Origin of the sequence: Streptomyces filamentosus (genome assembly GCF_014654895.1) — a bacterium.
GTDB classification, from domain to species: Bacteria; Actinomycetota; Actinomycetes; order Streptomycetales; family Streptomycetaceae; genus Streptomyces; species Streptomyces filamentosus.
In genome coordinates this window covers 568,555-683,897 of record NZ_BNBE01000002.1, presented here as the reverse complement: position 1 = coordinate 683,897, position 115,343 = coordinate 568,555, and the positions used below count along the sequence as shown (strand labels likewise).

General features: G+C 73.9%; 88 protein-coding genes (2 of these 88 only partly in view). 56 read left to right on the top strand and 32 right to left on the bottom strand.

Features of this window, described 5'->3' with window-relative positions:
* The 8 genes from IE326_RS22015 to IE326_RS21980 form a co-directional block, all read left to right on the top strand.
* A protein-coding gene (locus IE326_RS22015; protein WP_150226477.1) for a 2-keto-4-pentenoate hydratase crosses the window boundary here: on the top strand, nucleotides 1-418 show its 3' portion. It extends 344 nt beyond the left edge of the window; the window shows 418 of its 762 coding nt (coding positions 345-762); the start codon falls outside the window, past its left edge; it ends in the stop codon at nucleotides 416-418.
* On the top strand, nucleotides 415-834 hold the full coding sequence (locus IE326_RS22010; protein ID WP_190042726.1) for a RidA family protein: 420 nt from the start codon (nucleotides 415-417) through the stop codon (nucleotides 832-834). The genes IE326_RS22015 and IE326_RS22010 overlap by 4 nt, the downstream gene beginning before the upstream one ends.
* Nucleotides 831-1,403, top strand: coding sequence for a 3-hydroxyanthranilate 3,4-dioxygenase (locus IE326_RS22005; RefSeq protein WP_190042725.1), 573 nt, complete (start codon nucleotides 831-833; stop codon nucleotides 1,401-1,403). The genes IE326_RS22010 and IE326_RS22005 overlap by 4 nt, the downstream gene beginning before the upstream one ends.
* Complete coding sequence (locus IE326_RS22000) at nucleotides 1,400-2,422, top strand: amidohydrolase family protein (RefSeq protein ID WP_190042724.1); 1,023 nt, start codon at nucleotides 1,400-1,402, stop codon at nucleotides 2,420-2,422. Before IE326_RS22005 ends, IE326_RS22000 begins: the two co-directional genes overlap by 4 nt.
* 68 nt (nucleotides 2,423-2,490) lie before the next feature.
* Complete coding sequence (gene kynU / locus IE326_RS21995; protein WP_150226473.1) at nucleotides 2,491-3,735, top strand: kynureninase; 1,245 nt, start codon at nucleotides 2,491-2,493, stop codon at nucleotides 3,733-3,735.
* Between the two features lie 64 nt (nucleotides 3,736-3,799).
* Nucleotides 3,800-5,569: an LVIVD repeat-containing protein gene (locus IE326_RS41550; protein ID WP_150226472.1), complete on the top strand. Its 1,770-nt coding sequence runs from the start codon at nucleotides 3,800-3,802 to the stop codon at nucleotides 5,567-5,569.
* A gap of 96 nt (nucleotides 5,570-5,665) precedes the next feature.
* On the top strand, nucleotides 5,666-7,096 hold the full coding sequence (locus IE326_RS21985; RefSeq protein WP_150226471.1) for an amino acid permease: 1,431 nt from the start codon (nucleotides 5,666-5,668) through the stop codon (nucleotides 7,094-7,096).
* 72 nt (nucleotides 7,097-7,168) lie between these two features.
* Nucleotides 7,169-7,621, top strand: coding sequence for a 2-thiouracil desulfurase family protein (locus tag IE326_RS21980; RefSeq protein WP_150226470.1), 453 nt, complete (start codon nucleotides 7,169-7,171; stop codon nucleotides 7,619-7,621).
* 30 nt (nucleotides 7,622-7,651) lie between these two features.
* On the opposite strand, the gene IE326_RS21975 is transcribed toward IE326_RS21980, so the two are convergent.
* Nucleotides 7,652-8,401: a class I SAM-dependent methyltransferase gene (locus tag IE326_RS21975; RefSeq protein WP_190042723.1), complete on the bottom strand. Its 750-nt coding sequence runs from the start codon at nucleotides 8,399-8,401 to the stop codon at nucleotides 7,652-7,654.
* 152 nt (nucleotides 8,402-8,553) lie between these two features.
* Here IE326_RS21975 and IE326_RS21970 point away from each other — a divergent pair, with 152 nt between their 5' ends.
* The 3 genes from IE326_RS21970 to IE326_RS21960 all read left to right on the top strand — a co-directional run bounded on the left by IE326_RS21970 (nucleotide 8,554) and on the right by IE326_RS21960 (nucleotide 11,113).
* Entirely contained in the window at nucleotides 8,554-9,135 is a 582-nt protein-coding gene (locus tag IE326_RS21970; protein WP_150226468.1) for a DinB family protein, read from the top strand.
* A 120-nt stretch (nucleotides 9,136-9,255) separates the two neighbouring features.
* Nucleotides 9,256-9,774, top strand: a complete 519-nt coding sequence (locus tag IE326_RS21965; RefSeq protein ID WP_190042722.1) for a hypothetical protein — start codon at nucleotides 9,256-9,258, stop codon at nucleotides 9,772-9,774.
* A 142-nt stretch (nucleotides 9,775-9,916) separates the two neighbouring features.
* Nucleotides 9,917-11,113 (top strand): serine hydrolase domain-containing protein, encoded by a 1,197-nt coding sequence (locus IE326_RS21960; protein ID WP_190042721.1) that lies wholly within the window; start codon nucleotides 9,917-9,919, stop codon nucleotides 11,111-11,113.
* 12 nt (nucleotides 11,114-11,125) lie between these two features.
* On the opposite strand, the gene IE326_RS21955 is transcribed toward IE326_RS21960, so the two are convergent.
* The 4 genes from IE326_RS21955 to IE326_RS21940 form a co-directional block, all read right to left on the bottom strand.
* Nucleotides 11,126-11,698 (bottom strand): antibiotic biosynthesis monooxygenase, encoded by a 573-nt coding sequence (locus IE326_RS21955; protein WP_190042720.1) that lies wholly within the window; start codon nucleotides 11,696-11,698, stop codon nucleotides 11,126-11,128.
* Nucleotides 11,699-11,763: 65 nt separating this feature from the next.
* Complete coding sequence (locus IE326_RS21950) at nucleotides 11,764-12,105, bottom strand: GNAT family N-acetyltransferase (RefSeq protein WP_150226464.1); 342 nt, start codon at nucleotides 12,103-12,105, stop codon at nucleotides 11,764-11,766.
* A 223-nt stretch (nucleotides 12,106-12,328) separates the two neighbouring features.
* Nucleotides 12,329-14,668 (bottom strand): glycosyl hydrolase family 18 protein, encoded by a 2,340-nt coding sequence (locus tag IE326_RS21945; protein WP_190042719.1) that lies wholly within the window; start codon nucleotides 14,666-14,668, stop codon nucleotides 12,329-12,331.
* 235 nt (nucleotides 14,669-14,903) lie between these two features.
* On the bottom strand, nucleotides 14,904-15,656 hold the full coding sequence (locus IE326_RS21940) for a hypothetical protein (RefSeq protein ID WP_190042718.1): 753 nt from the start codon (nucleotides 15,654-15,656) through the stop codon (nucleotides 14,904-14,906).
* A gap of 82 nt (nucleotides 15,657-15,738) precedes the next feature.
* Between IE326_RS21940 and IE326_RS21935 the strand changes: the two genes are divergently transcribed.
* A complete protein-coding gene (locus IE326_RS21935; RefSeq protein WP_150226461.1) occupies nucleotides 15,739-16,143 on the top strand; it encodes an SgcJ/EcaC family oxidoreductase in 405 nt (134 codons plus the stop codon).
* 19 nt (nucleotides 16,144-16,162) lie between these two features.
* Here IE326_RS21935 and IE326_RS21930 read toward each other — a convergent pair whose 3' ends face one another.
* A complete protein-coding gene (locus tag IE326_RS21930; RefSeq protein WP_150226460.1) occupies nucleotides 16,163-17,023 on the bottom strand; it encodes an alpha/beta fold hydrolase in 861 nt (286 codons plus the stop codon).
* Between the two features lie 138 nt (nucleotides 17,024-17,161).
* On the opposite strand from IE326_RS21930, the gene IE326_RS21925 reads away from it, so the two are divergent.
* Entirely contained in the window at nucleotides 17,162-17,695 is a 534-nt protein-coding gene (locus IE326_RS21925) for a MarR family winged helix-turn-helix transcriptional regulator (RefSeq protein WP_229915675.1), read from the top strand.
* Between the two features lie 109 nt (nucleotides 17,696-17,804).
* On the top strand, nucleotides 17,805-19,328 hold the full coding sequence (locus IE326_RS21920; protein ID WP_150226459.1) for an SDR family oxidoreductase: 1,524 nt from the start codon (nucleotides 17,805-17,807) through the stop codon (nucleotides 19,326-19,328).
* A gap of 114 nt (nucleotides 19,329-19,442) precedes the next feature.
* On the opposite strand, the gene IE326_RS21915 is transcribed toward IE326_RS21920, so the two are convergent.
* On the bottom strand, nucleotides 19,443-20,702 hold the full coding sequence (locus IE326_RS21915) for an NAD(P)/FAD-dependent oxidoreductase (protein WP_190042717.1): 1,260 nt from the start codon (nucleotides 20,700-20,702) through the stop codon (nucleotides 19,443-19,445).
* 308 nt (nucleotides 20,703-21,010) lie between these two features.
* Between IE326_RS21915 and IE326_RS21910 the strand changes: the two genes are divergently transcribed.
* From IE326_RS21910 to IE326_RS21890, 5 genes are all read left to right on the top strand, one after another.
* A complete protein-coding gene (locus IE326_RS21910) occupies nucleotides 21,011-21,631 on the top strand; it encodes a sigma-70 family RNA polymerase sigma factor (protein WP_150226457.1) in 621 nt (206 codons plus the stop codon).
* A gap of 103 nt (nucleotides 21,632-21,734) precedes the next feature.
* A complete protein-coding gene (locus tag IE326_RS21905) occupies nucleotides 21,735-22,994 on the top strand; it encodes an NAD(P)/FAD-dependent oxidoreductase (RefSeq protein ID WP_150226456.1) in 1,260 nt (419 codons plus the stop codon).
* A complete protein-coding gene (locus IE326_RS21900; protein WP_150226455.1) occupies nucleotides 22,991-23,809 on the top strand; it encodes a DUF1365 domain-containing protein in 819 nt (272 codons plus the stop codon). Before IE326_RS21905 ends, IE326_RS21900 begins: the two co-directional genes overlap by 4 nt.
* A complete protein-coding gene (locus tag IE326_RS21895) occupies nucleotides 23,806-25,143 on the top strand; it encodes an SAM-dependent methyltransferase (protein WP_190042716.1) in 1,338 nt (445 codons plus the stop codon). The genes IE326_RS21900 and IE326_RS21895 overlap by 4 nt, the downstream gene beginning before the upstream one ends.
* A gap of 46 nt (nucleotides 25,144-25,189) precedes the next feature.
* Nucleotides 25,190-25,996 carry a DUF1295 domain-containing protein gene (locus tag IE326_RS21890; RefSeq protein ID WP_229915561.1) on the top strand — a complete coding sequence of 269 codons (807 nt, stop codon included), beginning with the start codon at nucleotides 25,190-25,192 and terminating at the stop codon, nucleotides 25,994-25,996.
* Nucleotides 25,997-26,045: 49 nt separating this feature from the next.
* Here IE326_RS21890 and IE326_RS21885 read toward each other — a convergent pair whose 3' ends face one another.
* Together IE326_RS21885 and IE326_RS21880 are read right to left on the bottom strand one after the other, a co-directional pair.
* Nucleotides 26,046-27,140, bottom strand: a complete 1,095-nt coding sequence (locus tag IE326_RS21885; protein ID WP_190042715.1) for a MerR family transcriptional regulator — start codon at nucleotides 27,138-27,140, stop codon at nucleotides 26,046-26,048.
* A gap of 106 nt (nucleotides 27,141-27,246) precedes the next feature.
* Nucleotides 27,247-27,684: an SRPBCC family protein gene (locus IE326_RS21880; protein ID WP_150226452.1), complete on the bottom strand. Its 438-nt coding sequence runs from the start codon at nucleotides 27,682-27,684 to the stop codon at nucleotides 27,247-27,249.
* Nucleotides 27,685-27,921: 237 nt separating this feature from the next.
* Between IE326_RS21880 and IE326_RS21875 the strand changes: the two genes are divergently transcribed.
* The 4 genes from IE326_RS21875 (at nucleotide 27,922) to msrA (ending at nucleotide 30,704) form a co-directional block, all read left to right on the top strand.
* Nucleotides 27,922-28,293: a hypothetical protein gene (locus IE326_RS21875; protein WP_190042714.1), complete on the top strand. Its 372-nt coding sequence runs from the start codon at nucleotides 27,922-27,924 to the stop codon at nucleotides 28,291-28,293.
* Between the two features lie 190 nt (nucleotides 28,294-28,483).
* Nucleotides 28,484-28,927: an ATP-binding protein gene (locus IE326_RS21870; protein WP_190042713.1), complete on the top strand. Its 444-nt coding sequence runs from the start codon at nucleotides 28,484-28,486 to the stop codon at nucleotides 28,925-28,927.
* A gap of 157 nt (nucleotides 28,928-29,084) precedes the next feature.
* Nucleotides 29,085-30,062 carry an alpha/beta hydrolase gene (locus IE326_RS21865; RefSeq protein ID WP_150226449.1) on the top strand — a complete coding sequence of 326 codons (978 nt, stop codon included), beginning with the start codon at nucleotides 29,085-29,087 and terminating at the stop codon, nucleotides 30,060-30,062.
* A gap of 114 nt (nucleotides 30,063-30,176) precedes the next feature.
* Nucleotides 30,177-30,704, top strand: a complete 528-nt coding sequence (gene msrA, locus IE326_RS21860; RefSeq protein ID WP_150226448.1) for a peptide-methionine (S)-S-oxide reductase MsrA — start codon at nucleotides 30,177-30,179, stop codon at nucleotides 30,702-30,704.
* 55 nt (nucleotides 30,705-30,759) lie between these two features.
* On the opposite strand, the gene IE326_RS21855 is transcribed toward msrA, so the two are convergent.
* From IE326_RS21855 to IE326_RS21825, 7 genes are all read right to left on the bottom strand, one after another.
* Nucleotides 30,760-32,271 (bottom strand): DUF4246 domain-containing protein, encoded by a 1,512-nt coding sequence (locus IE326_RS21855; protein WP_190042712.1) that lies wholly within the window; start codon nucleotides 32,269-32,271, stop codon nucleotides 30,760-30,762.
* A gap of 93 nt (nucleotides 32,272-32,364) precedes the next feature.
* Nucleotides 32,365-35,424 (bottom strand): AMP-binding protein, encoded by a 3,060-nt coding sequence (locus IE326_RS21850; protein ID WP_229915560.1) that lies wholly within the window; start codon nucleotides 35,422-35,424, stop codon nucleotides 32,365-32,367.
* Nucleotides 35,425-35,591: 167 nt separating this feature from the next.
* Complete coding sequence (locus tag IE326_RS21845) at nucleotides 35,592-38,822, bottom strand: non-ribosomal peptide synthetase (protein ID WP_190042711.1); 3,231 nt, start codon at nucleotides 38,820-38,822, stop codon at nucleotides 35,592-35,594.
* A complete protein-coding gene (locus IE326_RS21840; RefSeq protein ID WP_190042710.1) occupies nucleotides 38,819-44,554 on the bottom strand; it encodes a non-ribosomal peptide synthetase/MFS transporter in 5,736 nt (1,911 codons plus the stop codon). The genes IE326_RS21845 and IE326_RS21840 overlap by 4 nt, the downstream gene beginning before the upstream one ends.
* A 138-nt stretch (nucleotides 44,555-44,692) precedes the next feature.
* The gene (locus IE326_RS21835; protein ID WP_190042709.1) at nucleotides 44,693-47,884 is read right to left on the bottom strand and encodes a non-ribosomal peptide synthetase; all 3,192 of its coding nucleotides are present in this window, start codon (nucleotides 47,882-47,884) and stop codon (nucleotides 44,693-44,695) included.
* 894 nt (nucleotides 47,885-48,778) lie between these two features.
* Nucleotides 48,779-49,894 (bottom strand): lytic polysaccharide monooxygenase, encoded by a 1,116-nt coding sequence (locus IE326_RS21830; protein ID WP_190042708.1) that lies wholly within the window; start codon nucleotides 49,892-49,894, stop codon nucleotides 48,779-48,781.
* Nucleotides 49,895-49,997: 103 nt separating this feature from the next.
* Nucleotides 49,998-51,128 carry a glycoside hydrolase family 12 protein gene (locus IE326_RS21825; protein WP_229915559.1) on the bottom strand — a complete coding sequence of 377 codons (1,131 nt, stop codon included), beginning with the start codon at nucleotides 51,126-51,128 and terminating at the stop codon, nucleotides 49,998-50,000.
* Nucleotides 51,129-51,345: 217 nt separating this feature from the next.
* Between IE326_RS21825 and IE326_RS21820 the strand changes: the two genes are divergently transcribed.
* From IE326_RS21820 to fabG, 3 genes are all read left to right on the top strand, one after another.
* Complete coding sequence (locus IE326_RS21820; RefSeq protein ID WP_190043456.1) at nucleotides 51,346-52,593, top strand: glycosyltransferase; 1,248 nt, start codon at nucleotides 51,346-51,348, stop codon at nucleotides 52,591-52,593.
* A gap of 135 nt (nucleotides 52,594-52,728) precedes the next feature.
* Entirely contained in the window at nucleotides 52,729-53,289 is a 561-nt protein-coding gene (locus tag IE326_RS21815) for a hypothetical protein (protein WP_190042706.1), read from the top strand.
* A 298-nt stretch (nucleotides 53,290-53,587) separates the two neighbouring features.
* Nucleotides 53,588-54,409 carry a 3-oxoacyl-ACP reductase FabG gene (fabG, locus tag IE326_RS21810; protein ID WP_150226438.1) on the top strand — a complete coding sequence of 274 codons (822 nt, stop codon included), beginning with the start codon at nucleotides 53,588-53,590 and terminating at the stop codon, nucleotides 54,407-54,409.
* Here fabG and IE326_RS21805 read toward each other — a convergent pair.
* Nucleotides 54,399-54,830 (bottom strand): winged helix-turn-helix transcriptional regulator, encoded by a 432-nt coding sequence (locus IE326_RS21805; protein ID WP_229915558.1) that lies wholly within the window; start codon nucleotides 54,828-54,830, stop codon nucleotides 54,399-54,401. The two genes, fabG and IE326_RS21805, sit on opposite strands and share 11 nt — an antisense overlap.
* Before the next feature lie 29 nt (nucleotides 54,831-54,859).
* On the opposite strand from IE326_RS21805, the gene IE326_RS21800 reads away from it, so the two are divergent.
* A complete protein-coding gene (locus tag IE326_RS21800; RefSeq protein ID WP_190042704.1) occupies nucleotides 54,860-55,597 on the top strand; it encodes an NADPH-dependent F420 reductase in 738 nt (245 codons plus the stop codon).
* A gap of 50 nt (nucleotides 55,598-55,647) precedes the next feature.
* On the top strand, nucleotides 55,648-56,067 hold the full coding sequence (locus tag IE326_RS21795; protein WP_150226435.1) for an ASCH domain-containing protein: 420 nt from the start codon (nucleotides 55,648-55,650) through the stop codon (nucleotides 56,065-56,067).
* 202 nt (nucleotides 56,068-56,269) lie between these two features.
* Here the strand turns inward: IE326_RS21795 and IE326_RS40875 are convergent, their stop codons facing one another.
* A complete protein-coding gene (locus tag IE326_RS40875; protein ID WP_229915556.1) occupies nucleotides 56,270-59,065 on the bottom strand; it encodes a S8 family peptidase in 2,796 nt (931 codons plus the stop codon).
* Between the two features lie 211 nt (nucleotides 59,066-59,276).
* Nucleotides 59,277-60,929, bottom strand: coding sequence for a phospholipase A2 (locus IE326_RS21785; RefSeq protein ID WP_190042703.1), 1,653 nt, complete (start codon nucleotides 60,927-60,929; stop codon nucleotides 59,277-59,279).
* 618 nt (nucleotides 60,930-61,547) lie between these two features.
* On the opposite strand from IE326_RS21785, the gene IE326_RS21780 reads away from it, so the two are divergent.
* The gene (locus IE326_RS21780; protein WP_190042702.1) at nucleotides 61,548-62,156 is read left to right on the top strand and encodes a DUF2165 domain-containing protein; all 609 of its coding nucleotides are present in this window, start codon (nucleotides 61,548-61,550) and stop codon (nucleotides 62,154-62,156) included.
* On the opposite strand, the gene IE326_RS21775 is transcribed toward IE326_RS21780, so the two are convergent.
* Nucleotides 62,134-64,302, bottom strand: a complete 2,169-nt coding sequence (locus IE326_RS21775) for a glycoside hydrolase family 9 protein (RefSeq protein ID WP_190042701.1) — start codon at nucleotides 64,300-64,302, stop codon at nucleotides 62,134-62,136. The two genes, IE326_RS21780 and IE326_RS21775, sit on opposite strands and share 23 nt — an antisense overlap.
* Before the next feature lie 836 nt (nucleotides 64,303-65,138).
* On the opposite strand from IE326_RS21775, the gene IE326_RS21770 reads away from it, so the two are divergent.
* The 15 genes from IE326_RS21770 to IE326_RS21700 all read left to right on the top strand — a co-directional run bounded on the left by IE326_RS21770 (nucleotide 65,139) and on the right by IE326_RS21700 (nucleotide 85,902).
* Complete coding sequence (locus tag IE326_RS21770; RefSeq protein ID WP_150226431.1) at nucleotides 65,139-66,140, top strand: ABC transporter substrate-binding protein; 1,002 nt, start codon at nucleotides 65,139-65,141, stop codon at nucleotides 66,138-66,140.
* A gap of 66 nt (nucleotides 66,141-66,206) precedes the next feature.
* Nucleotides 66,207-67,769, top strand: coding sequence for a sugar ABC transporter ATP-binding protein (locus tag IE326_RS21765; protein ID WP_150226430.1), 1,563 nt, complete (start codon nucleotides 66,207-66,209; stop codon nucleotides 67,767-67,769).
* On the top strand, nucleotides 67,766-68,881 hold the full coding sequence (locus tag IE326_RS21760) for an ABC transporter permease (protein WP_150226429.1): 1,116 nt from the start codon (nucleotides 67,766-67,768) through the stop codon (nucleotides 68,879-68,881). Before IE326_RS21765 ends, IE326_RS21760 begins: the two co-directional genes overlap by 4 nt.
* Nucleotides 68,878-69,876, top strand: coding sequence for a galactofuranose ABC transporter, permease protein YjfF (gene yjfF, locus IE326_RS21755; protein WP_150226428.1), 999 nt, complete (start codon nucleotides 68,878-68,880; stop codon nucleotides 69,874-69,876). Before IE326_RS21760 ends, yjfF begins: the two co-directional genes overlap by 4 nt.
* Before the next feature lie 83 nt (nucleotides 69,877-69,959).
* Nucleotides 69,960-71,045 carry an aldose epimerase family protein gene (locus IE326_RS21750; RefSeq protein ID WP_190042700.1) on the top strand — a complete coding sequence of 362 codons (1,086 nt, stop codon included), beginning with the start codon at nucleotides 69,960-69,962 and terminating at the stop codon, nucleotides 71,043-71,045.
* A 241-nt stretch (nucleotides 71,046-71,286) separates the two neighbouring features.
* Entirely contained in the window at nucleotides 71,287-72,333 is a 1,047-nt protein-coding gene (locus IE326_RS21745; RefSeq protein WP_190042699.1) for a LacI family DNA-binding transcriptional regulator, read from the top strand.
* Nucleotides 72,334-72,690: 357 nt separating this feature from the next.
* A complete protein-coding gene (gene araB / locus IE326_RS21740) occupies nucleotides 72,691-74,397 on the top strand; it encodes a ribulokinase (protein ID WP_190042698.1) in 1,707 nt (568 codons plus the stop codon).
* Between the two features lie 71 nt (nucleotides 74,398-74,468).
* Nucleotides 74,469-75,977: an L-arabinose isomerase gene (gene araA / locus IE326_RS21735; RefSeq protein WP_190042697.1), complete on the top strand. Its 1,509-nt coding sequence runs from the start codon at nucleotides 74,469-74,471 to the stop codon at nucleotides 75,975-75,977.
* Between the two features lie 35 nt (nucleotides 75,978-76,012).
* Complete coding sequence (gene araD, locus IE326_RS21730) at nucleotides 76,013-76,726, top strand: L-ribulose-5-phosphate 4-epimerase AraD (protein WP_229915555.1); 714 nt, start codon at nucleotides 76,013-76,015, stop codon at nucleotides 76,724-76,726.
* Between the two features lie 138 nt (nucleotides 76,727-76,864).
* Nucleotides 76,865-79,417 (top strand): alpha-L-arabinofuranosidase family protein, encoded by a 2,553-nt coding sequence (locus tag IE326_RS21725; protein ID WP_190042695.1) that lies wholly within the window; start codon nucleotides 76,865-76,867, stop codon nucleotides 79,415-79,417.
* A 297-nt stretch (nucleotides 79,418-79,714) separates the two neighbouring features.
* The gene (gene arfA / locus IE326_RS21720; RefSeq protein WP_190042694.1) at nucleotides 79,715-81,244 is read left to right on the top strand and encodes an arabinosylfuranosidase ArfA; all 1,530 of its coding nucleotides are present in this window, start codon (nucleotides 79,715-79,717) and stop codon (nucleotides 81,242-81,244) included.
* A gap of 94 nt (nucleotides 81,245-81,338) precedes the next feature.
* Complete coding sequence (locus tag IE326_RS21715) at nucleotides 81,339-82,676, top strand: extracellular solute-binding protein (protein WP_150226421.1); 1,338 nt, start codon at nucleotides 81,339-81,341, stop codon at nucleotides 82,674-82,676.
* Nucleotides 82,673-83,635, top strand: a complete 963-nt coding sequence (locus IE326_RS21710) for a carbohydrate ABC transporter permease (protein ID WP_190042693.1) — start codon at nucleotides 82,673-82,675, stop codon at nucleotides 83,633-83,635. The genes IE326_RS21715 and IE326_RS21710 overlap by 4 nt, the downstream gene beginning before the upstream one ends.
* The gene (locus tag IE326_RS21705) at nucleotides 83,632-84,516 is read left to right on the top strand and encodes a carbohydrate ABC transporter permease (RefSeq protein WP_229915554.1); all 885 of its coding nucleotides are present in this window, start codon (nucleotides 83,632-83,634) and stop codon (nucleotides 84,514-84,516) included. Before IE326_RS21710 ends, IE326_RS21705 begins: the two co-directional genes overlap by 4 nt.
* Before the next feature lie 126 nt (nucleotides 84,517-84,642).
* The gene (locus tag IE326_RS21700) at nucleotides 84,643-85,902 is read left to right on the top strand and encodes an FAD-binding protein (RefSeq protein ID WP_190042692.1); all 1,260 of its coding nucleotides are present in this window, start codon (nucleotides 84,643-84,645) and stop codon (nucleotides 85,900-85,902) included.
* A gap of 236 nt (nucleotides 85,903-86,138) precedes the next feature.
* On the opposite strand, the gene IE326_RS21695 is transcribed toward IE326_RS21700, so the two are convergent.
* Nucleotides 86,139-87,599 (bottom strand): endo-1,4-beta-xylanase, encoded by a 1,461-nt coding sequence (locus IE326_RS21695; protein WP_190042691.1) that lies wholly within the window; start codon nucleotides 87,597-87,599, stop codon nucleotides 86,139-86,141.
* Between the two features lie 445 nt (nucleotides 87,600-88,044).
* A complete protein-coding gene (locus IE326_RS21690) occupies nucleotides 88,045-89,058 on the bottom strand; it encodes a LacI family DNA-binding transcriptional regulator (protein WP_150226416.1) in 1,014 nt (337 codons plus the stop codon).
* A gap of 269 nt (nucleotides 89,059-89,327) precedes the next feature.
* Here IE326_RS21690 and IE326_RS21685 point away from each other — a divergent pair, with 269 nt between their 5' ends.
* The 8 genes from IE326_RS21685 (at nucleotide 89,328) to IE326_RS21655 (ending at nucleotide 97,027) form a co-directional block, all read left to right on the top strand.
* Nucleotides 89,328-89,591 carry a hypothetical protein gene (locus tag IE326_RS21685; RefSeq protein ID WP_229915553.1) on the top strand — a complete coding sequence of 88 codons (264 nt, stop codon included), beginning with the start codon at nucleotides 89,328-89,330 and terminating at the stop codon, nucleotides 89,589-89,591.
* A complete protein-coding gene (locus IE326_RS21680; protein WP_150226415.1) occupies nucleotides 89,570-90,328 on the top strand; it encodes a carbohydrate ABC transporter permease in 759 nt (252 codons plus the stop codon). The genes IE326_RS21685 and IE326_RS21680 overlap by 22 nt, the downstream gene beginning before the upstream one ends.
* A gap of 143 nt (nucleotides 90,329-90,471) precedes the next feature.
* Nucleotides 90,472-91,812 (top strand): glycoside hydrolase family 30 protein, encoded by a 1,341-nt coding sequence (locus IE326_RS21675; RefSeq protein ID WP_229915552.1) that lies wholly within the window; start codon nucleotides 90,472-90,474, stop codon nucleotides 91,810-91,812.
* Between the two features lie 26 nt (nucleotides 91,813-91,838).
* Nucleotides 91,839-92,915, top strand: a complete 1,077-nt coding sequence (locus IE326_RS21670; protein WP_190042689.1) for an endo-1,4-beta-xylanase — start codon at nucleotides 91,839-91,841, stop codon at nucleotides 92,913-92,915.
* Complete coding sequence (locus IE326_RS21665) at nucleotides 92,912-93,958, top strand: Gfo/Idh/MocA family protein (RefSeq protein ID WP_190042688.1); 1,047 nt, start codon at nucleotides 92,912-92,914, stop codon at nucleotides 93,956-93,958. The genes IE326_RS21670 and IE326_RS21665 overlap by 4 nt, the downstream gene beginning before the upstream one ends.
* Nucleotides 93,955-94,815 (top strand): DUF6807 domain-containing protein, encoded by an 861-nt coding sequence (locus tag IE326_RS40870; RefSeq protein WP_150226411.1) that lies wholly within the window; start codon nucleotides 93,955-93,957, stop codon nucleotides 94,813-94,815. Before IE326_RS21665 ends, IE326_RS40870 begins: the two co-directional genes overlap by 4 nt.
* Nucleotides 94,812-95,555: a cupin domain-containing protein gene (locus tag IE326_RS40865; RefSeq protein WP_229915673.1), complete on the top strand. Its 744-nt coding sequence runs from the start codon at nucleotides 94,812-94,814 to the stop codon at nucleotides 95,553-95,555. The genes IE326_RS40870 and IE326_RS40865 overlap by 4 nt, the downstream gene beginning before the upstream one ends.
* A complete protein-coding gene (locus tag IE326_RS21655) occupies nucleotides 95,555-97,027 on the top strand; it encodes a non-reducing end alpha-L-arabinofuranosidase family hydrolase (RefSeq protein ID WP_150226410.1) in 1,473 nt (490 codons plus the stop codon). The genes IE326_RS40865 and IE326_RS21655 overlap by 1 nt, the downstream gene beginning before the upstream one ends.
* 143 nt (nucleotides 97,028-97,170) lie before the next feature.
* Here IE326_RS21655 and IE326_RS41715 read toward each other — a convergent pair whose 3' ends face one another.
* Nucleotides 97,171-100,611, bottom strand: a complete 3,441-nt coding sequence (locus IE326_RS41715) for a phosphocholine-specific phospholipase C (protein WP_190042686.1) — start codon at nucleotides 100,609-100,611, stop codon at nucleotides 97,171-97,173.
* A gap of 439 nt (nucleotides 100,612-101,050) precedes the next feature.
* Here IE326_RS41715 and IE326_RS21645 point away from each other — a divergent pair, with 439 nt between their 5' ends.
* Together IE326_RS21645 and IE326_RS21640 are read left to right on the top strand one after the other, a co-directional pair.
* Nucleotides 101,051-101,482: an STAS domain-containing protein gene (locus tag IE326_RS21645; protein WP_170313756.1), complete on the top strand. Its 432-nt coding sequence runs from the start codon at nucleotides 101,051-101,053 to the stop codon at nucleotides 101,480-101,482.
* 161 nt (nucleotides 101,483-101,643) lie between these two features.
* Complete coding sequence (locus IE326_RS21640; protein ID WP_150226407.1) at nucleotides 101,644-101,847, top strand: EF-hand domain-containing protein; 204 nt, start codon at nucleotides 101,644-101,646, stop codon at nucleotides 101,845-101,847.
* A gap of 133 nt (nucleotides 101,848-101,980) precedes the next feature.
* Here the strand turns inward: IE326_RS21640 and IE326_RS21635 are convergent, their stop codons facing one another.
* A complete protein-coding gene (locus IE326_RS21635) occupies nucleotides 101,981-102,349 on the bottom strand; it encodes an ester cyclase (protein WP_150226406.1) in 369 nt (122 codons plus the stop codon).
* Between the two features lie 95 nt (nucleotides 102,350-102,444).
* Here IE326_RS21635 and IE326_RS21630 point away from each other — a divergent pair, with 95 nt between their 5' ends.
* Nucleotides 102,445-103,047: a TetR/AcrR family transcriptional regulator gene (locus IE326_RS21630; protein WP_190042685.1), complete on the top strand. Its 603-nt coding sequence runs from the start codon at nucleotides 102,445-102,447 to the stop codon at nucleotides 103,045-103,047.
* Nucleotides 103,048-103,094: 47 nt separating this feature from the next.
* Here IE326_RS21630 and IE326_RS21625 read toward each other — a convergent pair whose 3' ends face one another.
* The 3 genes from IE326_RS21625 to IE326_RS21615 form a co-directional block, all read right to left on the bottom strand.
* The gene (locus IE326_RS21625; RefSeq protein WP_190042684.1) at nucleotides 103,095-104,114 is read right to left on the bottom strand and encodes a hemolysin family protein; all 1,020 of its coding nucleotides are present in this window, start codon (nucleotides 104,112-104,114) and stop codon (nucleotides 103,095-103,097) included.
* Nucleotides 104,111-105,427, bottom strand: a complete 1,317-nt coding sequence (locus tag IE326_RS21620; protein ID WP_190042683.1) for a hemolysin family protein — start codon at nucleotides 105,425-105,427, stop codon at nucleotides 104,111-104,113. Before IE326_RS21620 ends, IE326_RS21625 begins: the two co-directional genes overlap by 4 nt.
* Nucleotides 105,428-106,089: 662 nt before the next feature.
* Entirely contained in the window at nucleotides 106,090-108,246 is a 2,157-nt protein-coding gene (locus IE326_RS21615; protein WP_190042682.1) for a M4 family metallopeptidase, read from the bottom strand.
* A 179-nt stretch (nucleotides 108,247-108,425) separates the two neighbouring features.
* Between IE326_RS21615 and IE326_RS21610 the strand changes: the two genes are divergently transcribed.
* Complete coding sequence (locus IE326_RS21610) at nucleotides 108,426-111,152, top strand: helix-turn-helix transcriptional regulator (RefSeq protein WP_190042681.1); 2,727 nt, start codon at nucleotides 108,426-108,428, stop codon at nucleotides 111,150-111,152.
* 265 nt (nucleotides 111,153-111,417) lie between these two features.
* Here the strand turns inward: IE326_RS21610 and IE326_RS21605 are convergent, their stop codons facing one another.
* From IE326_RS21605 to IE326_RS21585, 5 genes are all read right to left on the bottom strand, one after another.
* Nucleotides 111,418-112,338 (bottom strand): peptidoglycan-binding domain-containing protein, encoded by a 921-nt coding sequence (locus IE326_RS21605; RefSeq protein ID WP_190042680.1) that lies wholly within the window; start codon nucleotides 112,336-112,338, stop codon nucleotides 111,418-111,420.
* A 31-nt stretch (nucleotides 112,339-112,369) separates the two neighbouring features.
* Entirely contained in the window at nucleotides 112,370-113,323 is a 954-nt protein-coding gene (locus IE326_RS21600; RefSeq protein WP_190042679.1) for a penicillin-insensitive murein endopeptidase, read from the bottom strand.
* A 172-nt stretch (nucleotides 113,324-113,495) separates the two neighbouring features.
* Complete coding sequence (locus IE326_RS21595) at nucleotides 113,496-114,383, bottom strand: hypothetical protein (RefSeq protein ID WP_190042678.1); 888 nt, start codon at nucleotides 114,381-114,383, stop codon at nucleotides 113,496-113,498.
* 88 nt (nucleotides 114,384-114,471) lie between these two features.
* Nucleotides 114,472-114,894 carry a hypothetical protein gene (locus IE326_RS21590; protein ID WP_150226397.1) on the bottom strand — a complete coding sequence of 141 codons (423 nt, stop codon included), beginning with the start codon at nucleotides 114,892-114,894 and terminating at the stop codon, nucleotides 114,472-114,474.
* A gap of 318 nt (nucleotides 114,895-115,212) precedes the next feature.
* Nucleotides 115,213-115,343: the 3' portion of a peptidoglycan recognition protein family protein gene (locus IE326_RS21585; protein ID WP_150226396.1), read on the bottom strand. 958 nt of this gene lie beyond the right edge of the window; 131 of the gene's 1,089 nt are visible here — the last part of the coding sequence; its start codon lies beyond the right edge, outside the window; the stop codon is at nucleotides 115,213-115,215.

Here is a 115,343-nt window from a genome sequence, read left to right as displayed (position 1 = left end):
CGACCCCGCCGCCGCGGTCGCCGCCGTCGCCCCCGCCCTGGAGGTCATCGACTCCCGCTACGACGGCTTCCGCTTCTCGCTCCCCGAGGTGATCGCCGACAACACCTCCGCCGCCGGCTACGCCCTGGGCCCCTGGACCGCGCCCGCCGCCCTCGGCGGCCTCCGCGCCCTCGCCAACCTGGGCGTGCTCCTGGAACTCGACGGCCGCACCGCCGAGACCGGCTCCACCGCCGCGATCCTCGGCGACCCGCTGCGCGCCCTCGCCGCCGCGGCCCGGCTCGCCGGACCGCTCCCCGCCGGGACGGTGCTCCTCGCCGGCGCGGCGACCGCCGCCGTACCCCTGCCGCCCGGCACGCACGTGCGGGCCGTGGTCGCGCGCCTCGGCGCCGTCCGCCTCACCACCGGGGAGGCGGCGTGATCGTCCCCGGCGCGGCCCCGCCGCGCGGCCGCTTCCCGCACCTGAGGCGCGCGGGCGACCTCGTCTTCGTCTCCGGCACCAGCTCGCGCCGCCCCGACGGCACCTTCGCCGGGGCGGCCGCCGACCCCATGGGCGTGACCGACCTCGACGTCCGGGCCCAGACCCGGGCCGTCCTCGACAACATCGCGGGCATCCTGGCCGCCGCCGGCGGCGGCCTCGACGACCTCGTGTCGGTGACCGCGTACCTGGTCTCCATGAACGACTTCGGCGGCTACAACGAGGTCTACGCCGAGTACTTCGACGAGACCGGCCCGACCCGCACCACCGTCGCCGTCCACCAGCTCCCCCACCCCCACCTGCTGATCGAGATCAGCGCGGTGGCCCACCTCCCGCAGGACAAGGACACGCACCGATGAACCTGAGACCGTTCAACCTCCAGGCGTGGATCGAGGAGCACCGCCACCTGCTCAGGCCGCCGGTCGGCAACGTGCAGATCTGGCAGGACGCCGACCTGATGGTGACGGTCGTCGGCGGCCCCAACCGCCGCACCGACTTCCACGACGACCCCATCGAGGAGTTCTTCTACCAGCTCAAGGGCGACATGGTGCTCCGCGTCATGGAGGAGGAGGGCCGCCCGCCGCGCGACCTCCACATCCGCGAGGGCGACGTCTTCCTCGCCCCCGCCCACCTGCGGCACTCCCCGCAGCGGCCGGAGGAGGACAGCATCGGCCTCGTCGTCGAGTTCGCCCGCCCCCAGGGCCACCGCGACGCCTTCGAGTGGTACTGCGTGGAGTGCCACCACCTGGTCCACCGCAGCGAGGTCCAGCTCACCTCCATCGTCGACGACCTGCCGCCGGTCTTCGGCGCCTTCTACGCCGACGAGACCGCCCGCACCTGCGGACACTGCGGCGCCCTCCACCCGGGCCGGGACTGGCCCGGGGAACTGCGCCCGCGCACCCGCCGCGACGAGGCGGCCGGCGCATGACCGTCGTCGACGTCCACGCGCACGTCTTCCCCGAGATCGGCCGCGCCGAGGCCCGCCGGATCACCGGCTCCGACGACGCCCCCTGGCTGCGCACCACCGACGGCCCCGACGCCGGGATGATGATGGCAGGGACCGCCGAGTACCGACCGGTCCGCCGCACCCTGTGGGACCCGGCCGCCCGCGTCGCCGACCTGGACCGGCTCGGCGTCGACGTCCAGGTGCTGTCCAGCACCCCGCTGCTCTTCGGCTACGGACTGGAGACGGCCAGGGCCGCCGACTGGTGCCGGACCGTCAACGACCACATCCTGCGGTACGCCGCGCACGCCCCCGGCCGGCTCGCCCCCCTCTGCCAGGTGCCGCTCCAGGACACCGAGGCCGCCTGCGAGGCGGTCAGCGAGGCCGTGCGGCAGGGCTTCCACGGCGTCCACATCGGCAACCACCTCGGCGACCGGGACCTCGACGACGGCGCGCTCCTCGAATTCCTCGCCCACTGCGCCGAGGAGGATGCGGCCGTCCTCGTCCACCCCTGGGACCTGCCGTCCGGACCGCGCCACGCCCGCTACATGCTGGCCTGGCTGGCCGGCATGGCGGGCGAGACCCACCTGACGATCCTGTCGCTGATCCTCTCCGGCGCCTTCGAACGGCTCCCCGCCTCGCTGCGCCTGCTGTTCGCGCACGGCGGCGGCAGCTTCCCGTACCTGCTGGGCCGCGCCGACAACGCCTGGCACCGCCGGGACATCGTCCGCGCCGACAGCCCGCACCCGCCCTCCTCCTACACCGACCGCTTCTCCGTCGACTCCGCCGTCTTCGACCCGAAGGCGCTGCGGCTCCTGGTGGACGTGATGGGCGCGGAGCGGGTGCTGCTCGGCTCGGACCACCCCTTCCCGCTCGGCGAGGAGTCCATCGGCCGGCTGGTGCGCGAGAGCGACCTCACCCCCGAGGAACGGGACGCCGTCCTCGGCGGCAACGCCGTCCGCTTCTTCGGCCTGACCCGGTCGCCCCAGAAGGCCGCCCGGTGAAGCCCCCCGCCCTTCCCGACCTCCGCCTTCCCGACCCCCACCTTCCCGACCACCACCGAGGACCCCGCATGCCCGACGGCCTCGCCGCCCGCGCCGCCGCCCTGGACGCCGCCGATCCGCTCGCCGCCGTCCGGGGCCGCTTCCTCCTCCCCGAAGGGGTCGTCTACCTCGACGGCAACTCCCTCGGAGCCCTGCCCGCCGCCGTCCCCGCCGCCGTCGAGGACGCCGTCCACCGCCAGTGGGGCACCGACCTGATCCGCTCCTGGAACGCCAACGGCTGGTGGGAGGCACCGGTCCGCACCGGCGACGCCATCGGCCGGCTGATCGGGGCGGCCCCCGGCCAGGTCGTCGCCGGCGACTCCACCAGCGTCCAGCTCTTCAACACCCTGCTCGCCGCCGCCCGCGCGCGCCCCGGCCGCCGGCTGCTCCTCACCGACCCGGACCACTTCCCCACCGACCAGTACATCGCCGACTCCGTCGGCCGGCTCCTCGGCCTCGACGTCCGCCGGGTGCCCGCCCGGGACGCCGCCGAGGTCCTCGCCGCCGAGGCCGGGAACGTCGCCGTCGCCGCGTACGCCCCCGTCGACTACCGCACCGGCGAGCTCCACGACATGGCCGCGCTCACCGCCGCCGCGCACCGGGCCGGCGCCCTGGCGCACTGGGACCTGTGCCACGCGGCGGGCGCCCTCCCCGTCGAACTCGACGCAGTGGAAGCCGACTTCGCGGTCGGCTGCGGCTACAAGTACCTCTCCGGAGGGCCGGGCGCCCCGGCGTTCGCGTACGTGGCCCACCGCCACCAGGCGGCGTTCGACCACCCGCTCACCGGCTGGCACGGACACGCCGAGCCCTTCGCGATGGCCGGGACCTACACCCCGGCGAAGGACGTCACCCGGGCCCGGATCGGCACCCCCGCGCTGCTCTCCCTGATCGCCCTGGAGGCCGCGCTCACCGCCTTCGACGGCGTCGACCCGAAGACCGTCAGGGAGAAGGGACTCTCCCTCACCGGTTTCTTCCAGGAGTGCGCCGACACCCTCCTCGACGGCCTCGGCTTCACCTCCGTCACCCCGCGCGACCCCGCCCGCCGCGGCAGCCAGGTCGCCCTGCGCCACCCGGAGGCGTACCCGCTGGTCGCCGCGCTCACCGCCCGGGGCGTGATCGGCGACATGCGCGCCCCCGACCTGCTGCGCTTCGGCTTCAACGCCCTGTACGTCACGCACGCCGACGTCCTGCGCGCCGTGACGGAACTGCGTGACATCGCGTCCCGGGGCGCCCACCTGGCCGCCGAGTTCCGGCGGCGCCCGACCGTCACCTGAGCCCCGCCCCCACCGCCCCACCGCCCCGCGCAGTCCCCCGAGCCGCCCCCGAAAGGACCGTCCGATGCGTCGTCCCACCCGCAGGAACGCGGTGCTCGCCACCCTCGTCGCGGCCGCCGCCACGGCCACCCTGCTCGCCCCCGGAACCTCCGGCGCCGCCGGCCCCGCCACCGCGGCCCCCGACCCGGACGTCGTCGACGTCTGCGCCGACCGCCGCCCCGGACCGGCCGACCCCGGCGCGTACGGCACGCAGCTCGACGGCACGTTCCGCCACCCCTCCCTCACCCCGGTCGACGAGGAGTCCGAGCACCCCTTCCCCGGCCGCGAAGCGGAGTACGACACCCGCTCGTACATCAAGAACATGAAGGTCGAAGCGGCCTACGAGGGGGCCGACTTCACCCCCGACTACTTCCACACCTGGCAGAACGTCGTCGACTTCGACGGCCGCCGCTACCTCTTCCAGTACGACCGCTCCGAGGGCCGCGTCTACGACATCACCGACGTGAAGAAGGTGAAGGTCGTCGAGAAGCTGAGCCGCGAGGACGTCGGCGGCGACGAGACCCGCGCCAACGGCGACTGGGCGGCGCACGACTACTGGGGCGCCTCCACCGTCCAGTGGAGCGCGAAGCTCGGCGCGTACGTCATGGTCCAGAGCTTCGAGAGCAAGCGGCAGATCTCCGAACTCTCCGACCACCCGCCGCTCGACAAGTACAACAACCCCGAAGGCGTCCGGAAGCTGAGGGAGAAGCCCGGTCTGAAGGGCTTCAAGGTCTACCGCCTCGACGGCCCGCGCAAGAAGGACTGGAAGCTGCTCGCGACGGTCTCCACCGACGCCACCCAGGCCGACCCGCTGCGCAGCGACCCGGCGACGGCGCAGCAGGGCTCCGGCTCGATCGACGTGCCCCACTGGACCGGCGGGAAGTACATGTTCCTCGCCACCGCCCCCGACGACACCTACTCCGGCACCGAGTACCCCACCAACCTGCACTCGGCCGGCTACCAGTCCTGGGACATGTCCGACCCCGCGCACCCGAGGCTCCTCGACACCTGGCACCTGCCGGGCCAGCGCACCGGCGAGGACGCGGCGTACCGGAAGAACCCGCGCTGCGGCAACCGCACCAGCTGGATGGGCGCCCGGATGCCGCTCTTCCTCCCCAAGCCCGTGGAGCAGGGCGGGCGCTACGCCTTCGCCGCGATGGGCGGCTACGGCCTGACCGTCCTCGACGTCTCCGACCCCGCGGACCTGCGGACCGTCGCCCACCTGGACCTGCCGGAGTCGGTCGCGGGCACCGAGGGCGACAACATCGACGTCTCCCAGTACGAGAAGACCGGGATGATCTACTACTCCGGCTACCCCCTCACCGAGGACTGCTACGAGCCGTACAAGGACGTCTACCAGATCGACGTCCGCGACCCCGCCCGGCCGCGCGTGGTCGGCACCCTGCCCCGCCCGGTCCCGCCGCGGACGGCCGGCTTCACCGACTACTGCCAGCGCCGCGGCAGCTTCGGCCCCAAGCGGACCGGCTACTACACCAACCCCGGCAAGCACGACGCCGGACTCCTCGGCTACGGCTTCTACAACGCGGGCGTGCAGTTCTTCGACGTCTCCGACCCCGCCGACCCGGAGATCGCCGCGTACTTCGTCCCGAAGGCGTACGGCCGGGACACGGCGGAGTACGCGTACGGCAACCAGACCCACGGGGTCTACGTGGAATGGGACCGGAACATCGCCTGGGCCCTGACCAACCACGGCATCTACGCCCTGTCGTCGAAGGTCCTCGGCAAGCCCGACCTCGACGCGCCCGCGAAGCCGTTCCGCACCAGCGAGTTCTGACGCCTCCGGCGGTCCTTCCCGCCGCCTTCCCGGCGGTCCCTCCCGCCGTCCTCCCCCTCCCCTCCCCGCCCCGTTCCCGCAGAAGGGTCCCCCGCCATGACCGCGACCGGCGAATCCGCGCCCCCCGCCCCGCCCGCCCCCGACGGCGCCAGACCGGCGTCCGAGGGCGGGGGACTGGTCCGCTCCCTCACCCACCGGCAGACCACCATGATCGGGCTGGGCTCCGCGCTCGGCACCGGCCTCTTCCTCGGCTCCGGCTCCGCGATATCCGTCGCCGGGCCCGCCGTCATCGTCTCGTACGTGATCGGGGCGGTGCTGGTGGCCGTCATCGCCGTCCTGCTCGGCGAGATGTCCGCCGCCCACCCCGTCCAGGGCTCGTTCGGCACCGTCGCCCACCGCTACCTCGGCCCCTGGGCCGGCTTCCTCAGCCGCTGGCTGTACTGGTTCAGCGCCGTCGTCGTCATCGGCACCGAGGTCGTCGCCTCCGCGCTCTACATCCGCTGGTGGTGGCCGGGCGTGCCGATGGCCGCGGCCATCCTCGCCGTCGCGGCGATCGTCCTCGCGGTCAACGTCATCAGCGTGAAGTCCTTCGGCACCACCGAGTTCTGGCTCTCCACCGTCAAGGTGGTGGCGCTGTGCGCCTTCATCCTCTGCGCGGCGCTGCTGGTCCTCTACGGCCTGCCGGACACCGAGGCGACCGGCTTCGCCCACCTCACCGACGACGGCGGCTTCCTCCCGCACGGCGCGGGCTCCATCTGGCTGGCCATGTCCGTGGTGATGTTCGCGTACGCCGGCTTCGAGGTCGTCGCCATCGCCGCCGCCGAGGCCGCCGACCCGCAGCGCACCATCCGCACCGCCATGCGCCAGCTCGCCTGGCGCCTCGCCTTCTTCTACCTGCTGTCCCTCACCCTCGTCCTGGCCCTGACCCCGTGGCGCGGCACGGCGGGCGGCGACGGCAGCGTCGAGCAGAGCCCCTTCGTCCGCGTCTTCACCGAGATCGGCGTGCCCGCCGCCGCGACCGTCACCAACGCGGTCGTCCTCATCGCCGCCATGTCCGCCGCCAACGCCCACCTGTACGGCGCCTCCCGGCTGCTCCATTCGCTCGGCGGTGACGGCCTCGCCCCGAAGCCGATGGCCCGGCTCAGCGGGCGCGGCGTCCCGGCGGTCGCCCTCGCCGCCTCCACCCTCGGCATCGCGGCGGCGGCCCTGCTCGCCTTCTACGACGTCAGCGGGCTCTTCGGCATCCTGATGTCGATCGCGCTCTTCGCCGTCCTGCTGGTGTGGCTGCTGATCCTCGCCTCGTACGTCGCCTTCCGCCGCCACCGCACCGCGCACCCCGAGGAGTTCACCGGCTTCAGCGTCCCGGGCGGCGACAAGCTCGCGGTCCTCGCGGCGGCCGGGGTCCTCGCCGTCGCCGCGACGGCGGTGAAGGTGCCCGACATGCGGCAGGCGGCCGTCATCGGCCTCGCCTTCACCCTCGCCCTCCTGCTCTGCTACGCGCTGACCGCCCGGCGCCGCCGCTCGTAGCGGTCCGCCGGACGAGGGGCCGTGGCGCGGGGGCGCCACGGCCCCTCCGCGCGCCCCGGATAGCCTGGCGGGATGGAGGAAGCAGTCTTCGTGAGCGCGTGTCTGCGCGGGGTGCCGTGCCGGTTCGACGGACGGCACAAGGCGTCCCCGGAGGTCGAGGAGGCGCTCGCGGGCCGTACGGTGGTCCCCTTCTGCCCGGAGGTGGCGGGCGGCCTGGAGACCCCGAGGCGCCCCGCCGAGCTCGTCGGCGGCGACGGGCACGACGTCCTCGACGGCACGGCCCGCGTGGTCGAGGACACGGGCCGCGACGTGACGGCGGAGTTCGTCGAAGGAGCCCGCCGGGCCCTCGCGGCGGCCCGGCACGGCGGCTGCACGGAGGCCCTGCTGATGCCGCGCAGCCCCTCGTGCGGACGCGGCACGGTGTACGACGGGTCGTTCACCGGCCGGCCGGCGGCGGGCGACGGAGTGACCGCCGCGCTCTTCGAACGCCACGGCATCCCCGTCCGGCCCGCGCCCGGGGCGTGATCCCCCCGCCCCGGCGGGGGAGCGACGGGATCAGCCGCCGGTGACCGCCCCGTCCGGCACCTCGACGACGAAGAAGAGGAAACAGGGCTTCGTCGCCAGGTCGTCGAAACCCTCGGGGAACAGCTCGCGCGCGGCCGGGTCGGGCCGCGGCTCGTGGATGCGGGAGAGCCGGAAGCCGGCGGCGGCGAAGGCCCCGGTCATGGCGTCCAGGGACTTGCGCCAGAACCGCATCGGCGCGGTGTGCCCGCCGAACGTCCAGTCGAACACGTAGTCGGTGGTCGAGAAGTAGTCGGGGCGGGGGTCCTGGAAGGCGTACGCCACGAAGGGGTGGTCCACCGAGGCGATCAGCCGACCGCCGGGCCCGAGCACCCGCCGCAGCTCCGCCAGCGTCGGCCCCCAGTCCTCCAGGTGGTGCAGCACCAGTGACGCGATCACGTCGTCGAAGGCGCCGTCCCCGAAGGGGAGCGGGTCGCGCAGGTCGGCCAGGTGCAGGGCCGCCCCGCCGCCGAGCCGCCGCCTGGCCAGCGCCAGCATCGCGGCGCTGGCGTCGAGCCCGGTGACGACCGCGCCCCGGTCGCGCAGCGCGGCGGAGAGCGGCCCCGCGCCGCAGCCGACGTCCAGGATCCGGCGGCCCGTCACCTCCCCGGCCAGGGCCAGCATCGCGGGCCGCTCGTAGAAGGCGTTCACGAGGCCGTGCTCGGTCTCCGCCGCGTACGCCTCGGCGAAGCCGTCGTAGTCGTTGCGGGTGTCGTGTCCGTGTCGTTCGTCCCCCCGGTCCATCGACGCAGCCTAGCCGCCGATGCGGAAGGGGGGAGGGGGCGAGGGGGCGGCCGGCCACGAGGATGCCGAGGCGCACAGGACTTGCGCAAGTTACTGAAAATTCTTTCACCAGGGGATTGACCCGTCTTCTCCCCGGGAGAGAGGGTCTGATCATGCCCGCACACGTACCGCCGGTCGCCGACGAACGCGACGGCCTCCTCGCCTACCTCGCCCAGCAGCGCCAGACCCTGCGCGCCACCGCCCACGGCCTGACGGACGCCCAGGCCAGGATGACGCCCACCGCCGGTGAGCTGAGCATCGGCGGCCTGATCAAGCACGCCGCGCGGTGCGAGGCCGGCTGGATCGACCTCGTCCTCCAGCGGCAGCGCGGCCCGCAGCGGGCGGCGGACGAGAGCGACGCCGCCGAGTTCGCGCTCACGGAGGAGGAGACGCTGGCGGGAGTGCTCGACCAGTACGCGGCGGCGGCCCGGGAGACGGACGAGGTGATCGCCGGGATCGCCGACCTCGGCCGGGCCGTGCCCGTCCCGCGCGGGCTGCCGTGGTTCCCCGCCGACGTGGAGAACTGGTCCGTCCGCTGGGTGCTGCTGCACCTGATCGAGGAGACGGCCCGGCACGGCGGTCACGCCGACATCATCCGCGAGACCATCGACGGCGCCACCCTCTTCCCCCTGCTGGCCGCCGCCGAGCGGTGGCCCGCCCCGTGGTTCGAGCCCTGGAAGGCCCCGGCCGGCTGACCGGCCGGCCGCCGGGCGCGGAGCCGTCCGGCCGTGGAGGCCGTTCGGTCCGCGCCGTTCGCGAGAAGGTCCTCTCGGCTCCTCTTCCCTTGCGCGGCAAGGGTGTTGGAGGATCTCCGCATGAATCCGGATCTGACCGAACCGGCCGCCGGCGCGGCGGAGGCGTACCTCACGAAGCTCCAGGCGCGGCTGGCGGCCGACGGCTGCACGACGACCTCGCCGCACTGGAAGGACCGCCGGGTGGTGGTCGGCTGCCGCGCCGACCGCAAGGCCCGCTGGTTCGGGACGAAGACCGAACTGTTCGTCCTCGCCGCCGCCGTCCCCGAGGTCGACACGGCCCTCCTGGGGGAGTTCACCGGCTGGGCCATGGAGTACGCCAAGGGCCTGCGCAGCGGCCTGCCCGGTGCCCGCAACGCCGCCACGGTGCTCCCGGCCCTGGTCAGCGCCCGCGTCCACCCCGAGGCGGCGCGGTGGGCCGCCCGGGACGCCCTGCTCCTCGGCACGACGCTCATCGGCCGCCCCCTCACGGTCGAGACCGGGCCCGGCGTCACGCGGACCACGATGTACCGGGGCGGGGTCGCCTGGGGCGGCATGTTCACGGGACACGTCCTGGAGAAGGCCGCCCTGTACTTCCCCTGACCCCGGCCGGCGGACACCGGAACCCCTCCCAGGGGGGTTCCGCACGGCCGGGTGGCGCAGGACCGCGCGCCCGGACCGGAGCCGTACGCCGAAGCTGGACGGGCCGGCGCACCAGGCCGCCGGCCTGTCCAGGAGGTCCCGCATGCCCCGAACCGCCCCGCGCCCGCGCCGGGCCGCCGTCACCGCCCTGCTCCTCGCCGCCGCGCTGACCGCTCCCGCCCTCCCGTACGCCACCGCCGACGGACACCCCGCGCCGCGCTCCGGCACCTCGGAGCGGGAGCTGCGGCGCGCCCTCGCTGACCTGGTCGCCGCTCCCGGCGGGCCGCCCGGCGCGATCGCCGTCCTCACCCGGGACGGCGCGGCGCGCGTCTACCGCGCGGGCACCGCCGAGACCGGCACCGGCCGCGCGCCCCGGGCCGACGACCGCATGCGGATCGCGAGCGTCGCCAAGGCGTTCAGCGGCGCCGTGGCCCTGAGCCTGGTGGACCGGGGCGCGCTGGGCCTCGACGACACCCTGGGCCGGAGGCTGCCGCACCTCCCGAAGGCCTGGCACGCCGTGACCCTGCGCCAGTTGCTCGGGCACACCAGCGGCCTGCCGGACTACAGCCGCAGCGCGCGCTTCCAGGCGATCGTCCGCGCCGACCCGCGGCACCGTTTCGTCTCCCGGCGCCTGCTGGAGTTCGTCGCCCGCGAGGGCCTCGCCTTCCCGCCCGGCAGCCGCTACGCCTACTCGAACTCCGACAACATCGCCGTCGCCCTCATGGCCGAGCAGGCCACCGGACGCCGCTACGAGGACCTCCTGCGGGAGCTGGTGTACCGTCCGCTCGACCTCCGCCGGACCGAACTCCCCTCCGGCTTCCGGCTGCCGGCGCCCTACCTCCACGGCTACGCCACGGCCCCGGGGGAGGAGCCCGAGGACGTCAGCGAGGCGATCAGCGCCTCCGGCGCGTGGGCCTCGGGCGGGATCGTCTCCACCCCGGCCGATCTGAGCGCCTTCGTCGGCGGCTACACCGGCCCCGGGCTGCTGTCCCCCCGCGCCCGGCACGCCCAGCGCCGCTTCGTCCCCGGCGAGTCCCAGCCGGCCGGCCCCGGCGAGAACGCGGCCGGCCTGGGGCTCTTCCGCTACGCCACCCGCTGCGGCACGGTCCTCGGTCACACCGGCAACACTCCGGGGTACACCCAGTTCGCCGCCGCCACCCCCGACGGCCGCCGCACCGTTACCGTCTCCGTCACCAGCCAGGTCCCCCTGGACCCCGCGCTCCTCGCCCGTCTGCGCGCGGCCGAGGAGCGCTTCGTCTGCGCCCTCCTGGAGGACGCGGACGAGGGCTACGGATCCTGACCGCGGCCGTCGTCAGGGGGCGAGCCAGCGGCGCAGGAGCCTGCTGACGGCGGGCATCGTGACGTAGGTCATCAGCACGTTGAAGACGCAGGCCGTGACCGCGCTGCCGAGAAGGAGGGGGAGGGCGGTGAGGTGGGGGAGGAGGAAGAGGTTGCCGAGGACGGAGATCGGATAGATCGCCAGGGTGGCGCTGATCGCCATCTTCCAGCGGGGCGGCGCGGGGCGGGGGGAGCCCGGCGGGGCGAACCAGGTCTCCATGCCGGTCAGCTTCCGGCGCGCGATCTCGGTGTGGTGGTGGCCCCGGCAGTCGGCGAACCAGGCGGCCCGCTCGGGGGACTCCTGCCAGGTCCGGCACGCCTCCGCGTCCCGGAAGCGGTGGACGAGGAACCAGGGCGCGTCGCCGCCGGAGGAGCGGAAGAAGCCGTGTCCGAGGTGGCCGGGGAAGCCGGCCGCCGTGTCGAGGATGCCCTTCGCCCACCGTTCGAAGGCGGCCTCGTGATCGGGTTCCACCCGGCGGGCTATCAGGAGGGTCACCTCGCCGGTGTCGGCAGGGACGGTGGTGTGTTCGAGGCCGGTCACGGTCACGGAGGACGCCTCAGTGGTCTCGCCGCGCCCGGCCCCACTCTACGCGTCCCCGCGGACGCCCGGGGTCACCGTCCGAGCTGGGCGTCGAGCCAGCTGAGGACCTCGGGGGTGACGGGGTCGGTGATGTCGGCGTACTCCTCGTGCTTCTTGAGGAACTTGGCGACGTACGGGCAGACGGGGACGATCCGCATGCCGGCGGCGCGGACGTCGTCCAGGGCCTGGGTGACGAGGATCGAGGCGAGCCCCTGGCCCGCGTAGGCGTCGTCGACCTCGGTGTGGAAGAAGACCCGCCGGTCCTCGCGGTCGCGGTACGCGGTCAGGCCGGCGCGCTGCTCGTCGACGAGGATCTCGTAGCGGTGGCGGGCGTCGACGCGGCGGACGACGGGGGTGCTGGTCTGCTCGCTCACGAGGGGCCTCCTGGTGCGGGAGGGTCGCCCCTCGCCGTTTGGTTGACTGTTCAACCATTATGGAGGGTGATCGCTCCGGCGGCAAGCCGTGGCGGCCCCGGCGGGCCGAGGGCCGGTGGCGCGACGGGCCGGTGGTGCGACGGGCGGGCGGTACGGGGGCGCACGGTGCGGGCGGGCGGTCCGCCGCCCGCCCGCACCGCGCCGGGGTCCTCTCCCTCCCCTTCTACTTCAGTCCGTTGTCGAGTGCGGTCATCAGCAGGCCGTTCGGAGTGTCGCCGGACATCTCCCAGACGAAGCCGCCCAGCAGGCCCTTCGACTTGATCCAGGCGGTCTTCCTGCCGATCGACCAGGTGTCGTCGAAGGACCACCACTGGCCGCCGGGTCCGGTGTAGCCGTATGTCGACACGGACTGCTCGTCGTGGCGGACGACCATGTTCGGGAAGCTGGTGATCAGGTTCTGGTAGCCCCGGACGCCGGCCTCGGTGTCGAACTGGCCGGGTGCGGCGCCGGTCGCACCCTGCCACTCGCCGGCGACGCCGCCGTCGGCGACGCCCTGCCAGCCGCGCCCGTAGAAGGGGAAGCCCACGGTGATCTTGCGCGGGTTCACCCCGGCGTCGAGGTAGGTCTGGACGGCGTTCTCGATGCTGAAGTGGAAGGGGTACGGGTCCTGGGCGTCCGTGAAGAGGTTGGAGGAGTGGCCGACGCGGTTCGGCTCCCAGGAGTTGTCGCTGCCCGCGCCGTGGAAGTCGTACCCCTGCACGTTGGCGTAGTCGAGGGAGTCGAAGATGCGGCCGAGGTCCCAGCCGGCCGCGATCTTCGCCGGATCGGCCGGGGTGAAGGCGGTGAGGAGCCGGTGCTCGCCGCCGAGCGCGTCGAGCTGCTTGCGGAACTCCGCGAGCAGGGCGGTGAGGTTGTTCTTGTCCTGCGGGCCGTAGTGGTTGCCCGGGTGGCCCTCGGAGCCCGGCCACTCCCAGTCGATGTCGATGCCGTCGAAGACGCCGGCCCCGGTGCCCGGTCCGCCCGCGCCGTTGTACGCGGGGAGGTCGCCCTTGATCCACACGTCGACGCAGGACTTCACGAACTTCTCCCGGGACTGCGGCGTGGCGGCGGCGTCCGAGAAGAACTTCGAGTACGTCCAGCCGCCGAGCGACACGACGACCTTCAGCTTGGGGTACTTGGCCTTCAGCTTCTTCAGCTGGTTGAAGTTGCCGCGCAGTTTGCCCCAGCCGTCGTCCGCGACGCCGTCCACCGACTGGGCGGCGGACATGGGGCGGGCGTAGTCGGCGTCGGCGTCACCGGCGCCGGTGCCCTCGTCGGGGTCCTGCGGGTTGCCGGTGACGCCCTTGGTGACGCCCGCCTGGCAGGTGAGGTTCACGGGGTCGATGTTCTCGAACGAGTAGTTGACGACGTCGAGCCTGGCCGCCGCGCCGGAGGTGTCGAGGTTCTTCACGAAGTACTGGCGTCCGTAGATGCCCCACTGCGCGTAGTACCCGACCTTGAGCTGCTTGCCCGCGCCCGCCACGTCGTCGGTGGTCACGGTCAGGGCGCCGGAGGCGGGCGACGGGTTGTCGGCGGTGTCCCGGGCCTTGACGGTGAAGGAGTACGCGGTGGCCGGGGAGAGCCCCCGCACGGTGGTGGCCAGGGTGTTCGCGCCGACGGACGCGACCGGTGTGGAGCCGCGGTAGACGTCGTAGGCGGCGACGGCGACGTTGTCGGTGGACCTGTCCCAGGCCAGGTCGACGGTGGAGGCGGTCCTGCCGGTGGAGCGGAGGTTGCCCGGTGCCGTCGGCGGCGTCGGGTCGGTCGCCGGGTCCACCGTCCTGAGGGACAGCGGGGCGCTCGCGGGGCCGGTGTTGCCGCGGACGTCCTTGGCCCGGACGGTGAAGGTGTGCTCCGTGGCCGGCGCGAGACCCGTGACGGTCGCGGAGGTGCCGGTGGCCACGGCGACGCTGGTCGTCCCGTCGAAGACCTCGTAGCCGGCCACCGGGTGGTCGCCCCTGGCGGCGGCGGCCCAGCCCAGGGTGACCGTGCGCGCGGTGACCGCGACGGCCGTCGGCGCCCCGGGGGCGCTCGGCGGGACGTCCGGGCTGCCGTCGCACTTGTCGCCGTTGACCGTGCAGCCGGCCGGGGTGCCGGGGGTGCCGCTCGCCGTGAACCAGTAGCTGTACGGCTCGGTGCTGCCGCCCGCCGGGACCGTGGCGTTGTAGTAGGCGTTCTTGACGGTGACGTGGCGGCCGGAGACGGTCACCTCGCCGTTGTAGTTGCCGGAGACGGTCACTCCGGCCGGCAGGTCGAACTCCAGGGTCCAGCCGTTGACCGGGGCCGTGCCGGTGTTGCGGACGACGTACGTCCCCTTCCACCAGGAGCCGTTGTCCTGGGTGGTGAAGGACGCGGTCAGGGTGCCGGCCGCCCGGGCGGGCGCGGCGAGGGCGGTGAGCCCCGCGAGCGGCAGCAGGAGGGCGGCGCCGAGGACGGCGGCCCGCTGTCGCAGCCGCCGGGCGGTCGTCGTCCCCGTGCCGGGGAGCGTTCTTCTTCCGGGAGGTGTTCTGCGCCTGTGGAACATGGTTCTCCCTGTGGTCGTGGGGTGGTACAGGGTGAGGTGAACCGTGCGCGTGCGCCTGCGGGTGCCCGGACGAAGGCGGGCCGGAGCGTGCGGCGGCGCCGGTGTGCGGACCGGGTGCCGCCTTCGGGCGGGGCGCCCCACAACGTAGAAGGTCTGGACCAATGCGTCAACAGGTCTGTACCACAAGGGGGTTGTGGGGATGCGCCGGGGAGCGGCGCCCGCCGCCACCGGCCGCTCAGGGCGTGGGGGAGGCCCCGGTCAGCGCCGTCCACGCGCGCAGGGTCTCCTGGTGGGAGCCGGTCGCCGTGCCCGAGGCGACGGCCGCGGCCTCCGGGCCGGAGGGGGAGCACGGGCGCTCCGCGCGGGCCAGCAGCACCAGCGGCCACCCGGGCCCCTCGCCCGCCGGCTCCCCGTCGAAGGGGGTCCAGTCCCACGGTCCGCCGAACCGCCACGCCCGCCCGGCGGCGTCGGCGACCTCGTCGCCCGGCACCAGGCACGCGTACGGCCGCATCAGCAGCTCGAAGGCGAAGGGGATCCCGTCGCCGGGGTGGAGGAAGTACCCGGTCCCGTTGAGGTGGCTGTCGTCGGGGAACTCGCGGTAGGACAGGCCGCGGGGCAGCACGGCCACCGTCAGGACGGGACGCGGCAGCCACGCCGTCTCCAGCGGCGGATCGTGGTGCTCGACGGCCGTCACGTGCACCACGGTGGGCGGCACGCCCACCCGGCACGGGTCCCCGGCCCCCAGTCCCTCGGGCGGGGGATCGGTGCGGAACAGCTCCGGCTCCGTCCCCGGCCCCTCGTCCCCGTCGCCCACCCCCAGGGCGACCACTCCGTTCCAGTGCCCGAACGCGCGGCTCTCGTCGATCTCCCACCACGGCCAGCGCACCGCCAGGTGCCCCCACCTGACCTCCCGCTCGACCCGCGCCGGCGTGAAGGGGCAGGAGACCGACAGCACGTCACCGACCCGGAAGTCCCCCTCGTCCCTCATGCGGACCAGCGTAGGCCGTGCCCGGGGCGCGCGCGGGAACGGGCTTGACCTCAAGCGGACTCGAGGTACGAGGATCGTCCGCATGACCACGGAAACCACATCCCGCGCGGCCGACGTCGAAGCGATCCGCCGGCTCGTCGCCACCGTCGAACACTCCCAGCGGAACAAGGACCCCGAGGAGTTCCTCGGCCTCTTCCACCCGGACGCCCTCTGGACGACCGCCCACGGCAAGGTCCTCCTCGGACTCGACGCGATCGCGGAGTTCACCCGCGAGGTCCTCCCCGCCGCCGACTGGGACGGCGAGGTCACCTACGAGGTGGTCCACACGCTCTTCATCCGTCCCGACGTCGCGGCGGTCAAGGTCCGCCAGCGCTACCTCGCCCCCGGCGAGGAGAGCGAGGGCGCCCCGCTCTACGTCGTCGCGAAGCAGGACGACGGCCGCTGGCTGCTGACCGCCTGCCAGAACACCGCGGTCATCGCCCGCTAGACCGGGTGCGCGCGGCCGTTCAGTCGCTGCCGGGGGCCGGGCCCCGGGCGATCGCCCCGGCCGCCGTCAGGGGGAACGCGTGGTGCGAGGCCCCCGGCAGGACCTCGGTCCGCGCCTCCGGGAGCGCCACGGCGACGGCCCGGGCGACGCGGACCGGGTCGTGGCAGCGGGCGCGGCCCGCCAGCAGCACGCGTACGGGGAGCTCCCGCAGCGCCGCGAGGTCGGGGCGCGGCCCGGTGACCGGGCGGACGGAGGGGAAGCCCGCGCCCTCCTCCTGGAGCCGCAGCCAGGTCGGGTCCAGGGCGGCTCCGCCGGACTCCCAGGCGAGGAAGGAGCGGATCCGCGCAGGGGTGGGCCGGGCCAGCATCGGCAGCGCCCGCAGGACGTAGGCGGGCCGGAGGCCCGCGAAGACCAGGGTCGGGTCGAGCAGGAGGAGTCCGGCGACCCGCCCGGGGCGCCGGGCCGCGTAGTGGGCGGCGATCCAGGCCCCGTACGAGTGCCCGCCGAGGAGCACCGGCCCCGCGCCGGGACCCGCCGGGCCGATCCCGTCGAGGACCGCGTCCAGCCAGCGGACGAGGTCGTCGACGGAGCGGACCGGGCGCCCGGGCCGGGGCACGCTGCATCCCGGGCCGCCCATCAGGTCGACGCCGTGCACCCGGTGGCGGCGGGCGAGGCCGGCCGCGGCGCAGGCCCCCCACACCGTGGAGGTGGCCCCGCCGCCCGGCAGCAGGACGAACGGCGGCGCGGCGGCCGGTCCCAGGCCGTTGACCCGGGTGGTCCCGTACGGCGTCGGGACGTCGGCGCGGTCGACCGGTCCGGGCCACCGGCCGAGGGCCTCGTCGTAGGCGGCGCGGAAGGAATCGGGCACGGGAACGGGCATGATGCCCCTCTTTTTCTCTCGCCACGCGATAATCTCGCTCGGCGAGAGACTTTAGGCGGAGGCGAAGTGGACGACAAGCGGACCGGCGGCCGTACGGGCACAGGCGGAAGGAGCGGCGGACCGGAGGAGCCGGAAGGGCTGCGGCTGGTGCACCTGCTGCGTGCCGTGTCCGTCGAATTCGGCCTGCGTCAGGCGGAGTTCGCCGCCCGCCACGGCATGCACCACACCGACGTACGGGCCCTGGTCTGCCTCCTCGACGCGGCCAGGGCCGGCGAGCCGGCCACCGCCGGCCTGCTCGGCGCCCGCCTCGGCCTCAACTCGGCCGGCACCACCGCCGTGATCGACCGCCTGGAACGTCTCGGGCACGTGACCCGGATCCGCGACGACCGCGACCGGCGCCGGGTCCTGCTGCGCGTCACACCGGAGGCGATCCACCTCGGACAGGACTTCTTCGGCCCCGTCATCGGCGGGCTGCTGGACGTGCTGGACTCTTTCGGCCCCGCCGAACGGGACGCCGTACGACGCTTCCTGTCGGCCGCCCACGCCGTCCTCGGCACGGAGCCGGGCGCGCAGGCGGAGTCGGGCGCTGAGACGGACACGGAGCCGGAGCCGGACACGGAACCGGAGCCGGTGACCGTCCGGGCGCCGGTGCGGGGACCCGGGCACCCCTGACGCGACCACGCGCGTCCACGCGCATCCGGCCGCATCCGCGCGCCCCCGTGGCGGCGAAGAACCCGCGGGGGACGCGTACTCCACGGCCCACGGTGAAACGGATCAGCACATGGACACTCCCACCCCGTCCGAAGGAGCCCGCTGCCTGGTGACCGGCGCGAGCGGATACATCGGCGGACGCCTCGTGCCGGAACTGCTCGACAGGGGCTACGCCGTCCGCTGCCTCGCCCGGCACCCGGACCGGCTCCGCGACTTCCCCTGGGCGGACCGGGCGGAGACGGTGCGCGGCGACGTCACCGACGCGGAGAGCCTCCGGCCCGCGCTCGACGGCGTCGACGTCGCCTACTACCTGGTCCACTCGATGAGCTCGACCCCCGACTTCGAGGCCACCGACCGGCGCGCCGCCCGCACCTTCGCCGCCGCCGCCAAGGCCGCGGGGGTGCGGCGCATCGTCTACCTCGGCGGCCTCTCCCCGCGCGGGGTGCCGGAGGAGGAACTCTCCCCGCACCTGCGCTCCCGCACCGAGGTGGGCCGCATCTTCCTCGACTCGGGCGTCCCCACGACCGTCCTGCGCGCCGCCGTCGTCATCGGCTCCGGATCCGCCTCCTTCGAGATGCTCCGGTACCTGACCGAGCGGCTGCCCGTCATGGTCACCCCCAGCTGGGTCGGCACCCGGGTCCAGCCCATCGGCGTCCGCGACGTGCTGCGCTATCTGGCGGGCAGCGCCGCCATGCCCCCGGACGTCAACAGGGCCTTCGACATCGGCGGCCCCGACGTGCTCACCTACCGGGAGATGATGGAGCGGTACGCCGAGACCGCCGGCCTCCGCAAACGCCTCATCGTCCCCGTGCCCGTGCTCACCCCCGGCCTCTCCAGCCAGTGGATCGGCCTCGTCACGCCCGTGCCGGCCTCCCTGGCCCGGCCCCTCACCGAGTCGCTCCGCCACGAGGTGGTGTGCACCGAGCACGACATCGCGCGGTACGTCCCCGACGGCCCCGGCAGGCCCGTCCCCTTCGCCGAGTGCCTCCGCCTGGCCCTCCGCAAGGTGCGCGACGCCCAGGTCGCCACCCGCTGGTCCTCCGCCTCGGCGCCGGGGGCACCGAGCGACCCGCTGCCGACCGACCCCGACTGGGCGGGCGGCAGCCTCTACACGGACGAGCGGTCCCGCCCCGTCGACGCGACCCCGGAGGCGCTGTGGCGGGTCATCGAGGGCGTGGGCGGCGAGAACGGCTGGTACTCCTTCCCGCTGGCCTGGGCCGTACGGGGATGGGCTGACCGCCTCGTCGGGGGAGTGGGGCTGAGGCGGGGGCGCCGGGACGCGTACCGACTCCGGGTCGGCGACGCGCTGGACTTCTGGCGCGTCGAGGCGATCGACCGAGGGCGGCTGCTGCGCCTCCGCGCCGAGATGCGCCTCCCCGGCCTCGCCTGGCTGGAGATGGCCGTCGACCGCGACGAGCGGGGCCGCACCTCCTACCGGCAGCGCGCCGTCTTCCACCCCCGGGGCCTGGCGGGACAGGCGTACTGGTGGAGCGTGGCCCCCTTCCACGCCGTGGTCTTCGGCGGCATGGCCAGGAACATCGCCCGGACCGCCGAGACGGAGAGCGGACGGAAGGACGGCGCGCCGGGCGGATGACGGGCGGGACCCCGCTCGGCGCTCCGGCGCACGGGGCCTACCGCCGGTGCACGGGGCGTACGGGGGGCCTGGGCGCTCCGGTGGCCCCGCCGGTCCGTCGTCCGCCCGGCGGGGTCACCGGACCGCGCCCGTACGGAGGTCGTCCAGGACCGCCCGCGCCGCCCGCGCCCCCGAGGCCAGCGCGCCCTGGAGGGAGCCGGTCGCCCGGTGGTCCCCGCACACGTACCGGCCCGGCTCCCGGCGCACGGTGCGGGAGAGCGGCAGGGGGGCCGGCATCGCCGGCAGGGCGTCGGCGACCGTGACGCGGTGGACCGGCTCCCAGTCGTCCGTGCCGACGCCGTACGCCTCGCCCAGGGCGTCCAGGACGGCCTTCCCGTCCGCCGGGCCGGGGGAGCCGAGCACCGAGGTGGACACCAGGGCCCGGCCGTCGGAGGAGAAGCCGGGCTGGACGGCGGTGAGGACGCAGGTGTTGAGGAACCTGCGCCGGGAGTCGACGACGAGGACGGGTTCCCCCAGCGGGGGCCGGGGCACGGCGTGGTAGAGCGTGGTCACGGTCCGGCCGTCCGGGACGCGGAGCCCCGGGAGCAGCTCCGCCGCGACCCGCTGCCCGGTCGCGACCACGACCGCGCGGGCCGCCGTCTCGCGGCCGTCCGCGAGGAGCACGCCCCCGGGCGTCAGGGCGGAGACCGGCGCCGAGGTCCGCAGCACGCCCGGCGGAAGCCGCGACGCGAGCTGGGCGGGCACCGCGCCGATGCCCCCGGCCGGCAGGCAGAGGGTGCCGCGCAGCATGCTCCGCCACACCAGGTGGAAGAAGCGCGCCGAGGTCTCCAGCCGGTCCTCCAGGAAGACGCCGGAGAGGAACGGCCGGAAGAAGGTCTCCACCAGGTGCGGCGAGACGCCGGCCCGGGCGAGGGCGTCGCGCGTGGTGCCGTCGCCGCCGCGCCGCAGCACCGCCGCCGGGGCCAGCGCGTCCCGGGCCGACAGGGCGGCGAGGGCGAGCAGGTCGCGGCCGGACGCGAGCCGACCCGGGAGCAGGTCCCGGCTCTCCCCGGGGCGCCGGGTCGGATCGGTGAACCGGCGCGGTCCGTCGTCGGTGTGCACGAGCACCCCGGGGGTGAACGGCCGCAGCCGCAGCGCTTTGAGGTCCACGCGTCGTTTCACCTGCGGGTAGGAGGTGTTGAAGACCTGGAAGCCGCGGTCCAGGGTGAAGCCGTTCACCCGGTCGGTGCGCATCCGCCCGCCGGCCTCCTCGGCGGCCTCCAGGAGCAGCACCCGAGAGCCCGCCGCGCACAGGTCGCCGGCGCAGGCCAGACCGGCCGCCCCCGCCCCCACGACCACCACGTCGTACGGCCCGTCGCCCGTCGTCCTCGCCATGGCGTTCCCGTCCTTCCCTGCTCGGTGATCCGTGATCCGTGATCCGCAGTGCGTCGTGAGGGGTGCACTGCCGCCCCTCCGTCCCCTTCGCCCCAAGGGCGCCCGCCGGATGCGGGGAGCGCGCCGGAAACCCCTGATTCGACGCGCGGGACCCTGCGGAAAATTCGATGCGGAAACGCTGCGTGTTGAGCGAAGCGATGCACGGAGCGGACGGTGAGGGAGCACGGGCCCGAGGCCCGACGCCCGCCCTTCCGGGGCGGGCGCACACCCGGTGGTCGTCAGCACCACCGTCCGGAGGAGGAAGCGCCATGACCGCACGACGGACGCACGGTGACCCGGCCCCCGTCCCCCGCGCGGCGGACGCCGTCACGGACGCCGCCGCGGCCACCGACGAGCGGATCGCCCAGGGCCTGGCCGGCGGGGAGGAGGAGTGCCTGGCCGTCGCGTACCGGCGCTGGGGACGCCTGGTCCACACGCTCGCCGCCCGGTCCCTGGGCGACCCGCGCGAGGCGGAGGACGTCACCCAGCAGGTCTTCGACGCCGCCTGGCGCGGCCGGGCGAACTTCCGCCCCGAACGGGGCACCCTGCCGGCCTGGCTGGTCGGCATCACCCGCCGCAAGGTCGCCGACGCGCTGGCCGCCCGCACCCGCCGCACCGAACTCGCGGCGACCCTCGGCGCCTCCCTGGAGCACGAGCACCGGAGCGACGCGGAACCCGAGCGGGTCCTCGACCGGCTGGTCGTCACCGAGGAACTGGCCAGGCTGCCCCGGGTCCAGCGGGACGTGCTGGAGCTCGCCTACTTCGCCGACCTGACCCAGACGCAGATCGCCGACCGCACCGGCATGCCGCTGGGCACCGTGAAGAGCCACGCCCGCCGCGGCCTCCAGCGCATGCGCCACAGCCTCGCGCCCGCGGGCGCCGGGCACTGAACGGCCCGCCCGGCGGCACGCCGGCGGGGCCCGCCGACAGGGACAGACACCGCCGCGCCCGCGCCGGTGCACACGACAGAAGCTCGTACGAGGGGTGGAGACGATGGACCGACGAAGCGTGGCCGTGGTGGGGGCGGGGGTGGCCGGCCTCACCGCCGCCCACCTCCTCTCCCGCGTGCACGACGTGACCCTGTACGAGGCGGACGACCGGCTCGGCGGCCACGCTCACACCCACGAGCTCCCCACCGCGGAGGGCGGCACCCTCCACGTCGACACCGGCTTCATCGTCCACAACGAACGCACCTACCCCCACCTCCTGCGCCTCTTCCGCGAGCTGGGCGTCACCACGCAGGACGCCGAGATGAGCATGTCCGTGCGCTGCGACGGATGCGGCCTGGAGTACGCCGGGGCACGCGGCCTCCGCGGCCTCCTCGGCGGCGGCAACGTCCGCAGGGGCCGCCACCTGCTGACGCTCGCCGACGTCCCCCGCTTCCACCGCGCCGCCCGCGGCCTCCTCGCCGCCGACGACCTCACCCTCACCTTCGGCGACTTCCTCCGGGCCCGCCGCTTCTCCGCCCACTTCGTCAGCCACTTCGCGATCCCCCTCGTCTCCGCCGTGTGGTCGTGCCCGCCCGACACCGCCCTGCGGTACCCCGCCGTGCACCTCTTCCGCTTCCTCGACCACCACGGTCTCCTCTCGGTCACCGGCTCCCCGCAGTGGAAGACCGTCACCGGAGGCTCCGCGGCCTACGTCGCCCGCATCGCCGAGCCCATCGCCTCCGTCCGCACCGCGACCCCGGTGCGCGCCGTCGTCCGGGGCGCCGCCCGCGCGACGGTCGTCACCGCCGACGGCGACTCCACCGAGCACGCGGCGGTCGTCGTCGCCGTCCACCCCGACCAGGCCCTGCGGCTCCTCGCGGACCCCACCGAGGAGGAACGGCGCGTCCTCGGCGCCTTCACCTACTCCCGCAACCCCACCGTCCTGCACCGCGACACCGGCCTGCTGCCCCGCTCGCCGCACGCCCGCGCCTCCTGGAACTACCGGCTGCCCTCCTGCACCGCCCGCCCGGGCTCCGTCCAGGTCAGCTACGACATGAACCGCCTCCAGCGGCTGCGCAGCGCCGAACCGCACGTCGTCACCCTCAACCCCGGCGACCGGATCGACGAATCGGCCGTCCTCGCCCGCATGACGTACGAACACCCCGTCTACACCCCGGAGTCCGTGGCCGCCCAGCGCCTCCTGCCCGCGCTCCGCACCCCCGTCACCGCCTACGCCGGCGCCTACCACGGCTGGGGCTTCCACGAGGACGGCTGCCGCTCCGGCGTCGAGGCCGCCCGCCACCTGGGAGCGGCACTCCGATGAACACGACCCCGAGGAGCCGGCCCCGGCGGGCCCGGGGCCCGCGCGCCCGCACCGGCCCGGCCTCCGGGACCGGACCGCCGGCCGGACCCGTCCCCGCCCTGTACGAGACCGAGATCGCCCACACCCGCACCGGCCCCGTCCGGTACGGGCTCCGCCACCGCACGTACATGTGGCTGGTCGACCTCGACCGGCTGCCCGTCCTGCCCCGCCCCCTGCGCCCGCTCGCCCGCTTCGACCCCGCCGACCACTTCGACGGCGACGCCCCGACCCTGCGAGCCGCCCTCGACGCCCGCCTCGCCGCCCACGGCGTGACCGGCGCCGACGGACGGGTCCTGATGCTCGCCCACGCCCGCGTCCTCGGACACGTCTTCAACCCGCTCACCCTGTACTGGTGCCACGCCCGCGACGGCCGCCCCGTCTGCGTCGTCGCGGAGGTCCACAACACCTACGGCGGACGCCACGCGTACGTGCTGTTCCCCGACCGCCGGGGCCGCGCCGAGACGCCCAAGGACTTCTACGTCTCCCCGTTCCTCGACGTCGCGGGCACCTACCGCATGCGCCTGCCCCTCCCCGGCGAACTGCTCGACCTGACCGTCCAGCTCCGCCTCCCGGACGGCACCAGGCCGCTGACCGCCACCGTGCGCGGCACCCGGCGCCCCGCCGGGCCGGGAGCCCTGCTCCGGGCCGCCGTCCGGCACCCGTGGCCCACCGCCGCGGTCTCCCTCGGCATCCGCCGCCACGGGATCCGCCTCTGGCTCAAGGGCCTCCGGCCCCGCCCCCGTACCGCCCCCACCCCGCAGGAAGGCACCCCGTGACCCTCTCGCTCCCCCCGGCCGCACCGCGCGCCGCCCGCCCCGGCGTCGTCCCCGTGGACCCCGACCGCTGGCCCGGCGTCGCCCGGCCGCCCCGTGCCTCCGCGGCGCGCACCGCCGTGGCCCGCCTGCTGGTGGAGTCCGCGTTCGCCCGGCTGCCGCTGCGGATACGGACGGACGGCCGCCCCACCGTCCCGGCGCGGCGGACCGGCGACGACGTCCCCCTGCCGACGCTCACGCTCCACGACCCGGCGGCGTTCCACCGGCGGATCGGCGCGGACGGGCTGATCGGCTTCGGCGAGTCGTACATGGCGGGAGAGTGGGACGCGGACGACCTCGTCGCCGTCCTCACCGTCCTCGCCCGCCACGTCGACGACCTCGTCCCCGCACCGCTGCGCCGGTTCAGGGGCGCCTGGGTCCGCCGCAGACCGCGCGCCGACCGCAACACGCCCGACGGGTCCCGCGCGAACATCCGCCGCCACTACGACCTCTCCAACGAGCTCTTCGCGCTCTTCCTCGACCCCGGACTCAGCTACTCCTCCGCCGTCTTCGACCCCCTGCCGGACGCGTCCGGCACCCTCGCCGGCGCGATCCTTCCCGACGAGGTCCTCACCGCCGCCCAGCACCGCAAGATCGACCTGCTCCTCGACCTCGCGGGCACCGGGCCCGGCACCGAACTCCTGGAGATCGGCACCGGCTGGGGCGAACTCGCGATCCGCGCCGCCGCCCGGGGCGCCCGCGTCCGCACCGTCACGCTCTCCGAGGAGCAGCTCGCACTGGCCCGGCACCGCGTCGCCCTCGCCGGATTCGCCGACCGCGTCACCGTCGAACTGCTCGACTACCGGCAGATCAGGGGCCGTTACGACGCCGTCGTCAGCGTCGAGATGATCGAGGCCGTGGGGGCCGACTTCTGGCCCGACTACTTCACGGCCCTCCGCCGCCTCCTCGCCCCGGGCGGCCGCGTCGCCCTCCAGGCCATCACCATGCCGCACGAGCGGATGCTCGCCACCGCCCGGACCCACACGTGGATCAGCAAGTACGTCTTCCCCGGCGGCCTCATCCCCTCGCCGGAGGCCATCGCCCGGGAGAGCGCCGCCGCAGGACTGCGCACGGTCCACGACCGGGGCTACGGCGACCACTACGCCGAGACGCTCCGCCAGTGGCGCGCCCGCTTCCTCCGCGAGGAGGCCGCTGTCGCCGCCCTCGGCTTCGACGGCGTCTTCCGGCGCATGTGGGAGTTCTACCTCGCCTGGTCCGAGGCGGGCTTCCGCTCCGGTTACCTCGACGTCCGCCAGATCGGCTTCACCGCCGGGGAGGACGGGGGGACGGCGCGATGACTCCCGCACGACACCGGGCGCCCGCCGACGGATACGGGGAGGAGACGTGAGCCCCGTCGACACCGGGGCCCTCGGCCCCGTCCTCGCCGCCTCGGCCGCCGCCGCGCTCGCCGTCATGCTGGTGGCCTTCGCCATCGGCACGGCGAAGGGCCTGCACCGGATCGTCGACGTCGCCTGGGGCGTCGCCTTCGCCGCCGTCGCCACGGTGGCCTGGGTCCTCGCGGCCGGTCACGGCGACGACGTCCGCAGGACGGCCGTCGCCCTCGCCACCGTCGTGTGGGGGCTGCGGCTGGCCGTCCACATCGCCCGGCGGGGACGCGGCCACGGGGAGGACCCGCGGTACGCGCGGATGCTCGCCAAGGGCCGCGGATCCCCCACCTTCTACGCCCTGCGGAAGGTGTACCTCCTCCAGGGCGCCCTGGTCTGGCTGGTCTCCCTCCCCGTCCAGGTCGCCGTCCTGCTGCCCCGGCCGCTGGACGCCACCGCCTGCCTGGGCCTCGCCGTGTGGGCGACCGGCCTCGCCTTCGAGGCCGTGGGCGACCGTCAGCTGGCCCGCTTCAAGGCCGATCCGGCGAACCGGGGACGCATCATGGACCGGGGACTGTGGGCCTGGACCCGCCACCCCAACTACTTCGGCGACTTCCTGGTCTGGTGGGGCCTGTACCTGACGGCCTGCGCCACCTGGCAGACCGCCGCCCTCACCCTCGTCTCCCCGCTCGTCATGACCGGCCTGCTCGTCTGGGGCAGCGGCAAGCGGCTCCTGGAGGCCCACATGGCCGACCGTCCGGGATACGCGGAGTACCGGGCTCGGACCAGCGGCTTCCTGCCCCGGCCTCCCCGCCGGAGCGCGTGAGCCGCCAGGAGCGGAGGGGAGGGGCCGGCGGTCGGGGGACAGCGGGGGATCAGCCCCCCGCGCCCCCCGCGGGCTCCGCGTACAGCCGGGAGACGGCGCCGATCGCCTCGCGCAGGCTCGTGGGCCGTACGGTCCCGGGGCCGACGGGCCGGCCGGCCCAGCCGGGACCCGCGAGGAGCGTCAGCGGCGTCCGGCGCGCGCCCCGCACCCCGAACGCCGTCCCCGCGACGTGCCGGGCCAGCGCGTGGTGTGCGGTGGACCGGGCCTGGGACCACAGCACGACGGCGGCCGGGCCCGACCGCCGCACCGCCGAGTCGAGGGCCTCGGCCGGCACGGCGGCACCGAACATCCGGGTGGGCAGGCCCTGCTCGGCGAGACCGGCGGCCAGCGCCTCCAGCGGCAGGGTGTGCTGCTCGCCGGGAACGCAGGCGAGGAGCGCCGGGGGGCCCGGGACGGAGGCGGAGCCGGTGACGGTCGCCTGCCGCAGCGCGGTGGAGATGTGCCAGGAGAGCAGGTGCTCCACCTCCACGTACCGGTCCCCCGACGTCTCCCACTTCCTGCCCACCGCGTGCAGCGTCGGCGCCATGACCTCCTCCCAGGCGGTGACCAGGCCGTACTGTGAGAGGACGTCCTGGAGCAGCCTCCCCATGGCCGGCCCGTCGAGGCGCACCGCCGCCCGCGCGAGCCCCCGGCACTCCTGCCGCACGTCCCCCAGCGGCAGGCCGCTCCCGCCGGCGCGCACGGGGGGAGCGGGGACGGAGGCGGGCACGTCCTCCCCGGTGCCCCTCTCTCCGGTCCCCTTCCCCACGACCGCTTCTTCCCGGGCCGCTTCTTCCCCGACCGGCTCTTTTCCGGTCTGCTCTTTCCGGGCCGTTCCTTCCAGGGCCTCCCGGGGCTCCTCCGCGGAGGACCGCCGCGTCCGGACGGCGCGGGCCGCTTCGGCGGGAGGCACGCCCGAGGCCGTGAGGCGGCACATCTCCTCCAGCATCGCGACGTCCGCGGGGCTCCACCGCCGGTGGCGTCCGTCCGCGCGCACGGCGGGCCCGATCCCGTACCGCTGGTCCCAGGAACGGACGGTGGTGGGGGAGACCCCCAGGCGCCGGGCCACCGCGCCCGTGGTGATCCCGTGAGCGACGTCGGACATGCCCCTCACCCTACGGTGCGGGGGCGACGCCGAAACGACGGGAAGGCGGCGAGGGCCGCCCGGCCGGCGCGGACGGGCGTGGAAGGACGCTGCCGGCGGCCTGCGGTCATGGGCGCCACGCCTCGGCGGCCCCGGGGAGCCGGTCGGCCACCCCGTCGCCGAGCCGTTCGAACTCCCCGCGCAGGAACGGTTCGGCCAGCCGGGCGAAGCCCTTGAACGACAGCGACGCCCGGTAGACCAGCCGCGTGGCCGTGCCCTCCTCGGCGAACCGGAGGTCGTCCAGGGCGTCCACCGTCCGGTTCCTCCCCGAGAACACCAGCCGGGCCGGCTCGCGGACGACCAGCTCGTACTCCAGCTCCGTCGTGCGCCCCCGGAAGCGCGAGGTGTTCCGCCACCGCGAGCCCGGCCGCGGCGCCCCCTCGCCGATCCCGACGCAACGGACGGTCCCGGGGTCCCATTCCTCGGCGTGGCCGAAGTCCTCCAGATACGCCACGACCTCCGCCAGGGGACGGCGCACCACGATCACGCGCTCCACACTGATCACCGGACGGTCCTCCTCCCACGTCTCCGCCGGGCACGCCGACGTCCCGGGCATCCGTACTTCCCGCCCCGGCACCCGGCCGGATGCACGCGGACGCAGGCCCGGACACACACCAGGAGGGGCGGCAGCGACGCACGAACGATGCGAAAGGGGGACGAGACGGCCCGTGCCGCTTCCCGGTGCCCGGACCGTCGCGACGGATCAGGTTTAGCCCGCGCGTCCCGGGCGAGACGATCTCCCATGAGTGCTTCGGAGAAGAGCGAGCAGAACCCGTCCGCCTGGACCGGCCCCTACGCCGTGCCGGACTATCCCGATCTGCCGCAGCTGGACGACTCCGTGGCGGAGGACGGCGACGAGCAGGAGGACGCGGGAGAGTTCGATCCGCTCGCGGCACCGCTCGCCCGGAAGGCCCGTACGGCCGTGCGGGCGGCCCGTGACCAGGGGAGCGGGCTGTGGGCGGCCGGGCGCGCGCATCCGGCCGCGTCGGGCGGCGCCGTCGCGGTCGCGGCGGGTGCCCTCGCCCTGGCGTACGCGCTGGGACGAAAGACCGGACGGGGGGCCGCGCGGCGCGACCTCGGGCCGGTGGCCCTGTTCCTCGAACGCCGCCCCTGACTCAGCCCCTCCGCCAGGACGCGGAGGAACGGCCCTTGCCGAGACCGCGCCGGCCCCGGGAGCGGCGCCACCGTCCTCCCACCGGTGTGATCCCGGTGACGGACGGTGTGGAAACCGAGAAGGGGGGAAGAGCGGAGAGGGAGGTGCCCCACGGCGGCCACCCGTTCCGGACGAGGGGAGCACGAGTGCCATGGCGGACGCGATCACCGCGGAGCGCGCGGCACCGGCATCCCTCCTGACCGCGAGCGTCGTCTATGACGCGGCCCCTCACGGGGACGCCATGGCCTCCGCCCGCGCCTTCACGGCCGACTTCCTGGCGGCCGCCCCCGCCGCGCGGCCCGTCCCGGTGGAGGACGAGCACGTCGAACTGGCGCAGCTGGTGGTCAGCGAGCTGGTGACCAACGCGGTCCGGCACGCCTCCGGCCTCTGCCGCCTGGTGCTGGAACTGTCCCGGGACGCCCTGGACATCTCGGTCCTCGACCGCGAGCCGGCCGCCCCCGTGCTCCGCGGGCACGACCCCGGGCGCATCGGGCAGCACGGCGTCGAGATCGTCGTCGCCGTCTGCGAGAGCCTCGTCGTCGAGCCCCACCCGGAGGGGAAACGGGTCCGCGCCCGCCTCTCCCTCCTCCGGTAGCCGGCCGGTACGGCTCCTGCCCGCAGGCCCCCGCCGCACCCCCGCCCCCGGCTTGCGGAGAGCCGCCGTCCGGGAAGGATGGAGCGGGGAGGGCCAGAGGATGCCCAGGGGGGATCCGGGTCCCGGCACGGGACCTCTCACACACGCTGGAGCGCACATGACGCAGTTGCCCCCGCCCGTCACGCCCTATCTGGAGCCGGCCGCGAGGGAGCTCGCCGAGGCGACGGATCCGCATCCGAGGATCTACGAGGTCCCGCCGGAGCAGGGGCGGGACATCCTGGCCGGTCTGCAGAGCGGTGAGGGGGTGTCCCGGCCGGAGGTGGACGAGGAGTGGGTGGAGGTCGACGCCGGTGAGTGGGGCACGGTCCGCACCCGGATCATCCGCCCGAAGGGCGTCACCGGGCCGCTGCCCGTCATCGTCTACATCCACGGGGCGGGCTGGGTCTTCGGCGACGACAGGACCCACGACCGCCTCTTCCGCGAGCTCGTCGTGGGAGCGGGTGCGGTGGGCGTCTTCCCGGTGTACGACCGGGCGCCGGAGGCGAAGTACCCGACCCAGGTGGAGCAGAACTACGCGGTGGGCCAGTGGGTGCGGAAGAACGGCGCGGACCACGGCATGGACACCTCGCGGGTGGCGGTCACCGGCGAGTCCGTGGGCGGCTGCATGTCCGCGGTCTTCGCGCTGATGAACAAGGAGCGCGAGGACGGTCTCGGCCTGAAGGCCCAGGTCCTGCTCTACCCGGTGACCGACGCGGACTTCGACACGCCGTCGTACCTGCAGTTCGCGGAGGGCTACTACCTCACCCGCGACGGCATGAAGTGGTTCTGGGACGCGTACACCACCGACCCCGCCGAGCGGCTCCAGCACTACGCCTCGCCGCTGCGGTCGACGCTCGACCAGCTCAGGGGCCTGCCCCCGACCCTGGTCATCACCGACGAGGCGGACGTCCTGCGGGACGAGGGCGAGAAGTACGCCAACAAGCTCCGTGAGGCCGGCGTCGACGTGACCTCGGTCCGGGTGGCGGGCATGGTCCACGACTTCCTGCTCCTGGACAGCCTGCGCGACACCCGGGCGGCGAACGTGGCGCGCAAGCTCGCCGTCGACGCCCTGCGCGACGCCCTCCACGACGACTGACCGCACCACGCCCCGGACGCGCACGCCGCCGGCGGACTGCTGCATGATGGCCGGTGACGCCGTCCGGGGCGAGGCGCGCCGGACGGCACGCCGATCACGCACGATGGAGGGCACATGGGCGACACGGAGAAGGCGGTCCTGGCCGGGGGCTGCTTCTGGGGGATGCAGGACCTCATCCGCAGGCGGCCGGGGGTCGTGAGCACCCGGGTGGGCTACACCGGCGGGGACACCCCGCACGCCACCTACCGCGACCACGGCGACCACGCCGAGGCGATCGAGGTGCTCTACGACCCCGCCGTCACGAGCTACCGGGACCTGCTGGAGTTCTTCTTCCAGATCCACGACCCCAGCACCGTCGACCGCCAGGGCAACGACGTCGGGCGCAGCTACCGCTCCGCCCTCTACTACACGGACGAGGACCAGAAGCGCGTGGCGCTCGACACCATCGCCGACGTCGACGCCAGCGGGCTGTGGCCGGGCCCGGTGGTGACCGAGGTCGAGGCGCTGGGGGACTTCTGGGAGGCGGAGCCCGAGCACCAGGACTACCTGGAGCGCTACCCCGACGGCTACACCTGCCACTTCCCGCGCCCCGGCTGGAAGCTCCCCCGCCGGGGCCAGGACGGCACCGACCCCGCCGGATGAGCACCCCCGCCCGCCCCGCCCCCGCCCCGCAGCCGCGGGCGGGGCGGGAGCGGGCTCAGTGCTCGCAGAGGGAGAACTCCCGCTCGTAGAGCTGCTCGTTGTGCTCGTCGACGAAGAACTTCCTTTCCTCCATGAGCTGTTCGCGGAAGTCCTCGGCCTGTGCGCGCGTCATGGTCGACGTCGCGGCCCACGGCTGCTGCGGCGGCACGTCGGAGGTGGAGACGATCCGCTCCGACGGGTCGACGAGGAAGAACGCGAGGATCTTGCGGTGTCCCGGGCGGGCGGGGTCCGCGAGGCGGAACGAACCGACGCGGTGCTGCAGGACGTTCGGGAACGCCAGGCAGCGGCCCGCCGGGGTCGGCGCCGAGCCGAGCAGCTGGTTCAGCGCGTCCCCGTCCTCCAGGTCGTAGATCTCCAGCACGCCCTCGTCGTCGCTCTGCTCGTACTCCGGGTCGTCGACCGCCGCCCGGAAGCTCAGCCGGCTCTCGGTGATGTTCTCGTTGTCCCAGTAGTAGATGCAGGTCGAGACGATCCGCTCGTTCAGCATCCCCTCGACGTGCCAGGAGCCGCCGTCGTACTCGGGCCGCTCCGGGGTGAGGTGGACGGTGGCGAGCTTGGCGACGACCTGGAGGCGGCGGCCGCGCAGATCGACCCGGGCGGACGCCCCGGGCGGCTCGGGCGGGGTGAATTCGGGGGCGTCCGGGACGACGGGGACCCGGTTGTCCCACCACTCGCCCATGGCCTTCCGCCACGCGTCGAGAGCCTTGCCGTAGCCTTCCTCGTCGTCGTGGTCGGACCTGACGGGGGCCTCCGGCTCGGGGCCGTACCACGCGTAGGCGTCGGCCTCGATCCGCGGGGGCCTCGGATGGCGCAGGTCGGTGAGCACGTTCTCCAGCAGCGGGCGCACGCGCGCGAACAACTCCGGCAGCACCGCGTTCAGTTCGCGGTGCTCCTCGGGGTGGACGTTGTTGACGTAGGAGAGGAAGGAGACCTCGCCGTCGTCACCCACCTCCACGTCCGTCGGCAGCCACTGGAACCTCTCCGAGAACTCGTGCTTCGCGTAGTACGGGCCCGTCGGGTTCCGCCACGTCTCCTCGGGCGCCCCGCTCACCCCCCTCACCAGGCAGAACATCGAGGGGTGCACCAGGTCCAGCACCTGGCCGCCGGAGCCCGGGTGCCAGTCCTTCTCCGCCTCGGGGACCTCCTCCAGGACCCGGACCGCCTCGCGCAGCCGGTCCCTGAGCGCGTCGTCGACCAGCGCGTCCGACTGCCACACCCCGTCCACGGCGGCCACCTCGACGCCGGTCCGCCCGTCCCGCAGCGCGGCGTAGTGCGCGAGTTCGGCGAGGACGTAGCGGATCTGCGCCTCGGTGAGCCCCTGCTCGACCGCCTCCCGCGTCCACCGGGCGACGACCTCGGCGTCGTTCCGCTTGTCGAACCAGCCCGGTTTCTCCCTCAGGTGCGCGCTGCACCGCATCATCTCCAGCTCCCGCAGCGTCCGGGGCGCCGTGAACGGCAGCGAACGGGCGGCTTGAAAGGGCAGCGGGAAAGCAGCCGGGCCAGTCACTTCTCTGGTCCTCCCAGTCGGGTGTGCGGTGCCGGGAACGATACTTCAGCGCACCGACACCGCCTCCCCGGCCTCCGAGGGGGCGGGGCCCGGTCATCCGCAGGCGGCGACGAGCGCAGCGGTGAACTCCTCGGCCAGGCCGGTGATCACGGGAAGGCCGAAGGCCAGCGCGTTGTACTGGAGCCAGCACCGCAGACCGCCGTCCGGCCGCTCGACCACGGTCAGTTCGGGCACCCCCCGGTCGCCGCCCGGCAGCGGCCAGGGCACGGTGCTCCCGCGCGGCAGCTCCCAGGGCGCGCAGGCCAGGCCGGGCAGCTGCGCGGGCGCGGCCCACGCCTCGTAACGGATCCAGGCCGCGAACGGCGCGGAAGGGCTGAACTCGGCGAACGGGTACAGCTGGTGGTCCAGCGCCTCGCCGTAGACCACCCGCAGCCGGTCCACCAGCTCCGCGAAACCGGGCCCCCCGCTCGCGTCCACCCGCAGCAGCAGCGACTGGACGAAGCAGCCGACCGTCCGCTCGGCGTCCGGCCGGGGACGGCCGGGCACCGGAGTCATCACCACCAGGTCGGGAGACCCGCCGCGGCGCGCCAGCAGCCCGGTCCAGGCCGCGGCGACGGCCAGGAAGGGCGTGGCGCCCAGCTCGCCCGCCCGGACCCGGAGGGCCCGCGCCACCTCCGCCGGAACCTCGAACTCGTGGGCCTGCGTCAGCACTTCGTCCACGTCCCGGCGCCCGTCGAACCGTTCGACGGCCTCCGGCGCACCGGCCAGCGCAGCCCCGAAGTGGGCGCGGGAGACCGGCCAGTGGCCGTTCGCCCATTCCACCAGCTCCCGGTAGCCGGGACCCGGCCGGGCCGGCGGCACCGGACGGCCCCGCCGCAGCGCGGAGTAGAACACCCCGAGGTCCGCCAGCAGCACCCCGGCCGACCAGCCGTCGAAGACCATGTGGTGCGCGGCGACCAGCACCACGTGGTCGGTCTCCGACCGGCTGACCACCAGGAGCCGGGTCATCGGGTCACGGGCCAGATCGGTGAGCCGGTCGCGCTCGGCCAGCAGCAGGGCGTCCACCTCCGCGTCCGTGGCCCCCGGCGCCCGGGTCAGCGTGATCCGCGCCCGGGGCTCCTCGTCGAGCACCGCCCGCACGACCCCGCCGCCCACCGGCTCGAACCGGGTGCGCAGCGCGGGATGGCGCCGGACCGCTTCGGTGAGCGCCCGGCCCAGGACCTCCGGTTCGAGCCGGTCGGTCACCCGGAACAGCGCCGACACCGCGCCCGCGTCCCGCCCCGGCGCCTCGGCCATCCAGCGGAAGAAGTTCTCCTGCTGCGAGGTCAGGGCGACGGCGTGCGGCTGCGCGCGGAGCGCGGCCAGGAACGGCGGCACGTCCTCCGGGCCGGCCGCCCCGGCGGCGACGGCGGCGGGCCGCCGGTCGCGGCGGTCCACCCAGGCCGCCTGGGCGCGCAGCGAGGGCCGTTCGAAGACCACGGCGGTACCGGCCCGCAGCCCGAACTCCTCGCCGATGGCGGAGGCGAGCTGCACCGCCCGGAACGAGTCGCCGCCGAGCGCGAAGAACTCGGCGGCCACGTCGGTGACCGGCCGCCCCAGCAGCCGCCGCCAGATCCCGGCCAGCCGGAGTTCCGTCGGGGTGGCCGGGGCGACGGCGGCCCCGGCGGGCCCCGCGGGCGCGTCGAACAGCGGACGGAGCCGGTGCTTGACCACCTTGCCGCTCGGGTTCCTGGGCAGGTCGTCCGCGAGCAGGATCCGGACCGGCAGCTCGGCCCGGCTCAGCCGGGAGCCCAGGTACAGCCGGAGCCCGTCCAGGTCCAGCCCGCCGGGCCCGGCCACCACGACCGCGACCGGGACGGCGCCCATCACCGGGTGCGGCAGGCCGAGCGCGGCGGCGTCGGCGACCCCGGGGTGCCCGTGCAGCACCTCCTCGATCCGCAGCGTGGAGACCTTCAGGGCCCCGCTCTTGATGACGTCGCTCTCCCGGTCGACCAGGTACAGGTGACCGTCCGGGCCGAGGCGGCCCAGGTCGCCCATCCGCACCCAGCCGTCCCGGAACACCCGGCCGCCCGGCCCGGAGGCGTCCAGGTAGCGGCGGGCCGGGCCGGGCTGCCGCAGCCAGACCTCGCCGACCTGCCCGGCGGGCAGCGGCGCCCCGTCCGCGTCGAGGATCCGGAGGCCGCGCGGATCCGCCGGGCGGCCCAGCGAGCCGGGGCGGCGCGGATCGACCACGGTGGAGACCTGCGCGGGCGACGCCTCCGCGGAGGTGTACGTGTTGACCAGCGTCACGTCCGGCAGCGCCGCGGCCAGTGCGGCCGCCACCGGCACGGGCAGCGCGGCGGCGGAGGAGTTGACCAGCCGCAGACTGCTCAGGTCGTACCGCTCCGGGGTGCCCGCGTTGAGCAGCTCGATCGCCATCGAGGGCACCAGGAAGGCGGTGCCGATCCCGAACTCCTCGACCGCCGCGCCGAACCGCCCGGCGTCGAAGCGCGGCAGGCTGAGGGTGGTGGGCGCGGCGGTCAGCGCGTTCACCAGCATCACCTGGCCCGCGTTGGTCCCGATCGGGAAGGCGTGCAGGGAGTACCGCGAGTGGGCGTAGGCGCGGTGCCGGGGACGGACGGCGAGCCCGGCGGTCAGGTTCCCGTGCGCGGCGACCACGCCCTTGGGCGCGCCGGTCGTGCCGGAGGTGCCGATCACCTGGGCCGGATCGTCCGGCCCGACCCGGTGCGGCGGTCCGGCCGGCGTCCGCGGGCAGGCCGCCACCAGCGCGTCCAGGTCCAGCTCCCCCAGGCCCGGCACGGCGGGCGGCCCGCCGTCGGCCAGGACCGTGACGGCCCCGGCCGACGCGGCCAGGGCGGCGACGTCCTCCTCGGACAGGTCCTCGCGGACCGGGACGGGCACCCCGCCCGCGTACTGGACGGCGAGGAACCCGACGGCGTACCGGTCCCAGCGCGCGCCGGAGAACCGCAGCACCACCCGGTCGCCCGGTCCGACGCCGGCGGCGGCCAGGCCCGCCGCGGCGCGCAGCGCCTCCTCGCGCCAGCGCCGGTAGGTGAGTTCCCCGCCGCCGACGACGTGCAGCGCGATGCGGTCCGGGTGTTCGGTGGCCCGCGCGTCGAGGAGCTCGGGGACGGTCGCCGCGACGGGCGGCACGGTGCTGGCGATGGCGTTCTCCGGTGCGATTCGTGAGGAGCAGGGAGCAGGGAGCGGGGAGCGGGGAGAGAGGAGGGAAGAGAGTGGGTGGGGAGCGGGACGAGGGGCGGAGCCGGGGTCGGACGGGGCGGCGGTCCCCGTACGCGACCCCGGCCTCGTACGCGGGGTCAGCGCAGCCGGCCGGCGGCCTCCTCCTCGCTGAGGGCGTCGATCTCGGCGATCAGGAGCGCCTCGATCCGGGCCGCCAGGGCGGCCGGGGTGGGGCTCTCGAAGACGTCGCGGATCGACAGGTCGAGGCCGACGTCGGCCCGGATGCGGGCGGCGACCCGGGTGACCAGGAGCGAGTCCCCGCCGAGGGCGAGGAAGTCGTCCAGGACGCCGACCTCCGGCACGCCGAGCACCTCCCGCCAGAGGCCCACGACCAGCTCCTCGGCCTCGGTGCGGGGCGCCAGGCGCCCGGCGGCGGCGCCCGCCGGGCCCGGGTCGGGGAGGGCCGCGGCGTCGAGCTTGCCGTTGACGGTGAGCGGGAGGGCGTCGAGCAGGACCACCGTCTCCGGCACCATGAAGGCCGGCAGCCGCAGCGCCAGGTGCTCGCGCAGCTCGTCCGCGCCCGTGGCGGGGCCTTCCTCCGGGGCCGTGCGCGGGACGGCGTAGGCGACCAGCCGGCGCCCGTCGCGGACCAGCACGGCCGCGCGGCCGACGCCCGGGTGGGCGGTGAGGGCGGCCTCGATCTCGGCGGGCTCGATCCGGTGGCCCCGGATCTTCACCTGGTCGTCGGCGCGGCCGAGGAACTCCAGTTGCCCGTCGGCGCGCCACCGGACGCGGTCGCCCGTACGGTACATCCGGCCGTCCGGCCCGTCGGCGAACGGATCCCGCGAGAACGCGTCCGCGGTCGGTCCGGGCCGGCCCAGATAGCCGCGCGCGAGCCCGGCGCCGCCGACGTACAGCTCGCCCTCCCAGCCGGCGGGCAGCAGTCCGCCGCGCTCGTCCAGGACGTAGAGCCGCACCCCGGGCAGCGGGCGGCCGAGCGGCGGCCGCCGCTCGTCGGGCGCCCCCGGACCGGCGGGCCCGCCGGCGAGGTCGCCCGCCGTGACGATGACGGTGGCCTCGGTCGGACCGTAGGTGTTGACCAGCCGGACCGTGCCGCCGTGCCGCTCCCGCCACCGGGCGACGGCGTCGGCACGGGCCTCGGAACCGCCCAGCACCACCAGGCGCAGCGCCGGCGGCCACGGCACGCGGTCCCCGAGCGAGACCAGTTCCTGCCAGTACGCGGTGGGCAGGTCGAGCACGGTGACGGACCTCCCCGCGTCCTCGCACAGCAGGTCGGGCAGGGTCCGCCCGCCGCCCGGCAGCAGGACGACGCAGGCGCCCGCCGTCAGGGCGGGCCAGATCTCCTCGGCGTGGGTGTCGAAGCCGATGGAGGCGAACTGGACGATCCGGTCGCCCGGCCCCAGCCCGTACCCCTCCGGCCCGGCCATCCACCGGACGCGCTCCGCCAGCGCGGCGTGCTCGACGGCGACGCCCTTGGGAGCGCCGGTGGACCCCGAGGTGTAGAGGACGTACGCGAGGCCGTCCGGGTCCGTCCCGGGCGGCGCGCCCTCCGTGCCCCGCCCCGGTGCGTCCCCGGTCCCGTCGACGGCCAGCACCGGGACCCCGAGGTCCAGGGCCTCCGGGGCGGGGCTCTCGCCCCCGGTGAGCAGCAGGACGGCGTCCGCCTCGCCGAGCATCAGCCGGCGGCGCTCGGCAGGGTGCGCGGGGTCGAGCGGCAGATAGCCCGCACCGGCCTTCCAGATCGCCAGCAGGGCGGTGACCAGGGAAGGGGACGGCTCGATCAGGACCCCCACCACGCGCCCGGCCACCGGACCCAGACGACGGGCCAACGCGTCCGAAGCGCGGTCGAGTTCGCCGTACGTCAGGACGCTCCCCGCGCACTCCAGGGCGGGCGCGCCGGGCCGGGCGGCGACCTGCTCGGCAAAACCGCGCAGGACCGGGCGGGCGGGCCCGGCGAGGACGGGCCCGGTGCCGAGGGCGAGCAGCGCGGCGCGCTCCGCGTCCGGCAGCAGCCAGTCGCCGTGCAGCGGGACCTCCACGTCCACGACGGCCCGGGCGAGCAGGGCGCGGACCCGGCCGGCCAGCGCCTCGACCGTGGACCGCTCGAAGAGCTCCCGGTCGAAGCAGAACGACAGCGTCATCCCGCCGTCCGGGGTGCGCCAGCTGTCCAGCAGCAGATCGGTCTTGGCCCGGTCGAAACCGGAGTCCATGTGTGCCGTCCGGACGCCCGCGGGCAGCACCTCCGGAGCCTCGCCGCCCGCCGCCCCGTACTGGCTCTGGTGGACGAACACCGCCTGGTGGAGCGGCCCGGAGCCGGGCAGCGCGGGCAGTCCCAGCGCGGCGGCCACCCGCTCGACGGGCACGTCCTGGTGGGACAGCGCCGCCACCGTGGCGGCGCGCACCCGGCGCAGCACGGTGCGGAAGCCGGGGTCGCCGGTGAGGTCCGCGCGGATCACGCCGGTCCGGGAGAAGTAGCCGAGCAGGGCCTCGTGAGCGGTCTCGTCGCGCCCCGCCAGCGGGGTGCCGACGACGAAGTCGTGACTGCCCGTCCAGCGGGCCAGCACGCACTGGTAGGCGGCGAGCAGCACCATGAAGGGGGTGCAGCGCTGCTCGCGGGCGAGCGCGTCGATCCCGGCGACGAGGCCGGTGCCGAGGGCGAGTTCGACGAAGCCCGCCGGACGGGTGGGCTCGGCGGGCCGGGGGCGGTCCAGCGGCATCCGCAGGACGCCGACCCCGGCCAGGCGCCCGCTCCAGTACCGGAACGCCTCCTCGGCCGCCCCGCCGTCCAGCCTGGCCCGCTCGGCGAGGGCGAAGTCGCCGAACTGGAGCGGGAGCTCAGGAAGACCGGCGGGGCCCTCGCCGGTCTCCTCCCGGTACAGGGCGAGCAGTTCGCGCCACAGGACGGTGAACGACCAGCCGTCCGACACGATGTGGTGGACCACCACGCTCAGGGCGTGCTCGTCCGGGCCGGCGCTCACCAGGACGGCCCGCAGCGGCGGCCGTTCGGCCAGGTCGAAGGGGGCGTTGACGAAGGGGGCGCAGGCCGCGGTGAAGGACTCCTCCGCGGCGTCCGGTATCGACACCAGGGCCACGTCCACGTCCCGTACGGGCTCCACGAGCTGGACGGGCCGCTCGTCCTCCAGGGCGAACCGGGTGCGCAGCACCTGGTGCCGGTCGGTGAGCCGGGTGAGGGCCGCGCCCAGCGCCCGCGGATCGACCGGACCGGTCCAGCGCCGGTTCAGGTACATGTTGAACCCGGCGTCCTCCGGATGCAGTTGCTGGAGGAACCAGAGACGGCGCTGCTCGTCGGTCAGCGGACGGCGGACGATCGGGGTCGGGGCGGTCATGCGTTCCTCTCGCTCTTCACGAGGTCCCGCGGGGCCTCGCTCTTCACACGGCCTCGCAGGACCTCCAGGCCGAGCAGGTCGTCGGACTCGGCGTCCGGGACCTCGTGGTCGAACCGGGCCAGGACGGGGATGCAGAAGCTGATCAGGACGAGCGCGGCCATGGCGAGGCCGAACAGCAGGTAGAGCAGGCCGATGCCGCGCCCGTCGCCGGTGCCGATCAGCGCGCCGACGCTGGAGGCCAGCGCCCCGCCCTCGTCCATCAGGGGCTGGAGCAGCGCGGGCCCCGCCGGGGCGACCAGGGCGAAGCCGATCGGCAGGGTGGACCAGGCGACCATGGTGTTCACCGCGATCACCCGGCCGTGGAAGCGCGTCGGCACCTTCGTCTGGACGACCGTCGCGTAGATGCCGTTGAGCAGCGCGAGCCCGTAGGTCATGCCGAACGCGCCGGCGGCGACCACGGCCACCGAGGGCCGCAGGCCGGTGACGACGCAGGCGGCGGCGAGGCCGAGGGTGGCGATCAGCACCCCGCGCAGCCGCAGCCGCCGGGGCCCTCCCCACACCAGCAGGGTGAGCCCGCCGAGGACCGCCCCCAGGCCCGCCGCGGTGGAGACCCAGCCGGCGGCGGCGGTCGTCGAGAAGGACAGCACCAGCGGGGTGACGAGGAGGAAGAGCGGGGAGAGGAAGACGTTCAGGGCCGCGAACCAGAACAGCATGGCCCTGAAGTGGCGGCTGCCGAGCGCCCGCCCGAAGCCCGCCCGGATCTCCGCGCCGACGCTCTCGCGGCGGGTGGCTGCCATCGCGTCGGGGAAGCGCACCGCGAGGGTGACGCCGGTCGCGATCAGATAGCTGACGACGTCGAAGACCAGGATGCCGCCGAGGCCGACGGCGTGCAGGATGCCGACCGCGATCAGCGGCACGAGGAACTGCGCCAGGCCGAGGGCCATCTGGACCACGCCGTTGGCCCGGCCGAGGAACCGCTTGGGCACCAGCTGCGGCACCGCCGAGCCCCAGGCGACGCGCTGGAAGGCGAGCGAGGCGGAGAGCAGGGCCACCAGGACGTAGCAGTGCCAGACCTCCAGCGAACCGGTCAGGTGGAGCACCAGCAGGGCCGCCTGGGTCAGACCGGCCGCGACGTCGCCCCACAGCATCACCCGGCGGCGGTCGCCCCGGTCGACGACGGCGCCCGCCAGCGGGGCGACCAGGATGCTCGGCACCAGGCCGAAGGCGGCGAGCAGACCGAGGTGGACCAGCGAACCCGTCTGGAGGTAGATCCAGATCGGCAGGGCGAACTCGGTGAGGGCCGAGCCGATCATCGAGAGCTGCTGCCCGGTGGCCACGGCGAGGAAACGGGCCATGGTGGGGCGGACGGGCCGGCGCGCGCGGCCCCCGGACGGTCTCCTCCGCGGCCTCTCTTCCGGTCCCGCCTCCGGGGCCTCGCCCGTATCCGTTCCCGGGACCTCAGCCGTACCCGTATCCGTGTTCGTCCCGTCGCGGGAGACGCCGGCCAGCCACCAGGTGGAGCCGGGGGCGCGTTCGTGGCGGGCCTCCTCCCCGGCGGCGAGCGAGCGGTGGACCTCCGTCAGGATGACGGCCAGCTCCGCCGCGCGGTACTTGAGGTAGAAGTGCCCGGCCTCGTCCAGGACCACCACGGCGGCGGTCCCGCTGATCCGGTGCCACTCGCGGAACCGCTCCTGGTGGAACTCGGTCGCCGGATCGCGGTCGCCGCAGACGGAGATCACCGGCGCCGCGAGGGTGCCGCCCTCGCTCTCGTACAGCTCGCCGAAGTAGCGTTCGGCGCCCTTGGTCCCGACCCGGCGGTTGTGCAGGATCAGCCGCAGTTGCTCCTCGTCGACGTCGGCGACGTCCAGGCCCGCCGCCGACAGGGTGTTGATCATGCCCTGGTCGCTGCGCAGCCGGGCGGCCAGCTCGGCGAAGCGCTCGGCGAGCGCGGCGCCGCGGCCCTTCGGACGGGCGAAGGGGAAGATGCCGCCGAGGTGGAGGGCGTCGATCTCCCGGCCGGCCGCCTCCAGCCGGCGGGCGGTCTCCACGACGAGCCGGACCCCGACCCCGCAGTGCCCGTAGAACACGAGCGGGCCGGGGATCCCTGCGAGGACCTCCTCGGCGCAGAGCCGGGCGACCTCGTCGGCGTCCATCGGCTCCTCGCCCAGCTCGTGGCCGGGGACGGCGAGGGAGTACAGGGCCCAGTCGGCGGGCAGGGCGTCGGCGAGCGGCTTGTAGATCAGCGCGCTGCCGCCGCCGTAGGGGGCGCAGATGACGCTGGCGGTCGTCCTGACGCGCTCGGGGGTGAGCCGGTGGAGCAGGCCGCGCGGGCCGTCGTCGCCCCCGGGGGCGGTGACCCGCGCGGCGAGCCGCCGGACCGTGGGGTGCTTGAAGAGGTCCATCACGCCGACCGGGACGGCCAGGCCGGGGAAGGCGCGGCGCATCCGCGCGACCACCTGGGTGGCGAGGAGGGAGTGGCCGCCGAGCTCGAAGAAGTCGTCCAGCGCGCCGACCCGGGGGAGCTCCAGGAGGTCCGCCCAGATGGCGGCGATCACCTGCTCGGTCTCGCCCTCGGGCTCGGTGTGCCCGCCGCCGGCCGGGCCGTCCGCGGGCGCGGGCAGCGCCTTCCGGTCGACCTTGCCGTGGGCGAGCAGCGGGAACCGCTCCAGCACGACGTAGCGGGCCGGGACCATGTGGTCGGGCAGGACCTCGCCCAGGACGGCGCGCAGTGCGGCGGCGGCCGGGGGTTCGCCGCCGGCGGGACGCTCCAGGTAGGCGACGAGGTTCTGCCGGACGCCCTCGCCCCGGGCCAGGACCACCGCCTGGGTGATGCCCGGCAGGGCGGTCAGCGCGGCCTCGATCTCCCCGGGCTCGACCCGGTAGCCGCGGACCTTGATCTGGTCGTCGCCGCGGCCGAGGTACTCCAGCGTCCCGTCGGCCCGCCAGCGCGCCAGGTCTCCGGTGCGGTACATCCGCGGGCCGTCGTAGGGGCCGTCGTGCGGGGCGGGGGACGGGGCGTCGTCATGCGGGGGGCCGTACGGGGCGGCGTGCGGACCCGCGTACGGGTCGTGCAGGAACCGTTCGGCCGTCAGGTCCGGCCGGCCCAGATAACCCCGGGCGAGCCGGTCCCCGCCCACGTACAGCTCGCCGGTGACGCCCGGCGGTACGGGGTTGAGGGCCTCGTCCAGGACGTAGCAGCGGCCACCGGCCAGCGGTCTGCCGATGGGGGTGCTGCCCGGCGCGTCCGGGGCGCCGGCGGTGACCTCGTGGACGGTGATGCCCACCGTCGCCTCGGTCGGCCCGTAGTGGTTGAACACCGCGCACCGGCCCAGCGCGGCGATGCCCGCCGCCCAGGAGAGGCTGCTCGCCTCGCCGCCGAGGACCAGCGAACGGCGCGGCAGCAGCCGCTCCATCGGCGCGTCGGCGGTCAGCGCGGCCAGGTGGGAGGGCGTCATCTTCAGGTGGTCGATGCCGGCCCGCTCGATCTCCGCCGCCAGCTCCACGCCCGCGATCCGGCGCGGCAGCAGGTGCACCCGGCCGCCGGTCGTGAGCGCCAGGTAGAGCATGGTCATGCTGAAGTCGAAGGAGAGCGACTGCAACAGCCCGAAGGAGGCGCCCGGTTCGATCCGCAGGCGCTCGCTCACGCCCGCCAGGTAGTTGAGGAACTGGCGGTGCTGCACGGCGACGCCCTTGGGTGCGCCGGTGGAGCCCGAGGTGTAGATCACGTACGCGAGGTCGTCGGGGCCGGAGACCTCCTCCAGCGGGGTTCCGTCCTCCCCGGCCCCGCCTTCCTGGCTTCCGTCCGCTCCGGTGCCGTCCGCCGCCGCGCCGCCGTCGTCGGTCAGCAGCTCGGCCGCCGGATGGTCGCCGAAGCGTGCCCTCAGCGCCGTGTCGGTGACCAGGACCTTCGCCCCGGCGTCGGTGACCAGACGGGTGAGCCGGGCGGGGGGCTGCTCGGGGTCGAGCGGCAGATAGCCGCCGCCCGCCTTGAGGACGGCGACCAGGGCGACCGCCAGCTCGGCCGACTGCTCCAGGCAGACGGCCACCCGGTCGTCCGCGCCCACCCCCAGCGCCCGCAGCCGCCGGGCCATGGCCGTGGCCCGGCGGTCGAGGTCGCCGTGGGTCAGCGTGCGGTCCCCGAAGACCAGCGCGGGGGCGTCGGGCGTCCGGGCCGCGGCGTCCGCCAGCGCCCGGGTGAGCGTGGCGGGCCCGTCGTCCGGCAGCGCGGGACCGGCGGCCCAGGTCTCCAGGACGGCCGTGCGCTCGGCCTCCCCGAGCAGCGGCAGTCGGCCGACCGGCAGCGCGGGTTCGGCGACGGCGGCCGAGGCCAGCAGTTCGAACCGCTCGACGAGACGCTCGGCGGTCCCGGCGTCGAAGAGGTCGGTGCGGTAGGTGAGCAGCCCGTAGAGGCCGCCGTCCGCCTCCTCGCGCATGTAGAGGGCGAGGTCGGCGTGGGTGGTGGTGGCCTCGTAGCCGAAGCCCTCGGCGGCCAGGCCCGCCGGACCCGTGGCGGGACCGGCGGCGCGGTCGCCGTAGTTCTGGAAGGCGAAGGTCGTCTGGAAGACGGCGGCGCGGCTGACGTCGCGCTCCACGGCGAGGTCGTTGACCATCTGCTCGAACGGCACCTCCTGGTGCGCGTACGCGTCGAGCGTCGTCTCGCGCACCAGGTCGACCAGCCGGCCGAACTCCAGGTCGGCGGAGAGCCGGGCGCGGATCGGCAGCATGTTGACGAACGCCCCGACCACGTTCTCGAGTTCGCGGTGGAGACGGCCGGCGACGGCGGACCCGACCGCGAAGTCGTACTGCCCGGTGTGCCGGCTCAGCAGCGCCTGGAAGGCGGCCATCAGCACCATGTACGTGGACGCGCCATGATTGCGCGCCAACTCGCTGATGCGGAGGGAGAGTTCTGTGTTCCAGCGGAATTCGACCGCGGCCCCGTCGAAGGTGAACAGCGGCGGGCGGGGCCGGTCGGAGGGCAGCTCCAGGGCTGGGACGCCGTCGAGCGCCTCCCGCCAGTACGCGCGCGAGGCGGCGAGATCACCGCTCTCCAGACGGGCCCGCTGCCAGGCCGCGTAGTCGCCGAACTGTACCTCCAGAGGAGGGAGTTCGCCGGGCTCGCCGTGGGCGTGGTGGGCGTAGCGGACGTCGAGCTCGCGGTTGAGGAGGTCGATCGACCAGCCGTCGCAGATGATGTGGTGCATCACGAGGGCGAGGACGTGGTCGTCCTCCCCGACGCGGACCACCAGGGCGCGCAGCAGGGGACCGGTGCGGAGGTCGAAGGGCTCCGCGATCAGCGCACCGAGCGCGGCGGCGGCCCGCGCGTCCGGAGGCGCACCGGTGTCGGTGCCCGGGGCCGTACCGGCGTCCGCGTACCGGGCGGTGAAGGGCGCGGGCTCGGCGATCCGGACCTCGGCGGTGCCGTCGTCGGTGGTGCCGAAGGTCATCCGCAGGCTCTCGTGCCGGGCCACCAGGTCGGTCAGCGCGGCGTCCAGCGCGGCACGGTCGAAGGGGCCCCGGAAGCGGCGGGCCGGCGCCAGCGTGTAGGCCGTGGAGCCGGGCGAGAACTGGTCCATGAACCAGAGCCGCTCCTGACCGCTGGAGAGCGGCGGCGCGGTGCCCGCCGGACGGGGGTCCACCACCCGGGCGGGGGTCGCTGCGCCGCGCAGCCGCCGGCTGAGCAGGGCGCGCTTGGTCGCGGACCAGTCGGGGGGCAGGTCCTGGAGATCGGTCATCGGGGTCCTGTTCGGGCGTTCGGGAGGACAAGGGAGGGAGGGAGGGGAGGGGAGCGGATGCGGGCACGTCGGGGCAGGGCACGGCCGGGCCGTGCCCTGGTGACGGGCGGGGGAAGGGGAGGGAAGAGGAGGAGCGGGCTACTGGCGCGCGCGGACGGCGGCGGCGATGCCGGCCGGGGTCGGGACGTCGAAGAAGACGTCGAACTCCACCTCCACGCCGAGCGCGTCGCGGATCCGGGAGGCGATCCGCACCACCGTCAGCGAGTGTCCGCCGAGGTCGAACAGATCGTCCTCGGGCCCGACGCCGGGCAGGTCGAGCACCTCGGCCCAGATCCGGAGCACCGTCCGGAGCGTCTCGTCCGTCCCTTCCGCCCCGCCGGTCTCGTCCGTCCCGGTTCCGGCGACCGTGTCGGTACCGGCGGGCCGCGGGGCCGGGGCCTCGCGCGCCGGTACGGGCAGGGCCCGCCGGTCCAGCTTGCCGTTCGGGGTGAGCGGCAGGCGGTCCACGGTGAGCCAGCGCTGCGGGACCATCGCGGCGGGCAGCGTGCGCAGCAGGTGGTCGCGCAGTTCGGCGGAGGCGGCCGGAGGGGCGCCGTCGGCCGGGACCAGGTAGCCGGCCAGGAACGGCTCGCCGTCCTCCTCGGTGTGGACGGCGACGGCGGCCTGGGCGACGGCCGGGTGCTCCAGCAGGGCGGACTCGATCTCGACGGGCTCGATCCGGTGCCCCCGGATCTTGACCTGGTCGTCGATCCGGCCGAGGAATTCGAGTGCGCCCTCCGGTGTCCGGACGGCCTGGTCCCCGGTGCGGTAGAGCCGGGTGCCGGGCGGGCCGAAGGGGTTCGGCACGAAGCGGTCGGCGGTGAGCCCGGGGCGGCCGAGGTAGCCGTGGGCGACGCCGTCCCCGCCGATCAGGAGCTCCCCCGGGATGCCGAGCGGGGCGGGGTTCAGCCGCTCGTCGACGACGTAGACCTGGGTGTTGGCGATCGGCCGGCCGATGCCGACCCGTTCGGGCCGGGCGGGGAGTTCGGCGCAAGTGGACCAGATGGTGGTCTCGGTCGGCCCGTACACGTTGAACAGCCGGGCGGTGCGCGCCCGGAGGTCGCGGGCGAGCGGCAGCGGCAGCGCCTCGCCGCCGGCCAGGGCCGTGACGGCGGCGAGCGCCGCGGTGCCGGGTCCCGCCGCGAGCATGACCCGCCAGCCGGACGGGGTGGCCTGGACGTGGGTGACGCCCTCGGTGCCGATCAGCGCGAGCAGCCCGGGACCGTCGACGGCGAGGCCGTCCGGGGCCAGGACCAGCCGGCCGCCGGTGACCAGCGGCAGGTACAGCTCCAGCGCGGAGATGTCGAACGAGAGCGAGGTCAGGCCGAGCCAGGCGTCCCCGGGGCCGGAGCCGAGCCGGTCGGCGAAGGAGGTGAGCAGGTTGACCAGCGCCCGGTGGCCGACCGCGACGCCCTTGGGGCGGCCCGTGGAGCCGGAGGTGTAGAGGACGTACGCCACGTCGTCCGGTCCGGGGGCCGTGCCCGGCTCGGAGGCGGCCCCGGCCGGGTCCTGCGCGGACGGCGCCGGGAGCCGCAGGACCGCGGGGGCGGCGTCGGCGACCGCGGGCGGCAGCTCGCGGTCGGTGAGCACCAGCACGGCTCCCGAGTCGCGCAGGACGAGGGCGAGCCGCTCGGCGGGGTAGCCGGGGTCCAGCGGCAGATAGGCCGCACCGGCGGCGAGGGTCGCGAGCAGCGCGGCGGGCAGGTCGGCGGTGCGGCCCAGGTGGAGGGCGACCAGGTCACCCGGCCGGACGCCCCCGGCGCGCAGCGCTCCGGCCAACTGGTCGGTCCGCTCCATGAGTTCGCGGTATCCGAGGCGGCGGTCGACGGCGCTGACCGCGATCGCTCCGGGGGTGGCGGCGGCCCGGTCGCGGACGAGGTCGAGCACGGTCCGGTCGGCAGGATAGGGGCGCTCGGTGGCGTTCGGGCCGGTGGTGACGGCCCGGAGCTCGGCGGCGTCCAGGAGCGGCAGGTCCGGCAGCGGCGTGCCGGGCGCGGTGACCGCCCCGTCGAGCAGGGTGCGGTAGTGGCCGGCGATCCGCCGCGCGGTGTCGGGGGCGAGCACGGCGGGGTCGTACTGGAGGCTGAAGTCGAGCCGCCCGCCCGGACCGCCGGGGCCGCCCGGACGACCAGGGGCACCGGGGCCGTCCGCGGTGCCGGGGGCCTCGACGATCTGGAGGTGGAGGGTGTTGCGGGCGGTGCGGTTGTGCACGGCCCAGGCGATCCGGGCGCCGGTGCCAGTGAAGTCCGGGTCCGGTCCGCGCCGGCGGTAGCCGAGCGAGACAGCGGTCAGGCCCACCCGGGGTCCCAGGCCGGCGACGACCGACCCGAAGGGCACGCCCCGGTACGGGTAGCCGCCCCGCAGCTCCGCCCGGACGGCGGAGGCGAAGGCGGCGAAGGTCTGCGGCGCGCCGTCCGGGGAGGCGCCGGCGGCCGGCGCGTGGACCGGCAGTTCGTTGACGAACATCCCTATCTCGTCACGGAGTTCGGGCGTGCGCGTGGAGAACGGTACGGACACCGGGACCGCCTCGCCGCCGTAGCGGCGCAGCAGTGCGTGCAGGGCCGCCAGCAGGAACTCGAAGACGGTGGTGCCGGTGAGGGAGGCCGCGGCGGCCAGCTCGCGGGCCGCCGGGCCTTCGAGGTGCCACTCGACCGCCTCGCCCGCCCCGGCGGCGGCCGGGGTGCGCGGCGCCCCGGGCAGGACCGGTTCGGTGGCGGCGGCCCAGCGCGGGCCGTACCACTCGGCGGCCTTCCGCACGGTGTCCGGGTCCGCGGCCGGAGGCGCGGCGGGGGTGGAAGGGGGCGCGGGGAGGGGTGCGGCGCGGTAAGCGGCTGCGAGGTCCCGGGTCAGGACGTCCTTGGAGTTGCCGTCGAAGACCGAGTGATGGGCGGTGACCAGCAGTTCGGCGCTCCCGTCGACGCGCCGGTACAGGGCGAAACGACTGAGGGGACCGGTTTCCAGCACGAACGGACGGGCGGCCTCCTCCTCCAGGGCTTTCTCCAGCTCGGCCTCGTCCGCAGGGGCTTCGAGGCTCGCCAGCTCGGGACGGCGTGCGGCGGGCTCCTGCCGGACCCGGCCGCCGCGCTCCACCAGCCGGGCGGCGAGGGACGGATGGCGCCCGACCACGGCGTCCACCGCGCGGGCCAGCGCCGTCGTGTCGACCTGGTCGAAGGAGATCCGCACGGGCACGTGGAACGCCTCGCGGGCCAGTCCCAGCCGATCGGTCAGCCAGACCCCCTGTTGGGCCGGGGAGGCCGGGACGCGGTCGGGCGGGGAGAGGACTTCGGACATCGGCAGCTCGCTTAGGACGTCGGAGCAGGGTCGAGGAACAGCGCGGACGGACGTGCGGGCGCGGGGGCGCGCACGGCGGTGCTTCGGTCGCCGGTGGCGTTCTGCGGCGGCCGGGTTCGGCAGCGGTGCGGGTCTCGCCTGTGGCCGGCAGATCCATCCCCCCGGGGACCTGCCGCGGCCGTGGACGGACAGGGCCGCAGGGCGCGCCGGGATGCCCCGAGGCGTCTGGTATCTGCGGTCCCGCCCGATGAAGGTCATTGGTCCAGACCTGTCGAGAGATTCGCACAACCTCCACACACCGTCAAGGGTCGCCCACCGTCCGGAATCGGCCATCATGTCCGCGTCGCTTTCCGTCCGTCTGCGCGTCGGAATCCGTGTGTATGATCAGCCCTGACTGAGCGTCAACACCCTTCTGTACAGAGGTGGATCGGCGAAGTACGGATCTTCCCGCAGAGCACTGACGCGATCGTCGATACCCAGGTCAGCGCACCTGTGATCCGGATGATCCCGGCGCCCGGCCGCCCGCGGAGACCGGGCGCGCGCGGACGTCGCCCTCCATGCCTCCGTGGCGGGTTTCGGCGAGGACGACAGGGCACCAGAACCAGCCGAATCGCTGTCGTACGGAGTTTGGCCTCATGGCGACGGGGCAGACGAAAAGGCTCTCCGGCCGACGACCGAACCGCTCCCTCGGGAGCGCCCGGAAGCGCACAGGAGCGACCGGATCCGTGACAGGGGCGGCGGCGCGGGTGGGCCACCCGGTCGCGGTGGCCGCGCAGGAGGTCGTGAGGGGGGGCGGTCGCCCCGGCCGGGTGGCGCCGCGGCCGGAGCCCGCGAGGGGGCTGCCCCCGTTCCGTACGGGAACAGCCCCCGCTCCTCACCCGTACCGGAGGACCGTCACGGGGTGACGCAGACGATCGAACCGACCGGGTGGTCGTTTCCGGTGGACGTCGCGGTGAAACCGAAGGTGACGCTGCCGTCCGGCGGGACGGTCCGGTTGTAGTCGACGTTCCTGACGGTGAGCGTGCCGTCGGTGCCGGTGGTCAGGGCGCCGTTCCACAGACTGCTGATCCGGGTGCCGGTGCCCGGTGTCCACCGGACGGCCCAGCCGTCGCGCGCCGTCGTGGTGTGGTTCATCACCTCGACGGAGCCCTGGAAGCCGCCGCTCCAGGAGTTGACGACGGTGTAGACCGCCATGCACCCGGTGTGCGGATCGGTCGGCGTCGGGGTCGGAGTCGGCTCCGTGGGAGTGGGAGTGGGGGTGGGGGTCGGTGTCGGGGTCGGGGTGGTGCCCGAGCCGCGGATGCCGGTCACCTCGCCGTTGCCGCCGTCGAAGACGATGTCCGAGCAGGAGAAGAAGTTCTCCTGGCTGTCCGAGCGGACCCACTGGATGAAGAGGACCGCGTCGCCCGAACGCCCCGAGGGCAGGTTCAGGTCCCAGTGGTAGTGCCCGCCGTCCGTGCCCGGGGAGCCCGTCTGCGGCGGGTCGGTCACGGTCTGGATCAACTCCAGGTCGTCCCAGCCCAGTTCGGTGGCGGGGGAGTAGCCGGGCTTGGAGAGGTACACCCGGAAGGAGCCGGGGTGGGCGGCCCAGTTGCTGTGCTTGACCTGGATCGTCCGCCCCGAGGTCAGGTGCGTGCGGGGCCAGTCGGAGCGGGCCGCGTTGTAGCCGGTGAAGTCGTACGGCGACCGGTTTCCGGCGCTGCACAGCGTGCCGTCCGGCACGTAACCGGCGCCGCGTCCGCCCGCGTTGGAGTCGAGCACGGCGAACCAGTTGTACAGCGAGTTCGGCCCGCTCTCGGCGAGCGCCGCCTTGCAGGCGGGGTTGGTCGGGTCCAGGCTTCCGGTGCCGGTCTTGGCGTCCACCCAGCAGAGGTAGGTGCGCGAGCCCGGCATCATCGTGACGCCGTGCGCCTGCGCGCTGCTCTGGCCCAGCAGGGTCAGGCCGATTCCGGCGAGCAGGGTCGCGAGCACCGCCGCCAGGGAGGCGAGTCGTTTCTTGCGTCCAGCCATGGTGTCTCCTGTGCGTGTGTGAGAGGCGGGTGCGTCCGTTCGGTGTTCTCCTTCGGCGCTTTCCTTCGGGGAGCAGGGGGATCGGGCAGCCGTGCGGCTCGGGTCAGGTGCAGACGGTGCCGCCGAGGCTGAACCCGGTCGGTGGCGCGAACGTGCCGCTGTAGGTGCCCTGGAAGCCGAAGCTCTGGCTGCCTCCGGCCGCGATCCGCGTGTTGTGGGCGACGCCGGCCGCCGTCACGGTGCCGGAGGACGGGGAGACGGTGGCGTTCCACGCCTGGGTGATCCGGTGGCCCGGGGGCAGGGTGAAGGCCAGATTCCAGGGGTCGACGGGGGTCGGGCCGGTGTTGGCGACGGTGACGTTCGCGGTGAAGCCGCCGGCCCAGACGTTCGGAGTGAACGTGACCTCGCACGCCGTCGCCGGGCCCGGCTCCCCGGGGCCGGAGGGCGGGGTGCCGAGGTCCACCGTCGAGGAGAAGGAGTTCACGGAGAGCCCGGCACCGTTCTGCCAGGGCTCGAAGCCGGCCTGGACGCTCGTCAGGTACCAGTCGTTCCTGGCCATGCCGCGGGCGACGGTCTCCCGGACGAAGTCCATGACGTCGAAGCTCCACGCGGCGAGGGCCGAGGGCGCGACGAAGGAGATGACGTCGTTGGTGCCGTTGCCGCCCGTCCACACCTGCCAGGAGCGCCCGCCCACGGTGGCGGTGCCGACCGGCGAGCCGATCGGCTGGACCGGGCCGGTCCGGTGGAACCAGATCATGATCTCGGTCCGGTTCACCCCGTCGGTCCGGGGCGCCGGGTCCAGCCAGATGTCGTACGAGGCGTTGTAGACGGCGTCGCCGACGAAGCCGTACGCGATGCTGCTCGGGGCCCCGGCGATGCCGTCGATCCGGGCGGGGAGGGCGGTGCCGGGCGAACAGCGGGTGTAGTGACAGCCGTTGAAGAGCGAAGGGTAGGACTTCGGCGGGCCGTCGGTCGGCACGGACCCGTCCGCCCGGGTCACCCGGAAGCCCGTGTCGGTGGCGGTGACGCACTGGGCCGCGCCGGTGCCCCAGCGGTTGTTCTGGACGACGTACCGGCCCTGGACCGTGGCGGTGCCGTACTGCTCGCAGACCAGGGTGTCGGCTCTGGCCGGGGGCGCGGTCCCCGCGAGGGTCGCGAGCACGGCGACGAGGGCGAGGAGCAGCGCGCCGAGCGCGCCGGGGACGGTCCTGGGGCGATGGGGGGTCGCTCGCACGTGGAACCTCCTGGGGAGGAGTGGCCTGTGAGGGGACGGGGGAGCGGAAGAGCCTTCCGGGGAAGGGGCGTCCACCTTGTGGGAGCGCTCCCATTCGGTGGCACTGGTGGGCACTGTAGGAGCTGGGCGCGTACCTGACAACCCGTCGGGCGGTGCGGGTCGATCCGCCGTGGCGCGGGTCCAGATGGGGCAGACTGGCGGCGTGCGCATCGTGATGATGACGGCGGGGTCGCGCGGGGACGTCGCGCCGTACACGGGTCTGGGTGCCGGTCTCGTACGGGCCGGACACGAGGTGACGCTGGCCGCCCACGGCCTGTTCGAGCCGCTCGTCGCGGGGTCGGGGGTACGGTTCCATCCGCTGCCCGTGGACCCCCGCGCCGAACTGCACTCCGCCCGGGGCCGTGGGCTGCACCGGGCGAGGACCGGCGCGGGGAAGCTCGTACGGCTCGCGGCGATGGCCAGGGGAGCGGTCGACGAGATGACGACGGCCCTGGTGGAGGTGGCCCGGCAGGGCGAGGTCCTGCTGGTCGGCGGGGCACTGGGCCCGCTCGGGTACGCCCTCGCCGACGCCCTTTCCGTGCCCGCCCTTGGCCTGCACCTCCAGCCGCTGCACCCGACGGGCGAGTTCCCCGCCCCCGTCCTGGGCGTGCGGTCCCTGGGCCCGGTGGGGAACCGGCTCGGCGGACGGGCCGTCATGGCCTCGGTGGAGCTGATGTTCTCCGGAGCCGTACGCGCGCTGCCGCGGCACGGCCTCGCCGCGGCGGACCGCTCCCGGCGGCGGAGGTGGCCCGTGATGCACGGCTACAGCGAACTCGTCGTCCCCCGTCCCCGCGACTGGCCCGCCGGCCTGGAGGTCTCGGGATACTGGTGGCCGCACGAGACCGGGCGGCTGTCCCCGGAGGTGGAGGACTTTCTCGCCGCCGGACCCCCGCCGGTCTTCGTCGGCCTGGGCAGCGCCACCGTCCCCGACCCCGGGAAGGTCAGCCGGGAGATCGTCGCCGCGCTGCGCGCGGCGAAGGTGCGCGGGATCGTCCAGCGGGGCTGGGCGGGCCTGGACGCCGGGGGAGCGGGTGCCGCGAGCACCAGGAGCGGCGGGGACATCGGGGGCGACGACATCCTCGTCGTCGACGAGGCGCCGCACTCCCTCCTCTTCCCCCGGACGGCCGCCGTCGTCCACCACGCGGGAGCGGGCACGACCGGCGCCGTCCTGCGGGCCGGGGTGCCCAGCGTCCCCGTACCGGTCCAGTTCGACGCGGCGTTCTGGGCGTCCCGGCTCACCGCGCTGGGCACCGCCCCCGGAGCCGTACCGCTGCGCCGCCTCACCGCCGGGACCCTGGCCGGAGCGCTGCGCCGGGCGACCGGGGACGACTCCCACCGCGAGCGCGCCCGCGCCCTGGCCGACCGCCTGGCCCAGGAGGACGGCGTCGCCCCGGTGCTCGCCGCACTCGCCCGTCCGACCCGCTGACCACGCCCCCGGAACCGCTGCCCGCCCTCCCGGACGGCGGTGGGGCGACCCGCTGTACGGTGTCCGGCGGGTCGTCGGGGGAGCGTCGGGCGCAGGGCGGCGGCAGTACGGCCGGCGGGAGCGGAAGGAGAGTCCATGGCCGCGGTGATCGCGATGCTGGAGGAGCTCGGGGGCCTCGCCCCGCTGACCGCAGAGGGCGCGGCGGCGCGGTTCGCGGCTTGTGGATGGACACCCGGGGGCAGGCCCCGTGACGGCGTGGAGACCTCCTGGGACGCGGACGGCACCGGGGCGTGGATCCGGACGTCCGGCAGCGGGGCGGTCGACGTCTCGTTCGCCGTCTGGATCCGCGACGTCGACGAGTCGGGCTACTTCGACGACCTGGACGCCGTCTACGAGGAGGGGGAGCGGGTCCTGGCCGGTCTCCTCCCCGAGATCGAGCGGTCCTCCTTCGCCGGCCGCCTCGCCGAGGCCGGACGGGCGACGGAGGGCGAGGACGAAAGGGAGGGGGAGGGCGAAGGAGAGGGCGGGGACGAGTTCGTCGTGCGGAAGCGGTGGACCCTCGACGGTCACGTCCTGACCGCCGGCGTCGTCCAGCACGACACGGACTTCCCGGTGATGGTCGTGGTGACCCTGGAGACCATGCCCGCCACCGCCACCGTCCCCACTGTCGCCCCCGCCCCCGCAGGCGGCGGATGACGGGCGGAACGGGTCCCCGGACACCGCGATCCGCGCACTGCCCCCGCGAGCGGCGATCGGCAGAAGAGCCTGGGGACACGCCCGAGTCCACGGCGCCGCCCCCTCGTCGGCCTGTGGATCCGGCGCCGGCCGCCCGCGCGGACACCCCCGGCGGGTCCTTCGTCCGGGTGAACCGGGGACGGGTGCGGCCCCCTCGCCCGGGTGCGTACCGCCTACGGTGGGAATGCCCCCGGGGCGAGCGGACCAGGACGAGCGGGCCGGGGACCGCACGGGGGCGGACGTGAGGGAGGGGCAGGGGATGAGCGGCACGCCGTGGAGCGAGCGGTCCGTCGTGGTGACCGGCGGCACGCGGGGGATCGGGCGGGGCATCGCCGAACTCTTCGCCCGCAGGGGCGCGGCGGTGCTCCTGACCGGCCGGGACGAGGCGGCGGCCCGCCGGGTCGCCGCGGAGCTGGCCCGGACCACCGGCGGGCGGGTCGAGGGCACCGGAGCGGACCTGCGGGTCCCGGAATCGGTCGAGGCGATGGCGGCCGAGGCGGAACGCCGCCACGGACACGTCGACGTCCTCTGTGCCAACGCGGGCGTCTTCCCCGAGAAGCCGCTGCGCGAGATGACCGCCGCCGACATCGACGAGGTCCTGGCGGTGAACCTGCGCGGCTCCATCCTCTCGGTACGGGCCTGCCTGCCCGCGATGGAACGCGCCGGGCACGGACGCGTCGTCCTCACCTCCTCCATCACCGGCCCGGCCACCGGGTACGCGGGCTGGTCCCACTACGGGGCCAGCAAGGCCGGGCAGCTCGGATTCCTGCGCGGCGCGGCCCTGGAACTGGCCCCCCTCGGCATCACCGTCAACGCCGTGCTCCCGGGCAACGTCCGGACCGAGGGCCTGGACGCCCTGGGCGAGGACTACCTGCGCCGGATGGCGGCCTCGATCCCGCTGGGCAGGCTCGGGGAAGCCGCGGACGTCGCCCACGCCGTCGGCTTCCTCGCCTCGGACGAGGCCGCCTTCATCACCGGCCAGACCCTCACCGTCGACGGCGGCCAGACCGTCCCCGAATCCCTCGACGCCTTCGCCCCCGCCCCCGCCACCGCGCTCGTCCCCGCCCCCGTCACCGGCTGACGGAGTCCCCGGGATCCGGCCGGACGGTCCCCCGGGCGCCGAAGCGGGTCTGCGCCTCCAGGACGGCCCCGGCGTGCCGCCCCGCCCACGCGCCCATCATCCGGATCGGTTCCAGCAGCGCGGCGCCCGCCTCGGTGAGGGAGTAGTCGACGCGGGGCGGGGCCTCCGCGTACGCCCGGCGCACGACCAGGCCGTTGTACTCCAGGCGGCGCAGGGCGTCGTTGAGGACCTTGGCGCTGATGCCGCCGATGCGGGTGCGCAGCGCGTGCGGCCGCAGGGGGCCGCTCTCGCCGAGGACGTACACGACCACGCTGTCCCACCGGTTCGACAGCACCTCGAAGGCCACCCGTGCCTGGCAGTCCGCGGCGTACGGGTCGCCGCCCAGGTCCCGCTCCTCTTCCCGTACCGCTTCGTCGGCCACGGGCCCATCCTGCCCCGCCGACGCACACCATGTGGTGTGCGTCGGCATCCCTAGCGTCCTTCCCGTGCACACCCCGCACACCCCGCACCACGGACGACAGGAGCACGCACATGCGCATCGGCATTCTGGGAACGGGGGCGATGGCCACCGCACTCGGAGGGGCCTGGGTACGGGCCGGGCACGACGTCCTGGTGGGCGGCCGGGACGCCGCGGCGGCCTCCCGCACCGCCCGGCTCACCGGTGCCTCCGGCCACGGCGGTCTCGCCGAGGCCGCGGCCCACGGGGAGGTGGTGCTGACCGCCGTGCCGGCGGACGCCGCACCGCCGCTCGCGAAGGAACTGGCCGGCCCGCTCGCCGGGCGGACGGTGATCGACTGCACCGTCCCCATGGCGCCGGGCGCGGACGGCCCGGCCCTCACCACGGGCGGCACCACCTCCGTCGCCCGGCTCGTCGCGGACGCCGCCCCCGGCGCCCACGTGGCGAAGGCGTTCGGGCTGTGCCACGACAGCATCTGGACCCTGGACCGGCCGGCCTTCGAAGGGGCCCCGCTGGCGGTGCCGTTCTGCACCGACCGGCCGGAGGCCGCCGCACACCTGACGGAACTCGTCACCTCCATGGGCTGCACCCCGCTGCCCTGCGGCGGACTCGCCCGCGCCGCCCTGCTGGAGGCCACCGCCGTCTTCGCCGTCGGCGTCTGGTGGTCGGGCGCCGAGACCCGTTTCGCCTTCCCCTCCCCGGCCCTGGCCCCGGGAGCCGTGGACGACTGAACCGCGTCCCGGACCGGCCGCCCCCTCCGCCGGCTGACAGACTGTCGGGCATGACCGGACCGCACGCGCTCAAGCCCTTCCTCCTCGCCTTCCCCGGCCCCCTGCGGGACCGGCTGGTGGCCGCCGTCCTCTCCGGGGAGAAGGTCGCCACGACGGGACTCCTCGCGGAGTACGAGATCGAGGACGAGGAACTGCCCGAGCCGGGCGAGCGGTGGGGGCTCATCGACTCGGACGGCCGCGAGGTGGCGGTCGTGGAGGTGACGGAGGTGCGGGTCCTGCCGCTGGGCGAGGCGGACCTGCGGCTCGCGCTCGACGAGGGCGAGGGGTACCTCTCGGTCGCCCAGTGGCGGGAGGCGCACGAGCGGTTCTGGCACAGCGAGGAGATGCGGGAGGCGCTCGGCGACCCGGATTTCCTCGTGGACGACGAAACTCCGGTCGTGGTCGAGCGGTTCCACGTGGTGAGGGACTGAGAAGAGGGAACCGGAGGGGCGCGCGTGACGGGAGAGGCGGGCACGGCGGGCGTACCGGGCGCGTACCGGGGGGCCTGAGGGGACGCCCGCGCGCCCGGGGCGGTGGCCTGTTCCGGTCCGCGGCGAGGTGACGGGCCGGGGCACCGCCGGAGGCCCCCGGAGGCGGGTGCCTCCGGGGGCCTCCGGGGCCGTCGGCCGACGGTCAGCGCATCGAGTGGCCGAAGGCCACGCCGTTGGCGGGGAGGCCGCCGGCGCCGGGCCGGTACGTGGTGACGGGGGCGACCGTGCCGCCCTGCGTCACGTTGGACATCGGCAGCGCGTGGACCGCCCCGGTGGCCAGGGGGCCGTAGGGCATGCCCACGTACAGCCTGGTCGTGGTGAAGTGCATGTTCCTGCCCAGGTACTGGTTGGCGCCGGCGGGGCCGGGGATGCCGTCGCCGTCGCCGGCCTCGATCCAGCGGTCGTTCGGGCCGGCCGATCCGGCCAGCGAGAAGGTGTGGATCGCGCCCGCGTTGGCGACGGAGCCGACGTCCTCACCGGGCGTTCCCACGGCGAGCCGCATGGACGCCACGGTGCTCACCGAACCGGGGGCGGTGTTGACGGCGGTGAGGGACTCGCCCATCCGGTCGCCCACCTCCGACGTCCCGGACACGTCGTCCTCCGCGGTGCCCTGCTTGAGCTCGCGCAGATAGCTCCAGGTGCCGTCGGGCTTGATGCGGATCTGCACCACGCGGCCCGCGCCCGCGCGGTCCTCGGTGCCGACCGTCACGCTCTCGCCGGGCGAGCCGATCGCCAGGATCGACTCCGCCGCCGACGCGGTCCCACTGGCCCGGAAGGGCGCCATGGCCACCGCGTAGCCGAACTGGTCACCCGCCTCGGAGCCGCCGGAGATGGCCGCGTTGTCCTGGTCGAGCCCGGCGAGCGGCAGGGGTCGTCCCCCGGAGTCGAAGCGGTTGGCGTCGAAGATCGCGACGCCGCCGGCCTTCGTCGTGGTGCCGATGGCCTCGTTGGGGCTGCCGATGGCGATGTAGTTCTGGTCGGCGGCCACCGACCAGCCGTAGAGGTCGCCCGTCTCGGGGTCGCCGGGCACGCCCGGCGAGCCCTGGTTCACGGCCAGGCTGGTGGTGCCGTACACGTAGAACACGCCGCCCGCCTGGGTGGCGGAGCCGATGGTCTCGCCGGGTACGCCGATGACCAGGTACGGCCGGCCGGCGTCGTTCACCGCCGCGGCGATCCGGTGGCCCATGCGGTCGCCCGCCTCGGACGCCGAGGCCGCGAGGCCGCTGGTGCCGGCGCCCTGTTCGAGGTGCGTGGCCTTCAGCGTGCCGGTGCCGAGGCCGCCGGCCGCGCCGTAGAGGATGTCGACGAAGCCCGCGTCGGTGGCGGTGCCCACGGTCTCGCTGGGGGTGCCGGCGACCAGGTCGGTGAAGCCGTCCTTGTTCCAGTCGATGGTGGCCAGCGTCTCGCCGAAGTAGTCGTCGGGCTCGGAGCCGCCGGCCACCCAGTCCAGGTCCTGGCTGATCTCGGCGGTGCCCTTGCCGCCGCCGTACACGATGCGGATCAGACCGGCCTTCGCGTCCGTGCCGACGGTGGCCTGCGGGTCGGAGATGGCGAGGTCCTCCGCGCCGTCGCCGTTGAAGTCGGTCATCCCGGAGGGCTTCGGGGCGACGCCCCCGCCGCCGACGGCGGCGCCGAGGTCGATCCGCGGGGTGGTGGCGCCGGTGTAGGCGATGCCCCGGCCGCTGCCCTTCAGCAGGGCCGTCAGGTCGGCGACGCTCTTGGTGGGGAAGGCCTGCTTGAGCACCGCGTACGAGCCGGCCACGTGCGGCGCGGCCATGGAGGTGCCGTTCTTGGAGGCGTAGGCGCCGCCGGGCACGGAGGAGACGATGCCCGTGCCGGGGGCGAACAGGTCGAGCAGCGGGCCCCGGTTGGTGAAGGCGGACAGTTCGTCGTCGTCGGTGGTCGAGCCGACCGTGACGGCGGAGGAGATGCAGCCGGGCATGCTCACCGCGTCGGTGTGGCCGTTGTTGCCGGCCGCGATGACGGTGGCCACCCCGGCGCTCAGCAGGCTGTCGACGACCGGCTTGCGCAGGTCGCCGTCGCAGGCGGTGGTGTGACGGCCGTTGCCGAGGCTGAGGTTGGCCGCGATGATCGGCGTACCGGCCCGCTTGAGCTTCAGCACGTGCTCCAGGCCCTTGAGCTGGGCGCTCTGGTAGCTGCCCACGCAGGGCGCGATGCCGCCGCAGAACTCCTCGGTGGTGAACTGGCTGAAGACCTGGACGGCGACGATGTTCGCGCCGGGCGCCACGCCGTGCTTGGGGGCGCCCGTGAGGCCGGTGCCGCTGCCCGCGGCGATGCCCGCCACGTGGGTGCCGTGGTCGCAGGCGGCCATGGTCGCGCAGGGGCCGGCCGCGGTGTCGGCGGAGCCGGTGCCCTCCTGCTCGTCGGTGCCGTTCGGGCACAGGCTGACGACGCCGCTCTCGGCGTCGCTCGGCGAGAAGCACGCCTGGGCCACGACCCGGTTCTTCAGGAACGGGTGGCCGACCTCGACCCCGGTGTCCAGGACGGCGATCGCCTGGCCGGCGCCGGTCTTGCCCGCGGTGACGGCGTCGTCGCCGCCGATGAGCGGGACGCTCTGGTCCAGGGTCGCCGGCTCCACCCTGTCCTCGGTGACGCTGACCACGCCCGGCTTCGCGGCGAGCTGGTCGAGGCCCGCCCGGTCCACCTCGAGGGTGACCACGGGAACGGTCTCGAACTCCTGCTTCTTCTCGCCGGCGGTCGCCGCGTCGGCGACGTCCGCGAGGGTCTCCGTGACGACGTTGACGCGGACCCGGCCGCCGCCCGACGTCTGGTCGTAGAGCGGCGGGTCGACCGGATCGGCCGCGGCCCCGACCGCTGTCGTGGCGTTCTGCGGGGTGACGGCGTGGGCCGGTGCCGCGGCGCCGAGGGTCACGGCCGTCATCGCGGTGACGACCGTCGCCCAGATCTTTCTCTTCATGTTGCCTCGGTGAGCAGGGGGCGCGCCGTGCCCGGACTCGTGGGGGAGCGGACACGGCGCAGCCCGGCAGGTGGGTGCGAGGGAAGGTGCGGGTCCTGGCGGAACGGGCCGGACGGCGTGGGGTGTTCGCCGTCCGGCCCGGCCGCGTCCGGGGGACGCGCTCCGTCAGGAGGTCGTGCGGTACGTCACCGGAAGGGGTGCCGACCCGTGATCAGGTCTTGTTGGCGCCGTTCTTCGGGTTGCCCTTCCAGGCCACGGCCTTGAGGTAGACGTACGCGTACGAGTTGCACCGCCAGCGGATCAGGATGTTGTACGCCTTGCAGCTGTGCGTCTTCATCGTCGAGTAGAAGGCGTTGTCGACGTTCGACTTCTTGCTGCGGTCCAGGTAGTACTTGTAGCCCTTGTACGTGTTGCCGATCAGGCCGTAGCCGTAGTCGTGGGTGTCGCACGCGGCACGGAAGTTGAAGCCGCCCGGCCGGCTGATGTTCGGGCCGGGGGTGCTGCACCCGTCGTAGATGATGCCGGCGACGCGGAAGCCGGTCGGCGTGTACCGGAAGTACGGCCAGTGCCAGCCGTAGTGCGCGGCCCACGCGACGCAGCCGCGGTTGAGGTACCACATCCACTCGGTGGCGCGGTTGCAGTAACGCGGGTACGCCTGCGGGTCGTTGATCTCACCGGTGGTGAAGTCGCCGGCCGGGGGCGTGAGCGCGGTCCCGTCGCCGGCCGGGCCCTGGAGGGGCTCGGTGGCGGACGGCAGGTCGGTGCCGACGGGCGCGGCGTTCGGGGCGGCCGACGAGGCCGGGAAGGACAGGTCCCATTCGCCGCTGGTCGGCGAGGCGATGTCGGAGACGCGGCCCGTGGAGTCGTAGGCGTACGTCGAGACCGGGTCGGTGCCCTCGACCGGGTTGGTCACGTTGCGCAGCAGGCCCGAGGCGTCGTAGGAGTAGCGCGCCAGCGTCTGCGTGGTGGTGCCCGACGTGAGGGTGATCTGCTTGGCGCGGCCCGTGTACTCGCCGAGCGTCGTGCCGGTGGCCGTCGTGGCGGTCGAGTAGACGACCGTCAGCGACTGCGCCGGGGCGTCGGCGGTGGCGGGCTCGCTGACCTTGGAAACCCGGCCCTTGGTGTCGTAGGAGACCGTGGCGGTGGCGCCGTCGGCCAGGTTGCCCAGGCCGGTGACCCGCCACTTGTCGGTGCCCGGGGCGGCCTGCTTCCAGTTGTAGGTGGCCGTCAGGTTGGCCACCCCCACGGCCGCGCCCGCGTCCTCGTCGCCGGTCACGTCGGTGTCCGGGGTGCCGGTGGCCGGGGCGAGGGTCTCGACCGCGGTGGTCACCAGCGTGCCGGTCGCCTCGTTGTAGGCGGTGGTCTCGGTGAACTTGTCGCCGGCGGCGGTCTCGTACTTCTTGACGCCACCGCCGCTCGGGTAGTCGACGCTGCTCTTCAGGGCGTACGAGACGGAGACCTTCGCGTCGAGGTCGGTGACCACGACGGAGTCGGCCTTCTGCTCCAGCTTGCGGTTGAGCTGGCCCCCCAGGAACCCGGCCTCCCAGCCGGGGCCGAAGACGCCCTGGTCCGGGCGGGTCGCGGGCGCCGACTCCGGCCGGGCGACCCCGTCCGTGCCTTCGGTCACCGTGTGGGTGCGGCCCATGAGGCCCTCGGCCACATCGGTCTCGTACAGCTCGAAGGACTTCTCCGCGGTGGAGTACAGGCCGGGACCGACCTGCTGGATCTCCCCGTCGGCCAGCGGCGGGTCGACGGTGGCGGCCGCGGCCCGCGGCTGCTCGACGGTGATGGCTCCGGCGCTCTGCTGCGGGAGCATCAACGCCATGGAGAGCGCGGCCATGACAGGCAGGGCTGTCTTGCGCACGAGTTCCCCCCTCGTGTCGTAGGTGTGTTGCTTGATCGCTGCGGACCGTAGAACGGCGCCGATCAGGGCGACAAGTGGCTTGTGTATGGGGGTAGTTGGTTCCGCTTCCTTGCAGCAGTGAAGTCCCCGGACCGCCGCCCGATGTTGAGTACGCGTACTCATGTGGCGCGTGTGGTGCGGCCCAAGACTGAGCACATGAAGCGAACCCCGTTCATGGGCAAGGCAGTTGGCCCGACAGTGCGTCGCCTTCGATGTGCCGGGAGTCATCGAAAAGCTGTTCCGTATAGCAAATCTCAACCGCTCACCATGGACTGAATGTGACCGAGGTCACATGGAAACCCTCATTCTGAGTGAGGGATCGGATGCGTGACGTTACCCATGAATGGGAGACAGTGTCCTAAATCGGTGCTGTAGCGGCGTGTTGAGGGGGCGGCGGGTCATTGGGGCCGGTTGTCCGGGGAGATTGCAGTAATGATTGCACGAGCAATCATTACTGTGGCGTGCCCGGAAGTCGGGTGGTTCTTGGCACCCGTCCCGTTGGGAGGGCCCGCGAGTGGGGAGGAGAGGGTACGGAGCCGCGGCCCGAGCGCCCGCGGGACGACGAAGGAGGACACGCCCATGGCACGGAAGACCCACCGGCCGGCCGGATCCGACCCCGACGCCCTCCCCCCGGAGAAGGGCCCGGCCGGCCCGCCCGGCCGGCTCCTCCGGCTGGGCGGGCCGGCCGTCGCGGCGACCGCGCTGACGGCGACCGTCGCGCTGTACATGGCCCTGGTGGCCTTCGGGAACATCACGGACTTCGGGACCAACCAGCAGTTCGTCCGGCACGTCCTGAGCATGGACACCACGTTCCGCGACCCCGACCTGATGTGGCGCGCGATCGAGTCCCCGGCCCTCCAGAACGCCGCCTACGTCGCGGTCATCGTCTGGGAGGCGCTGGCCGCGCTGGTCCTCCTCGCCGCGACCTTGCTCTGGATCGCGGGACTGCGCGGCGCCGCGTACCACCGTGCCCGCGCGGCGAGCACGGTGGGACTGGTGATGGTGCTGCTGCTCTTCGGGATGGGCTTCCTCGCGATCGGCGGCGAGTGGTTCGCGATGTGGCAGTCCTCCGACTGGAACGGCCTGGACGCCGCCGCCCGCAACGTCGCCCTGGCGGGCTTCGCGCTCCTCGTGGTGCACCTGCCCGCCGAACCGCCGGGCCGGGTCAGGAGCAGGCGCCCGCGTTGAGCGAGAAGGAGTCGGGGGCGGGGTTGGTCCCGTTGTGCGTTCCCTGCACCCCGAAGCTCGCCTTCGCGCCGGGCGCGAGCGTCCGGTTCCAGTCGGTGTTGCGCGCGCCGACGGCGGTGCCGCTCTGGGTGACGGTGGCGTTCCAGGCGCTGGTGACGCGCTGGCCGTCCGGGTAGGCCCAGGTCAGCTGCCATCCGTCCACGGCCGTCCGGCCGGTGTTCTCGACGGTGACGTTCGCGGTGAAGCCGGTGTTCCAGGAGTTGGTCACGGTGTACGTCACCGCGCAGGCCGAGGCGGGCGGTTCGCCGCCGCTGCCGCCGTCGTCGGAGGCGCGCTCGGCGGCGTAGGCGGCGAGCCACGCCAGCGGGGCGTTCCAGTTCACGGCGACCTCGTTGGTCGAGTACGAGTCGATGTGGTCGATGTAGCAGGCGGCCGGGGCGCAGCCGGCCAGCCGCTGCGCCGCGATCGGGTCCTGGAGCCCGCTGTTCGGCCCGCCCGCCAGCGATCCCGCGGGCGGGTGCGGCAGCGAGGCGTCCAGCTGGTGGGCCCAGAAGCGGTGGTGCTGGTTCTGGGCGGCGGACTCGCCGTGGCCCGTCACGTACGACAGGCCCAGTGCGTTGCGGCCCAGCAGGTAGTCCATGGTCTCCAGCGCGCCCGCGCGGTAACGGGCGTCGCCCGTCAGTTCCCCGGCGACGGCCATGACCACCGCGTCGTTGGCGACCTCGCCGTTCGAACCCCAGAAGTAGCCGTCCGCCGGGACGGGCACGGCGTACCCCTGGGCCGCCATCCGGGACAGGTAGCCGTCGGCGGCCGCCGTCACCGAGGCGCGGACGCGGGCCACGTCGGAGGCGGGCAGTCCGGTGGGGACGGTGGCCAGGACGAGCCGGCCGAGCGCGGCCGTGTCCGCCCAGCCGAAGCCGTACGGGCTGAAGGCGTCGGCGGAGGTGTGCCAGGACGAGGAGGTGACGGCGTCCCGGTACGCGCTCTCGCCGGTCGCCGCGTACAGCTCGGCGGCGGCCCAGTAGAACTCGTCGGTGACCCGCGCGTCCTCGTAGGCCCCACCGCCCGTGCTGTCCGAACTCGGCGCGTACATCGCCGGGTTGGCCTGCGCGGCCGTCCAGGCCCGGCGGGCGGCGGACAGACAGCGGTCGGCGTAGGCGGAGTCGTACGGCCGGTAGACCCGGGCGCACTGCGCGGCGGCGGCCGCGAGGTTCAGGGTCGCGGCCGTCGACGGGCGGTGCAGCTCGCGCGGCTGGGCGTCCTGGTCGGGGCGCAGCGGCATGCCGGTCCAGGCCGCGTCGTGGACCTTGTGGAACGCCATGCCCGCGTACGGCTTGCCCGCGGGCACCTGCATCCGCATGAGGAAGTCCAGCTCCCAGCGGGCCTCGTCGAGGACGTCCGGTACGCCGTTGCCGCGCTCGGGGACCCGCAGCGTGGAGTCGCCGAGCGCCGCTCCCTTCCCCGCCCGCTCGGCCCGCTCGAAGGAGTTGACCACCAGCCAGGTCGAAAGGCCGCCGTTCACCACGTACTTGCCGTGGTCGCCCGCGTCGTACCAGCCGCCCCGCACGTCCTGGGTGTAGTCGCACACGGTGGCCTGGCAGGGGACGGAGACGTCGCCCTTGTTGGGGGAGACGCCGAGATGCCCGGCGGGGCGGGCGTAGGCGGCGCCCACCAGGGAGGCGTCGATCGCGATGCCGCTGCGCTGGTGGTGGAAGAAGGCCATCGCGTCGGAGCGCAGGGCGTCGTAGAGGTCCGCGCGGATGTCGAAGGGCACGCTGCCGCTGCCGTCCACGCTCAGGACGTAGCCGGTGCCCGTGCCCTGGTACGAGGAGAAGTCGGCCACCTGGACGGACTGCCCGGAGGGCGCGTCCGCGCCGCGCGGGACGGTCGGGCCGGAGGCGACCACCGTCCCGGCCGCGTTCCGCAGCTGCCAGGAGAGCGCCTGCGTCGCCGTGGTGACGACGGTGGCGCGCTTGGGTCCGTCGGGCAGGTAGCCGACCTGGTTGACGCGGACGGCCGTGGTGGCCGCGGTCGCGCCGGACGCGGCCGGCGCGACCGCGAGGCCGCCGAGCAGGAGCGTTCCCGTCAGGAGGGCGGCGGAGAGGCGTGGGAGGCGGCGGAGTGGTGGCGCCGTGGTGCGGGGCATGTGCGGCTCCTCTGGTGTCTGCTGGTGTCTGCGCGGGCGATGGGGACGCCGGCGCGGATGGCGACGTTTGTGTCACGTGCATGCCAAACCCCTGATGGTGGGAGCGCTCCCATCATGTGGAGCGGCGTACGGCCGCGGAAGGGGTCGGGGATCTGGGGCGAGGCTAGTGACGCCCACCGCCACCGTCAACGGGGCCGGAGGGGAAGGGAGTCGGGACGTCTCCGCCGTCTCCGCCCGAGGGCTTCGGGCCGCCCCCGCCCACGACTTCGCGGACGGTCAGGGAGGCGGGCGCGCCTCCCCCGCCGTGTCGACGGCCCGCGGGACCGCCCCGCCGGGGAGGCTTCCCGCCGGAAGGCCGTGCCGATCGACGCCAGGGGGGCGACTCCTGATGTTCGACATACCGGGCGTAGTTCGAAATCGTGTCGCGAAGGCACGAAAGCGGCGTGGACGTGTCGAAGGCCGCTCCTCCGCGAGGTCTTCGGCGACGCGGAGCGCTGCCGGACGGCACTTCCACCAAGGAAAGGACCGATGGTGTTAACGCTCACAACTTTCGGATCGACGTCCCAAGTCAGAACGGCTGCATCGACACCGAGGGAGGCGAGCGGACGCTCCGATCTTGGGAACTTCCTGCGATCAAGAACGAGTAACGGCCGACGGACCCTTGAGTTACAACTCTGTTAGCGCTCACAATGTGTCGCGTTCGCCGACGCCGATCGTCGAGACCGGCGCTTTCCCTGCCTCCCTACGGCTCGACCACCTCCGCACGGCAGCTCTTTCGCGGAGCCCCCTCCTCGGGGCCCCGCCCGTCCGACGCACGTCCCGAGAGGAACCCCGACATGGCCCACAGAGCCCTCCGCGCCGTCGCCGCCGCCGTCCTGGCCGGCAGCGTGATGACCGCCTGCACCACCGAGCCCGCGTCCACCGGCAGCACCGGCGGCACCGGCAAGGGCTCCTCCGACGGCAAGCTGGTGCTCGGGTTCGCCCAGGTGGGAGCCGAGAGCGGATGGCGCACCGCCAACACCAAGTCCGTGCGCGACGCCGCCGAGAAGGCCGGCATCACGCTCAAGTTCTCCGACGCGCAGCAGAAGCAGGAGAACCAGATCAAGGCGATCCGCACCTTCATCCAGCAGAAGGTGGACGTCATCGCCTTCTCGCCGGTGGTGGAGTCCGGCTGGGACACCGTCCTGAAGGAGGCCAAGAACGCCGGCATCCCGGTGATCCTCACCGACCGCGCGGTCGACTCGAAGGACACGTCCCTGTACCAGACCTTCCTCGGCTCCGACTTCGTCAAGGAGGGCGAGGAGGCGGGCAAGTGGCTCGTGAAGGAGTACGAGAAGTCCTCCGACACTGTCAACGTGGTCGAGCTCCAGGGCACCACCGGCTCCGCACCTGCCAACGACCGCAAGGCGGGCTTCGCCGACGCCATCAAGGGCGACCCCAAGTTCAAGGTCGTCGCCTCCCAGACCGGGGACTTCACCCGCGCCAAGGGCAAGGAGGTCATGCAGGCCTTCCTCAAGTCCCACGAGGACATCGACGTCCTGTACGCCCACAACGACGACATGGCCCTCGGCGCCATCCAGGCCATCGAGGAGGCGGGCAAGAAGCCCGGCACCGACATCAAGGTGATCTCCGTCGACGGCATCAAGGACGCCTTCGTCGCCATGAAGGACAAGAAGATCAACGTGGTCGTCGAGTGCAACCCGCTCCTCGGCGACCAGCTCATGGAGCTCGTCAAGAAGGTCGCGGCGGGCGAGAGCGTCCCCCGGCGGGTCGAGGTCGAGGAGGGCGTCTTCACCCAGGACCAGGCCGAGGCCGCCCTGCCCGGCCGCCAGTACTGAACCACCGCCCGCACCGGACCGGGAGCGGCCCCCGCGCCGCCCCGGTCCCTCAGGAGAGGAGGGCGGATGACAGCCCCACCCACCCCCCGCACACCCACCCCCGCCGGCCGTCCGGTCCTGGAGGCCCGCGGCGTCCGCAAGGCGTTCCCCGGCGTCCTCGCCCTCGACGGCGTGGACCTCCGCCTCTTCCCCGGCGAGGTCCACGCGCTGATGGGCGAGAACGGCGCGGGCAAGTCGACCCTCATCAAGGTGCTCACCGGGGTCCACCCGCCCGACGCGGGAACGGTCACCGTCGACGGCACCCCCCGCCGGTTCGCCGAACCCCTGGAAGCCCAGCACGCCGGAATCAGCACGGTCTACCAGGAGGTGAACCTGTGCCCCAACCTCTCCGTCGCCGAGAACATCCTCGTCGGCCGTGAACCGCGGCGCTTCGGTCTCGTCCACTGGTCGGCCCTCCATCGCCGCGCCGCGCAGCTCATCACCGAACTGGAACTCGACCTCGACGTCCGCCGGCCGCTGAGCGCCCACTCCCTCGCCGTCCAGCAACTCGTCGCGATCGTCCGCGCCGTGGACGTCCGGGCGAAGGTGCTCGTCCTCGACGAACCCACCTCCAGCCTCGACCGCGACGAGGTCGCCCAGCTCTTCGCCCTGGTCCGCCGGCTCCGCGACCGGGGCGTCGCGATCCTCTTCGTCACCCACTTCCTCGACCAGGTCTTCGACCTGTGCGACCGGGTGACCGTCCTGCGCAACGGCCGCCTCGAAGGCGAGTACCGGATCGACGAACTGACCCCCGTCACCCTGGTCCACCGCATGGTCGGCAGCGAACTGAACACCCTCGACGAGCTGGCCGAGACCTCCCACACCGGCACCGCCGCCACCCCCGAGTCCGCGGAGACGCCCTTCCTCAGCGCCCGCGGGCTCGCCCGGACCGGCTCCATCCAGCCGTACGACCTGGACATCCACCGCGGCGAGGTGATCGGCCTGGCCGGACTCCTCGGATCCGGACGGACCGAGGCCGCCCGCCTGCTCTTCGGCGCCGACCACGCCGACGGCGGCGAACTGCGGATCCACGGCGAACGCGCCGCCCTGCGCTCCCCCCGCGCCGCCATCGCCCACAAGATCGCCTTCTGCTCGGAGAACCGCAAGGCGGAGGGCCTGATCGGCGAACTCACGGTCCGCGAGAACATCGTGCTCGCCCTCCAGGCCGCGCGCGGCTGGACCAGGCCCCTCTCCCGAGCCCGGCAGGACGAGATCGCCGCCCGCTGGATCGAGACCCTCGACATCCGCCCGGCCGCCCCCGAGGCCCAGGTCCGCAACCTCAGCGGAGGCAACCAGCAGAAGGTGCTCCTCGCCCGCTGGCTGCTCACCGACCCCGAGCTGCTGATCCTGGACGAGCCCACCCGGGGCATCGACATCGGTGCCAAGACGGAGATCCAGCGACTCGTCACCCGCCTGGCCGCGGAGGGCACCGCGGTCCTCTTCATCTCCGCCGAGCTGGAGGAGGTACTGCGGCTGAGCCACCGGGTCGGCGTGCTGCGCGACCACCGGCTCGTCGCCACCCTCCCCAACGACACGACCCTGACGCCCGACCGGATCCTGGGCGCCATCGCCACCGGAGCCACCTCATGACACCACTTGACGACACCGGCGCCGGGGGGCGTCCGGCCCGGACGCGCGGCGCGCGGCGGCTCACCGAGCACCGGCTGTTCTGGCCCGCCGCCGTGCTGGCCGTGCTGCTGCTGGGGAACCTCGCGCTCACCCACGACTTCTTCGCCGTACGCGTCCAGAACGGACACCTCTACGGCAGCCTGATCGACATCCTCCAGTTCGGCGCCCCCCTGATCCTGGTGTCCCTCGGGATGACGCTGGTCATCGCCACCCGGGGCATCGACCTCTCGGTCGGCTCGACGGTCGCCATCGCCGGAGCCCTCGCGTGCGAGCACATCGCCACCGCGAAGGACCCCGGAAGCCTCTCCACCGTCCTGACCGCGATCGCGCTCGCGGTCGGCGTGGCCGCCGCGATCGGCCTCCTCAACGGCTTCCTCGTCGCCCGGCTCGGCGTCCAGCCCATCGTCGCCACCCTGGTCCTCATGGTCGCCGGGCGCGGCGTGGCCCAGCTGATCACCGACGGCCAGATCATCAGCGTGTCCAGCAGCGCCTACAAGATGATCGGCGGCGGCTACTGGCTCACCCTCCCCTTCGCCGTCCTCCTCGCCGCGGTCCTCGTCGCCGTCACCTCCCTCGTCACCCGGCGCACCGCGCTCGGCATGCTCGTCGAATCGGTGGGCGGCAACCCGGTCGCGAGCCGGCTCGTCGGCATCCGGGCGGCCGGACTCCTCGTCATGGTCTACGTGGTGAGCGCCGTGTGCGCCGCGGTGGCCGGCCTGATGATCAGCTCCAACGTCTCCAGCGCCGACGGCAACAACGCGGGCCTGTGGATCGAACTCGACGCGATCCTCGCCGTGGTCATCGGCGGCACCGCCCTCACCGGCGGCCGCTTCTCCCTCGGCGGCACCGTCCTGGGCGCCCTCGTCATCCAGACCCTCTCCACCACGATCTACACCCTCGGCGTACCGCCGGAGACCACCCTCGTCTTCAAGGCCCTGGTCGTCATCGTCGTCTGCCTCGCCCAGTCGCCCGTGTTCCGCGCGCGACTCTCACGCCGTCGCCGCCCGGCCGCCCCCGACCCGGCCCCCGCGGCCGGCGACCCGGCGGCCCGCCGGCAGGAGGTCCACTCGTGAGCACCACCCTCACCAAGCCGCTCCAGCGCTTCTCCGCGCGCCACGCCGCCCGCCTGCCGCTCATGGTGACGGCCACGCTCCTGGTCGCGATGTTCTCGGTCGGCTCCTTGCAGTACGAAGGCTTCTTCTCCGCGCAGGTCCTGCTCAACGTCCTCATCGACAACGGCTTCCTGCTCGTCGTGGCGATCGGCACGACCTTCGTCATCCTCACCGGCGGCATCGACCTCTCGGTCGGCTCCATGGTGGCCCTGTCGACCATGCTGACCGCCTGGCTCGTCGAGCAGAACGGCCTCCCGCTCGCCGCGGCGGTGCCGGTGGTCCTGCTGGTGGGAGCGGGCGGCGGCGCCCTCATGGGGTGGGTGATCCACGCCTTCGAGATCCAGCCCTTCATCGTCACCCTCGCGGGCATGTTCCTCGCCCGCGGCCTCTGCTACATGATCAGCACCGAGTCCATCTCGATCACGGACCCGACAACCACGACGATCGCCCAGACCCGGGTGCTGCTGCCCGGCGGCCTGTTCGTCTCGCCCGCCGTGGTCATCGCCCTGGTCGTCCTGGCGCTCGCCTTCGTCGTCCTCCACCACACCCGCTTCGGCCGTACCGTCTACGCCCTCGGCGGCAACGAGTCCTCCGCCCGCCTCATGGGCCTGCCCGTGGGACGCACCAAGGTCATGGTGTACGCCGTGAGCGGCCTGTGCTCCGCCCTCGGCGGCCTGCTGCTGACCTTCTACATGCTGTCCGGCTACGCCCTCCACGCCGTCGGCATGGAACTCGACGCCATCGCGGCCGCGGTGATCGGCGGGACGCTGCTGACCGGCGGTTCCGGTTTCGTCCTGGGCACCGCGCTCGGCGTGACGGTCCTCGGCCTGATCCAGACGATCATCAGCTTCCAGGGCACGCTCAGCTCCTGGTGGACGCGCATCGTCATCGGCGGGCTGCTGTTCGTCTTCATCCTCCTCCAGCGGCTCTTCGGCGGATCCCGGACAGAGCACTGACCGACCACCAGAACGACCACGGCCGGGGAAGCGGGGCCTCGCGCCCCTCCCCGGCCGTGCCGCACTCCCGCGAAGGAACCCCCATGAACCCGTCCACCCGCCGGTCCTCCACCCCGCCCTCCTTCACCGGCGGTCCGCCGCTCCGCCTCCCCGCCACCGGTCCCGGGGAACGCTGGATCTTCGGCTTCCCCGGCGGCCTCACGGCGGAGGTGCACACCCTCGGCGCCCGCCTCCACGCCCTGTGGGCACCGGACCGGCACGGCATCCCGGCCGACGTCGTCCTCGCCCCGCGCGACCCGGCCCGCACCGCCGACACCGCCCGGTACTTCGGCTCCACCGTCGGCCGCTACGCCAACCGCATCGCCCGCGGCCGGTTCTCCCTGGACGGCGAGACGTACCGGCTGACCACCCAGGACGACGGCCACAGCCTGCACGGCGGGACCGACGGCTTCGACACCCGGCTCTGGGAGGCCGAGAGCGTCCACACCCCCGCCCTGACCGGCGTCCTCCTGCACCTCCGCAGCCCCGACGGCGACCAGGGCTTCCCGGGCGACCTCCACGTCACCGTCGGCGTCCTCATCGGCCGCGACAAGGAACTCACCTTCTCCTACTCGGCGTTCACCGACGCCCCCACCCCGGTCAACCTGACCAACCACGCCTACTTCAACCTGGAGGGCGAGGCGGCCGGCGACGTCCTCGGCCACGAACTGACCGTCGACGCCGACCGCTACACGCCCGTCGACGAGGACCTGATCCCCACCGGGGGCCACCGCCCCGTGACCGGCACCGCGTTCGACCTCCGCCGCCCGCTCGGCATCGCCGAGGCCCTGGCCCGCCCCGGCGCGGACGGCGGATACGACCACAACTTCGTCCTGCACGCGCGCGACGGCGAGGCACCGCGCCGGGCCGCCGTCCTGTACGCCCCCGCCACCGGCCGCCGTCTGGAGGTGCTGACCACCGAGCCCGGGCTCCAGGTCTACACCGGGGGCCAGTTCGACGGATCCGTCCTCGGCAAGAGCGGCACGCCCTACCGGGCGAGCGCCGGCGTCGCCCTGGAGACCCAGCACTTCCCCGACTCCCCGAACCGCCCCGACGACCCGTCCACCGTGCTGCGCCCCGGCGACGAGTACCGGTCGAGAACGGTCCTGCGGTTCGGCACGCGCGACTGACCGCGCACGGACACGACGGCCGTCCCCGCCGGCGGGGGACCGCGGGCACGGCCGCCGCGCGGAGCGGCGCCGGACGCCCGCCCCGCGCACCACCGGAACGGCGCCGTTCCGGTCGGGCCACCAGGGGTGCCGACGCCCCGGCCGAGCTGGATTGTTAGCGCTCACAAACGCGTGATACAAGAAGCGCTAAGGTTTTTCTCGCATCGACAAGCAGCCGCAAGCAGGGAGAAGGGAGGCGAACGTGGCGCAGCCCGCGGAAGACGTCCGCCCGCCGACGATGGCCGACGTCGCACGAGAGGCGGGGGTCTCCCACCAGACCGTCTCCCGGGTGCTGAGCGACCACCCCAACGTGCGCGCGGCCACCCGGGAGACGGTCACCCGGGCCATCGAGCGGCTGGGCTACCGCCGCAACTCCGCCGCGCGCGCCCTGGTGACGCGCCGGACGCGGACCCTGGGCGTCATCGCCGTCAACACCGCCCTGTACGGCCCCGCCAGCACCCTCACCGGCCTGGAGGAGGCGGCGCGGGAGGAGGGGTACCTCGTCTCGACCGTCAGCCTGCGCTCGGGCTCGGGGCAGGGGCTCAAGGACGCCATCGACCACCTCGCGGCCTGGGGCGTGGAGGGCGTCGTCGCCATCACCCCGCAGCGCTCGCACGTGCAGGCGCTCGCCGAGCTGGACGCGCCCTTCCCCGTGGTCACGGTGGAGGGCGGACACCGGCTGGACCTGCCCGGCGTCTCCCTCGACCAGGAGCTCGGCGCCCGCATGGTCACGGAGCACCTGCTCGCCGCCGGGCACGGGACCGTGTGGCACGTGGCGGGCCCGGAGGACTGGCTGGAGAGCGAGGCCCGTACGGCGGGCTGGCGCGCCGTCCTGGAGGAGAACGGCGTCCGGCCGCCCCGCGTGCTGACGGGCGACTGGAGCCCGCTGTCCGGGTACCGGGCGGGCCAGGAGCTCGCGGGACTCGCCCTGGCCCGCCGCGGGGAGACGCCGGTCACGGCCGTCTTCGTCGCCAACGACCAGATGGCCCTCGGCGTCCTGCGGGCGCTGCGCGAGGGCGGGATCCGCACCCCCGCGCAGGTGGCCGTCGCCGGCTTCGACGACATCCCGGAGGCCGAGTACTTCCCGCCGCCCCTGACGACGGTCCGCCAGGACTTCGCCGCCATCGGGCGCCGCAGCATCGGACTCCTGGTGGACCACATCGAGGGGCGCGCCCGGAAGGCCGAGCACCTGCTGGTGGAGCCACAGCTGATCATGCGCGCGAGCACGCGCCCCTCCGGCGAGGGCTGACGCGGCGGACGGCCCCGCCGCGCCCGGCCGTCGCCGTCCCCCCGCCGCCACCTCGTTCTCCGGGGCCCGGGGTCTCCGGAGTCCCCAGGGTCTCCGGCCGGTCCGTGCGCCGGCCCTTCGGCGTGCGCGGACGTACGCCGTCCTCCTCCGCCGCCCTGCTCCGGGCATCCGGGTGAGCGCTCACTTGGAGCCCCCGATTTCTCGCGAATGCTCCGACAGAACTGCCCGCGCCTCTTGTTCTCCTCAATTGTGAGCGTTAACAATCAGGGTGCTCCCCCTCGGTCCGCACCTCCTCCGCCCCCCTCACCCCGCCTCCGCCCTCACCCCGTCCCAGCCTCTGACGAGAGAGACCGCATCGTGACCCCACACCCCCTCCCCGATCCCGCGGCCCGGCACCACCCCGAGGCGTGCACCATCGGAGTCGACTTCGGCACCCTCTCGGGGCGCGCCGTCGTGGTCAGGGTCCGGGACGGCGCCGAACTCGGCTCGGCGGTCCACGAGTACCGCCACGCGGTCATCGAGGACCGCCTGCCCTCCACCGGCGCCCCCCTGCCCCCCGACTGGGCCCTCCAGCACCCCGAGGACTGGCGCGACGTCCTGCGCACCGCCGTCCCCGCGGCGCTCGCCGACGCCGGGACCGACCCGGTCCGTGTCATCGGCATCGCCACCGACTTCACCGCCTGCACGGTCCTGCCGACGACCCCGGACGGCACCCCGCTCGCCCTGACGCCCGAGTGGGCCGACCGCCCGCACGCCTGGCCCAAACTGTGGAAGCACCACGCGGCCCAGGAGCAGGCCGACCGCATCAACGCCCTCGCCCACGCCCGAGGCGAGAAGTGGATCGCACGGTACGGCGGCAAGATCTCCTCCGAATGGCAGTACGCCAAGGCCCTCCAGGTCCTGGAGGAGGACCCGGCCGTCTACGCCGCCTGCGCCCGCTGGATCGAGGCGGCCGACTGGATCGTCTGGCAGCTGACCGGCGCCGAGTCCCGCAACACCTGCACCGCCGGCTACAAGGGCATCCACCAGGACGGCGCCTACCCGTCGCCCGCCTTCCTCGCCGGACTCCACCCGGACTTCGCCGACTTCCCCGCCACGCGCCTGGAACACCCGCTGTCCCCCCTGGGTTCCCGTGTCGGCGGACTGAGCGCCGGGGCGGCGCGCTGGACGGGCCTGCCCGAGGGCATCGCGGTCGCCGCCGGCAACGTCGACGCCCACGTGGCCGCGCCCGCGGCGGGCGCCGTCGAGAACGGCCGGATGCTCGCCATTATGGGCACCTCCACCTGCCACGTCCTCAACGGCGCCGCCCTCGCCGAGGTCCCCGGCATCTGCGGGGTCGTCGACGGCGGCATCGTCGAGGGCTCCTACGGCTACGAGGCCGGCCAGAGCGCCGTCGGCGACATCTTCGCCTGGTGGCTCCGCCAGGGCGTCCCCGAGCACTACCGGGCCGAGGCGGAGGCGGCGGGCGAGGACCTGCACGAGCTCCTGACCCGCAAGGCCGCCGGGCAGCCCGTCGGCGCGCACGGCCTGGTCGCCCTGGACTGGATGAACGGCAACCGTTCCCCCCTGGTCGACCACCACCTCTCCGGCGTCGTCGCCGGCCTCACCCTCGACACCCGCCCGGAGGACGTCTACCGGGCCCTGCTCGAATCCACCGCCTACGGCACCCGGACGATCGTCGAGACCTTCGAGGAGGGCGGCGTCCCCGTCGAGGAGTTCATCGTCACCGGCGGCCTGAAGAAGAACGCGCTGCTCATGCAGATCTACGCCGACGTGCTCCGCCGCCCCGTCTCCCTCGGCACCTCCGAGCAGGGCCCGGCGCTCGGCTCGGCCATCCACGCCGCCGTCGCCGCGGGCGCCCACCCCGACGTCCGTACCGCCGCCGCCGTCATGGGAAGCGTCCGGCGCCACGCGTACCTGCCCGACCCCGCGCGTGCGGACGCCTACGACGAGCTCTTCGGCGAGTACCGCGCCCTGCACGAGCACTTCGGCACCGGCCCGGACCTCCTCCTGCACCGCCTGCGCCGCATCCGCAACACGGCACGCCTCGCCGCCGACGCCTGACAGACGACCCCTTCCCCCCCCCTCCCGACCGCCCGACTTCCCCGTCCGCACCTCCGAGGAGCACACCCGACATGACGCTCGCCCAGCCCGACCGCGAGATCTGGTTCCTCACCGGCAGCCAGGGCCTGTACGGTGACGACACCCTGGCCCAGGTCGCCGACCAGTCCCGCTCCATCTGCGACACCCTCGCCGGCCAGCCCCGGATGACCGTCCGCCTGGTGTGGAAGCCGGTCCTCACCGACGCCGCCGCCATCCGCAGGACGTGTCTGGAGGCCAACGCCGACGACCGCTGCGTCGGCCTGATCGCCTGGATGCACACCTTCTCCCCGGCCAAGATGTGGATCGCCGGTCTCGACGCCCTCGCCAAGCCGCTGCTGCACCTGCACACCCAGGCCAACCGCGCACTGCCCTGGTCCACCATCGACATGGACTTCATGAACCTGAACCAGGCCGCCCACGGCGACCGCGAGTTCGGCTTCGTCCAGACCCGCCTCGGCGTCCCGCGCAAGACCGTGGCCGGCCACGTCTCCACCCCCGACGTCGTCGACCGCATCGCCGGCTGGGCCCGCGCCGCCACCGGACGCGCCGAACTCACCACCCTCAAGCTCGCCCGCTTCGGCGACAACATGCGCGACGTCGCCGTCACCGAGGGCGACAAGGTCGAGGCCCAGCTCCGGTTCGGCGTCTCCGTCAACACCTACGGCGTCAACGACCTCGTCGCCGCCGTCGACGCCGCGGACGAGTCCACCGTCACCTCCCTCGTCAAGGAGTACCAGGACCTCTACGCCCTCGCCCCCGAGCTGCGGCCCGGCGGCGAGCGCCACGACTCCCTGCGCTACGCCGCCCGCATCGAGGCCGGCCTGCGCGCCTTCCTCACCGAAGGCGGCTTCCGCGCCTTCACCACCAACTTCGAGGACCTCGGCGGCCTGCGCCAGCTGCCCGGCCTCGCCGTGCAGCGCCTGATGGCCGACGGCTACGGCTTCGGCGGCGAAGGGGACTGGAAGACCTCCACCCTGCTGCGCACGCTCAAGGCCATGTCCCACGGGCTGCCCGGCGGCACCTCCTTCATGGAGGACTACACCTACGACCTGACGCCCGGTCAGGAGCTCATCCTCGGCGCCCACATGCTGGAGGTCTGCCCCTCGATCACGACGGCCAGGCCCTCCTGCGAGATCCACCCGCTGGGCATCGGCGGACGGGAGGACCCGGTCCGCCTCGTCTTCGACGCCGACCCCGGCCCGGCCGTCGTCGTCGGACTCGCCGACATGGGCGACCGGTTCCGCCTCGTCGCCAACCGCATCGACGTCGTCGCCCCGCCCGAGCCGCTGCCCGCGCTCCCCGTCGCCCGCGCCGTCTGGCGGCCCCGGCCCGACCTCCGTACCTCCACCGAGGCGTGGCTGACGGCCGGAGCCCCGCACCACACCGTCCTGACCACCGCGTTGGTCGGCGAGGAACTCGACGACCTCGCCGAGATGCTGCGGACCGAACTCGCCGTCATCGACGAGGACACCACCGTCCGGCGGTTCACCCGCGAGCTGCGCTGGAACCAGGCGTACCACCGTCTGGCGCAGAGCCTGTGACCGCGTCCACCGCCCCCGCGAGGAGGGAGCCCTCCGTGAGCAGCGTCGTCTCCGAGGAACTGCGCCGCGAGGTGCTGGAGGCCAACCTCCGCATCCCCCGCGCCGGGCTCGCCACCCTCACCTGGGGCAACGTGAGCGGCGTCGACCGGGAGGCCGGAGTCTTCGTCATCAAGCCCTCGGGCGTGGACTACGACGCCCTGACCGCAGAGGACCTGGTCGTCGTCTCGCTGGCCGACGGCAGCGTCGTGGAGGGCCGGCTGCGCCCGTCCACCGACACGGAGACGCACCGCAGCCTCTACCTCGCCTTCCCCTCGATCGGGGGCGTCACCCACACCCACTCCACCCACGCCGTCGCCTTCGCCCAGGCCCGGCGCCCGATACCCGTCCTCGGCACGACCCACGCGGACACCTTCAACGGCCCCGTCCCCGTCACCGCGGTCCTCACCCCCGAACAGTGCGCCAGGGACTACGAGTACAACACCGGCCAGGTCATCGTGGACCTCCTCGGCCGCGACGACGTCCGGGCCCGGGAGGTCCCCGGCGCCCTCGTCGCCCACCACGGCCCCTTCACCTGGGGTGCCACCGCCACCAAGTCCCTGGAACACGCCGTCATCTGCGAGGCGGTGGCCGAGATGGCCCTTCACACCCTCGCCCTGGGTCCGGCCGACCCCCCGCAGCACCTCCTGGACCGCCACTTCACCCGCAAGCACGGCCCGGACGCCTACTACGGCAACGCGCCCTCCGCCTGACCGCGAGGGTGCGGCCGCGGTGCCGCCCACCGCCCCGCGGGCCACGGGAGCCCGAGCGCCGACGACCGCCGGGCCTCCGTCCCGTGCCGCGTGCCGAGAGCACGACGCCCAGCACCGTTCACCTCAAGGAGAGCCGCCTTGCGTCCACGCAACCGCACCACCAGAAAGGCCGGTGCCGTCACCGGCGGTCTGCTCGCCACCTCACTGGCGGCCGGCCTCCTCACCCAGACCCCGGCGGCGGCGGACCCCGCCGTCACCGACTACACCCTCTCCGTCGACGCCGCCGGCACGGGACCGGCGATCGACCCCACCATGTACGGCGTCTTCTTCGAGGACATCAACAACGCGGCCGACGGCGGTCTCTACGCCGAGCTCGTACAGAACCGCTCCTTCGAGTTCAGCCCGGTCGACAACCGCTCCTACACCCCGCTGACCGCCTGGCAGCAGACCGCGTCCGGCGGTGCCACCGGCTCCCTCGCGGTCGTCGACGACGCCGAGCGGCTGAACGAGCGCAACCGCAACCACCTGCGCGTCGACCTCGCCGGCACGGGCGGCACCGCCGGCCGCTTCGGAATCGTCAACAGCGGCTACGGCGCGGGCATGGCGCTCAAGGAGGGCAGGCGGTACGACTTCTCGGTCTGGGCGCGCACGGACAACGCGGCCGGCACCCGCCTCGCGGCCGAACTGCGCACCTCCGACGGCACCGTCCTGACCGCGCCGCTGGGCGTCACCGTGCGCGGCGACCGGTGGACCAAGTACACCGGCACGCTCGTCCCCAAGACGACCACCACGGCGGGACGGCTCGCGGTGACGGCCGCCGGCTCCGGGACCCTCCGTCTCGACATGGTCTCGCTCTTCCCCCGGGACACCTACAAGGGCCGCGCGAACGGGCTGCGCAAGGACCTCGCCGAGAAGATCGCCGCCCTCGACCCCGGCTTCCTGCGCTTCCCGGGCGGCTGCCTGGTCAACACCGGCAGCCACGACGCCTACGAGGCCCCGGACTGGGAACGCCGCCGCTCCTACCAGTGGAAGGACACGATCGGCCCGGTCGAACAGCGGGCCGTCAACGCCAACTTCTGGGGCTACCACCAGAGCTACGGCCTCGGCTACTACGAGTACTTCCAGTTCGCCGAGGACATCGGCGCGATGCCGCTGCCCGTCGTGCCCGCCCTGGTCAACGGCTGCGGGGAGAACCGGGCCACCGACGACCCGGCCCTGCTCAAGCGGCACGTCCAGGACACCCTGGACCTCATCGAGTTCGCCAACGGCCCCGTCACCTCCACCTGGGGCCGCAAGCGCGCCGAGATGGGCCACCCCAAGCCCTTCGGCCTGACCCACCTGGCCGTGGGCAACGAGGAGAACCTGCCCGACGCCTTCTTCGCGCGCTTCACCGAGTTCCGCAAGGCGATCGCGGCCCGGCACCCCGAGGTCAAGGTCGTCTCCAACTCCGGCCCCGCCCCCGACGGCGCCACCTTCGAACGGCTGTGGGACCTCAACCGCCAGGCGGGCGTCGACATGGTCGACGAGCACTACTACAACGCCCCGCAGTGGTTCCTGGAGAACAACGACCGCTACGACTCCTACGACCGCAACGGCCCCGAGGTCTTCCTCGGCGAGTACGCCTCCCGCGACAACCGCTTCGCCAACGCCCTGTCCGAGGCGGCGTTCATGACCGGCCTGGAGCGCAACGCCGACGTCGTCAAGCTCGCCTCGTACGCTCCGCTGCTCGCCGACGTGGACAAGAACCAGTGGCGGCCCGACATGATCTGGTTCGACAACGACCGCTCCTGGGGCTCCACCAGCTACGAGGTCCAGAAGCTCTTCATGAACAACACCGGCGACCGGGTCGTGCCGAGCCGCGCCTCCACCACCCCGTCCGTCTCCGGCCCGATCACCGGCGCGGTCGGCCTGTCGACCTGGGCCACCAGCGCCGCCTACGACGACGTCGAGGTCACCGCGGCGGACGGCACCACCCTCCTGGAGGACGACTTCTCCGCCGGGGCCTCCAGGTGGACGCCGGCGGCCGGACGCGGCACCTGGACCGTCCAGGACGGGGCGTACGTCCAGACCGACGAGGCCGCCGAGGACACCCTGGTCACCGCCGGCGACCCGGGCTGGCAGGACTACGACCTGAAGGTCAAGGCCACGAAGAAGTCCGGCAAGGAAGGGTTCCTGGTCGCCTTCGGCGTCCGCGACACCGGAAACCACTACTGGTGGAACCTCGGAGGCTGGGGCAACACCCGCTCCGCCGTCGAGAAGGCCGTCGACGGGGGCAAGCAGACCCTGCTGGACAACCCCGCCACCATCGAGACGGGCCGCACCTACGACATCCGCGTCCAGGTGCGGGGCCGGCAGGTCACCCTCTACCTCGACGGGCAGAAGTGGGGTTCGTTCACCGACGACAAGGCCGCCGAGCCCTTCCGTCAGGTGGTGACCAGGGACAAGGACGATCTGATCGTCAAGGTCGTCAACGCCCAGGCCGCCGCGGCCCGTACGAGCATCGACCTCGGCACCTCCGCGGTCGCCCCGACGGCCCGGCTGACCACCCTCGAAGGCGCTCCGGACGCGGTGAACAGCGCCGACGCCCACCCCGTCCAGCCGCGAGAGTCGACGCTGAAGGGCATCGGGCGGACCTTCACCCACACCTTCCCCGCCCACTCGGTCACCTTCCTGCGAATCAGGAGCAGGTAGGAGAAACCGGCGGCGCGGCGCGCCGCCGGATAGGGCGACCGTCCTCTCCGGCCGCGGGCCGTCCCGTTCCACCGCTCGCACGCACGGAAGCCGTTCGCCATGTCGAACGCGCCTCTTCCGCCGGGTCGTCGAAGGAGCTTTCCCATGGATGCCGGGCGCCCAGTCCGCCGTTGGACGGCTGCACTTCTGGACGTCGGTGCCGCGGCCCTCGCCTGCCCGGCCGCGACGGCAGGCCGGTGCCCGCCCGCTGGCGGCGACCGCCCGGCTCCCCGCACCCCTGCCCCACGAAAGGAAGTCATGACCCCCACCCCTGACCACGTCGCCCGGTTCACCCTCGACCCGGCGTTCACCGTCGGTGAGGTGAACCCGCGTCTCTTCGGCTCGTTCGTCGAGCACCTCGGCCGCTGCGTCTACACCGGTGTCTTCGAGCCCGGCCATCCCTCGGCGGACGAGGCGGGCCTGCGCACCGACGTCCTCGACCTCGTCCGCGAACTCGGCGTCACGGCCATCCGCTACCCGGGAGGCAACTTCGTCTCCGGATACCGGTGGGAGGACTCCGTCGGCCCCGTCGAGGACCGGCCCCGCCGTCTCGACCTGGCCTGGCGTTCCACCGAGACCAACCGCTTCGGGCTCAGCGAGTTCATGGCGTTCCTGAAGAAGGTCGGCCCCGAGGCCGAGCCCATGATGGCCGTGAACCTCGGCACCCGGGGCGTGGCCGAGGCCCTCGAACTGCAGGAGTACGCCAACCACCCCGGCGGGACCGCCCTCTCCGACCTGCGGGTCGCCCACGGCGACAAGGAGCCGTTCGGCATCCGCCTGTGGTGCCTCGGCAACGAGATGGACGGCCCGTGGCAGACCGGCCACAAGACGGCGGAGGAGTACGGCCGGCTGGCGGCCGAGACCGCGCGCGCCATGCGCCAGATGGACCCGGGCCTCGAACTCGTCGCCTGCGGCTCCTCGAGCCAGGCCATGCCCACCTTCGCGGCCTGGGAGGCGAAGGTCCTGGAGGAGACGTACGACCTCGTCGATCACATCTCCCTGCACGCCTACTACGAGGAGAAGGACGGCGACCGCGACTCCTTCCTCGCCTCCGCCGTGGACATGGAGTCGTTCATCGAGAACGTGGTCGCCACCTGCGACCACATCGGAGCCCGGCTGAAGTCCAAGAAGAAGATCAACCTCTCCTTCGACGAGTGGAACGTCTGGTACCAGAGCCGCTTCGAGGCGGAGGCCGCCGAGAACCCGCTCGACTGGCCGGAGGCCCCCCGCCTCCTGGAGGACAGCTATTCCGTCACCGACGCCGTCGTCTTCGGCTCGCTGCTCATCGCCCTGCTGCGGCACGCCGACCGGGTCACGGTCGCCTGCCTCGCCCAGCTCGTCAACGTGATCGCCCCGATCATGACCGAGCCCGGCGGCCCGGCCTGGCGGCAGACCACCTTCCACCCCTTCGCCCAGGCCGCGCGCCACGGCCGCGGAGAGGTGCTCGACGTGCGGGTCGACTCGCCCACGTACCGGACCGCCGTCCACGGCGACGTGCCGCTGCTCCAGGCCACCGCGGTACGGGACCCGCGGACCGGCGCCGTCACGGTCTTCGCCGTCAACCGCTCGCAGGACCGCCCGCTGCCGCTGCGCGTCGCGCTGGGCGGCATGGACCTCGGCGAGATCGTCGAGCACACCGTCCTCTCCGACGCGGACCCGGACGCCCGCAACACCCTCGACGAGCCGGACCGCGTCACGCCCCACCCGGGCGAGGGAGCCGTGCTGGCCGGCTCCGCGCTGAGCGTCACGCTCGAACCGCTGTCCTGGACCATGATCCGCCTGGCCTGACGGGCCGCCCCGCAGGAAAGCCGCCTTCGGGCGGTTCCCCACCGGAGGGCGGCCGACAGCCGCCCTCCGCCGCATCCCGGGAAGACGAGCCGCAATGCGATCACCCCACCCCAGCCGGCGCCGTGTCCTCGCCGGCTCCCTGAGCGCCCTCGCCACCGCCGGCGTCCTCGGACCGACCGCGGGCTGCGCCGCGCCCTCGGCCGCCGCGTCCGGCCGCACCAGAATCCGGTTCTGGCACCTCTTCGGCGGTGGCGACGGAGTCAACATGCAGACGATGCTGGACGCCTTCCGCGCCGCCCGTCCGGACATCGAACTGGAGGCCACCACCCTCCAGTGGGGCGCCCCCTACTACACCAAGCTCGGCATGGCGGGCGCCGGAGGCCGCGCGCCGGAGGTCGCCGCGCTCCACATGGCACGGCTGGCCGGGTTCGGTCCCGGACGGCTCGTCGACCCGTTCGACCCCGACCTGCTCGCCGAGGCGGGCGTCCGCCCGGAGGACTTCCCCGAGGACCTGTGGCGGCGCGGACAGATCGACGGACGCCAGTACGCCGTCCCCCTCGACACCCACCCCCTCGTGCTCTACTACCAGACCGACATCTGCCGCAAGGCCGGCCTGATGGACGGGAAGCGCCTCAAGCCCATCGGAGGAGCCGCGGAGTTCACCGAGGCCCTGCGCGCCGCCAAGAGGGTGACCGGCGCGGCCGCCCTCGTCACCGAGACCCTCGGCCCCGACTGCATCACCCCCTGGCGCCTCTTCTCCACCTTCTACTCCCAGACCGGCGGCACCGTCCTCACCCCCGACGGCAAGGGGCTGGCCCTCGACGACGCCAAGGCCCTGCGGGTACTCGAGTACATGGCCTCGCTCGTGGACGAAGGGCTGTGGACGCGCCGCGCCGACTACGGCGCCTCCGTGGGCATCTTCAACCAGGGGCGGACGGCGTTCCACCTCAACGGCGACTGGGAGGTCACCACCTTCCGCACGGGCGGGACGCCCTTCTCGATGGCGCGGGTCCCCGCGCTGTTCGGACGGGCCACGGCACAGGCCGACTCGCACGCCTTCGTCCTGCCCCACCAGCGCGGCCGCGACACCGGGACGGACCGGGCCGCCTGCGCCTTCGTCGGCTGGATGCTGAAGAACTCCGTCGAGTGGGCGGCGGGCGGCCACGTGCCGGCGTACCGGCCCGTCCTCGCGGACCCCGCCTACCTCGCGCTCGATCCGCAGTCCGCCTACCGCGACGTGATCGACGACGTCGTGCTCGACGAACCGGCCTGGTTCGCCGGCTCCGCCTCCCGGATGTGGATCGAACTCGGCGAGGTGTTCTCGACGCTGCTCACCGGCTCCCGCACCCCCCGCGAGGCGCTCTCCGAGGCGAAGCGCCGGCTCGGGCGCCTCCTCGACACCCGCAACCCCCTTCCCGGAGTCGCGTCATGACCACGCTCACCCCCGCCGCTCCGGCCCCTTCGGCCTCCGGAACGGGCCGCGGCGCCGTCACGGCGCGCTCCCGGACCGCCCGCAGGAAGTGGACCGAGCACGGCCTCGTCTTCGTGGCCCCCTTCCTCGTCGTCTACGGCCTCTTTCTCGTCTGGCCCCTCATAAGCGGCCTCGGTATGAGCCTGACCAGCGAGAACATCACCGGCACCGAGGCGGAGTTCATCGGCCTGGACAACTACGCGGAGGCGCTGGCCGACCCGCAGATGTGGTCCTCGCTGTGGAACACCGTCTGGTTCACCGTCCTCTCCACCGTCCCGCTCGTCCTGGTCGGACTCGTGCTCGCCCTGCTCGCCCACCAGCTGCGGGTCGTGCAGTGGCTCTGGCGGATCAGCTGGTTCGCGCCCTTCCTGCTGCCCTCCGGCGTCGTCTGCATGCTGTTCGCGCAGATGATCTTCCCGCCGGGATTCGGGCTCGCCGACCAGCTCCTCGCCTCCGCCGGACTGGAACCCGGCATCGGCTGGCTGAGCGACGAACGCTACGCGATGCTCTCCATCGTCCTGACCACGGTGTGGTGGACGGTCGGGTTCAACTTCCTGCTCTACCTCGCGGCGCTCCAGGCCGTGCCGCAGCACCTGTACGAGGCGGCCGAGCTGGACGGCGCCGGCGCGTGGCGACGGCTGCTCCACATCACCCTGCCGCTCCTGCGGCGCACCACCGGCCTCGTGCTCGTCCTCCAGGTGCTCGCCTCGCTCAAGATCTTCGATCAGGTCTACCTGATGACCGGCGGCGGCCCCGACGACTCCACCCGGCCGATCCTGCAGTACGTCTACCAGCAGGGCTTCACCGGCTACCGGATCGGCTACGCGTCCGCCGTCTCCTACGTCTTCTTCGCCCTCGTCCTGATCGTCTCCCTGGTCCAGCCCGTGCTGGCCCGGCGCAAAGAGGAGGCCGGCAAGTGAGCCTCGCCGCCGTCCGTGACCGCACCGTCCGATCGTCCCGTACCGAGAGCCGCCGGCCCCGCTGGACCACGGGCAGGCTCTCGCTGCTCGCCATGGCGCTCGTCCTGGCCGCCGCCTGGCTGCTCCCCCTGCTCTGGGCCGTCGCCACCTCGCTCAAACCGGAGGGGGAGACGACCAGGACACCGCTGGAGTGGATCGGCTCGCGGATCACCTTCGAGGCGTACGCCAAGGTGTGGGAGTCGGGCGCCCTGCTGCGGTGGACGGTGAACTCCCTCGTCGTCTCCGGTCTGACCACCCTGCTCACCGTCGGCCTGTGCGCCATGGCCGCCTACGGCTTCACCCGGACCGCGTTCCGGGGACGCAAGCTCCTGTACGGCCTGGTCCTCGCGGGGATCATGGTGCCGCCCCAGGTCCTCATCGCACCGCTGTTCACCCAGATGGTCCGCATGGGGCTCGTGGACACCTACTGGGGAGTGATCCTGCCCCAGGTCGCCGTGCCCGCCATGGTGTTCATCCTGGTGAAGTTCTTCGAAGGGGTGCCCAGGGAACTGGAGGAGGCCGCCTTCGTCGACGGCGCCGGGCGCTGGCGGGTCTTCTGGACGATCGTCATGCCGCTGTCCCGGCCGGTCCTCGCGGCGGTCGCGATCTTCACCTTCATCTCCACGTGGAACAACTTCCTGTGGCCGTTCCTCGTGACCACGGACCCCCAGGCCATGACGCTCCCGGTGGGGCTGGTCAACGTCCAGTCCGGCTTCGGAGTCCGGTACGCCCAGATCATGGCCTCCCTGGTGATCGCGGGCCTTCCCCTGCTGCTCGTCTTCGCCCTGTTCCAGCGGCAGATCGTGCGGGGCATCGCCCACACGGGTCTGGCCGGCCAGTGAGTCCGTCGCGGTGCCCCGCCGGCGGTCCGGCGGGGCACCACGGCACCCGGCCCGCATCGACCGAGACCATGAACGACGTTCGACAGCGCGAACGGGGGGACACGGGTCCCTCCGCGGAGGACGGACATGAGTGACACCACCACCAACTGGGCGGGGAACATCACCTTCGGCGCGGAACGCCTCAGGGCCCCCGCCTCGGTCGAGGAGCTCCAGGAGCTGGTGGCCGGCTCCCGTGCCGTACGGGCCCTGGGAACCGGCCACTCCTTCAACGCGATCGCCGACACCACCGGGGACCTGGTGTCCACGGCCCGTCTGCCCCGCGTGCTCGACATCGACAGACGGGCCCGTACCGTCACCGTGAGCGGCGGAACCCGTTTCGGGGAGGTCACCGGCCTCCTCCACGAGGCCGGGCTCGCCCTGCACAACCTCGGTTCGCTGCCCCACATCTCCCTCGCCGGTGCCTGTGCGACCGGCACGCACGGGTCGGGGGACGGCAACGGCACCCTCGCCTCGGCCGTACGGGCCGTCACGTACGTCTCGGCCTCCGGCGGCCTCGTCACGACGCGGCGGGGCGACGACGACTTCGAGGGCTCCGTGGTCGCCCTCGGCGCCCTCGGCGTCGTCACCACGCTGACCCTGGACCTGGTGCCGGCCTTCGACGTCCGGCAGTGGGTCTACGAGGGCCTGCCCGTCACCGCGCTCCGCGGCGCCTTCGACGAGGTGATGTCCGCCGCGTACAGCGTCAGCCTCTTCACCCGCTGGCGGGGGGAGCTGATCGACCAGGTGTGGCTCAAGCGGCGCGCGGACGCCCCGGGGGCCGGGGCCGGGCCGTCGCGGTGGCTCGGTGCCGTCCGGGCCGACGGCCCGAGGCACCCCGTCCCCGGCATGCCGGCCGACTCCTGCACCCCGCAGCTGGGGCTGCCGGGCCCGTCCCCGTTCCGGCTCCCGCACTTCCGGCTGGAGCACACCCCGAGCAGCGGCGACGAACTGCAGTCGGAGTACTTCGTCGCCCGCGCGGACGCCGTCGCGGCCTTCGACGCCCTGCACGCCGTACGGAACGCCTTCGCCCCCCATCTGCAGGTGGGGGAGATCCGGAGCGTCGCCGCGGACGGCCACTGGCTCAGTCCGGCCCATCGGCGGGACTCCGTGGCCTTCCACTTCACCTGGCTGCCCGACACCGCCGCCGTGACGAAGGCCCTGCACGTGATCGAGGACGTCCTCGCCCCCTTCGCGGCCCGGCCGCACTGGGGCAAGCTCTTCGTCACGGAGCCCGAGACCCTGCGCGGTCTCTACCCCCGGTACCACCGTTTCGAGCGCCTGACGGCCGATGTCGACCCCACGGGCACGTTCCGCAACGACTTCGTCGCCCGCTGCTTCCCGCGGTGAGACGTCCGCGGAACACGGCCGGGGCGGGCCCCGCCGCCCGCCGACGGCGCCCCGGACCGCAGCGGCCCTGGACCGCCCCTTCACCCGCGAGCATGGCCCGGACGCCCCCTACGGCAACCGGCTCTCCGCCTGAAACGCAGGAGGGGGAGCCGGGGCGGCCCCGGCTCCCCCTCGCGAGCGGTGCGGTGGTGCGGTGACGTGGCGATGTGGTGACGGGGTGGTGTGGCGGGGTGGCGTCAGCCTCGGGTCCAGCGCTGGTTGGTGCCGTTCCAGCAGGTGTAGAGCTGGAGGAGGGTGCCGTTGGCGGTGCCGTTGGCGACGGCGTCGAGGCACAGGCCGGACTGGACGCCGACGATGGACCCGTCGGAGTTCAGGCGCCACTTCTGGTTGTCGCCGCCCCAGCAGGAGTAGATCTGGACCTTGGCGCCGTTGCCGGTTCCGGCGGCGTCCAGGCACTTGTCGCCGTAGACCCTGAGCTCACCGGACGCGGTGGCGGTCCACTGCTGGTTGGTGCGGTTGTTGCAGTCCCACAGCTGGACCTGGGTGCCGTCGGCGGTCGCGCTTCCGGGCACGTCCAGGCAGCGGCCCGAGGCGACTCCCTTGATCGGGCCGGCGCCGGGGGAGGGGGTCGGGGTGGGCGTCGGCGTCGGGTTCGGGTTCGTGGAGGCGGCGTTCAGGGCGTTGAGCACGGAGGTGTAGGCCGGCTTCTTGCTGCCGTCGGCGTTGAACAGCAGCGGTGTGTGCTCCGCCCGCCACGAGTCGGTGTCGCGCACGCCCCACACGGTGATGCCGAGGCAGCGGGAGACGGCCAGGCAGTCGTTGGTCACGGCGGCGTACGTCGTGGACGAGGCGCCCTGGATGTCGAGCTCGGTGACGGCCACGTCGACGCCGAGGGCGGCGAAACTCTGGAGGGTGGTGCGGAAGTTGCTGTTGTAGGGGCTGTCGTTGTTGAAGTGCGACTGGAAGCCGACGCAGTCGATCGGCACGCCGCGCTGCTTGAAGTCCTTGACCATCGCGTACACGGCCTGGGTCTTCGCCCAGGTCCAGTTCTCGATGTTGTAGTCGTTGTAGCAGAGCTTGGCGGCCGGGTCGGCGGTGCGCGCGGTGCGGAAGGCGACCTCGATCCAGTCGTTGCCGCTGCGCTGGAGGTTGGAGTCGCGCCGGGCTCCCGAAGTCCCGTCGGCGAAGGCCTCGTTGACGACGTCCCACTGGGGGACCTTGCCCTTGTAGTGGGTCATCACGCCGGTGATGTGGTTGTTCATCGCCTGCCTCAGCGCGCTGCCGCTGAGGCTCTGCATCCAGCCGGGCTGCTGGGAGTGCCAGGCGAGGGTGTGACCGCGGACCTGCTTGCCGTTCTGCGTCGCCCAGGCGTGGACGCGGTCGGCGGCGGTGAAGTCGAACCGCCCCTGCTGGGGTTCGGTGGCGTCGATCTTCATCTCGTTCTCGGCGGTCACCGAGTCGAACTCGCGGGCGGCGATCGTCGTGTACGCCGAGTCGCCCAGCCGGCCCGAGGCGATGGCGGTGCCGAAGTACCGGCCGCTCTGCTTCGCCGCGCTGCCGAGCGTGCTCTCGGCGGCGTGCGAGGTGAAGGGCGCCCCGAGCACGACGGCGGAACCGAGGACGCCGACGGCCAGCGCCGCGGACAGGACGCCCGCTTTCCGGCGGCCGGCGGACGGGGGAAGGACGGATGAGCGCATGGAAGGACCTCCAGGACGGGAATCGCGGAAGGACGTGGAGACGGCGTAAGGAATGTGCGCCGAAGGCGTCATCGCGGATGGACAAAAGACGCGCGCACGGTCCGGGCGTACCGAAAAAGGGGGACGCCGCCTCGGGAATAAGTGTGGAAACGCGGCGGAAACAAGTCAAGAGTTTCGAATTTGTTTCGAAGTCGACCGGGATCGAAATAATTTCGATGCGAGGCGTTCCTGAGCTGCGCCTGTCGGCAGGACGCCAGAGGACGGCCGGAAAACGGGCGGAAAGCGGACGGGAAACCGGAGCCGGCGCGGACATTCTCCGCTGCACGCGGACGGGCGGGGCCGAACCGAGTGAAAAGGGCAAGCGGTCGAAAGGCGGCCGCGGGGGCTGGGGAAAGGCGGATGCGCGCGCAGAGGGAAAACGGGAAGAAAATGCCGCCCCGCTCTCCTAGGAACGGGGCGGGGCGGTGGAGAGCCGGACCTTGAGTTCGGTCGAGAGCTCCATCCGGGGGCTGACGAGGGGCTGGTCCTCCAGGAGCTGGAACAGCGCGCGGGCGGCGAGCCGGCCCATCTCCTCCAGCGGCTGGCGGACCGTCGTCAGCGGCGGCGACAGCCAGTCGCACATCGGCAGGTCGTCGAAACCGACCACGCTGAGGTCCTCCGGGATGCTCAGCCCGGCCCGCCGCGCCGCCTCGTAGACGCCCATCGCCTGCTGGTCGCTGCCCGCGAAGACGGCGGTCGGCGGATCGGGGAGGGCGAGCAGTTCCCGGGCGCACCGGAACCCGCCCTCGTGCTGGAAGTCGCCGAACCGGATCAGGTCGCGGTCGACCTCGATCCCGGCCCGCTCCAGCGCGGCCCGGTACCCGTCGATGCGGGCCTGGCTGCAGAGCATCTCCCGGCGCCCGCCGATCGCGGCGATCCGGCGGTGCCCCCTCTCCAGCAGGTGCTCGGTGGCGGAGAGGCCGCCGGCCCAGTTGGTCGCGCCGATGCTCGGCACCCCGTTGTCCGGCAGGTCGATCGGGTCGATGACGACCAGTGCCACCCCGGCCCGTTCGACCTGGGCGCGCTGGGCCCGGGTGACCGCGGAGGTGACGAGGATGACGCCGTCGCTGTGGTGCAGGACCGGCAGCGCGGCCCAGCTCGACGGCGTGGCCTCGCCCGGCGGGACGAGCGACACGACGGTGCCGACGTTCCGCTGGGCGCACTCGGCCTCGACGCCGCGCAGGATCTCCACCGCCCACGCGCTGTCCAGGCCGCCGAGGATCAGGTCGACCAGGCCCGATCTGCGGGCCCTGCCCTGGCGGCCGGGGGAGAGGTAGTGGTGCGACCGCAGCAGGTTCTCGATCCGCTCGCGCGTCGACGGCGCGACGTCGGAGCGGCCGTTGACCACCTTGGACACGGTGGCCTGGGAGACGCCTGCCTCCGCGGCGATGACGGCCAGGGTCGGACGCTGCTGGCTCAACTTCTCTCCTCTGCGCGGGCGTCTGCGGCCGGTGACGGGTAACGCAAATGTTTCGAAGAGTTTCGGATCGTGTGACCGGCTTGTCAACCCTGGAAAACGCGCCTGGTTGTGGAGAGTTCGGCAAGAAGGCTTGACCGGGGGGCTTCGGGTTCCTAGTTTGTGGCACCGCGGAATTCGAGAGTATTACGAAAAGTTTTCGGTCTCGAATCGGCATTCCCCTCCCGGAGGTCCCATGACCAGCATCCCCCCCGAGCCGGCGGAGCTTCCTCGTGCTCTCCGGCCTGGCCGCACTGTCCGTCCCGCTGACCGCCGCCTGCGGCGGCGACCCGGGCGACGGTCCGGCGGCCGACGGCAAGGTGACGTTCGACTGGTGGAACATCGCCACCACGGAGCCGGGCAGGTCGCTCTTCCCGCGGATCGCCTCGGCGTTCATGGCCGCCCACCCCGACGTCCGCATCGAGACCACCTCGTTGGAGAACGAGGCGTTCAAGTCCAAGCTGACCGCGACGCCGTGCCGCTGGTCTACGCGGTGATCTCCGGGTTCAAGAGCACCGGCGAGCTGACGAGCAATCCCTTCGGGCTGCCGGAGCGGTGGAAGACCGGCAACTACACCGGCATCCTCGGCGACGGGATGTTCTGGCGGCAGATCGCCAACAGCGCCGGCATGGCGCTCGGCACGACGGTCTGCACGGTGGCGGCCTCCGCCATGGCGGCGTTCGCGCTGGCCCGCTACGCCTTCCGGGGCAGGGAACTGTTCTACATGCTCTTCACGATCGGGCTGATGTTCCCGTTCGCGGTGGCGGTGCTGCCGCTGTTCCTGCTGCTGCGGGACTTCTCCCTGCTCGACAACCCGCTCGGGGTGATCCTGCCGCAGGCCGCCTTCGGCCTCCCCATGACGATCATCATCCTCCGCGGCTTCTTCCGGACCGTCCCGGCGGAGATCGAGGAGGCGGCCGTCATGGACGGCTGCGGCAAGTTCCGCTTCTTCTGGAAGATCCTGCTGCCGATGGCCCGCCCGGCGCTCGGCACGGTCTCGGTGCTGGCGATCGTCGCGAGCTGGAACAACTTCTTCCTGCCGCTGCTGGTGTTCAACGACCCCGAGTGGCAGACCGTCCCGGTCGGCGTCCAGCAGTTCCAGGGCCAGTACTCGACCGACTACGCCCTCGTCCTCGCCTACATCGTGCTCGCCATGGTCCCCGCCCTGGCCTTCTACGCCGTCGCCGAACGCCAGCTGATCGGAGGTCTCACCGCGGGCGCCACCAAGGGCTGACCCGTCCGGAACCCGCCCCGCCTCCCCGCCCGGCTCCCCGATCCCCACCCCCCGATCCCCGAGGAGACCCCGTGAAACGCCCGACCGCGAAACGTCTGACCGCTTGGACGGCCGTCATGATGTTAGCGCTAACATCCCCTGCGGTGGCCGATCCCGTGCACCCCGCCGCCGGACCCGGACGCATCGCCGTCGACTTCCGCGCCGCCCTCCAGCCCATCGACGGCTTCGGCTTCTCGATGGCCTTCCAGCGGGCCGACCTGCTGCACGGCGCACGCGGCCTCGGCCCGGCCAAGCGACGCGAGGTGCTCGACCTGCTGTTCGACCGGGAGAAGGGCGCCGGCCTGTCGATCCTGCGCCTGGGCATCGGCTCGTCGACCGACCGGGTCTACGACCACATGCCGACGATCCTGCCGACCGACCCCGGCGGCCCGGACGCCACCCCGGCGTACGTCTGGGACGGCTGGGACGGCGGCCAGGTCTGGCTCGCCAAGGAGGCCAAGGCGTACGGCGTCGAACGGTTCTTCGCCGACGCCTGGAGCGCCCCGGCCTTCATGAAGACCGACGGGAGCGAGAACGACGGCGGCGAGCTCCGGCCCGCATGGCGCCAGGCCTACGCGAACTACCTCGTCCAGTACGTGAAGTTCTACCGGCAGGAGGGCATCGGGATCACCGACCTGGGGTTCACCAACGAACCCGACTGGACGGCGGCGTACGCCTCGATGCGGTTCACCCCGCAGCAGGCCGTCGACTTCCTCGAGGTGCTCGGGCCGACCGTCCGCGCCTCCGGCCTGAAGACCGGACTGGTCTGCTGCGACGCCGCCGGCTGGGACCGGCAGGCCGACTACACCCGGGCCGTCGAGGCGGACCCCGAGGCCGACGCGGCCGTACGGACCGTCACCGGGCACCGCTACAGCGGCCCGACCGACGCCCCGCAGCCGACCGACAAGCGCGTGTGGATGTCGGAGTGGTCGCCGGACGGCACCACCTGGAACGAGAACTGGGACGACGGCAGCGGCTACGACGGCCTCACCGTCGCGGCCGACATCCAGCACACCCTGACCACCGGCAACGCCTCCGCCTACGTCTACTGGACCGGTGCGTCCCTCGGCGCGACCCGGGGGCTCGTCCGGCTCGCCGACCCCGGCGACGACTACCGGGTGTCCAAGCGGTACTGGGCACTGGCCGCCTTCAGCCGCTTCATCCGCCCCGACGCCGTCCGCGTCCCGGTCGAGAACCCCGACCCGGCCCTGAGCGTCACCGCCTTCCGGAACGCCGACGGCAGCCGTGTCATCGAGATCCTCAACACCGCGACCACCCCGCGCACCACCGAACTCGCCCTGCGCGGCGGGCCCGGCCGGCGTCCCGACGCCTACGTCACCGACGAGACCCGCTCGCTCACCCCGGCCGACGCCGTCACCACCCGCGGCGCGCACCTCACCGCGAAGCTCGCCCCCCGCGCGCTCACCACCCTCGTCCTCGACTGAGACCCACCACCCCACCAGGAGCTCCCATGTCCACGCCCCGGAAGCGCACCACGTCCCGGACGCGCACCGCGACCCGGATCCTCACCGCCCTCTCCGCCACCGCCTGCCTCGCGGCCGGCCTCGCCGTCGCCCCCGCGACCGCCGGCCCCCGGCCCGCGCCCCTCGGCGACCTGGCGAAGAAGCACCACCGCTACTTCGGCTCCGCCGTCGACGGCCCCGGCTTCGCCGACCCCGCCTACCTGAAGCTCCTCGGCAGCGAGTTCGGACAGCTCACCCCCGCCAACGCCATGAAGTGGTACGCCACCGAACCCGAGCGCGGCGTCTTCGACTTCACCGCCGCCGACCAGGTCGTCTCCTTCGCCCGGGCCCATCACCAGAAGGTCCGCGGCCACACCCTCCTCTGGCACAACCAGCTCCCCGCCTGGCTCACCGAGGGCACCTGGACCGCCGGCGAACTGCGCGCCGTCCTCAAGAACCACATCCAGACCGTGGTCCGGCACCACAAGGGCCGGATCATGCACTGGGACGTCGTCAACGAGGCGTTCGAGGAGGACGGCACCTACCGCGAGTCCCTCTTCTACAAGACGCTCGGCCCCGGCTACATCGCCGACGCCCTGCGCTGGGCCCACGAGGCCGACCCGCACGCCAAGCTCTACCTCAACGACTACAACGTCGACGGGATCGGCCCCAAGAGCGACGCCTACCACCGGCTGATCAAGCAGCTGAAGGCCGACGGCGTCCCCGTGGACGGCTTCGGCATCCAGGGCCACCTGGCGCTCCAGTACGGCTTCCCCGCCGACGTCCGGCAGAACATGCAGCGCTTCGCCGACCTCGGCGTCGAGGTCGCCGTCACCGAGCTCGACATCCGGATGCGGCTGCCCGCCACACCGGAGAAGCTCGCCACCCAGGCCACCTGGTACGCCGACTACGTCGAGGCGTGCCTGGCCGTCGAGAAGTGCGTCGGCGTCACCGTCTGGGACTACACCGACAAGTACTCGTGGATCCCCGGCGTCTTCCCCGACGAGGGCGCGGCGCTGCCCTACGACGAGCACCTGAGGCCCAAGCCCGCCTACCACGCGGCCAAGGCGGTGCTGGGCGGATGATCCGAACGGCGATCGTCGGGACGGGCGGGATCGCCGGCGCCTGCCACGTCCCCGCCCTCCGGGCCCAGGCGCACCGGGCCGAGATCGTGGCCGTCGTCGACGCGGACGCCCTGCGCGCCGAGGAGTTCGCGGCCGAGCACGGCGTCCCCGCGGTCCACACCGACCTCCACGCGATGCTCCGGGAGCAGCGGCCGGACCTCGTGCACCTGTGCACGCCCCCGTTCCTCCACGCCGACCAGGCGGTGGCCTGCCTGGAGGCGGGGGCATGGGTGTGGTGCGAGAAGCCGGTGGCGCTGTCGCTGGCCGGACTCGACCGGATCCGCGCCGCCGAGGGACCGGCCCGCGCCGGCGCGGTGTTCCAGCACCGGTACGGCACGGGGGCCCGCTACCTGCGCGACCTGATCGCGGCCGGGACGCTGGGCCGCCCGCTGGTGGCGCAGTGCGTCACGGCCTGGTACCGCGACGACACCTACTACGAGGTGCCCTGGCGCGGCACCTGGGAGCGCGAGGGCGGCGGCCCGACGCTGGGGCACGGCATCCACCAGATGGACCTGATGCTCGCGGTGCTCGGCGCCTGGGCCGAGGTCCGCGCGATGGCCGGCCGGCTGGAGCGCGACGTCCGCACCGAGGACGTGTCCACGGCCCTGGTCCGGTTCGAGAACGGAGCCCTCGCCACGGTCGTCAACAGCGTCCTCTCCCCCCGCGAGGAGAGCTACCTGCGCTTCGACCTCACCGGGGCCACGGTCGAACTGCGGCACCTGTACGGCTACTCCAACGCGGACTGGACCTTCACCCCCAGGTCGCCCGGCCCGGCGTGGGACCCGCCGGACGACCTCCCCAGCTCGCACACCGCCCAGCTCGCGGCCTTCCTGGACGACTACGAGGCGGGCGTCCGGCCCGACCTCGGCAGACCCACCATGGAACTGGTGACCGCCCTGTACAAGGCCGCCCTCACCGGCCGGCCGGTGAGGCGCGGGGAGATCGACGTGACCGACCCCTTCCACGCCTCGCTCCACGGAGGACGCCCGGAGGTGTTCCGATGACCTTCGCACTCGTCGAGGACGAGGACGCGCTGACCGTACGGACCCGCGGCACCGACCTCTTCCGGTACGTGCACCGGCCGGTCATGGACCCCTTCGAGGCGCCGAAGCCCTATCTGCACCCGGTGCGCACGCTCGCCGGCGACGTGGTCACCGGCTACCGGCCGCACGACCACCGCTGGCACAAGGGCATCCAGCTCACCGCGTCGTGGCTGTCGGGACAGAACTTCTGGGGCGGCGGCACCTACCTGCGCGGCCGGGGCTACGTCGACCTGCCCAACCTCGGCACGATGCGCAGCCGCGCCCTGTCCGCCGAGGCGGACCGCGACCGCGCCGTCGTCACCGAGGACCTGGCCTGGCACACGATGGCGGGGGAGCACTGGATCGACGAGCGCCGCACGCTCACCGCGTGCGACGTCGGGCCCGACGCATGGACCCTGGAGGTCACCACCGCGCTGACCAACGTCCGCGGCACCGCGCTGCTGTTCGGCAGCCCCGGCACCCAGGGCAGGGAACTCGCCGGATACTCCGGCCTCTTCTGGCGCGGCCCGCGCGACTTCACCGGCGGCGAGGTGATCGGCCCCGCGATGGGGGAGGCGGGGGACTGGCTGGCCTTCGTCGGCCGGCACGACGAGGTCGACCGCTCCTCCACCCTCCTGTTCCTGGACGATCCGGCGGCCCCCGGCCGGTGGTTCGTCCGCAGCGAACCGATCCCCGCCGTCAACCCCTCCCTGGCCTTCGACCGGGAACTGCCCCTGCCCCCGGGCGGCGTCCTGCAACGCCGCTACCGGATCGTCGTCGCCGACGGCGCGTGGACCCCCGAGCGCCTCTCCCGCCACGTCGGGGAGCACCCGTGGTGACCCCGTTCCCCGGCGGCGTGGGGATCTCCGGCGTGACCGTGTACGACGGGCGGGCCGCGGACGGACGGTGCGGGGGCACGCCCCATATGCACCTGGTCTGCTCGGAGGCGTACGTCGTCACCGGCGGCGCGGGCAGCGTCCAGACCCTCACCGCCACCGGCTTCGCCGAGACCCCGCTGCGCCCCGGCGACGTCGTCTGGTTCACCCCCGGCACGATCCACCGCCTCGTCAACGCCGGCGGCCTGCGGCTCGTGGTGCTCATGCAGAACAGCGGGCTTCCCGAGGCGGGCGACGCCGTCTTCACCTTCCCCGCTCCCGTGCTCGCCGACCCCGAGGCGTACCGCGCGGCGGCCGCCCTCACCGGCGACCCCGCCGCGGCGGTGCGCCGCCGCCGCGACCTGGCCGTCGAAGGGTTCCTCGCCCTGCGGGAGCGCGGGCTGCGGGAGTTCCACGCCGCGGCCCACCGCCTGAAGCGCGAGCTCCTGGACGACTGGCGGGCCCGCTGGCGCGACGGTCCGCTCGCCGCGGCCCTCACGACCGGCCGCCAGCTGGAACGGCTGCGGGCCGGAGACCTCTCGTACCTCCGCCGCGGCGAAGTGTCGCGGCGGGAGCGCCCGGAGCGCCCCCTCTTCGGCATGTGCGGCCTCCTCCACCCCTATACCGGCCCCGCCCTCCCGACGCGGTCCCCGCGCGGCCCGGCGGAGTCTTCCCCCGTCCCTCCCACGAAGGAGACCTCCTGATGAGACTGAGCCGTCCACCCCTGATCCTGGGCCTTGTCCTCGCGGTCCTGTCGTCCCTGCTGCTCGGGGCGTCCCTCCTGAGCGCCCCGCCCGCCGCCGCCGCGACCGTCGACACCGGCGCCTGGTACGTCCTGGTCAACCGCAACAGCGGCAAGGCCCTCGACGTCTACAACCTGTCGACCGCCGACGGCGCCCGCATCACCCAGTGGACCAGGAACGACCAGAACCAGCAGCAGTGGCAGTTCGTCGACTCCGGCGGCGGCTACTACCGCCTCAAGTCCCGCCACTCCGGAAAGGTGCTCGACGTCCAGGGCGCCTCCACCGCCAACGGCGCCGCGGTCACCCAGTGGTCCGACGCGAACGCCGCCAACCAGCAGTGGCGACTGGCCGACAGCCCGGACGGCCACGTGAGGCTCGTCGCGCGCCACAGCGGCAAGGCCCTGGAGACGCAGGGCGCCGCCACGACCGACGGCGCGAACATCGTCCAGTACGACGACTGGGCCGGCGCCAACCAGCAGTGGCGGCTCGTCAAGGTCGGCGGCGGCACCCCCGGCACGTGCGCCCTCCCCTCGACGTACCGCTGGTCGTCGACGGGCGCGCTCGCGCAGCCCAAGGCGGGCTGGGCCTCCCTCAAGGACTTCACCGTCGCCCCCTACAACGGCAAGCACCTCGTCTACGCGACCACGCACGGCGCCGCCGGGACGGGAGCGGGCTGGGGCTCGATGAACTTCACCCCGTTCACCGACTGGTCGCAGATGGCCTCGGCCGGCCAGAACTCGATGGCGAACTCCGTCGTCGCGCCCACCCTCTTCCACTTCGCCCCGAAGAACATCTGGGTGCTCGCCTACCAGTGGGGCAGGACCGCCTTCTCCTACCGGACCTCCACCGACCCCACCGACCCGAACGGCTGGTCCGCCGAGCAGGAGCTCTTCTCCGGCACCATCGCCGACTCCGGCACGGGCCCCATCGACCAGACGCTCATCGGCGACGGGACGAACATGTACCTGTTCTTCGCCGGTGACAACGGCAAGATCTACCGGGCGAGCATGCCGATCGGGAACTTCCCCGGCAGCTTCGGAAAGACCTCGACGGTCGTCATGAGCGACACGACGAACAACCTCTTCGAGGCCCCGCAGGTCTACAAGCTCCAGGGCCAGGACCGCTACCTCATGATCGTCGAGGCGATCGGTTCGCAGGGCCGGTACTTCCGCTCCTTCACGGCCACCAGCCTCAACGGCACGTGGACGCCCCAGGCCGCGACCGAGGCCAACCCCTTCGCCGGCAAGGCCAACAGCGGCGCCACCTGGACCGACGACATCAGCCACGGCGAACTGGTCCGCGCCGGCGCCGACCAGACCATGCCCGTCGACCCGTGCAACCTGCGGTTCCTCTACCAGGGCCGCGCCCCCGACTCGGGCGGCGACTACGGCCAGTGGCCCTACCGGCCGGGCCTGCTGACCCTCCAGCGCTGACCGGACGGAAGCGCAAGGGGCGCCCGGCGGCACCGCCGCCGGGCGCCCCCGTCACGCGCCTCGGACGCCGCGCACCTCCTGGACGGGGAAGCGGGGCTCCTCCCGGGGGGAGGAGGGGGACGGGAGAGGGGCGCCGGAGCCGGTCAGGCGTCGGCGACGGGGGAGGTGCCCAGCCGGATGTTGTCCACCGCCCAGAACCAGTTGTTGCCCGCGTGGTGGACCCGGAAGCCCACCTTCACCGAGCGCGCGTCGGCCGGCACCGGGAAGGAACAGGTCACGAGGCGGTTCTGCTGGTCGCGGCCGCCGTTGGTGTTCCCCGACGCCGCGCCGGAGTAGTGCAGCACCCGGGAGGTGGCGCCGGTGTCGAAGACCACGGTCACCTCGGCCTCCTGCGGGCTCTCCTGCCGGTAGTGGGAGTCGAAGCCCAGGTACAGCGTCGGGGTCCCCGCCGGGATCGCGACCGGGGGCGTCGTCAGCGTCGAGTCGAAGGCGCCGCGGCCGGACGGGCTGCCCGTGTCGTCCCAGTCGTCGGGGTCGGCGACGGCGACGACGCCCAGGGACCGGCCGAACGCGCCGCGCTCCTGCCCGGCCGGGAACCAGAACTGCCGGGACAGGAACGACCAGCCGTTGAGCTCCTCCGTGCCCTGCGGCATCCCGGCCGCGTTGGTGACCGTCCACCCCTCGGGGGCGGTCCGCGTCCAGCCCCGCAGCCCCGGACGGCTCAGGTCGGTGGCCGGGGCCAGCCGGTCGGCGAGGGACTCGAAGTTCTCGCCGAGCAGGTAGCCGGTCATCACCGGGCCCACCCGGACGGCCAGCGACCCGCTCCGCTCCACCGCCGCGCCGCCCGCCCCGCGCCCTCCGACGGTCGCCTTCAGCGTCGCCGAGGTGCGGGCCGCCGACGCGGGCGCCGTGACCCTCCAGACCACCTTCACCGACGTACGGGCCGGAACCGAGCCCGGGACGCCGGCGACCGGCTCGGCACGCCATCCGTCAGGGACCGCCAGCGCCGCCGACAGGGCGGTGAGCGGGACGGCCCCCGCGTTGGTGACGGTCGCGGTCACGGCCAGCGGCTCCCCCGGGTACAGCGCGCAGCCGTCGGTGCCGGGGGAACTCGCCGGCGCGGTCAGGGCGAGGCTCACCGCGCGGGCGACCTCGGCCCGGACCCGGGCGTCCGCGACCCGCAGCAGACCGTCGCCCTCGGCGCGGGCGACGACGGCGAGGGTGGCGGCGGTGGCGTCCGCCGCGGGCGTGACGAGGAACCGCAGCTCCGCCGACCCGCCGCCGGGCAGGCTCCGCGGGACCGGTCCGGAGGGCTCGACCGTCCAGCCGGCCGGTGCCGGCAGCGACACCACGAGGTTCCGCAGCCGGCCCGTCCCCTCGTTGCGTATGCGCACCGCGACCTCGGCGGGGCTGCCCTGCACGAACGGGGCGGTCAGCGGCGGCAGCGGCTCCGGCAGGGTGAACGCCGCGCTCAGCACCGGTCCGGTGCCGATCGCCGGGTCGGTGGCGCCCGGTCCGGCGTCCGCGGGCCGGCCGGACATCCGCCGCAGGAAGCGCGGGTCGTCCTCGTCGAGCACCACGACGTCGTACCAGCCGTGCCGGGCGAGCGGCACGGACACGGTCCGCGTCCGGCCGGGCGCCAGCCGGACGGTCCGCACGCCGCCCTCGCCGCGCCGCGGATGGGTGGACTCGCCGACCAGGAGCGTCCGGGTCCGCCCCGACGGGTTGTGGCACTCCACGTCCACGCTGCGGGCGTGGCCGCGCTCCACGACGTGCGCCTCGGCCCCGACGCCCGCGCCGCGCAGTTCCCACAGGGCCCAGCCGGGGCCGTGCACCTGGAGGTCGTAGCCCTCGGGGCCGTACGGCAGGCTGCCGTCGGCGCTGTCCCGGCCGGCCACGGTCCAGGTGCGCGGGGCGGTACCGTCCCCCGGGTACGCGGTGATCGCGGCGGCCCGCCGCCCCTCGTTGCCGAGCTCCAGCCGCACCTCGGCGCCGGTGACGGTGGCGCGTAGCGAGAGCCGGTACGGGGAGGGCCGGGTGGGGCGGACGCCGGGCTCCTGGACGGGCCGCTCCTGCGTCTTCGGCGGCACCGGGTTCCAGCGGCCGACCGGAGCCGGGACCGCGCCGGGCCGCTCCACCTCGGGCTGCGGGTGGGCGCGGTCGAAGTCGAACACGGAGGTCAGGTCGCCGAAGACGCCGCGCCGCCAGGCACTGATGTTCGGTTCTTGGACCCCGGTCCACTTCTCCAGGAACCGGATCACCGAGGTGTGGTCGAAGAGTTCGGAGTTCACGAATCCGCCGACCGTCCAGGGGGACACCACGGTCATCGGGACGCGCGGTCCCGGGCCGACGGGGCGGCCGCCCACCCAGTCGTCGCCGTCGCCGCCGTCGGGCCGGGGGGCGGTGGGGGCGGGGACGTGGTCGAAGTAGCCGTCGTTCTCGTCGAAGTTGATGAACAGCGCGGTTTTCGACCAGGTCTTCGGGTCCGAGGCGATGGCGTCCAGCAGGTCGTAGACGAGGCCGGCGCTGCCGACGGGCGTGGAGGAGCCGGGGTGTTCGGACAGCGCGGCCGTGGGCACCACCCAGCTGACCTCCGGGAGGGTCCCGGCCGCGATGTCGGCCTTGATCCGGGTGAGCAGGGTGCCCGGTTCGGAGCGGTGGGCGCCGCGCAGGAACAGCCGGCGCTCGTCCTCGGGCAGGGCGTCGACCGCGCTGCGGAACCGGGCCAGGTCGGCCCGCCGCTCGCCGTCGCCCTTCGCCCACAGCTTGTCGTAGAACTCCTCGGTGGTGGCGTACGGGAACCCGGCGGCGGTGAGGATCTTCCGGCCGATCCGCTTCCACGGCTTGAAGTACTCCACCGCGTTGTCGGTGAAGTTGTCCCACTCCTGGTAGATCTGCCAGGACACCCCGGCGGCCTCCAGCCGCTCCGGGTAGGTGGTCCAGTCGTAGCCGGCATGGCCGTAGGAGTAGGCGGCGTTGGTGACGGCCCGGCCCCCGCCGTTCGGCTCGAACCCGGTGGTGCCCGTCCACAGGTAGTTGCGGTTGGGGTTCGTCGAGCCGAAGACGGAACAGTGGTAGGCGTCGCAGATGGTGAAGCGGTCGGCGAGTTCGTACTGGAGCGGGATGTCGCGCCGGTCGTAGTGGGCCATGGTGCTCTGCCCCTTGGCCGCGACCCAGTCGTTCCACCAGCCGTTCGCGCGGGCCTGCACCCCGTCGGCGAAACCGTGCGGCAGCGAGCCCAGGTACTGGATGTCGCTCTCGGGCCGTCCGGCCTCCACGGCCGCCTGCCGCGCCGAGAACGGCAGGACGGCGGGCCCGCCGGACCGGGGCTGCTCGAACACGCTCGTGCCGTCGGGCAGCCGCAGCGCCCTCCGGTCGCCGAAGCCGCGCACACCCCGGAGCGCACCGAAGTAGTTGTCGAAGGAACGGTTCTCCTGCATCAGCACGATGACGTGTTCGATGGCCCGGAGACCGCCGCGCGGCATGGGGGCGGCCATGGCCGTCAGGAGGGAGGGCGGCAGGACGGAGAGCGCGGAGCCCGCGGCGAGGGTGCCGAGGACCTTGCGGCGTGAGAAGTCGGACATGGCGGGGAGGCTATGACGCGGCACGACGCCTCCAACACCCGTCGAGCCAGGGGTTCGCCCACTGTTCACGCGGGGGACGCGTACGAAATCCGCAGGTCAAGGCCATGATCGCGATGTCTGGACGGCCTGGCGGGGGCGGGACCGGCGGGGCGGGGCCGGCACGGGCGTGGCGGGAGCGGGCGTGGCGGGCGGTCGCGCGCGCCGGTTCGGTACGCCCGCCGCCCCGGCGGCCGTCGTGCCCTCGGGGAGCGCCCGGCAAGGGTCTCCCCGTGTCGGCGGGGGACTTTCCCTCTTTCCGGCGATCGCCGCTGGTCACTTGTGGTGAACAGGACTTCGGCGCCGTTCCCGGTGCCGTGGCGGGGACGTTGGGACGGGCGTGAGTACCGCAAGCGCATCTCCGATACTGACCGCTCCTCTCGTCGCCCCCGCCCCTCCTGTCGTGCACGACTCGGGCGCGGACTCCGCGCCCGGCGACATAGTCGTCGCCGCCTGCACCACCCTCGGCGCCACCCTGGTCGTCCATCTCGCCGGGGAGATCGACCACCACAGCGCCGCCCCGCTGCGCACCCTTCTGGCCTCGGCGGCCGACAACGGCTACACGGGCCTCGTCCTGGACACCGCGCACGTCACCTTCTGCGACTCCGCCCTCCTCGCCGTCCTGGACTGGTGGCCCCGCCGAGGCCGGCGCCTCAGCCTGGCGAACCGCTCCCGAGCCGTGCGGCACCTGCTGGAGGCGGCCGACTCCGTCTGGCGGCAGGACCCCCGGAGCGCCTTCCGTGACAGGAACGACCGGCGCCGCCGGCCGTCCCCTTCCACGCCGAAGAACACGGACGGCGGTGCGCCGGCGGCGCGGGCCGCCGGCGGGCGGTAGCCCCTGACGGACCGGCACGACGCCGTCGGACCGGTGCCGGGAGGCAGGGGGGCCGGTCCGACGGCTCGGCCGTCGGCGTGCTGCCGAGGGTGTGGCAGGGTGGTGGGCACGTGGGCCTCCGGGGCCCGTGGACATGAACGTGAACGTGAAAGAGGTATGCCGTGAACGAGACCGAACTCCGGGCGCTGTTCGACGAGATCGACACGGACGGCGACGGCCGGATCAACATCGTCGAGCTGGCGGAGGGCTTCAAGGCCGAGGGTGCCCGCGGGCACCTCGCGGAAGAGGTCAAGAAGGCCATGACGGCCGACGCGAACCACGACGGGGTCCTCGACTTCGACGAGTTCCGCACCCTGCTGAAGTAGCGTCGGTTCCGACGGCACGGGCGCCTGGACCCGCTCCGGGCGCCCGCCTCCCCGCCTCCCCCTCGCACGGACCTTGCGGCGGGAGGCGGCGCGCTCCTCCGGGGGGCGCCGGGCGGCGACGGCGGGACGGCGCTCAGAAGGGCTCGGCGACGACCCAGTGCTCGACCAGGAGGCCGTCGACCACCCGGACCATGTCCATGCCCATGACCTCGAACCGCTTCCCGGTCGGGGGCTGGCCGAAGAAGTCTCCGGTGTGGGTGCCGGTGATCCGGTAGCGGTTGGCCACCCACTCACCGTTCTCGATGCTGTGCAGCGTGGTGACGGTGAAGTCGGGGACTCCGGCGAGGATGCCTTCCCACTTGCGCCGCCACTGGGCTCGGTCGGACGCGACGCCCTGGTCGAGCGAGTGCGGGTCGATGTGCCGCAGGGCGGCGTCGAAGTCACCGGTGGCGCGCAGGGCGTTGATCGCGCGTACCACCTCGGCAGGGCTGTGAGACGTCATGGCTGGGTCTCGGCTCTCTGAAAGCGGGGAGACTCCCCGGATCGTTGTTCGTGGCACGATACGGGGAGTTTCCCCGGATCGGCAAGGAGGGCGCCGTGGCTGAGAGGCCGGCCCGCAAGGACGCGCAGCGCAACCGGGCCCGGTTGCTCGAGACGGCGACACAGGTCTTCCACGAGGTCGGCGCCGATGCCCCCTTCGACCTGATCGCCGTGCGGGCCGGGGTCTCGAACGCGACGCTGTACCGGCATTTCCCGACGCGCCGCCAACTGCTCACCGCCGTCTACGCGCAGACCATCGACGCGCTGTGCGCCGAAGCCCGGAGGCGAGTCGAGGACGGTGACGACGAGGCCCTGTTCGACTGGTTTGGTGTCGTCGTGGACCGGATGCAGGACAGCCGCGGACTGCGCGAGACCCTCGTCGCCGCCTACGCGCTCGCACCCGAGGAGCCGACCCCCGAGGTGGACGAGTGGCACGAACGCATCCGGGTCACCGCCGAGCCGCTGTTCACCCGGGCGCTCCACCGCGGCCGGATCCGCTTGTCACTGCCCTGGCCCGAGGTCCTGGCCCTGGTCACCTCCGTGGCCGGTGCCGCTGGCCCGGACCGGACGGCTGCGGCCCGTATGCTCGCCGTCGTCGTCGCCGGCCTCCGCACGCCCGAGTCGACGGCGCACCGGACCGTGCCCCCGCCGCGGGCCTGAGCCGCCGCCGGCCACCCGGCTGCCGGCGGAGCGGCGGCGGGCCGGGGTCAGGCCGTCTGCGGCCCCATGATCCGGACGAGGAGGTCGTCCAGGCTGACCAGGCCGGTGAGTTCGCCGTCGGCGTCGCGTACGAGGGCGAGGGAGGCGCGTCGCCGGCGGAGGTGCTCGATGGCGTCGGAGACGGTGTCGGTGGCGGTCAGCTCCGGTACGGGACGGGCGAGGTCGCGTGCGGTGAGGTCCCTGCCGCGGGTGCGGGCGACGAGGACGTCACGGGCGTGCACCGAGCCGAGGACGCGGTCGCCGTCCCGGACGAGGAGGCGGGAGCGGTCGGCGTCGGACGCCTGGGCGAGGACGGCGTCGAGTCCGGCGCCCGCGTCGACGGCGACGATGTCGGCGGCCGGGGTCTGGAGTGCGGCCACGGGGGTCTGCGGCTCGGTGAGGGAGCGGGTGATGAGCTGGGAGTCGGTCCTGTTGATCAGGCCGAGGCGCTCGGACTCCTCCACCAGGTGGGTGAGCTGCTCCCGGTTGTGGACGGCGGCCAGCTCGTCGCGGGGCTGGACGCGGCACATCCGTACGAGGGCGTTGCTGATCTTGTTGAGGAGCCAGATCAGCGGGCGCACGGCCTTGACGACGGCCCGGAACGGCGGGGTGAGCAGCATGGCGGAGCGCTCGGGATGGGCGATGGCCCAGGACTTGGGGGCCATCTCGCCGAGGACCATGTGGAGGAAGACGACGACGATCATGGCGACGGCGAACGCGATGCCGTAGCTGAGCGCCTCCGGCAGGCCGAGTTCGACGAGCAGCGGGTCGAGTTCGTGGGAGATGGCGGGTTTGGAGATGGCGCCGAGGCCGAGGGTGCACAGGGTGATGCCGAGCTGGGCGCCGGCGAGCATCAGGGACAGCTCGCGCATGCCGGCGAGGGCGGCCCTGGCGCCGCGCTGCCCGTCGGCGGCCGCCTTCTCGATGCGGTGGCGCTTGGCGGCGACGAGCGCGAACTCGGCGGCGACGAAGAATCCGCTGCCGACGAGGAGCAGGACGGTGACGAACAGGGCCATGGGGAAGCTCATGCCTGGGCCTCCTCGGCGGTGGTGGGGACGTGTTCGATGCGGACGCGTCCGGGGACGTGGCGGTCGAGGCTGAGGACGTCGATGCGGACGCCGTCGACGGTGAGGTGGTCGCCGATGGTCGGGAAGCGGCCGAGGCGGTCGATGACCAGGCCGGCGACGGTGTCGTAGTCGTCGTCCCCGGGCAGCGCGATGCCGGTGGCGTCCTCGACCTCGTCGAGGCGGCGGCCCGCGTCCACCCGCCAGCCGTTCCCGTCCGGGACGGCGAGCGCGACCACCGTGTCGCTCTCGTCGGCGATGTCACCGACTAGCTCCTCGGCGATGTCCTCGTACGTGACGATGCCGGCGACACCGCCGTGCTCGTCCAGGACCACGGCGAACTCGTCGTCCGCCTCCCGCATCCGCGCCACCGCCTGCGGCAGGGGCAGGGTGTCGGGCAGCAGCAGCGGCGCCCGGTCTGCCTCCCCCGCGGTGAGGGCGTCGAACCGGTCGGCGGGCAGCCGGGCGAGGTCGCGCACGCCGAGGACGCCGGCGACGTCGTCGGGGTGGTCGCCGAGGACGGGGTAGTTGGAGTGGCCGTGCCGTGCGATCAGCTCGACCGCCTCGGTGAGCGTGGCGTCCTTGCGGACGAAGACGGCGTCGGCGCGCGGCACCATCACCTCGTCCAGGGTCCGCTCGGAGAACTCCAGCGCGTGGTCCAGCAGCTCGGCGGTGTCGGCCGGCAGCTGACCCTGCTCGTGGGACTCGCCGATGAGATGGCTGAGCTCCTCCAGGGTGGCGCCGTGGTGCAGCTCCTCGACGGGCTCGATGCCGACCTTCCGCAGGAGCTTGTTCGCGGCGCCGTCGAAGACGCGGACGACCGGCCCGACGGCCTTCAGGTAGAGGAGGGTGGAGGGGGCCAGGGACTTGGCGAGCCGCTCGGGGACGGCGAGCGCGAGGTTCTTCGGCGCCAGTTCGCCCAGGACCATCTGGAGGACGGTCGCGATGACGAAGGCGAGGACGACGGAGATCGCCGACACCGCCCCGTCCGACAGGCCCGTCCCGTCGAGCGCGGGCTCGAGCAGGGCGGAGACGGACGGTTCGGCGAGGAAACCGACGACGAGGCCGGTCACGGTGATGCCGAGCTGGGCGCCCGACAGCATGAAGGAGAGGCGTTCGAGGACCTTCAGCGCGCGGGCCGCGCGCTTGTCGCCGGCCTCCGCCTCACGGGCGAGGGCGATCCGGTCGGCGGCGACGTAGGAGAACTCCTGGGCCACGAAGTAGCCGGTGCCGGCGGTCAGGACGAGGACGGCCAGCAGGCCGAGAGCGGCGTTCATCGGCTTCCGCACCCCGTTCGTACGGAGGGACGCGTCGTTCTGGCGGACAAGCAGGGGCTCCTTCGTGGGACGGCTGTCGGTTCCGAGTATCGGCGGGTGCGTCGCGTACGACGCGGGTCGGTGACGGCCCGGCGCGTCGGCGGGAAGCGGGACGGGCCGCTGGCGTACGAGGGGTACGCGGTGCCGTTCGGACGCCGGACGAAGGGGCCGGAGGCGGCGGTGAAGCCGCGCCGGGGCCCGGCGGCGGCCCCGGCGACGGGCGGCGCCGCGGCACCGAAGACGCTCGTGGCGAGAACCGCGCACGTGAGGATCGGCGCCGGCGCGGGCGGGAGAAGGGTCACCTCGTCACCGTGCCGTCCGCGCTCTCCGGCCCGGCACGTCGGGGCAGGCGGCGGCAGGGCGCGTACGGGGAGGCTCACCCATCGCGGGCCGCTCACTCCTTCTCGTTCCGGAACAGGGGATCCCGGCGGGATCGGGCTGGCGGGGACACGACCTTCTACAACACTGTAAAGGAAAGGCGATGTCCGATCGAGGGCCCGCCCCTCCCGCCCGGTTGCGGGGGGAGCGGCACGCTGCGCCGGGCCGCCTCCCGGCGACCGGAACGCCCCTGCGGCCGGAGCGCCCCCAGGGGGACTCCGGCCGCAGGGGCACAGGGGGATCGGTCAGCCGATGGCGATCTGGTCGACCAGGAAGACGGTCGACAGGTAGGTGTCCTCGGTGCCGGCGAACTCCAGCTTCACCGTCTGGCCCTTGTAGGCGGACAGGTCGACGGTCCTCTGGGCGTATCCCGCGCTCGCGTGGGCGTTGGAGTAGGTGGCCAGCGTGCTGCCGTTGACCTTGACCTTCAGGGTGTCGTAGGCGATGAGGCCGGACTCCTGGGTGGAGACCTTCAGCCAGAAGGTGAGCTTCGGGGTGCCGGTGGAGGGCACCGCGACGTTCGACTGGGAGAGGGACTCGACGGCGTCGGTGCCGTAGCCCATCATCCAGGCGTACCAGGACCCGTCACGCGCGGTCTGCAGGGCCGAGTTGGTGATGATGTCGGCGCTCTGGGTCCAGCCGCCGGTGCCCTGCTCGAAGCTGCCGTTGGCCAGGGCGTTGCCGCCGGGGGGAGTGGTCGGGGAGGGGGTGGGGGTGGACGGCGAGGGGGTGGGGGTGCCGGTGCCGGGGTCGGGCAGGGCGGTGCCGACGCCGACGGCCGCCCACGCCTTGGAGACGAGGTACCGCTCCTGGGAGCCGGTGCCGTACAGGTCGGCGGCGGCCTGCAGGGTGGCGGTGCGGGCGCCGGCGTAGTTGGTGGTGGAGGTCATGTAGGTGGACAGCGCCCGGTACCAGACGGCTGCGGCCTTGTCCTTGCCGATGCCGCTGAAGGTGTCGTTGTTGCAGGTGGTTCCGTTGTGCGAGCGTCCGCCGATGGTCTTCGCCCCGGTGCCCTCGGCGGCCAGGTAGAAGAAGTGGTTGCCGATGCCGGAGGAGTAGTGCACGTCCACCGAGCCGGCGCCGGAGGTCCAGCAGGACAGCGAGTTCCCGTCGGCGGCCGGATTGTCCATCCGGCGCATGTACCCGCCCGACATGTTGAGCTTCTCGCCGATGTAGTAGTCGCCCGGGTCGCCCGCGTTGGCGGCGTAGAACTCGACCATGGTGCCGAAGATGTCGCTGGTGGCCTCGTTGAGGCCGCCGGACTCGCCGGAGTAGTTGAGGCCGGCGGTGGCGGCGGTGACGCCGTGGCTCATCTCGTGGGCGGCCACGTCGAGCGTGGTGACCGGGGTGTTGCCGTTCTGCGAGGACCCGTCGCCGAAGAACATGCAGAAGCAGTCGTCGTCGTAGAAGGCGTTGAGCAGGCCGGTGTCGACGTGCACGTAGGCGGGGGCACCGCGGCCGTCGTTGCGGATGCCGGAGCGGTTGAAGGAGTCCTTGAAGTAGTCCCAGGTCTTCGCCAGGCCGTAGGAGGCGTCCACGGCGGCGCTCTCGCGGCTGGACGTGGTGCCGGTGCCCCAGGAGTTGGTGGTCCTGGAGAAGGTCCGGGCGTTCTGCTTCGGGTTCGACTGCGGGCTGTTGTAGGAGTCGTAGACGATCGTCCCGCCGTGCGCGGCGTCGGTGAGGGTGTAGCCGCCGGTGGTCTGGGTGGTCTCGATGGAGACCTGGCCGACGTTGACGCCGTTGCCGGTGCCCGTGACGTTCTGGTGCAGCTCGTACTGGTCCAGCGGCGCGCCGCTGGTGGCGTCGACGATCACCGTCTGGCGCGAGGCGGGGCCTGCTTCGCCCTCGCCGGTGACGGTCGAGCGGTAGGCGAGGACGGGGAACTTGCCGACCGCGTACACCACCAGGGTGCTGCCGTCCTTGCTGCCGGTCTTCGCCTTCTTCACGTGCCTGGCGTGTTTCACGGCCGCGGCCGAGGCGTCGGCCGCCGTCAGCTTCGGCGTGGTTCCGGCGACCCGGATCGCGCCCTGGTGGGCCAGGTCCGAGCCGGTGATCGTGCCGTTCTCGGAGAGGTGCACCACCAGGTCGCCGCCGATCACCGGCAGGCCCCCGTAGGTGCGGTCGTAGCGCACGTGCCGGGAGCCGTCGGCGTCGATCAGGACGTCCTTGGCCACCAGGCGCTCGTCGGGGCCCAGGCCGAGCTCGCGGGCGGTCGCGGGCGCGTTCCGGCCGGCCGTGCGTATCGCCTCGCCGCGCGCGTCGGCCGTCATCGCCCGGAACCCTGCGCCGGGTTGAGCGACCGAGGTGCCGGCGGCCGCGGTGGACTGGCCGGCCACCACGGTCACGGTGCCCAGGGCGAGGGCCGCCGCGACGGCGGCCGCGAGGGCGTTCTTGGGGTTCATCGAGATCCTTCCGCCGGGCCTTGTCGGGGATGTGCCGCAGAACGTCATCTGGGGTGCGGGGGACGTTCGGCGGCCGTTGGCCGGGCTGTGGCCATGAGGCTAGGGACGCGGGGCCCGGCCGACATCAGGGCAACCCCTTGATCTGGACCGGGGAGGACCGGGGGGCGCACCATGGCCCGATGCCAGACTCTGCGATGTGGACGAGCGCGTTCCACGAGGCCGGTCCCGTGCTGCCGGTGGTGCCTGAAGACGTGCCCGGCACCCGCCGGGTGGTCCTGTCCGGGCCGCCCGGAAGCGGCAAGACCACCGCGGCCGCGGCCCTCGGGCGACGGCTGGGCCTGCCCGTCCTGCGGCTGGCCCCGCGACCGCAGGACGCCCGGGTCCCCTGCGCCGGGCTCCTCGAACTCGCGCTGGCCCTCCCCGAGGTGCCCGCCGCGCGGGAACTGGCGGCGGCACTCGACGAGGCCGCCGGCCGGCCGGACTCGCCGGACGACGCCGGTTCCGCCCTGCGGCTGCGCCGGCGGACCGCCGCCGTGCTGCGGGAGGCACCGCCCATGACCCTGGTGGTGGACAACGCCCAGTGGCTGGACCCGGCCAGCGCGGCCGTCCTGGGCTGGGCACTGCGTCTGACCCCGGACCTTCCCGTCATCGCGGCCGAGCGCGGCCGGGGCCCCGGGCCCGCGGGCCACTGGTGCGGGGAGGACGCGCACGCGGTACGCGTTCCACCCCTGACGGCACCTCAGGTCGCGGCGCTGCTGGCCCCGTACCGGCTCACCCCCCGCGAGGTCACGCGCGTCCACGCCCACAGCGGAGGAAACCCCGCCCTGGCCCTGGCGCTCGCCCAGGCCCGGGCCGGCACCCCCGCCGTGCCGGCCTGCGAGGACGATCCCGTCCTTCCCTCCCCGGCCCGCCGGCTGGTGGGCGAATGGCTGGGCACGGTGTCGGAGGAGGTCCGGGAACTGCTGACGCTCGCCGCCCTCGACGACCGGCCCGGCCTCGACCTGCTGAGCGAGCTCACCGGCCCGGCGGCCGAAAGGCTCCTGGCCGAGGCCGAGGCGGCCGGACTCGTCGACCTCCGGCAGCCCGACGGGACGGTGCGGTTCACCGCCTCCGCGATCGGCACCGAACTCGTGGCCCGGCTGCCGGGCCACGCGCGCAGGCTCCTGCACGCCCGCCTGGCCGGGGCCGGCCGCGACGGCGTCCGCCGCGACCGGCACGCCGCGCTGGCGGCCGACGCCGACGACCCGCGGTCGGCCCACCGCGCCGCCCGCGCCGCCGTCCACGCCCGGCAGCGCGGCGACCACGCACTCGCGGCGGAGCTCTCCCTCCTCGCCGCCCGGCGCACCCCGCGCGACGACGGCGACCTGCTCACCGAACGGGCCCTGACCGCCGTGCGCGACGCCGCCCACTACGGCGACCTCCCCCGCGGCCGGGCCGCCGTCCGCCTCGTCCTGGACCACGACACCACCCCCGACCAGCGCGTCGACGCCCTCGTCGCCCTGATCGACGCCAGCGGCCAGCACCTGCACGGCGCGGACGAACTGTTCGCCGCCGCGCTCCACGCGGCGGCCGGACGGCCCGACCTCACCGCGCGGATCCTCATCCGCCAGTCCATCTGGGCCAACGTCAACGAGGGCGACCCCCACCGGGCGTGCGCCCTGGCGGGCCGGGCCACCGCCCTCGCCGAAGCAGCCGGCGACACCACCACCGCCGTCATGGCCCTCACGATGCAGGCGCGCCTCCAGCGCGTCCTCGGCCACCCCGGCGCCGGGACCACGCTCGACCGCGCACTGTCCCTGCCCCGCACCGCCCCCCTCCCGGCCAACGCCACCCCCCAGCACCTCGCCGCCCGGCACGCCCTCTTCGACGACCACCCGGACGAGGCCCGCACCGCGCTGCTCCCCCTGCTCGTCGAGGCCGAGCGGACCGGCGACGCCGAGGCGACCGTCGACGTCCTGCGCAGCCTCGCCGAGGCCGAACTGCGCGCCGGGCGGTGCGCCAGGGCGCTCGAGCACGCCCATCGCGCCCAGGCGCTGACCGACGGAACCGCTCTGTCACCGGCACCGGCGTGCTACACCTCCGCCCTCGTCGAGGGCACCGCCGGACGCACCGACCTCGCCCTCGCCCACGCCCGCCGCGGAGTCGACGCGTCCCGGCAGGAGGACAACAAGGTCTTCCTCTCCCGCAACCTCTTCGCCCTCGGCCACCTCCTCCTCACCACCGGCCACCCCAAAGAAGCCCTGGAAGCCCTGGAGGAGGTCCGCGCCCTGGAGGGACTCCAGCAGGTCCACGACCCCTCCGTCCTGCGCTGGCACCCCGAACTCGCCGAGACCCTCGTCGCCCTCGGCCGCCTCGACCAGGCCCAGCACCTCCTGGACGACACCCGCCGCACCGCGGCCGACCTCGGCAGGGACGCGGTCCTCCCCCCGCTCGAACGCACCCGGGCACTCCTGGACGCCGCCCGCGGCGACTACGACACCGCGGCCCGGCGCCTCGCCGGAGCGGCCGACCGGCTCCGCCACCTCCCCCTCGAACGCGGCAGGACCCTGCTGGCGCTCAGCCACACCGAACGGCGCGGGCGCCGCCGGGCCAGCGCCCGCGCCGCCGCGCAGAGCGCCCTCGACCTCTTCACCGCCCACCAGGCCCACCCGTGGGCCGAGACCGCCGCGCACACCCTCGGCCGGCTGGAAGCCGTTCCCGCGGGTAAAGACGCCCGCCCCCGCCTCACCTCCGCCGAGCAGCGCTGCGCCGAACTCGCCGCCGCCGGGGTGAGCAACCGCGACATCGCCACCACCCTCACCGTCAGCGTCAAGACGGTCGAGGCGACCCTCACCCGCGTCTACCGGAAACTGGGCCTGCACTCACGCTTCCAGCTCGCGCACGCCGTCGCACCCGCACAGGAGTGACCCGCCCGCGACCGGACCGTCCCCGCCGCCACGGCCTGCGGCCCGCGGCTCACCCGTTCGGCGACCGCGGGCAGCAGGGGGGTCCGGGCCCGCCGACGAACTCGCCGGCCGCCACCGCGCCTCGGCGGAGCGGCCGAGCGCCGGGGAACCGGACGCCGGGATCGAGGACCCGAAGCGGCGGTCGGACGCCGACGGGCCGGCCGGGGAACAGAGCGGTGCGGCCGGCGCCCCGGGCGGGCGCCGGCCGCTTCTGCAGCCCGCCGGACTACTGCCAGGCGCAGTGGACGTGGTTGCCCTCGTCCAGGGCCTCCGTCGCGCCGTACGCGCGGCAGGCGCTGACGAAGGTGGCGTTGCCGACGGACATGTTGTCCGCGTCGAACGCGACGCCCCGGTAGTGGTTCGAGTTCGACGAGTGGTCGCCGCCCGCGATCTCGGTGACCAGGAAGGTGTAGCCCCGTTCCGTGGCCAGCTTCAGCATGCCGTTGAGCATGGCCGTGGAGAGCCAGACCTCGCGCTCGCCGACGTCGCTGTAGTTGCTGGTCTCGGCGGTGGTGCCGTTCTTGGTGTCGGTGATGTTCGCCTGGGCCGTGGAGTCGGCGTCGACGACCCCGCTCACGTGGTAGGTGAGCAGGGAGATGCGGGAGTTGGCGTCGATCGCCGCCGCGAGCTGGGCGCGGCCGGTGCCGCCCCCGCCGCTGCCGGAGCCGCCGACCAGGGCGTTCCAGGTGTTCGGGCCCACGATGCCGTCCGCCGTCAGTCCGTGCTTGGACTGGAAGTCCTTGGCGGCGTTGGCCGACGCGGTGCCGAAGTCGCCGTCGACGGCGAGGCCGTACCCGTACCGGTTCAGCTGGGTCTGGGCCGCCCTGGCCGCGTTGCCGGTGCTGCCGCTCTGCACCGTGGCGACCAGCTTGGGCCAGGTCAGCGGGCCCACCGAGCCGTCGGCCGTGAGGCCGTTGGCGCTCTGGAACGCCGAGACCTTCGCCTCGGTCGCGGGACCGAAGGCGCCGTCGGCCGTGGTCGCGTACCCGCGGTGGTTGAGCAGGTGCTGGACCGTCGTCACCTGGGCGCCGCTGTCGCCGTTGGCGATGACGGGCCAGGTGGCGGCCGAGGCGGTGCCCGGCCCGAGCAGGACGGCCACCATCGCGGCGATGACCGCGGCGACCAGTGCCGGGAAGCGTCTGCGCATGTCTCTCCTTCGGGTGCTGCGCCGGTCCGCGTCAGCGGTAGCGGACGTGGAGGTGGTTGTCGTGGTTCGGGTACTGCGTGGTCAGGCCCTCGGAGATCAGCGTCGGGTCGTTGAAGTAGACGACCTCGATGTGCCCGGGGGCCGCCGCGCGGATCGCCTGCACGAGCCGGCGGGTGGCCGCCCGGTCGTAGGTGCCGGACTGCCAGGTGATCCGGCCCGCCGAGCACTGCGCGGAATCGGTGCGGATGGGCCAGAGGTCGATGTCGAGCCCGACCTCGTGGCTGGCGTGGCCCGGGATGTCGCCGCCGTGCTCGAAGCTCGCGTCGCCCATCGGCACCTTGCCCTGGCCGGTCGAGGCGAAGGAGGCGGCCGCGGCCTCCAGTTGGCCGACGGCCGCGGCGGTGGCCCAGTTCGCGGTCGCGTTGCCGTCCGGGTTCTGGTCGCAGACGTGGGTGAAGTTCACCAGCTCGTAGTGCCAGACCAGGTTGCGCCAGGTGTCGGGACCGACGACGCCGTCGGCGGACAGGCCCGCGTGGCTCTGGAAGGTCTTCACCGCGGCGGTGGTCGCCGGACCGAAGGCGCCGTCGACCGTCAGACCCGCCGAACGCTTGGCGTTGAGCAGGTACTGCACGGCCTTCACGGCCGGTCCGTTGTCGCCCTGGCGCACCGTGGCGACGAGCCTGCCCCAGGTGTTCGGGCCGACGATGCCGTCCGCCGTCAGGCCCTGGGAGCTCTGGAAGCTCTTGACGGCGGCCGCCGTGCCGGAGCCGAACACCCCGTCGGCGGCGACGGACTGGCCGCGTGCGGCCAGCAGGTGCTGGAGGGCGACGACGTCGCTGCCTCGGTTGCCCGAGCTCTGGAGGTGGTATGAGGCTCCCGCGAACGCCTGGGCCGGGGCGCCCGTCTGGACGAGCAGGGCCGTGGTCAGGGCGAGGAACAGGGCGATCCGGGCGCTCTTCTTGCGCGGACCGGACGATCGGAGCATGGCGCGATCCCTCTCGTGTCGGATCATGTCGCATCGTGTCGGACTGGACTGCGGTGGTTACGGGGGCGGGGGCGGGGTGCGGGGACAGGGGATGGGTCGTGGGCCGTGTGCGCGGGGCGTCGTGCCCGGCCCGTCCTCGTGGACGTTGACGAGGACGTCCTCATGACGGTACTCAGGGGACGGGGTGTCCGAAGGCCAGGCCGTGCCGGCGCTCCAGTTCCCGGATGCGCGTCGGCAGGACGCCTTCCAGCGCGCGGAGTTCGTCGCGGTGCGCCGCCTCGAAGGCGGTGCGGCGGGCGGTGCGCAGGGGTTCCCGGACCGCTTCCACCGGGGCCATGCAGGCGGCGTAGGCCGCTCCGAGTTCCCGGTCGGCGCGGGCCGCCTCCGCCCCGTCCTCGATGCCCTGGACGGTGCGGTCGACGAGGGCGAAGAAGCCGTCCTCGTCCTCCACCTCGACGCCGTACCGCGCGAGGCAGCCGGGCAGGGACCGCAGGGCCTCGCGGGCCCGCGGGTCGTCCCGGACCGCCGAGACCTCCGGCCACCACAGCGACTGGAGCGGCGAGTACAGGTCCCGGAACTCCTTGGCCGCGGTGCGGCCCTCCGTCCCGCAGCGCTGCTGCGCGGCCCCGTCCGTCCGGCCCGCCGCCCGGCCGCTCGGGGAGGCCGACGGCAGGGCCGACACGCTCATCGTGAGGCCGTGCCGCCCGATGAAGCCCAGGTCGGGCAGGTCGGACCAGCCGATGTACGCCGGGGGCGGCACCTCGGGGAGCCGTACGCCCGCCCGCTCCGCGCACTCCTGGAGCCGTGCGTGGCCCACCAGTTGGGCGAAGCCGTCGAGCCCCTGGGCCAGCCTGCTGTCCGCGCCGGTCGCGGGCAGCACCATCGCCGTCAGGTCCCGCTCCGCCGGCAGGCCCCGCACCACCGTCGGCGGCCGTACGGGGCCCTGCGCCGTGGGGAGGGGCGCCGCGGAGAGACCCGGCGCGGCGCCCCCGCAACCCGTCAGGGCAGCCGCCGCGACGACGGCGCCCAGAACCGCCGCGGTGATCGGCCTCTTCTTCACAGCGTCTCGTGCCTCTCGGTCGTCCGGGTGCCGCGGGACCGTCCTGCCGGTGGTCCCGCGGCGTACTGCCGATCCGCCGGGGAGCGGATCAGTGGGTGATCCGGACCGTGTCGCCGCCGTCGTACAGGCTGGCGACGCTGAACTGGGTGCCGGCGGAGAGGCCGGTGACGAGCCAGTACGTGGAGTCGTTGACGCTGTGGGAGCCGTCGTACGCCAGGACGTACCGCTTCGAGCCGGTCACCCAGCCGGACGACTTCTTGTAACGGCCGGCGTACTCGTCGTAGGTGCGGCTGCCGGCGTTGTACGAGTAGGTCAGGTTCAGGTCACCGCAGCCGCTGGAGGCCTTGGTGGCGATGGTGCCCTGCGACTCGTACGCACCCGTGGTGAGGGTGGTGACCGTGCACGCCTGGGCCGAGGCGGACGCCGCCGGGGCGAGCGCCACGCAGGTGGCGGCGACACCGGCGAGGGCGAGGGCACCTGCGGTGAGGGTGGTGCTGCGGATGCGACGCATGTCGTGACTCCTGTGGTCGGATGTCGGATGGTCGGTGGAGACCGGTGGTGCGCGAGGGGCCTGTTGCGGTGGCCGCCGTTTTCGGCCCAGCGGAATCCTGACCGTGCCGACCGGCGAATGCGTAGGTCCCGTCGCCCACTCGGGACACTCCCGGGACGCGCCCCCGCCGGGACGCACGGGAGGGACGGGACGGGAGCAGGGGAGGGACGGGGAGGGGACGGGCAGCGGGGGCCGGGGGCACGGGGTCCGGGATGCGGGAGAGGGGGGTGAGGCGGTCTTCCGCCTCACCCCCCTCTCCCGTACCGGGGCGCCGGTCACTCAGGCCAGCAGCCGGCTCCAGGTGCGGGCGTCCGCCACGCCGTCGGCCGGCAGGCCCGCCGAGGTCTGGAACGCCCGCACCCCCGCCTCGGTGCCCGGACCGAAGCTGCCGTCGACGACCAGCGTCTGAC

What these genes read in the sequence shown, in the direction of transcription:
- IE326_RS21865 (WP_150226449.1), top strand. Translation starts at nt 29,085, where the DNA reads ATGACGCAGTTGCCCCCGCCCGTCACGCCCTATCTGGAGCCGGCCGCG.
- IE326_RS21670 (WP_190042689.1), top strand. Translation starts at nt 91,839, where the DNA reads ATGTCCACGCCCCGGAAGCGCACCACGTCCCGGACGCGCACCGCGACC.
- araA (WP_190042697.1), top strand. Translation starts at nt 74,469, where the DNA reads ATGACGCTCGCCCAGCCCGACCGCGAGATCTGGTTCCTCACCGGCAGC.
- IE326_RS21795 (WP_150226435.1), top strand. Translation starts at nt 55,648, where the DNA reads ATGACCGGACCGCACGCGCTCAAGCCCTTCCTCCTCGCCTTCCCCGGC.
- IE326_RS21780 (WP_190042702.1), top strand. Translation starts at nt 61,548, where the DNA reads ATGGCACGGAAGACCCACCGGCCGGCCGGATCCGACCCCGACGCCCTC.
- IE326_RS21830 (WP_190042708.1), bottom strand. Translation starts at nt 49,894, where the DNA reads ATGGCTGGACGCAAGAAACGACTCGCCTCCCTGGCGGCGGTGCTCGCG.
- IE326_RS21635 (WP_150226406.1), bottom strand. Translation starts at nt 102,349, where the DNA reads ATGACGTCTCACAGCCCTGCCGAGGTGGTACGCGCGATCAACGCCCTG.
- IE326_RS21840 (WP_190042710.1), bottom strand. Translation starts at nt 44,554, where the DNA reads ATGACCGATCTCCAGGACCTGCCCCCCGACTGGTCCGCGACCAAGCGC.
- IE326_RS21620 (WP_190042683.1), bottom strand. Translation starts at nt 105,427, where the DNA reads ATGAACGCCGCTCTCGGCCTGCTGGCCGTCCTCGTCCTGACCGCCGGC.
- IE326_RS41715 (WP_190042686.1), bottom strand. Translation starts at nt 100,611, where the DNA reads ATGTCCGACTTCTCACGCCGCAAGGTCCTCGGCACCCTCGCCGCGGGC.
- IE326_RS21600 (WP_190042679.1), bottom strand. Translation starts at nt 113,323, where the DNA reads ATGCTCCGATCGTCCGGTCCGCGCAAGAAGAGCGCCCGGATCGCCCTG.
- fabG (WP_150226438.1), top strand. Translation starts at nt 53,588, where the DNA reads ATGAGCGGCACGCCGTGGAGCGAGCGGTCCGTCGTGGTGACCGGCGGC.
- IE326_RS21940 (WP_190042718.1), bottom strand. Translation starts at nt 15,656, where the DNA reads ATGAGGGACGAGGGGGACTTCCGGGTCGGTGACGTGCTGTCGGTCTCC.
- IE326_RS21820 (WP_190043456.1), top strand. Translation starts at nt 51,346, where the DNA reads ATGACGGCGGGGTCGCGCGGGGACGTCGCGCCGTACACGGGTCTGGGT.
- IE326_RS21695 (WP_190042691.1), bottom strand. Translation starts at nt 87,599, where the DNA reads ATGCGCTCATCCGTCCTTCCCCCGTCCGCCGGCCGCCGGAAAGCGGGC.
- IE326_RS21765 (WP_150226430.1), top strand. Translation starts at nt 66,207, where the DNA reads ATGACAGCCCCACCCACCCCCCGCACACCCACCCCCGCCGGCCGTCCG.
- kynU (WP_150226473.1), top strand. Translation starts at nt 2,491, where the DNA reads ATGCCCGACGGCCTCGCCGCCCGCGCCGCCGCCCTGGACGCCGCCGAT.
- msrA (WP_150226448.1), top strand. Translation starts at nt 30,177, where the DNA reads ATGGGCGACACGGAGAAGGCGGTCCTGGCCGGGGGCTGCTTCTGGGGG.
- IE326_RS21930 (WP_150226460.1), bottom strand. Translation starts at nt 17,023, where the DNA reads ATGCCCGTTCCCGTGCCCGATTCCTTCCGCGCCGCCTACGACGAGGCC.
- IE326_RS21920 (WP_150226459.1), top strand. Translation starts at nt 17,805, where the DNA reads ATGGACACTCCCACCCCGTCCGAAGGAGCCCGCTGCCTGGTGACCGGC.
- IE326_RS21665 (WP_190042688.1), top strand. Translation starts at nt 92,912, where the DNA reads ATGATCCGAACGGCGATCGTCGGGACGGGCGGGATCGCCGGCGCCTGC.
- IE326_RS21975 (WP_190042723.1), bottom strand. Translation starts at nt 8,401, where the DNA reads ATGGACCGGGGGGACGAACGACACGGACACGACACCCGCAACGACTAC.
- IE326_RS21870 (WP_190042713.1), top strand. Translation starts at nt 28,484, where the DNA reads ATGGCGGACGCGATCACCGCGGAGCGCGCGGCACCGGCATCCCTCCTG.
- IE326_RS21905 (WP_150226456.1), top strand. Translation starts at nt 21,735, where the DNA reads ATGGACCGACGAAGCGTGGCCGTGGTGGGGGCGGGGGTGGCCGGCCTC.
- IE326_RS41550 (WP_150226472.1), top strand. Translation starts at nt 3,800, where the DNA reads ATGCGTCGTCCCACCCGCAGGAACGCGGTGCTCGCCACCCTCGTCGCG.
- IE326_RS40870 (WP_150226411.1), top strand. Translation starts at nt 93,955, where the DNA reads ATGACCTTCGCACTCGTCGAGGACGAGGACGCGCTGACCGTACGGACC.
- IE326_RS21960 (WP_190042721.1), top strand. Translation starts at nt 9,917, where the DNA reads ATGCCCCGAACCGCCCCGCGCCCGCGCCGGGCCGCCGTCACCGCCCTG.
- IE326_RS21800 (WP_190042704.1), top strand. Translation starts at nt 54,860, where the DNA reads ATGTGGTGTGCGTCGGCATCCCTAGCGTCCTTCCCGTGCACACCCCGC.
- IE326_RS21775 (WP_190042701.1), bottom strand. Translation starts at nt 64,302, where the DNA reads ATGCCCCGCACCACGGCGCCACCACTCCGCCGCCTCCCACGCCTCTCC.
- IE326_RS21915 (WP_190042717.1), bottom strand. Translation starts at nt 20,702, where the DNA reads ATGGCGAGGACGACGGGCGACGGGCCGTACGACGTGGTGGTCGTGGGG.
- IE326_RS21590 (WP_150226397.1), bottom strand. Translation starts at nt 114,894, where the DNA reads ATGCGTCGCATCCGCAGCACCACCCTCACCGCAGGTGCCCTCGCCCTC.
- IE326_RS21845 (WP_190042711.1), bottom strand. Translation starts at nt 38,822, where the DNA reads ATGACCGCCCCGACCCCGATCGTCCGCCGTCCGCTGACCGACGAGCAG.
- IE326_RS21835 (WP_190042709.1), bottom strand. Translation starts at nt 47,884, where the DNA reads ATGTCCGAAGTCCTCTCCCCGCCCGACCGCGTCCCGGCCTCCCCGGCC.
- IE326_RS21935 (WP_150226461.1), top strand. Translation starts at nt 15,739, where the DNA reads ATGACCACGGAAACCACATCCCGCGCGGCCGACGTCGAAGCGATCCGC.
- IE326_RS21980 (WP_150226470.1), top strand. Translation starts at nt 7,169, where the DNA reads ATGGAGGAAGCAGTCTTCGTGAGCGCGTGTCTGCGCGGGGTGCCGTGC.
- IE326_RS21815 (WP_190042706.1), top strand. Translation starts at nt 52,729, where the DNA reads ATGGCCGCGGTGATCGCGATGCTGGAGGAGCTCGGGGGCCTCGCCCCG.
- IE326_RS21965 (WP_190042722.1), top strand. Translation starts at nt 9,256, where the DNA reads ATGAATCCGGATCTGACCGAACCGGCCGCCGGCGCGGCGGAGGCGTAC.
- IE326_RS21625 (WP_190042684.1), bottom strand. Translation starts at nt 104,114, where the DNA reads ATGAGCTTCCCCATGGCCCTGTTCGTCACCGTCCTGCTCCTCGTCGGC.
- IE326_RS22000 (WP_190042724.1), top strand. Translation starts at nt 1,400, where the DNA reads ATGACCGTCGTCGACGTCCACGCGCACGTCTTCCCCGAGATCGGCCGC.
- IE326_RS21655 (WP_150226410.1), top strand. Translation starts at nt 95,555, where the DNA reads ATGAGACTGAGCCGTCCACCCCTGATCCTGGGCCTTGTCCTCGCGGTC.
- IE326_RS21750 (WP_190042700.1), top strand. Translation starts at nt 69,960, where the DNA reads ATGAACCCGTCCACCCGCCGGTCCTCCACCCCGCCCTCCTTCACCGGC.
- IE326_RS21700 (WP_190042692.1), top strand. Translation starts at nt 84,643, where the DNA reads ATGAGTGACACCACCACCAACTGGGCGGGGAACATCACCTTCGGCGCG.
- IE326_RS21760 (WP_150226429.1), top strand. Translation starts at nt 67,766, where the DNA reads ATGACACCACTTGACGACACCGGCGCCGGGGGGCGTCCGGCCCGGACG.
- IE326_RS21615 (WP_190042682.1), bottom strand. Translation starts at nt 108,246, where the DNA reads ATGAACCCCAAGAACGCCCTCGCGGCCGCCGTCGCGGCGGCCCTCGCC.
- IE326_RS21885 (WP_190042715.1), bottom strand. Translation starts at nt 27,140, where the DNA reads ATGTCCGACGTCGCTCACGGGATCACCACGGGCGCGGTGGCCCGGCGC.
- IE326_RS40875 (WP_229915556.1), bottom strand. Translation starts at nt 59,065, where the DNA reads ATGAAGAGAAAGATCTGGGCGACGGTCGTCACCGCGATGACGGCCGTG.
- IE326_RS21710 (WP_190042693.1), top strand. Translation starts at nt 82,673, where the DNA reads ATGACCACGCTCACCCCCGCCGCTCCGGCCCCTTCGGCCTCCGGAACG.
- IE326_RS21605 (WP_190042680.1), bottom strand. Translation starts at nt 112,338, where the DNA reads ATGCGCAGACGCTTCCCGGCACTGGTCGCCGCGGTCATCGCCGCGATG.
- arfA (WP_190042694.1), top strand. Translation starts at nt 79,715, where the DNA reads ATGACCCCCACCCCTGACCACGTCGCCCGGTTCACCCTCGACCCGGCG.
- IE326_RS21715 (WP_150226421.1), top strand. Translation starts at nt 81,339, where the DNA reads ATGCGATCACCCCACCCCAGCCGGCGCCGTGTCCTCGCCGGCTCCCTG.
- IE326_RS21970 (WP_150226468.1), top strand. Translation starts at nt 8,554, where the DNA reads ATGCCCGCACACGTACCGCCGGTCGCCGACGAACGCGACGGCCTCCTC.
- IE326_RS21610 (WP_190042681.1), top strand. Translation starts at nt 108,426, where the DNA reads ATGCCAGACTCTGCGATGTGGACGAGCGCGTTCCACGAGGCCGGTCCC.
- IE326_RS21900 (WP_150226455.1), top strand. Translation starts at nt 22,991, where the DNA reads ATGAACACGACCCCGAGGAGCCGGCCCCGGCGGGCCCGGGGCCCGCGC.
- IE326_RS21875 (WP_190042714.1), top strand. Translation starts at nt 27,922, where the DNA reads ATGAGTGCTTCGGAGAAGAGCGAGCAGAACCCGTCCGCCTGGACCGGC.
- IE326_RS22005 (WP_190042725.1), top strand. Translation starts at nt 831, where the DNA reads ATGAACCTGAGACCGTTCAACCTCCAGGCGTGGATCGAGGAGCACCGC.
- IE326_RS21985 (WP_150226471.1), top strand. Translation starts at nt 5,666, where the DNA reads ATGACCGCGACCGGCGAATCCGCGCCCCCCGCCCCGCCCGCCCCCGAC.
- IE326_RS21770 (WP_150226431.1), top strand. Translation starts at nt 65,139, where the DNA reads ATGGCCCACAGAGCCCTCCGCGCCGTCGCCGCCGCCGTCCTGGCCGGC.
- IE326_RS21945 (WP_190042719.1), bottom strand. Translation starts at nt 14,668, where the DNA reads ATGTTCCACAGGCGCAGAACACCTCCCGGAAGAAGAACGCTCCCCGGC.
- IE326_RS21910 (WP_150226457.1), top strand. Translation starts at nt 21,011, where the DNA reads ATGACCGCACGACGGACGCACGGTGACCCGGCCCCCGTCCCCCGCGCG.